We start from the raw sequence: 110,277 nt of genomic DNA on the forward strand, positions 1-110,277 counted from the left end.
CCGAAGCCCCGCAGCACCTCCTCCGCGACCTCGATATGGGCGGGCTCATGGACCACCACCTCCACCCGCTCCCCGCCCGTACGGGCCTTGAGCTGGTCGGAGGTGCCACGCGCGATGACCCGGCCACGGTCGATCACACAGATGTCATGCGCCAGATGGTCGGCCTCTTCCAGATACTGGGTCGTCAGCAGCAGCGTCGTACCGCCCGCCACCAGCTCCTGGATGACCTCCCACAGCGCCTGCCGGTTGCGCGGGTCGAGGCCGGTGGTCGGCTCGTCCATGAACATCACCGGCGGGCTGACGACCAGGGCGGCCGCCAGGTCCAGTCGGCGGCGCATCCCGCCGGAGTAGGTCTTGGCGACGCGGTCGGCCGCGTCCGCCAGATGGAACCGCTCCAGCAGCTCGCTCGCGCGCGCCTTCGCCTCCCGCGCGCCCATCTGGTAGAGCTGGCCCACCATGCGCAGGTTCTCACGGCCGGTCAGATACTCGTCCACAGCGGCGAACTGCCCGGAAAGCCCGATCGAGCGGCGCACCCGATCGGGGTGACGCAGCACGTCCACGCCCGCGACGCGCGCCTTTCCACCGTCCGGCTGAAGCAGGGTGGTCAGCACACGCACCGCGGTGGTCTTCCCGGCCCCGTTGGGCCCGAGCAGCCCGAGCACGGTCCCTTCCGGTACGTCGAGATCGACCCCGTCCAAGGCTCTGACGTCGCCGAAGGTCTTCACCAGACCCTCGGCGTAGATAGCACCTGGCATATGCGTCCCCCATCGGGCGTGCTCATAGAAGGATTTAACTTTCGCCCGAATTACCCCGCCTGTCCATGCCTGTGGAAAACCTGTGGAAAACCGCGAGGACAGGCGAGGAGGACAGCGAAGGAGGACAGAGAAGGAGGCCAGGGGAGGAGGCCAGGGGAGACAGGGGAGACAGGGGAGACACGAGAGGGGACCCCTACGGCAGCACCGTGTAGCCCGCCTCGCGCAGCGCCTCCCGCACCTCGGCGCAGTGCTCCGGACCCTCCGTCTCCAGGTGCAGCTCCACCTCGGCCTCGGTGAGCCCGAGCCGCGGATCGGTCCGTACGTGGCCCACGTCCAGCACATTCGCATCGACCGCCGACAGTGCCGCCAAAAGGGTGGCGAGCGCCCCCGGCCGGTCCGTGAGCCGCAGCCGCAGCGAGAGGTACCGCCCCGCCGCGGCCATGCCGTGCCGCAGGATGCGCTGCATCAGCAGCGGATCCACATTGCCGCCCGAGAGCACCGCCACCACCGGCCCCTCGAAGGACTCCGGCTCCGCGAGCAGCGCGGCCACCGGGCAGGCCCCGGCCGGCTCGACCACCAGCTTCGCCCGCTCCAGACACAGCAGCAGCGCGGCGGCCAGCGCGTCCTCGGACACCGTACGGACCTCGTCCACGAGCTCGTCGATGATCCGGAACGGAACGTCGCCCGGCCGCCCCACCTTGATCCCGTCGGCCATCGTCGTGGGCGACTCGATCGACACCGGGTGCCCGGCGGCCAGCGAGGGCGGATACGCCGCGGCGCCCGCCGCCTGCACCCCCACCACCCGCACGTCCGGCCGCAGCGCCTTCACCGCCACCGCCACCCCCGCCGCGAGCCCGCCCCCGCCGACGCCCACCACGACCGTGCGTACTTCCGGGCACTGTTCCAGGACCTCCAGGCCCAGCGTGCCCTGCCCCGCGATGATGTCCGGGTGGTCGAAGGGGTGGATGAAGACCGCGCCCGTGCGCCGCGCGTACTCCTGGGCGGCGTCCATCGTCTCGTCCACGATCTGGCCGTGCAGCCGTACGTCCGCGCCGTAGTCCCGGGTGGCCGCGATCTTCGGCAGCGGCGCACCCTGCGGCATGAAGACGGTCGAGCGCACGCCCAGCAGCGAGGCGGCCAGCGCGACGCCCTGCGCGTGGTTCCCGGCACTGGCCGCCACCACGCCCGCGGCCCGCTCCTCGGGGCTGAGCCCGGCGATCCGCACATACGCCCCGCGCAGCTTGAAGGAGCCCGTACGCTGCAGGTTCTCGCACTTCAGATGCACCGGCGAACCCACCAGGCCGGACAGATAGCGGCTGCCTTCGAGCGCGGTGATCCGGGAGACCCCCGACAGCATCTTCTGCGCCGCACGCACATCGTCGAGCGTGATCACGGACGCCGGGGCACCGGAAGATTCACCGGAAGATGCGGTACCGGAAGCGGAGGTAGTGCGTGGAGCCATGGTCCCAAGTCTCGCAGCTCGCCCCACGCGCACCAGCGAGGGCCGATCGGGGCGGCAGGTTTCTGCAGCCCCCGTACGGGCGAGCCCCCAGCCGCGTACTCTGTGCCCCATCCCACAGACCACCGCATGAAGTGAGCCTTAGTCCATGCCCACCCAATCGGACATGACGACCCACCTCGACACCGGCGTACTCGACCTCCTGCAGCATCAGGTCGCGGTCTTCGCCCGGCGCGCCGAACAGACCCGCCTCGGCGGCGTCGGACAGGCCCGCAACTCCATGGACCGCGCCGCGTATCTGCTGCTCAACCGGCTCGACAAGGAAGGACCTATGGGAGTCAAGGCGCTCGCCGCGGGCATGGGCATCGACTCGTCCACCGTCACTCGGCAGGTCGCCCCGCTCGTCGACTCCGGCATGGTCAAGCGCACCTCCCACCCCGAGGACGGCCGCGCGGTCGTCCTTCAGCTCTCCCCGCGCGGCAAGGCCCGCCTGGAGGAAGTGCGGTCCTCGCGGCGCGCGCTGATGGCGCAGGTGACCGACGGCTGGACCGTGGAGGAGCGGGACATCTTCTGCGACCTCCTCACCCGTTTCAACGTCGCGCTGGCCGCCGCGCACGCCCCCGTGCCCCAGGCGGCGTCCGCATCCTGAGCCACCCCCGCGGGCACGCCTCTTGACCGGGCGGCCGTGCCTGCCGTGTCCTGAAGGGGGACCCGTGTCCTGAAGGGGACAGGAGGCGGAGGACGGGTGCGCGAGAGGCGGGCAGCACGGGAGAGCCGCCGGACCCGGGAGTTCGCGGCGTTCGCCGCGGGGGCGGGCGGTCGGCTGCTGCATGCGGCGACACTGCTCACGGGGGAATCATCAGGGGGACCACTAGGGGGACCATCGGGGCGACTACCGGGGCGACCACCGGGGGAAATCAGCGCCGCCGAGCGCCTGTTGACCACCGCGCTCGCCCGCACCTACGCCCGCTGGGACCGGCTGCGCGGAGAGGATCCGTACGACCACACCCGCCGGGAACTCGCCGCCCTCTTCGCCCACCGCGCCTGGCGCTACCGCCGGCCGCGCGGCGGCCTCCTGGGGCGGCTCACCCCGCAGGAACGCCTGGTGCTGGTGTTGCGGCTGCATGAGGGCGTGGCGGAGGAGCAGGCCGCGGCCGCCCTCGGACTGCCGGTCGAGCGGGTGCGCGCGATCTGCACGCGCTCGGTGGCGCTGATGCGCAGCCGCCCGCCCGGGGCGCGACGCCCGCGCCCGGAGTCCAGCCGGACGGCGGGGGCGGCGGGGGCGGCGGGGGCGGCGGGGGCGGCGGGGGCGGCGGGGGCGGCGCCATGAGCTTCCCCGACCGCAAGGAGGACGAGGTCCGCCGCATGCTGGACGGCCCGTACCCGGCCGTGCCGCCGGACCTGGCCGACCGGGCGGCCGGGCGGGGGCGGCGGATGCTGCGCCGCCACCGCGCCGTACGGGCCGCCGGCTGGGTCCTGCTGATCGCCGCGATCATCGCCTTCACCGTATGGGCGGCGATGGTCCAGCCGTGGACGACGCCGCCGACCGACACCACCCCTCCCCTGGAGGGCTGGTGACCGCGGCGGGCCGGTGACCGGCTGGTGACCGCTCCTGGCGGACCGGTTACGCGAGGGCCTGGCTGAGATCCGCGAGCAGATCGCCGACCGCCTCGATGCCCACCGAGAGACGGACCAGGTCGGCGGGCACCTCCAGGGCCGACCCCGCCACCGAGGCGTGCGTCATCCGGCCCGGGTGCTCGATCAGCGACTCGACGCCGCCGAGCGACTCGCCGAGCGTGAACAGCCGCGTCCGGTCGCAGACGTCGACCGCCGCCTGCTCGCCGCCCGCGACACGGAAGGAGACCATGCCGCCGAAGGCCCGCATCTGCTTGGCCGCCACCTCGTGCCCCGCGTGCCCGGGCAGCCCCGGGTAGAAGACCTCGGTCACCTTGGGGTGGGCGGCCAGCAGCTCCGCGACGCGCGTGGCGTTCGCGCTGTGCCGGTCCATCCGTACGGCGAGGGTCTTGATGCCACGCAGCACCAGCCAGGAGTCGAACGGCCCGGCGATGGCGCCCATCGCGTTCTGGTGGAAGGCCAGTTCGTCGCCGAGGGCGGGGTCGGAGACCACGAGCGCGCCACCGACGACATCCGAGTGGCCGCCCATGTACTTGGTCGTCGAGTGCACGACGATGTCCGCGCCGAGCGCGAGCGGCTGCTGGAGATAGGGGCTGGCGAAGGTGTTGTCGACGACGAGGCGGGCCCCGGCGGTGCGGGCGATGTCGGCGACGGCGGCGATGTCGGTGATGCCGAGCAGCGGGTTGCTCGGCGTCTCGACCCAGATCGCCTTCGTACGGGGCCGGAGCTCGGCCCGCACCGCCGCCGGGTCGGAGGTGTCGGCGACCGACCACTCCACCCCCCACCGCTCGGCGACCTTGGAGAAGAGGCGGAACGTGCCGCCGTAGGCGTCGTTCGGGATGACGACGTGGTCACCGGGGACCAGAAGCGTGCGCAGCAGGCAGTCCTCGGCGGCGAGACCGGACGCGAAGGCGAGGCCGCGGCGCCCGCCCTCCAGCGCCGCCAGGTTCTCCTCGAGGGCGGTGCGGGTGGGGTTGGCGGAACGGCTGTACTCATATCCGCCGCGGAGCCCTCCCACCCCGTCCTGCTTATAGGTGGAGACCTGGTAGATCGGAGGGACGACGGCACCCGTGAGCGGGTCCGCCTCCTGCCCCGCGTGGATGGCGAGGGTCTCGAAGCTCTGCGCGCTGTGCCCCGCACCGTCGTGCGGGGCGGGCTGCTGGGTGTGCTGCTCGGTCATGGGGCCGAGGGTAATGCCCACCGCGGTACTAGCGGGTTCAACGACCCCGCGGGCACATAGGCTGGACCACAGGCGTTCCGACTACAAGGGACAGCAGGGGCAGCAGGGGACAACATGGAGTATCTGATCTTCCTCATCGCCATCATCATGATCGGCGGTGTCCTCGTCGTACCCGCCGTGCGCCGGATGCGCGGCGGCGGCGAGGCCATGCGCGGCGCGGTGCGCGCCACGGACCCGGGCGCGTACGGCTTCGTACCGCCCGACCGGCTGGACGTACGGCTGCCCGGCCCGGACCGCGAGCTGATCGACACCCTGGAGGAGGTCCAGCGCACCCGGGACTGGCAGAGCGCCGCCCGCCTGCTGGCCCTCACCGACGCGAGTTCCGAGCTGCGCTGGCAGCGGGTGCAGACCCTGGCGGGCGCGGCCGCCTTCGAACTGGCCCAGGCGCCGGGCCAGGGCGGCATGTGGCTGCGCACCTGGCGGGTCGCGGCGCCCAAGGACCCGGGCGCGGCCGCCGTGCACGCCGAGTTCCTGGTCCGCCAGGCGCTGCGCGACCCGTCGTCGGCGGACTTCCGGATGATCCTGGAGGAGGCCCGTACGGTCTGCGCCGAGGCGGCGCAGCTGGCACCCGGCGACCCGGTGCCGTACATCATCGAGCTCGGCGTCGCCCGCGGCCTCGCGTACCGGCAGGCCGACTTCGAAGCGCTCTGGTCCAAGGTCATCGAGCGCGCCCCGCACCACATGGGCGCCCACCTCGCCGCGCTCCACTACTGGTGCGAGAAGTGGCACGGCTCTCAGGCCCTCGCCGACGCCTTCACCCACGCCGCCGCCGGCTCCGCCCCGGGCAAGAGCCTCCTGCCCGCCCTCCCCCTCTTCGCGGTCTTCGAGCACCTCCCGGAGGCCAACCTGGTGCGCACCCTGTACGAGAGCGCGGTCGTCACCCGTGCCATCGAAGGCGCCCTCTTCGCGGTCCGCGAGGCCCCGGCCGACCACCCGGTCCAGCCGCACGTCCGTCACCTGCTGGTCTGGTTCCTGGTGCGCGCCGAGCGCTACGCGGAGGCGATGGAGCAGCTCCGGCACGTGGACGGACACGTGGGCGCGATCCCGTGGTCGTACGGCACGGACCCGGCGGCCGAATACACGGCCTACCGGGCGCTGGCGGTCGCGGGCTGGGAAGGCCGGGGCGGCACGCCGGCGACGCTGCCGCGCTGAGGGGGGCGTGGAATGGCCCACGGCCCCACCCGGTTGTAAGCGACGAGACCTGTACGAAGTTCGAAAGTTCGAAGTGAAGGTGCACACACCGCACCCGCCGCTCGGCGACCGTGGAGCCTAGGAGCCATCGATGCTGTTCAGCCGCCACAAGACCCACCTCCCCTCCGCCGAGGAAGCGCTCAAGGGCCGCGCCGAACCCGGCTTCCCGGCCCCCGAGCGCCACACCGTCCTCGGCAACCCCCTGACCGGCCCCTACCCCGAGGGCCTGCTCGTCGCCGACTTCGGCCTCGGCTGTTTCTGGGGCGCCGAGCGCAAGTTCTGGCAGGCCCCCGGCGTCTGGACCACCCTCGTCGGCTACCAGGGCGGCCACACCCAGAACCCCACCTACGAAGAGGTCTGCAGCGGCCTGACCGCCCACACCGAAGCGGTCCGCGTCGTCTACGACCCCTCGATCACCTCGTACGCCGCCCTGCTGAAGCTCTTCTGGGAGTCCCACGACCCCACCCAGGGCTTCCGCCAGGGCAACGACGTCGGCACCCAGTACCGCTCGGCCGTCTACACCCACTCCCCCGACCAGCAGTCCGAGGCGGAGGCCTCCCGCACCGCCTACCAGTCCGTCCTCACCAAGTCCGGCTACGGCGACATCACCACCGAAATCCTCCCGGCTGGCCCCTTCTATTTGGCCGAGGCATACCACCAGCAGTACCTGGACAAGAACCCGGCCGGCTACTGCGGGATCGGCGGCACGGGCGTCTCCTGCCCGGTGGGGATCGCCCCCGCTGGAAGCTGAGGGCCCTCGCCTCACTCGTTCGGGCGATGTGATCGAGCTTGGGCTCGGTACGCTGCTCCCAGGGATCAGAATCTCGCCCATGGGAGCAGCAATGACCACCTCCAGCGCCGGGCAGCCACTCATCCCTCAGCCGCCTGCCACCGTCACGGCCCTCCGCCAGGCCGTCGTGCAGATCGCACCCGCCGCCCTGCCCTCCTTCACACGGGAGCTGGATCAGGCAGCCGATCAGTCCCGCCAGGCTTCCGATCTCGCCCCCCTCCAGCGGTTCATCGCCCAGTGGGCCGTCTACGTCCACATCCAGCGGCAGCCGAATGTCGCGAAAGAGTTCCGTCACTGGGAGGACACCGCCGAGACCGGCGACGCGGCGCAGGCCCGCCGCGCCGCATCCGCTCTCGGCAGGATCCTGGACGACGCATACGCCGCGCTCGGCCTCCCGCCGCGGTGAGCACCGGCTGGCGCTGGGAATACGACCCCGATCACGCCCACGTCGCAGGCGGCATCCCCGCTCACGTGGTGGCCGAAGTGGAGCGTCTCGCGGAGCAACTGGTCGGCCTGGCCGGGATGGGAGTCGACGTCAGCGATTTCGGCAACGGCCCCCGACCGGGAGGCATGCGCCGCATGGACGCGGCGGACGGCTGGTTCCACTTCCTGGTGGCACCGCGAGACCAACTCATCGTGGTCGTCCGCATCATCCCGCCCTTCCCACATATCTAAGGCGGGCGCCCACTGCCGAACCGGTGGCTGCGTCTCGCTAACGGGTCACATGGCACAACAGGCTCGTTGGCACGGGCGTCGAGCTAAGTGCCCCATCCGAGGGCGGATCATGCCCCATATGGATCGCGCCCGCTGACGGCTGACGCCGCGGCATCTAGGGCCAGGTGCCACGGATAGTTTTCCGGTCGGCCCTGGCCCGGCTTGTTGGGCACGAACCCACCATCGCCGTACAGGACGCGTACGCCCATCGCGCGCAGCGTGGTAATGCTGGTGTCGAACTGTGTGTGCTGCACGAAGGCGGCGTTCACGCACGGCATGGTCACGGTGGGGATGCCCTTGCCGATGGCCTCGGCCACGAACCCGACGATGAACTTCTCGGTGATCCCCAGTGCCCATTGGTTGATCGTGTTGAAGGTGGCCGGTGCCACGACGGCGACGTCTGCGGGGGGCCAGACATCGGGCTCTCGGGGAAGCTTGTACTGGCTGCGCACTGGGTGCCCGGTCAACTCCTCCAACACTGGTAGATCATCACCAAGCCAGCGTGCGGCGGTGGGGGTCAGGCCGAGGCAGACATCCCAGTCGGCGGCCTGTGCTTGCTCGATGACGCCAGCGATGTTCAGCACGGGCGGGGCGGCGCTTCCCAACAGGTACAAGACACGGTTCGCGGTCATGGCGGCAGTTCACCGCGTCTTACCCCTTACCTGCAAACCCTGCTCAATCGGGGCTGAGATCGCCGTTGACCATTGTCTGCTGTGGCCGGGCGGGTAGCGTTTCTGTTGAGTGAGTCACGATAGGGAGGCATGCATGCCGTTCCCCGGCGACGAACACACGGGCACTCGGATCGCGCATCATCGGAAGCGGGCTGGGCTGACTCAGCGGGGGCTGGCTCAGAGGGTCCCCTATTCGTACAGCTTGCTCACCCAAGTCGAGTCCGGGCACAAGCCGGCGAGCCCTGACCTGGTGGCGGCTGTCGCAAAGGCTCTGAGCATCGACGTCACGGCGCTGACCGGTCAGCCCTACGTGACCGAGCTCCAGCAAGATCGGTTGGCCTCGCTGGTCCGGCCAATCCGCGAAGCCCTCGACCTTTACGACCTGGGGGCCGACCCTGCGATCACTCCTCGGCCCACTCCGCAGCTCGTCGCAGCTGCCGAGGGGCTGTGTCAGCTGGTCCGCGCTACCAGGCTCCACGATGCTGCTGTTGATCTCCCCGACACGATCGCGGAGATCACCACAGCCGCGTATCGGTCCCCGTCGTCCGTGTTGTGGGCCGCGCTGTCGAGTACCTACCGCACCGCGCATGACCTGGCCGTAAAACTGGGCTACTACGACTTGTCGACGGTGGCTCTGGATCGTATGGACTGGGCCGCGTCCAGGGCTTCCGACCCGCTGCTGTCCGCAGTACGCCAGTACATGCGTGCGCTCGTCTACTTCCGCGAGGGCGAGTACACCATCGGACAGAGGTTGGTCGCTTCCGGGCATGGGCTGCTGGGTCTGCTCATACAGAGGGATGGCGCGGGCCAGGTCCCCAGCCGACTCGTAAGCGCCCGCCAATTCGTTGCGGGAGGCCAAAGCGAAGGGATGATCTTCGCCGTTGAGTCTTACCGCTGTAGCGGCGGAGCGGAGCGCGTATCGAGTGGCTTGGGCAATTTGACCCTGACCGCGCAGGAATAGTGAAGCTTGATGGAGAAGGTAATTACAGCAAGCGGTGTCCGCGTCTGGGCGGGTGTGGGTGAGGTAGGCGTCGATGTGAGGGAGGAGGGCACGCCAGCACGGCCATCCTGCAACGTTGTCTCTCGGGTCGTCGGGCAGTGCGTGGCTGATTAGGCTTGCGGCAGTTGATTGGGCTCTAGTGATGGCTGACTCGGTGCGGTGGGGGTCTTGGGGGTCCGGGGTTCGGGCAAGGGCTTGGACGAGGCGGTGTGTGGTGGCAGTGCTTTGCGAGAGGGTGATCATGCTGAAGTCGTTCAACAAGGCGATGGCGTCGTCAATACCCGTCTCTGGCTCGTCGGCCACGCCGCTGAGGATGCCACGGGGTATGTCGTGGGGGGCCAACCAGGCCATGATGCGTAGCAGGTGGACGGCGAGTGGGTCGCGGTCGGCGATGGTGTCGAGGGTGATGCGCCAGGTCCGGGCGATGGTGGTGCTGTGTGGGTCGCCGTTGCCGGGGGTGTTGAACATTCGGGCGGCTCGGGTGCGGAAGCGGTGCAGGTAGCCGGAGTAGGTGTTGCGGGTGCGGCGGATGTAGGCACCTGCCTGTTCCAGTGCCAGGGGGAGGTGTCCGAGTTCGTCGGCCAGTTCCTCGACCGCCGAGGGCTCGTTGCTGTGGTCTGGTCCGGCGAGTTGGTGCAGCAGGCTGGTGGATGCCGGTGCGGTGAGGACGTCCAGTTGCAGGGGTGTGGCGGATAGTTCGTGCCAGCCGTAGGTGAGGCGGCTGGTGATGAGGTGGTCGCCGCCTGTGAGTCTGGCCAGGTAGGGGGCGAGGTGGTCGGGGTGGGTGGCGTTGTCAAAGATGAGAAGCCATCGGGGGTGGGTATCCAGCCAGGCCAGAGCCCATTCGGCGAGGGCTGTGCTGGGTGCGCTGCTGGTGTTGGTCCCGGGGTTGGCCCGTGCAGTGAGCTGCGCCAGGGACTCGGTGATGGTCTCGGGAGTCTCGGCGTCGATCCACCAGACCGCGGTGTACTCAAGCAGGTGGACATGGGCGAAGTGGAGGGCGAGGGTGGACTTTCCGATCCCGCCGAGCCCGGATATGGCTTGAGTGACCACGTGCATGGCTGCCCGTTCATTCCGTGGCCGCAACGCCTGCTCCAGCGCGGCCATCTCCGCCTGACGACCGACGAATCGGTGACCGGCGGGCCACGGGAGGTTGTGCAGCGCGTGAGATGCGGGCACGTTGGCGGGCGGTGGCAGTACCAGGGGAGTCTGAACGGTGGTGTCGCCGGTGAAGATGGCGCCGTGGTTTGTGCCGACGGCGGGTGACCTGGCACCCGAGGTCATCGGGCTCGGACTCTTCGGTGATGCGCCGTGCGTCATAGCTTCACCCCTGCCGAGGCTCAGGCCGTGGTGTCGCCGGTGTGGATGGTGCCGTAGTTGGTGTGGACGGCAGGTGACCTCTCCCCCGACGTGGTGATGGTGACCGTCGTCGGCGCTGCGGGGCGTGCCCAGCCAGCTATATCGGCGGCGATGCCCGGATGCGCTGCCAGCAGTCGGCGGATCTGTACACGGAGTACGGCGGCCAAGTCCGCATCATCAGGTATGTCGGCCAGCTCTGCGACAGTGTCGGCAAGGGTGTCTTGTTCCGCGGTCGTTTCGCTGCCGTCGGAAGTATCCCGGCCGGTGAGACGTCGGAGCACGCGCTGCCCGAACGAGACGGTGACATCGGCGGCATCGCTCTCGACCCGCGCCAGGACCGCGGCCCCGTAAGCGGTGATCGCCGTAGTGGCGTACGGCGTCAAGTCCTGCGCGAGCTGAACCACATCAACGGACATGGCCGTCCCCCCTGCTTCCTACTCTGCTGGTGTTCCGGTACACAGTGACACGATGGGCAACCCAGCGTAGCTGTCTGTGCTGGTTCCCGGACCCCGCAACGCGTCCGTCCCCACAGCAAATCTCCAGGCGGACGCCCGCCGCCGAACGGGGACCTGGCTACTGGGAGTTGGAGAGCCGGTCGCGCGTTGCGGTTTGGCGGGCGCGGTGGTTGGCGACGTTGACGCGGTTGCCGCACAGGCCGGGCATGCAGTAGCGGCGGCTGCCGGGCCGGGTGGTGTCGATGAACGCTCCCCGGCAGGTGGGCGCGGTGCATGGGCGGAATCGCTGTTCGCCGAGGGTGTGTACGGCCCCGAGTATGCCAATGCCGCAGATCAGTGACAGGGCGTCGGCGATGGTTGCTCCGTCACGGAGTGGGACGGCCCAGCGTGTGCGGTTCCCGTGGGCGGGATCAGGAATCAGGGTGGCGCCCTGGGCGGGCGAGGTGAGCGTGGTGGCGCCGGCGATGAGGTGGTCGCGGTCGGGGTGATCGATCAGGTCGCGCACGGTCTTCCGAAGGGCGTGGACCGCATGGAGGTCGGCGGTGCGTGCGCGGCGGGCGAGTTCGGAGAGCGCGCCGGGAACCGTGTCGTTTGCGGACTGGTCGCCGTGCAGGTCGGTGAACTCGACGAGGGCGGCCAGGTCGGGCAGGTGGTCGTCGCCGCGCCAAACCTCGGCGGTGGTGTTGACCAGGTCGGTCGCGACCCCCGCCGCCCAGACGTAATCGTCCAACGTGACTTGCATCCTTGGCGAACCTCTCGCTACGTTCGACTAACAGCCACTTTAGCCCTTACATACGCGAGGCTGGTGGCCGCCCACGCCCCTGCTTCGTCCGGGAGACCTCGCCCATGTCAGTGCTGGAGATCGATGCCGTCGTGTTCGACGTGCTCGGCACGCTCGTCGACGAACCCGCCGGACTCCGCGCCGGCATTCGTGAGCTCGCCCCGTCGCTCGACGACACCAGGACCGAGCAGCTTTTGTCGCTGTGGCAGCAGCACATCGACCGCGAGCAGCGTCGCATCCTCGACGGCGGCCGGCCCTACCTCACCAGCGACGCCCTCGACCGGGAAGCCGCCCGGCTCGTCGCCGACGCCGCCGGAGTCGATGACCCGGCCGCCGTGGCGGCGCTGGCGCTGTCGGCTCGTCGGCTCCCGCCGTGGCCCGACACCGTGGCAGGGCTCGCCCGACTCGCCGAACGGTTCCCGCTGATCGGACTCTCCAACGCGAGCCGGACGGCGCTGCTGGGGCTCAACGCCCACGCCGGACTGCGCTGGCACCAGGCCCTGTCCGCTGAGGACGCCCGGACCTACAAGCCGGACCCGGCGGTCTACCAGCTGGCCGTCACCGTCTCCGCACGGCCGCCGGAGCGGCTGCTGATGGTCGCCGCCCACGCCTGGGACCTGCGCGGAGCGCAGCGCCTCGGCCTGCGCACCGCCTACGTCGCCCGCCCCGTCGGCGACCCGCCCACCTCCTCGGACCGGTTCGACCTGCACGCCGACGGCCTGGCCGATCTGGCCGACCAACTCGACAAGATCTAGAGGGCGACCGGCTGACGCGGACGTATGCCCTGTGCGGGTCCGGGTCGCTTCGGCAGCGGCGCCGTCCCGTCACCCACCGGCAACCGGGCCGAGGGTGTCAGCCGTTGCCGGTACACGTCCACGACGGCGCCCGCGGCCACCCCGACGGAGAGCACCACCGCCACGGCACGGACAACCAGCGCGGACCGGGGCGCGGCTGCCCGGGTCTTCTGCTCCCCGGGGGCCGCCTCCACCGACGTCGACCTGCGGGTCGTCCACCAGACCGCTGTGGCCGGCACGAACAGGCCCGCGGCCCAGGGAAGCAACCCGTCGCCGAGTTCGGCGTGCCTGCGCACCAGGGCGTTGCAACCCCCATCCGCCGGGCGGCACTCGGCCATATCGCGCCGACCACGACCGCCAGGGCACTCAGGGGAACGAGCACGATGACGAAGTGCACGACCAAGACGTGTGCGGGCAGGCCGTTGACGACGGTGAGGCTCATCAGGTTCTCTGAACCCGGCCCCCGCACCCGCACAGTCGAGTTGCACCGCGTCCCTTCCCACGGAACACAGAGGACTGCCACAATCCATCCATAGCGGACGGGGGTCCTTGGTGTACGAGGTGCGCTACGGGTGGAATCGCAAGAACGTATTCATCATCATCTTTCTCTCGATCGGCGCGGTGGGCGCGGTAACGCTCCCGGACAAACCGCTGTACGCGCGGATTCTGGTGCTGCCGTTCTGCGTCGTCGGAGGGCTGTTCACGGCGTATTCCTCTATGAACGGCAAGGTGGCGCTGCGCGTCGACGAGACGGGTGTGCTGCTCGGCGGGAATCCCGCCCTCCGCCGGTCGGGCGCGGTCCACGTGCCCTGGCAGGACATCACGGCCGTCGTTCTCTGGCGACAGCATTCGGCCGCCTCGATCCCGTACATCGGATTGGCCAGACGCGAAGGCGCGCCGGCGGCGCCCGGAGCCATCCGGGGGCCGGTCGGCCGCGTCACGATGCGCGCCCTGGCGCCGCACCTTCCCGCCGACGTCGACATCTTCCGGCCGGAGAGCGGCTGGCGCCTCGACAGGGAGCGGCTGGGCGCCGCGGTCGCCCGCTTCGCTCCGGGGGTTCCGGTGGTGGACGTCGGGTAGCCGGTCACACGCCATCGCACCCTTTGAACGATCTGTTTACAACGATCAGTTGACATCAGATCGTGCGCCGCCCATCCTGATCTCATGTCGTCAACTCCCGATCAGCACCCCGATCCCTTCACACCCCCGTCGCCGGACCAGGCACGAGCCCACCGCGTCTACGCGTCTCTCATGCGCATCGCCGAGCGGCACGCCGCCACCGACGAGCAGCGTCGGCGGCAGGCGCACGCTTCGCTCATCGGGCCGCACGAGGCCGTCAGGCTGGTGTCGTTCCTGCTCAGCGGGGCCGCGCAGCCGGTTGATGGGGAGGCGGAGGTGGATCAGGCCGATATCACTGCCGCGTTGAGCCTCGTACCGCTGATGCGCGGGGAGATGGACGAGCTGGAGGTCGGGCTGCTCCAGATGGCGCGGGGCCGCGGTATGACGTGGCAGGAGGTGGCCTTCGGGCTCGGGCTCGGCACTCCGCAGGCCGCCCGGCAGCGTTACGAGCGGCTGGCCAGTCGTGCCGCGGCCGACACGGAAGGTTCGGCGTAGCTCAGGGTCTTAGGGCCGGGCGGCCACCAGGAGGTCGACCACGTACGTCTCCTCCACCATCCCGTCAGGGAAGATCTCGCGTATGCGGGTGCGCTCCTCGGTGAGGAAGGCATGGGTGCCGGCCTCGCCGAGGACGAGGAACGCCGAGTGGCTGCCGATGTTGGCGAGATGCGTGTCGAGGGGGACAACGCGGCTCCAGCGCACCTGCCGGCGTGCGACGTTGAGACCAGCGAGGCCCGCCAGCTGGATGGCGCGGTCGTCGTGGGGACGTTCCTTGGAGGGGGACTTCACTCCGCAGTGGTGGGCGACGCGCTCGTCCTGCGCGGCGATCCACGGCACATCGAGGGCGCTGGTGTTCCACCAGAGCGCGAGCGCGCCGCCCGGGCGCAGGACGCGTAGCGCCTCGGGGACGGAACGGGTGGTGTCGGTCCAGTGCCAGGACTGGGCGTAGGTGATGAGGTCGTAGGACGCGTCGGCGAGGGGCAGGGCGTTGCCGTCGCCGCGGACGATGGGCGCGTCGGGCAGCGTACGGCGGAACTGGGCCGTCATGCCGTCACCGGGCTCTACGGCGGTCACGTCGGCGCCGCGCTCGCGCAGCAGGGCCGTGGCGATTCCGGTGCCCGCGCCGACGTCGGCGACGCGGGCGCCGGCGAGGGGGCGCCCCATGAGCTCCTCGACGACGTCCAGGAGGGCGGGCGGGTAGGAAGGGCGGTTCGCGGCGTACTGGGCGGCGGCCGCGTTGAACGCATGGGCGCGCGAGGTGGTGGTCATCCCGCCATCCTCCTCCCCCGCTCCTCCACTCCTCGCGCGGCCTCAGCTCACGGCCGCGGCCTCCGCCCGGGTCAGGGCGACGTCGAGGACGACCAGCAGCGCGTCCCGGACCGAGCCCGTCTTCCGGGCGTCGAAGACGATCAGCGGCACATGCTCGGAGACGTCCAGCGCCCACCGCACCTCGTCGAGGTCGTGCTGCACCTCCCCGTCGAAGGCGTTGACGGCGACGGCGAAGGGGATGTCCTTGTGCTCGAAGTAGTCCACCGCCGCGTAACAGTCGTCCAGGCGGCGGGTGTCCACGATCACCAGGCCGCCGAGGGCGCCCTCGACCACGTCGTCCCACATGAAGCCGAACCGGTCCTGGCCCGGCGTGCCGAAGAGATAGAGCTTCAGCGTCGGGTCGATGGTGATGCAGCCGAAGTCCATGGCGACCGTGGTGGTGGTCTTGCCGGGGGTGTGCGTGAGATCGTCCACGCCCGCCGCGACCTCCGTGATCGCGGCCTCGGTGGTCAGCGGGCGGATCTCGGAGATCGCGCCCACGGCCGTGGTCTTGCCGACCCCGAAGCCGCCGGCGATGACCAGCTTGACCGGCAGCGGCGGCTGCACAGCCGACGGCTGTTCAGCTGCTGTCGCGGAGTGTGCCCCGGGAGTCGGGGACGGCACGGAGACCATCGATAACCCTTCGCAGTACGGAGATGTCCTGGGTCGCCTCGGCGCTCGGCACATGGACCGCCAGATGCCCGGCGGTGCACAGGTCCCCCGCCAGCACCCGGACCACGTTGAGGTGCAGTCGCAGCCGGGCGGCGAGCTCCGCCACCGACTGCGGGCGCCGGCAGGCGGCGACGAGGTCGTGGTGTTCGAAGGCGAGCGAGTCCAGGGCGGAGAGCCCGGTCGGGGTCGCCACCACCTGGGACTCCACCGGGAGCGACGGCGCGGCGCCGCTTCCCGAGACCCGGCCGGCGGTCAGCAGGAACGGCCGGATCGCGGAAGCGCGGCCGCCCGGCTCCGGCGGCTCCCAGGCGCTGCCCGCTGTCTCGTGCGGTACTGGTTCACCGGCGGCCATCACGATCCCCTTCTGAATGCCTGTGCCCTCTGCCCCCGTGTGGTGGGACGGGTCAGCCGCCCGGGGTGGCGCCGGCGTTCTTCTTCAGCTCCAGCACCAGCTGGGGAGTGAGCGCGGCTCCGGCCCGGTTGGCGAACAGGGCCATCTCATATGCGATGTTGCCCAGCTTCGCCTCCTTCGAGGCCACCACACCGAGAACGGCCCCGCTGCCGATGGCCGACACCAGCACATGGCCGCCCTCCAGGTCGATGATGACCTTGTTGAGGCCGCCGAGGCCGTAGTTGCCGGAGGCGCCCGCGGCGAGGCTGGTGATGCCGGACACGATCGCGGCGAGCCGCTCCGAGTCGGCCTGCTCGCGCAGTTGGGAGACGGCGATCAGCAGACCGTCGGAGGACACCGCGATGGCGTCCACCACTCCGGCGGTCTCGCTGGCGAACCGGTCCAGCAGCCAGGTGAAGTCGGCCGCGGCGGCGCGCAGATCGGTGGGTTCCGCCCGCTCCTCGGAACTGCCGTTATCTGTCGGCGTGGTCACTGCCCGACTCCTTCCGGGATGGCTGTGGTTGGGACGGCGCTGGTTCCGTCGGGGTGGCGGCGCTGTCCTGCTGGGCCTTGCGTACGGCGGCCTCGAACTCGTCGAGTTCGCTACGGACCGCCTCGGCGTCGACGGGCCGGCGCACGGCCGGGATGACCTGGTCGGCCGACGCCGTGGTCGTGGCGAGGGTCGCTCCCCGTACCCGCTTGCGCAGCGGGCGGGCGGACGGTGCGCCGGTGGTCGGTGCGTCGGTGGTCGGTGCGTCGGTGGCAGTCCGCTCCGCGCCCTTGCGGTTCGGGATGCGCCGGGGCAGCCCGCCCGGCTGCGATGGCGCGGCGGTGGCGGGGGTGGCGGGGGTCCGCACGGGCAGCGGCGTGGGCGCGGCGGATTCCCGCTCGGGCTTTGTCAGGGGGTCCGGCCTGGCCGGGAGTTCCCAGACGGTTCCGGCCTTGGCCGTGTCCCCGGGCGTCGCCTTACCCGCGCCCGTACCCGTACCCGTACCCGCGCCCGTACCCGTGGTCGGCGTCAGGTCCAGCGCGCTCACGGTCAGCAGCAGCTCGGCCGGGACCCAGACGGAGCCGGTGACCCCGCCCCCGGGCGTACGGCTCAGGGTGACCCGTATCCCCCAGCGCCGGGCGAGGCCGCCGACCACGAAGAGGCCGAGCACCTTGCTCGGTACGAGGTCGAGCCGTTCGCGGCGGACGAGTCGAGCGTTCTCCTCGTCGAGGCGTTCCGCGCTCATCCCGAGGCCGTGGTCGATGACCTCGATCAGCGCCCCGCCGTTCGAGCTGACGTCGGTGCCGGGCCGGACGACCACCTCGACGGGCGTGTGGGACGGCGAGAAGGAGACCGCGTTCTCCAGCAGTTCGGCGAGCATCAGCGTCAGGTCGGCGATGATGTCGGGCGCGACGGTGATCTCCGTCTCGGACCGCAGGGCCACCCGCTGGAACCCCTCGATCCGGCCGAGGCCCGCCCGGATGACGTTGGCCAGGGTGGTCGGCCGGGCCTCCACGTCGGTCTCCCGGATGCCGGCGAGCAGCATCAGGCTGTCGGCGTTGCGCTGGAGGCGTACGGCGATGTGGTCGATGCGGTAGAGCCGCTCCAGGACCTCGGGGTCGGTCTCCTCGCGTTCGACGGCGTCGATCAGCATGAGCTGGCGCGAGGTCAGGTTGGAGACGCGGCGTCCGACGTTGCCGAACATCTCGGCGACGTTGCGGCGGCTGAGCACCTGCCGCTCCAGCAGCGCCGCGGCGGTGACCTGCACCTGGTTGAAGGCCTCGGCCAGGTCGCCGATCTCGTCGCGGACCGGGACCGGGATCGGGTGCGGGCGCAGCGGGGTGCGCTCCGCCGACTCGTCGTCGTCCTCGACCCGGGCGAGTTCCTGGCCCGCCACGTCGACCACCTGGTGCGCGGCGCCGGTCAGGGCCGCCAGGGGGCGTACGACCGAGCGGCGGACCAGTACGGAGAACGTCAGCCAGACGGCGAAGCCGAGCAGGGCGAGCGCGAGCATGGCCAGCGCCTTGTTCAGGGCGCTCTTGGAGAGGCTGTCGGCCCGGTCGGCGACCTGTCCGATGAGCGACTGGGTGATGTCGAGGCGGGCCTCGGCCTGGCGGGTTCCGGCGGCCATCGCCTTGCGCAGCTGCTGCGGCGACTGGCCCTGCAGGGAGCTCGGGTCGATCTGGAGCTCCGCGAACTGGTCCGAGATGCCGTTCTGCTCGGCTTCCCGCTCGATGCCACTGAGGGCCAGGACCTGGGCCCGGGTGGCGATCCTGTCGAACCGTTCCGCCTGGTAGTCGTAGACCGCGTGGGCGCTGACCGCGTGGCTGTACTCGGTGAGGGCGTTGGCGTCCTGGGTCTGCGCGGAGAACACCCCGCTCTCGAAGGCCGCGTGGGCGGCGTCGGCGCGCAGCGCCGCGTCGAGCAGCCGGATGATCGAGGACGACGCGGTGTCGGAGGAGGTGTCGAGCCCGATGCCGTCGATCAGGTACTCGACGGCGCCCGAGTACGCCGGGCTGATGCCGGCGGCCGAGACCGAGCCCCGTTCGACCTTGTCGCGCAGCACGGCGAGGCCCCGGACGTACTCGAGCGCCTGTGCCTCCTCCTTCGGCAGACCCTGCTCGGCGAAGGCCTCACGCACAGCGGCGGCCTGGTCGTCGGTCCTGCGCTGCGCCTTGCGGTAGGCGTTGGTCGAGGGCAGGGCGGTGCCGGGCCGGAGCGCGTCGTGCTGCACGGACAGCAGCAGCGCCTGGCGGTGTTCGGCCTGGAGGTCGTTGACCAGCGTCGCGACCTGCTCGCTGTCGCGCACCACGTCGGCGGTCCGGGCGGCGTCCCGGGCCTCGTTCACCTGGCTGGTGACACCGACGGCCAGCAGCACGCCGACGACCGCGACGGGCACGATCACCAGAACGTTGATTTTCCGCCGGAACGGCCATCGGTCGAGGAGGACTCCCGCCCTCCGGCGGGACCGCGGCGTCAGCGGCGCACTGTCGGACGAGTCGGGTTCGGGATTGGGTTCGGATGCGGATGCGGATCCGAGCGACGGGTCCCCCGTGTTCACAGACACCCCGGGCCTCCTTCCATGTGCTTCTGAGCGGTGACCGAGGTGTGGTTGGTGCCGACCGCCGACGACCGGGGGGAGCGTGGCACTCTCACAGCTCGCCCGCGCGCGACGGCTCACGCCCGCGTGCGAGCGATGGAATCGCGCCACAGTCCGACCGGCGGTGAACACTACCGTTTGCGCGCAAGCATGCAAGGCATAGGCGATTAAGACCAGGAAACATGTGCTTTCTGCGGCATTTGCCCATCGCGAAGGCGCCCTTGATGACGCTTTGAGCGCCCCTCACCGCTGCTTTTCTCCCACCCACCCGTACGCTGCCCTTTCCCCACCCACCCTTACCCTGTCGTTCCCCCACCCCGACAGCCCCAGCCCCCTCTTGCCCCGCGAGGAGACCCGTGCATCCCACCCGCAAGGCGGTCGTGACCGCCGCCGCGCTCCTGGCCGTGGCCACCGCCGCCGGCTGCGATCCGGATTCCGACACCGACGTGTCCGGTTCGGGCTCCGCCAAAGCCGGTTGTCCCACCGTGCTCGCCAAGGCCAAGCGGGCCGTCGAGAAGGCCGAGGACGTGGACGCCCCCTGGACCGGTCCCACCACCGGGCCCAAGGCCGTGCGCGGCAAGACCATCGTGTTCATCGCCCACACCCTGGCCAACCCCGGCCCCGCCGGAGTCGCCCAAGGCGTCGGGGAGGCCGCCAAGGTCGTCGGCTGGCGGGCCCGGATCCTCAACGGCAAGGGCACCACCGCCGGCGTCAGGGCCGCCTTCAAGGAGGCCATCGACTCCAAGGCGGACGGCATCGTCATCAGCGGCTTCGGCCCCAAGCTCGTCCCCAAGGAGCTCCAGCAGGCCGACGCGGCCGGCATCCCGGTGATCGGCTGGCACGCCGTCGCCTCCCCCGGCCCCAGCAAGGATCCGAAGCTCTTCAGCAACGTGACGTCCAAGGTCGAGGATGTCGCGAAGATCAGCGCCGACTGGATCATCGCCCGGTCCAACGGCCGTGCGGGCGTGATCGTGTTCACCGACACCTCGTCCGACTTCGCCAAGAACAAGTCCGAGCTGATCAAGAAGGAGCTCGCTACCTGCTCCGACGTCAAGCTGCTGGACTACAAGAACATCCCCATACCCGAGGCCAACAGCCGCTCCGTCAAGGAGGTCTCCTCCCTGCTCAAGCGCTTCGGGGACACGTGGACCTACTCCGTCGCCATCAACGACCTGTACTTCCGCCACGCCGCCCCCGCCCTGCGTGCCGCGGGGAAGGACGGCGACGGTGCCCCGTACAACATCGGCGCCGGTGACGGCGACCCGTCGGCCTTCGAGCGCGTCAACGGCAAGCAGTTCCAGGCCGCGACCGTGCCCGAGCCGCTCTCCGAGCAGGGCTGGCAGATCGTCGACGAGTTCAACCGCGCCTTCGCCGGCGAGCCGGCCAGCGGATACGTCGCCCCCGTCCACATCACCACCGCCGCCAACAGCGGTGGCGCGCTGTCCTGGGACTCGGAGGGCTACCGCCAGGCGTACCGCAAGATCTGGGACCGCTGACCAGTTGGCCATCAGGGCGTCGGCGCCTCCCCGGGCAGCAGTCCCAGGGCTTTGAGCTCGGCCCAGAAGGCGGGCGGAATCGGGTGCGCGAGGAGGCCGGCGCTCTCGGCGATCTCGTGGGGTGCGCGGGCGCCGACCACCACGGTCACCACCGCCGGGTGTCCCAGCGGGAACTGAAGCGCGGCGGCCAGGGGCGGCACCGCGTGCCGCTCGCACACACCCCGGATCGCCCGCACCCGCGCGCCCAGCTCCTGGGGGACGCTCCGGTAGCCCTACGGCGCGCCGGGCCGGGGATCGGCCAGCAGACCCGACTGGTAGACCCCGGCGGCCATGACGGCGACCCCGCGCTCGGCGCACAGCGGCAGCAGCTCGGCCAGCGCCCGGTAGGCCTCCGTGACGGCCGTCGGGTAGTCCTGGTCGGGGTCGTGGACATGGAGCACGTCGACGCGGTCGAGGCCGAGCCGGTCCAGGCTCTCCGTCACCGAACGCATGACCGCCGGGTAGCTGTAGTCCAGGCGTGGCCCGACACCCGGCGGAGGGCGACGACCCTCCCGGCCGCCGGAGCAAGTACGGGACCCACTCAGGGTGTTGGGGACTTGACTGTCGCCCCCAACAACACTGAGCGTAACCAGATGCATTACGGTGTGATACCGGGGGCCCGGTCACCGCCGGGAGGTACCCCAGGCGCCACGCCAGCGCGGATGTGACGCTCCGTATCACAGCGGGGAGACGCCGTAACCGGCCATGGGCGGGGCGAAGGACGAGACCGTGGGGGCGAGTTGTACGCCCGGGGCCAGGCCGAGGGCGACGAGGGCGTCGGGGAGGCCGCGGCCGGTGCGGGCGCGCTCCCAGGTGCCGGGGACGGCCAGGGGGCGGCAGCTGGCGGCGATGATCTCGAACAGGCGCTGGACGCGGCCGGGTCCACGGGGCGGCAGATGGCCGCGGAAGTCCTCGTGGTGGGCGAGGACGAGGGCGGCGAGGCCGGCGACATGGGCCGAGGCCGGGCCGGTGCCGTCCAGCGCCGCGTAGCCGCCGCGGGGCGAACAGGACAGGACCGCCACGCCGGGGGCGGTCGCGTCGACCTCGGGGCCGCACGCGCTGAACCGCGCGGCGAACAGGCCCTCCGGGGTCAGGGGCGGGCCCGCGTGGGTGGCCTGGGAGGTGTCGGGCGGGTACGAGCCGAAGGCGCCCAGCGCGCCGACGGCGAACACGGTGGGCAGCGAGCCGGGGAAGGCGACCGGCCCGCCGGAGTCGCCCGCCGGGGCGACGCACGCGACGCCCGCGGCGTGGGCGTCGGCGAGCTTGCGGGAGACCAGTTCGGAGGGATATGGGGTGGCCACCGCGATATGGGCGATGTCGACCTCGGCTTCGATGCAGTGGTCGAGCGCGGCGATCAGATCGCTGAAGCGGCCGCCGGGCAGCACCTGGCAGGCCTCGATGCGGGCGTCGACGGCGATGCCGATGACGCCGGGGCCCGTGTCGGCCGCGGCGATCACGCCCGCCGCGTGGGTGCCGGTGCCGATGACGTCGTGCGCCCAGCCCCGTTCCGTACCGCCGACGAGATCCGCCCCGGAGCGCACCCGGTCCTTCAGGTCGGGGTGGTCGGCTGCGACGCCCGAGCCGATGACCGCGACCGTCACGCCGAAGCCGCGGAAGGTGGGCGGCAGCCGGTCGAGACGCATGGCCTGCTGGCCCCAGCCGTACTGCTGCCGCTCCTCGAGTCCCGGGTACACCTTGGCCAGCGGGGTGAGGGTGACCAGGTTCTGCTGGGTGGCCGACAGGTCCGGGCGGTGGATCCAGCGGTCCACGTAGCCGCCCGCGGGGCGGACGTACAGGGCCTGGACGGACTCCGCCGTGTCGGTGGCCAGCACCAGCGTCGCCGTCCCGTCGACGCCCGTGATGCCCTGTGCCGGCCAGGACGCCCCGATGAGGAACACCCCGGCCCCGGCCAGCGGCTCCTCGTCCGGGCCGCAGACCCGCAGCGAGATCTCCACGGGCGCGTCCAGCGGGGCGACCAGACCCGGGTCGGCCAGCGGCATCATCCCCGCCACCGGCCCGGCGGCCGCGCCTGCCCCGGCCCCGGTCAGCGGCAGGTCCGGCTCCACATGGACGTGCACCGACCGCATCGACGGCACCTGGTCCTCGGCCGCCTCGACCACCGCGATCTCCGGACAGGAGGCGGGCGGCCCCGCCGAGTCCAGCTTCTCCGAGGGCCGGAGCCGGCGGACCACCGTGACCTCCGGCATCCGGCCCAGCCGCTCGCACACCGCGTCCATGTCGAGCGCGGCCACCCCCGGCGGGAGCAGGTGCTGGGGCAGCGGGGTCACCAGGTACCGCTCGCGGCGCGGCCGCACCGCGATGGGGCGCCGGGCGTTCTTCTTGCGCGGCCCCTCCTCCCTGCCCGCGCGCCCGGGCTCGCCCGCGCTCCCTGATGCGCCGTCACTGTCGTTCTCGGGCCTGTTCTTGAGCATCACGTCCACCTTCACCACGCCAACGTCGTCCCTTGCACTTGTGCTCCGGCGACCGGGGGCCGCGCTCCCACGGTGATGCGGTGTGCTCGGGAACGTCCCGGGCACACCGCACCGCGTCAACCCAGGCGTCAGCCCATGCCGAACGGCTGCTGGTACTGCTGGTACGGCTGCTGGCCGAAGCCCTGCTGGCCGAACCCTTGCTGGCCCATGCCCTGCTGACCGAACCCCTGCTGACCCTGCTGGCCGAACCCCTGCTGACCCTGCTGGCCGAAGCCCTGCTGGCCCTGCTGGCCCTGCTGGCCCTGCTGCTGGATCAGCGTCGCGATCGCGACCGGCAGCGCCTGCTGTACGGCCTGCTCCACCGCCTGCCGGACCCCGTTGTGCAGGGAGTAGTGCAGCGCCATGGCCAGGTACGGGTGCGCCTGCTGCCCCATGCCCTGCTGGCTGATCTGCTGGAGCTGCTGGATGGTGTGCTGCATGCGCTGCGCGATCTGCTGGCTCGCCTGCTGGCAGGCCTGTTGCATCGCCTGCTGCACGACCTGGCCGATCTGCTGCTGGCCCATCTGGGGCTGTGCCTGCTGCAGAGGTTGGGTGCCAGTCATCACCGACATGGATCCTCCATACGACGACATCGACGAGGAAGAACACAGGAGCGACACGCCCCGTATGCCCTATTTGTTACATTTACGCTAAGTCGGTGTCAGGATGGTCCGCAATCGGAGACCGGCCGTCAGCGCTCCAACGCCCCCAGCACCGTGCGCACCTGGGCCAGCGGATCCTCGCCCACCGGACGCAGCACGACCGTCTCCGCGCCCGCCTCCCACAAGGCCCGCACCCGTTCGGCGGCGGTGGCGGCGTCGCCCGCCGCGAGGAACACCTCGTCGCGCGGGACACTGAGCCATTCGGAGTACTCGTCGCGCACGGGCGCGGTGGCCGTCGCCACGCGCTCGGGGTCGTCGGCCACGCACAGATGGGTAAAGACGATCAGCTCGTGCGGCTGGGTGGCACCGGCGGCCGCGCGCCCCTTCGCGATGTGGCCGAGCGCGGCGGCGATCGCGCGCGGGCCCTGGCCCTCGGCCATGACCGTGCCGTCGGCGGCACGGCCGGACAGCTCCAGGGAGCGGGGACGTACGACACCCGAGACGACCGGCGGAGGCTCGGCGGGCGGGTGGACCAGGGTCACGCCGTCGATGTGCACGGCCCGGCCGTCGAGGGTGGCCGTCTCGCCGCGCAGCAGGGTGCGCACCACCGCGATCGTCTCTTCGAGCAGGGCGAGCGGGGTCGGGGACGCGGCGCCGACCTGGGCCATCCACGGCGGCACACCGTGCCCGACGCCCGCGACGAACCGGCCCGGGAACACCCGGGCCACCATGGCCAGCTCCATGGCGAGCAGCGCCGGGTTGCGCAGCGGGGCCGGGAGGATCCCGATGCCGACGCGCAGCCGCTCGGTGGCCGCCAGCGCGAGCGTCGCCGAGCCGATCGACCCGGCCCAGCCCAGGTCCTCCACGACCCACAGGTCGTCCGCTCCGTACTCCTCCACCGCCCGTGCGAACTCGGAGAGTTCCTCGGGCTTGCGGTCCCGGTCGAACATCACGCCGATGCGGCGGCGCGGCGAAGCCTCGTTGGTCATCGGGCCAATGTAAGCGCCGCGAGCGGAGCGGGGAACGTGAGCGGAGCGGGAAAGGCGCTCAAGCGCGGGCGGTGCGGGCCCTGGTGAGCAGGTCCCGGGCGAGCTCGGTGTGCGGATGGCCGGGGCCGAGGACCCGCTCGCGGTCGGCCAGGACGCGCTCGTGCAGCGGGACGGCCCGGTCCGGGTCGCCCGCCAGCTCGTACGCGTAGGCGAGGTTGGAGCGGGCGGTTAGGGTTTCGGGGTGGGCCGGGCCGAGGACCCGCTCGTGGTCGGCGAGGGTGCGCTCGTGCAGTGGGACGGCGCGGTCCAGGTCGCCGGCCGAACGGTGGACGGCGGCCAGGTTGGCGCGCGAGGCCAGGGTGTGCGGATGGTCCGCGCCCAGGGTGCGTTCGTAGTCGGCCAGGTTGCGCTCGTGCAGCGGCGCCGCGCGCTCCAGGTCGCCGGTCAGCGCGTACAGATGGGCCAGGTTGGAGCGGGAGGCCAGGGTGTCCGGATGGTCGGGGCCGAGGACCCGCTCGCAGTCGGCCAGGTTGCGCTCGTGCAGCGGCGTCGCGCGGTCCAGGTCGCCCGCCGAGCGGCAGGCGCTGGCGAGGTAGCTGCGCGAGCTCAGCGTGCGCGGGTGGTCGGGGCCGCGCAGCCGCTCGGAGGCCGCGACGGAGCGCTCGGCGAAGGCGATGGCCCGGTCCGTACGGCCCTCCCCGAGGAGGAAGGCCGACGCCTCGAACAGGACGCGGTCGACCGCCTCGTCGTCCTGGCCGGGCGCGGTCGGTTCGGTCAGCGCCGCGTGTGCCTCGATATGCGGCAGCAGCTCCCGCCAGCGCGGCCACCCGGCCACGTTGAACAGCGGGTCCTCGGGCAGGGTCGCGGCGAGCAGCTCCGAGGCGCGGCGGCGGGCCCTGGCGATCGCGTCGGCGCCGCGGTGCGGGTCGGCCGGGTCGGGGGTGCGGGCGACGGCCTGGACGAGCCGGTGGACGGCGAAGGTGCGCGGGGTGAGGGTGATCATGCTGTAGGCGTGGAGCAGCGCCAGCGCCTCGTCGACGGCTATCGGGTCGTCTATCGGGCCGCCCGTCGGGTCGTCGGCCAGCGCCTCGGCCAGGTCGCGCGGCACATCGTCGGGGCCGAGCCAGGCGGCCGTACGCAGGATCTCGACCGCGAGCGGGTCGCGGGCCGCGATGGCGTCCAGGGTGAGCTGCCAGATACGGGCGATGGTGCGCTGCTGGGCGGCGTCCGGTCCGGCGGAGGCGGCGTCGGCCGACGTGGCGAACATCCGCGCCGGGTGGCGGCGCAGCCGCGCCAGGTAGGCGGCGGGGGTGAGGGCGGTGTGCTGGATATAGGCCGCCGCCTGCTCCAGCGCCAGCGGGAGGTGGCCGAGTTCGGCGGCCAGCTCCGCGAGCTCGGGGGCAATGTCGCCATCGGTCGGGCCGGTGATGCGCATGAGCAGTTCCAGTGCGGCGTCGGGGGTGAGGGTGTCGAGCGCCACGGGCCGGGCGAGGTGGTGCCAGCCGGTGGCGCGGCGGCTGGTGATCAGATGCCGCCCGGTGGTGAGGGGGCCGAGCACCGGGGCGAGGTCGCCCGGGGCGACGGCGTCGTCGAAGACGAGCAGCCACCCGTCGTGGGCCTGGAGCCAGGTGGTGGCCCAGGCGGCTGCCTCGACGCCGGAGGCGGCGGTGAGGTCGGCGTACGGGTTCAGGTGCGTGGCGAGGGCGGCGAGGCCGAGGCCGATGGTGTCGGCCGACTCGGCGGGGATCCACCAGATGGGGTTGTACCGGTCGCGGTGGCGGTGGGCGTAGTGCAGCGCGAGGGTGCTCTTGCCCATGCCGCCGAGCCCGTGCACGACAACCGGGGCGATCGCACCGGCACCGGCACCGGTGGCCCCGTCGAGGCGCGCCATGTCCTCTTCGCGGCCGACGAACACCCCGCTGCGCGGCGCCGGCAGATTGTTCAGCCCGGGCGGCGCCGCCACCTCCGCCGGGGCCCTGACCGCCTCGGCCGGCAGCCGCACCGTGCGGTTGTCGATGGTGGCCCCGTCCCCGGTGCTGACGATGCCCTGGTTGTGGCCCACGGCCACGGCCCGGTCCCCGGACGCCTCCCCGGGCCTGAACGGCTGCTGCGTCATCGCTGGATGGTGGTGTCGCTTCCGGTGCTGATGATGCCGGAGTTGTGCTGGACGGCGACGGCGCCCTGCCCGGAGGCGGTGAAGGACGTACCACCGGCCGGGAGCAAGCTGGCGAGCTCGGCGGTGAGTTCGGGGTCGGCGAGCAGCGCCCGCTTGATCTGCGCCCGCAACGCCGCCTGGAAGTCCTCGTCCTCGGGCGCGGCGGCCAGGTCCTGGACCGCCCCGTCGATGTCCTCGCCGCTCTCCTCCCGGCCCCGAAGCCGCTGGAGGATCCGCTGCCCCAGCGAGACGCTCGCGTCGGCGCCCGCGTCGGCCGCGCGGGTCAGCACGGCCGTCCCGTACGCGCCGACCGCCGCCGTGGCGTAGGGCGCGAGCTGATTGGCCACCATCAGAGCGTCCACGATGCGATCTCCCCGTTCTGTCGTACCCGGCCCTGTCGATATGCGCTCGGCCGCGTGGTCCAGCATGCCACCCCAACTCCCCCGCTACCGTGGCGGCATGGACGGGACGGACGGAACCGACTGGACCGAGCGCGTGCGCACGCTGCGGCAGTGGTCGCGCAACGGGGAGCGGGCGCCGCACAAGCCGCTGCTCATGCTGTACGCGCTGGGGCGGTTCCAGCGGGACGCGGGCGAGGCGCTGCGGTTCACCGAGGTCGAGGCGGATCTGAAGCGGCTGTTGGAGGGGTACGGGCCCAGGCGCGGCACCAACGCCGCCTATCCGTTCCACCATCTGGTGAGCGACGGGGTGTGGGAGGTGCGGACCGACGCGGGCGCGGGCAGCCCGGGCACGGCGCTGGGCGCGCTGCGCGCGAGCGGGGCGGCCGGGCGGCTCGCGCCCGGCCTGCGGGCCGCGCTGGCCGCCGACCCCGCCCTGCTCGGCCGCCTCGCCCAACTCCTCCTCGACCAGCACTTCGCGCCCTCCCTCCACCCCGACCTCGCCGACGCCGCCGGGCTGGACCTGACCGTCGGCGACGGAGCGCGCGGCACCCGCCGGATACGCCGCGGGGCCGCCGAGATGCGGGAGCGGGTGCTGGCGGCGTACGAACGCCGCTGCGCGTTCTGCGGGTACGACGGGGCGATCGGCGGCACGGGCGGCGGGGCGGGCGGTCGTACGCCGGTGGGCCTGGAGGCCGCGCATGTGCGGTGGTGGGCCTTCGCGGGACCGGACGACCTCGCCAACGGGCTGTGTCTGTGCTCCCTCCACCACAAGCTGTTCGACAAGGGCGTGCTGGGCCTTGACGGGAAGCGGCGGATCCTGGTGTCACGGCACTTCACCGGCCGCAGCGAGGCCGCCCACACGTATGTGGTGCGGCTGGGCGGGCGGCCGGTGCTCGGGCCGCGGCCGGGCAGCGCGCCGGTCGCCGGGGAGCACATCGACTGGCACATGGCGCAGGTCTTCCACGGCGAGCCGCGGGTGGCGGCGGAGGGGTGACCGGCGGCGTGCGCGGCTACGACGCCGGGGCCTGCGCGCCCGCGTAGCCTTCCGGGTCGGTGGCGCGCAGCTTCCTGGCCCGCTCGCCCGGGTCGTAGCCGGGGCCGACCCCCTCGACGAGGATCAGGTCGCCCTCGATGTGGTCCGTCCGCAGCCGCAGGATCTCCTGGTAGGCGGGCGACTCGTACCAGGCGCGGGCCTCCGCGGAACCAGGGAACTCGATCAGGACCACGCTCCCCGGCCAGTCGCCCTCCACCACCTCCAACTCGCCGGTGTGGATGACGAAGTGGCCGCCGTAGGGGTCGAGCGTGGCCTGGATCCGCTCCAGGTACTCGAGGATGTCGGGGTGCGGGGTGCGGGCGCGCAGGTGGGCGAGTCCGAAGGCGGGGGGCATGGCTACTCCACAGTGTGCGCTGGTGGGGGCGGGTGCCGTCCAGGCTCTCGTGGGCGCGGGACGGCGTCGATTACCTGCGAGGTAAAGGCGAGGGGCCGGCCTGCGCGACGACGGCCGGTTCGGGCGCGGGGCCCGTCAGTCCGTGATGCCCAGGTCCTCGCGCATCACCCGCCGCATCGCCGACAGCCTCGGCTCGGCCTCCTTGAGCTCGACCAGCGCCGCCGCGGCGGTCTCCCCCTCGCGCGGCAGACCCCGGTCGATCCGCTTGGCCATGGCGTCGATCCCGGCGAGCACGGTGTTGAGGTCGCGGGACGCCTCCAGGACCCGCTCGGGGACGATCATCTGCGCCTGGGCGTAGCAGTCCCGGTACTCGCGCCGGGCCTCCTCGAGGCCGGTGCGGTCCTCCTCCGCGTAGACGCCGTCCCTGATCCGGTGCAGGGCGTCCTTGAGGAGGGTGTGGAACTGCCGGGAGGCGCGGTTCATGGCGGTGTAGGCGGTCCGGCGCTCCTCGGTGCGGCGCCGCCGGTCCTCGGCGCGCGCCTCTTCGGCGCGCTGCCGAGCCGTCATCTGTTGCTGGAGCATGGGAGCGAAGAGCGTGCCCAGAACGCCGACGACGGCGGTGATCATGGCGGCTATGACGGCGGTCACCCGGCCGACCCTAACCGACGCCACACTCGCCGCCCGAAAGCCGTAGCACTACCCTTTTCCCCCATGGGACCAGCGTCATCGGAAGCGCGGGCCGACCGCGCCGACGACCTGCTCGCGCTGGCCCGACTCGCCGCGGAACCGGAGTCCGTACGGGCCATCCTCGCCTGGCTCACCCGCCGCACCGGCGGCCGCGCCGCGCTGGTCGCACCCACGGGCGCGGTCCTCGCCACACCGGAACCGGAATCGGAACCGGACACGGAATCCGGCGTCGCCGCCGACGCCGCGCCGGCCGCCATCGAACTGCGCCGCCGCGGCGCGCCGTCCGCCGTGCTCGGCGGCGAGGGTGACCGCGCCGTGCACCTGGTCCGGCTCGGGCCCGGCGGAGCGCCGGGAGCCGCCCGGGCGGCGGGCGAGGACGAGCCGCCGTACCTCGCCGTCGTCGGGCCCGATGACCCGCGCTGCGGGGTCCTGCTCGCCGACGCCGCCCGCACCCTCGCGCTGTGCCGGCGGCTGGAGGAGGCGGAGCGGGCCCGCCGGCGCGTCGAGTCCGCCGAGGCGCACAGCCGCGAGGCGGTGCTGCACCTCCTCATGGTCGGCAGCGTGCCCGCCGCACAGCGGATCGCCGGGGCGCTGGGCCCGGTCCTGCCCGCCCTCGCCCGGGTGTACGTGGTCGAGTGTCCGGCCCGTCGGCGGCCTGAGATCGCGGGCAGGATCGACCGCGTGGCACGGGGCCGGGCGTGGATCGTGCCCTGCCCCGTACGCTCCAACCACCTCATCGCCCTCGTCCCGCCGGAGCGGAAACCAGAGCCGGGACCTGAACCGGAACCAGAACGCGGGCCCAGGACCGGACCCGCGTCCGACGCGGACGGGCTCGCCCGGCTGATCGTCCGGCAGGTCCCCGAGTGCCGGGTCGGCGCGAGCGCCGAGCACCCGCTGCGGGACACCTCGGTCGGCTACGAGCAGGCGTTCCACGCCCTCGCCGTGGCCCGTGGCGCGCCCCAGCGGTACGCCGGTTTCGGCGGACACACCGGCACCACGGCGCTCGCGGGCCCCGAGGGGCGGCTGTGGGCGCGGGAGTTGCTGGGGCCCTGCCTGGGGTACGTCCCGCCGCGCCGTGCCGACCCGGGCCCGCAGGAGCTGCTGGGCACGCTCGGCTCATGGCTCAGCTTCGGCGGCGCCGCCAACCGCCATCTCAAGATCCACCGCAATACGCTCGCCGCGCGCATCCGCCTCATCGGCGACCTGCTCGACCTGGACATCGGCCGCAGCCTGGCCGGCCAGTCCGCGGCCTGGCTCGCGCTGCGGCTGCACGGCGCACCGCCCGACACCACCGAGAGGCCCGCCGAAACGCCCGCAGAAGCACCTGCGGCCCCCGCCCCGGCAGCCGCCTCGCTCGACGCCCTGCTGTCCTCCCCCGCCGCCGGGCTGTGGGCCCGTGCCCAGCTCCGCCCGCTCGACGAGGCCGGGCCCGCGGCCGTCTCCGAGACCGTACGCGTCTGGCTGCGCGCGGACGCCCGGCTGCCCGCCGCCGCTGCCGCCCTCGGCATCTCGCTGCCCGGCGCGCGCAAGCGGCTGGCCAGGGCCGAAGAGGTGCTGGGGCGCTCGCTGCTGCGCGCGCCGAGCGCCAAGTACGAGCTGTGGCTGGCGATGCGGGCGTCGGGCTCGCTCTGAGCCGCCCCCGCCACCCCCGCCATCCCCGCCATCCCCGCCCTGAGATCAGCACCTGAGATCACCGTTCGAAGCGCAACCGCCGCACGCCGTGACTGTGCACAGTGTTCCTCGCGGAGCCCACCGCCCCCCGCGTACTGTCCTGGGCAAGCCCCGGGGGACCGTGCCGGAGCCGACCTCGCATCCTCCCTGAGGGCCGTACGCGCGATCCCCCCTCTTCCGTACGGTGACCGCGTCGGCACGGCCCTCCGGGCCCCACGCACAGAACAGGACCGCTGATGAGCCATCACCACGACTCGGAGCTCGCCCGCCAGGATCCGCGGCTCGACATCAGCGACACCTACCTCTTCCGCGGCACCGCCGGCACCGTCTTCGTCGTCAACGTCAACCCGCTCTCGGGCGGCGGCGGCTTCCACGACGACGAGAGCCGCTACGAGATCAAGGTGGACACGGACGGCGACGCCGTCGAGGACATCACCTACCGCTTCACCTTCTCGGCCCCGGCCGCCGACGGCAGCCAGCGCTGGGAGCTGCGCCGCCTCGACGGCGCGGCCGCCAGCGACCGCTTCGCGGACGCCCCCGTGCTGCTCACCGGCGCCACCGGCGAGCCCGCGCAGACGCCGGAGGGACTGCGCGCGTGGGCGGGCCCGGCCGGGGATCCGTTCTGGATCGAGGGCACGGTCGTCACCGCCGTGAAGACCGGCATCGCGCAGGGCACCGCGCCCGACCTGGCGGACTTCGAGCCCGCGCGGGCCGCCAACCTCTTCGCCGGCACCGACGTCCAGGCGATCGTCCTGGAGGTGCCGGACGAGGCCCTCGGCGGTGCCGGAGCCGCCATCGGCTTCTGGGGCTCCACCGTGCTCGCCACCGACGCGGGCGGCTGGCGGCAGATCAACCGCTGTGCCAACCCGCTGCTCAACACGCTCTTCGACCTCGAAGACGCCGAGCGGCACATCGACTTCAACGCCACCGAGCCTGCCGAGGACCGAGGCCGCTACGGAGCCGAGCTCCTCCGGGCCGCCGAGCGGGCCGCGGCGGCCGTGGGCGCGGTGCCCGACGCCGCGGCGCACGCCGCCCGCGTACGGGATCTGTTCCTCCCCGACCTGCTGCGTTACGAGGTGGGCAGCGAGGCGGTCTTCGCGGTCGACCGGCGCAACGGGCGCGGGCTGACCGACTGCGTGCCGGAGGTGATGTTCGAGCTGGTGCTCGGCGCCCCCGTCAAGCTGGGGCTGGACGCGAGCTCGGCCACGGGGGTGCCGAGCGACGTCTTCCCCTACCTCGCGGCGGCCGGGGCGCGGCCCTGACGACCGTGCCCCGGCCGCCGCACCGCGGCCGCCCGGCCCCCGCTCTCGAACCGCCCGCCTGAGAACATCTCGGGTGTGTTCACGGTCACCGGCGAGTTCGAGATCCATTTGACGGTCCGCCCTGTCACGGGGAGGGCGGACTCCCCCGTTCCGTACCGCGCGCTGGAGCGGTACGCGGCCGAGCGCGCCTGGAAGTTCACCCACATCGTCCTCGACCGTGGCCGCGTACCCTCCCAGCCGATGCTGACCCTGCGCGCCGCCGGCACCCTGCCGGCGGCCCGCTCCGCCGCCGATCACGCCGCGGCCGGGCTGGCCGGCGCGGGCTTCACGGTCGTACGGACGAAGGTCGAGGCGGCGCCGTGGGCCGAGGGGGTGCCGGTGTCCGACGAGGACGGCCGGACCCTCGGCCCGCGCTACTACTTCGAGCACCACATCAAGCTGCTCCTGGACGCGGCCGACGACGCGGCCGAACTCCTGCCGGTCGTCGGCGCCCACGCCGCCCATCTCTCCCGCAACGCCCGCCGGGTACGCCCCGACGGGCGCGCCGAGCGCTTCGTCACCCAGCGGTGCCGCCTGGTCGGCCGCGACACGGCGGGCCGCCGGCTGGCGGCGCTGACCGCCGCTCTGCGCGCGGGTGCCCGCGAAATCGTGTCGATAGAGCGGGAATTCGTCGTGTATGACAGCGAGGAGGGCCTGGACGCGGGCTGGATAGCCGAGGAGGAGGCAGCGCGATGACAGAGACAGAGTCGACATCGTCGGCGTCGTCGTGGACGGCGTTGGGCTGGGGCCCGTGGCCGGAGGACGGCACCATCCCCCAGGAGACGCTGGACGAGGCGGCCGCCGCGCGGATGCATCTGCCCAAGTCGCTGCGGCCGGTCCTCGGCGAAGGCGTCCTGCAGCGCCCGGTGTTCGACCCGTCCATGGCCCACCACCACCGGGCGATGCGGGCCGGCGAGCCGCAGTTCGAGGACGCGGAGGCCGGCCGCCGCTGGTACGCCGCCCGCCGCCGCGCCACGGACCTCGTCCTCGCCGCCGTCGCGGACTCGCCGTGGGCCGACCATCTGGTGCTGCGCGGCAGCGTGCTGCTCAAGGCCTGGTACGGCGAGGCGGCGCGGGAGCCCGGCGACCTGGACTTCGTCGTGGTCCCCGACTCCTGGCAGTTGGCGGACGAGCGCACGAGCCGGATGCTCGACGGCATCGCGCGCGCCGCCGACCTCAACTCCCGGCGCGCGAGGGGCCCCGTCCGCGTCGACTCCCGGGGCGCGGTCAGCGACGAGATCTGGACGTACGACCGCGTCCCCGGCCGCCGCCTGGTCATACCGTGGACGTCCGGGGAGGACGGCGTGCCGCCGGGCACGATTCAGCTCGACTTCGTCTTCAACGAGCCGCTGCCCGCACCCGCGGCCCTCACCTCGATCCCCCGCTGCACCGGCCGCCACACCGGCCCGGACGGATCCGCAGAAGGCACCGAGCCCCAGATCCGGCTCAACGCGGCGACGCCCGAGCTCTCCCTCGCCTGGAAGATCCTGTGGCTGATCACGGACATGCACCCGGAAGGCAAGGACCTGTACGACGCGGTCCTGCTGGCCGAGTGCACCAAGCTACGCTTCGAGCTGCTGCGCCAGGTGTTCCAGGGCGTCGAGTACGGGTACTACGAGCGGAATCCGGTGCTCCTGGAGTGGATCGGGACCGTCGAGGCGAACTGGTTCGAGTTCGCCAAGGACCATCCGCACCTCAAGGGCCGCCACAGCGAGTACCGCACCCGCCTCCTCAAGGCCCTCGCCCCCACCTACGCCGCCCTCGACGACGGCAGCGGTGAGTCCGCCGAGTACCTGGAGCGGGCGGCCTGGCTGGCCCAGTGGACGCGGGACTGCGGGAAGCTGCTGGCGGACTCCGGCATGGACGCGCTCCAGGAGCACCTGGTCGATCGGTATGTGCACGCGAAGAACGCCGTCGTGATCACTCGCGAGCTGCTCGGCCGCGCCGACTGCGAGATCGTGGACGCGGCCGAGGCCGTGCACGCCTTCCGGTCGTTCAGCCGCAAGGCGTACGACCTGAGCCAGGTCCTCGGCGACCCGGTCGAGGCGTCACGGCAGCTGGCACCCCCGCAGTGACGTTGTAGTGAGTATGAGACACCGACACGCCGTGGTGTCGGCGTGTCGCTGTCTCATACTCACTACAAACGCAGGCCCTGCGGCTACGCCCCCAGGATCGTGGTCAAGAACTCCCCCGTCCACGCCAGCAGCTCCCGCCCCACCAGCGGCTTCCCGCCGATCCGGGCCGTCGCCGGCCGGGGCACCAGCACCTGCTTGGTCGCGGACTTGATCACCGACCGCGGATAGAGCCGCCCCAGCCGCAGCTCCTGCGACTCGCGCAGCTCGACCGGCCCGAAGCGGATGTTGGAGCCCTGGAGCGTGATGTCGCCGACCCCGCAGGCCCGCGCCAGCAGCCGCAGCCCCGCGACCAGCAGCAGGTTCTCCACCGGCTCGGGCAGCTTGCCGTAGCGGTCGGTGAGCTCCTCGCGGACGTGGCGGATGTCCTCCTCACTGGCCGCCGAGGCGATGGCCCGGTAGGCCTGGAGCCGCAGCCGCTCCCCCGGCGCGTAGTCGTGCGGGACATGCGCGTCGACCGGGAGCTCGATCTTGACCTCGAGCGGGGCCTCTTCCGGCTCCCCGCCGCCCGCCTCCAGGGTGGCGCGGTAGTCGGCGACGGCCTCGCCCACCATGCGTACGTACAGGTCGAAGCCGACGCCCGCGATATGACCGGACTGCTCGCCGCCGAGCAGATTGCCCGCGCCGCGGATCTCCAGGTCCTTCATCGCCACATACATGCCCGCGCCCATCTCGGTGTGCTGGGCGATGGTCGCCAGCCGCTCATGGGCGGTCTCGGTCAGGGGCTTCTCGGGCGGGTAGAGGAAGTACGCGTATCCGCGCTCGCGCCCCCGGCCTACGCGGCCGCGCAGCTGGTGCAGCTGGGAGAGGCCGAAGTTGTCGCCGCGCTCGACGATCAGCGTGTTGGCGTTGGAGATGTCGATGCCGGACTCGACGATCGTCGTCGAGACGAGCACATCGAACTTCTTCTCCCAGAAGTCGACGACGACCTGCTCCAGCACGGTCTCCGCCATCTGGCCGTGGGCGGTGGCGATCCGCGCCTCGGGGACGATCTCGCGCAGCCGCGCCGCCGCCCGGTCGATGGACTCGACCCGGTTGTGGATGTAGAAGACCTGGCCCTCGCGCAGCAGCTCGCGCCGGATGGCCGCGCCGATCTGCTTCTGCTCGTACGGGCCGACGAAGGTGAGCACCGGGTGGCGCTCCTCCGGCGGGGTGGTGATCGTGGACATCTCGCGGATGCCGGTGACCGCCATCTCCAGGGTGCGCGGGATGGGGGTGGCGGACATGGTCAGCACGTCCACATTGGCCCGGAGCTTCTTCAGCTGCTCCTTGTGCTCGACGCCGAAGCGCTGCTCCTCGTCCACGACGACCAGGCCCAGGTCCTTGAACTTGGTCTCGGAGGAGAACAGGCGGTGGGTGCCGATGACGATGTCGACCGAGCCCTCCCGCAACCCCTCCAGCACCGCCTTCGCCTCGGTGTCCGTCTGGAACCGGGACAGCGCCTTGACGACCACGGGGAACTGCCCGTACCGCTCGCTGAACGTGCCGAAGTGCTGCTGCACCAGCAGCGTGGTCGGCACCAGCACGGCGACCTGCTTGCCGTCCTGGACTGCCTTGAAGGCCGCCCGCACCGCGATCTCGGTCTTGCCGTAGCCGACGTCACCGCAGATCAGCCGGTCCATCGGGACCGACTTCTCCATGTCCTCCTTGACCTCGCCGATGGTGGTCAGCTGGTCCGGGGTCTCCGCGTACGGGAAGGCGTCCTCCAGCTCGCGCTGCCAGGGGGTGTCCGCGCCGAAGGCGTGGCCGGGCGCGGCCATGCGGGCAGAGTAGAGCTTGATCAGGTCGGCCGCGATCTCCTTGACGGCCTTCTTCGCGCGCGCCTTGGTCTTGGTCCAGTCGGCGCCGCCGAGGCGGTGCAGGGTCGGGGCCTCGCCGCCCACGTACTTGGTGATCTGCTCCAGCTGGTCGGTCGGCACGAACAGCCGGTCGCCGGGCTGGCCGCGCTTGGCGGGCGCGTACTCGACGACCAGGTATTCGCGGGTGGCGCCCTGGACGGTGCGCTGCACCATCTCGATATAGCGGCCGACGCCGTGCTGCTCATGGACGATGAAGTCGCCCGCCTGGAGGGACAGCGGGTCGATGGTCTTGCGCCGCCGGGCCGGCATCCGGGCCCCGTCCTTGCCCGCCGCCTTCTGCCCGGACAGGTCGGTCTCGGTCAGCACGGCCAGCCCGAGGCCGGGGTCCACGAAGCCGTATTCGATCGAGCCGCAGGCCACATGCACCACGGACGCCTTGATCTCGGCGAGGTCCCCGTCCAGCCGCGCCGCGATCCCCTCGCCGCCCAGCACCTCGACCGTACGGGAGGCCGGGCCGTGGGCCTCGGTCACGTACACCGTCTGCCAGCCGTCGGCCAGCCACCCCTTGGTGTCCGCGAGCGCGCGGGCGGTGTCGCCCCGGTAGGTCTCGGTGGCGCGCATGCCCAGCTTGAGCGTGTCTTCCTCGATGTCCTCGTCGGTGGCCGTGAAGGGGCTCACCGACCACCACATCATGCCCAGCTCGCGCGCCCGGTCGCGGACGTCGGCGATGCTCCACAGCGAGGCGGCGCCCACATCGATCGGCGCCTCGCCGCCGCCGGCGGTGGCCGCCCAGGACGCCTGTAGAAACTCCTGGCTCGTCGCCACCAGGTCCGCCGCCCTGGTCCGCACCCGCTCCGGGTCGCAGACCACGGCCATGCTGCCCGCCGGCAACACGTCCAGCAGCAGCTCCATGTCGTCCACGAGCACGGGCGCGAGCGACTCCATGCCCTCGACCGCGATCCCCTCGGCGATCTTGCCCAGCAGCTCGCCCAGCTCCGGGTGGTCCTCGGCGAGCGCCGCCGCCCGCTCCCGCACCTCTTCGGTCAGCAGCAGCTCACGGCAGGGCGGGGCCCACAGCCCGTGCTCGGCGACCTCCAGGGATCTCTGGTCGGCAACCTTGAAGTAGCGGATCTCCTCGACGTCGTCGCCCCAGAACTCGATCCGGAGCGGATGCTCCTCGGTCGGCGGAAAGACGTCCAGGATCCCGCCGCGCACCGCGAACTCGCCGCGCTTCTCGACCAGCTCCACCCGCGAGTACGCGGCGGCCGCCAGCCCGTCGACGATCTCTCCCAGATCAGCGCTCTGTCCCGACCGCAGACTCACAGGATCCAGGTCGCCCAACCCCTTGACCTGCGGCTGCAGCACCGACCGCACCGGCGCGACCACCACCGACACCGGCCCGGCCGCGGGGTCGTCCGCACGCGGATGCGCCAGCCGCCGCAGCACGGCCAGCCGCCGGCCGACCGTGTCCGACCGCGGCGACAGCCGCTCGTGCGGCAGCGTCTCCCACGACGGGTACTCCACCACCCCGTCCGGTGGCAGCAGCGACCGCAGCGCGGCGGCCAGATCCTCGGCCTCCCGCCCCGTAGCCGTCACCGCCAGCACCGGCCGCCCGGCGGAGCGCGCCAGCGCGGCGACGGCGAAGGGTCGGGCGGCGGGCGGGCCGACCAGGTCGACATGGTGACGCCCGCCGTTAGCGGCGGCCTGAACCGCCTCGGCGAGCGCGGGGTCCCGTACGACGGCGTCGAGCAGACCGGTAAGGCTCATAAGGGGCTATTCCATCCCGGAGGCGAACAACGCGAATGACCCGACACGTCACACGGGCCGGGGGTCTTCCAGAGTACGGCCACCCGCCGACAACGTCCGCCGGGTTCCCTCACCGCCCGGGGCAACACCCACAACCCGGATCCGCACCATATGCACACGCACGAGCACAGTCCGTCACCCGTATGGCAGTATGGGCCCATCGGTATGGTTAGCCATATGAAGACAACCGTGGAGATCTCCGACGCACTGCTGGACGAGGCTCGGCGGACAGCGCGCGAGGAAGGAACGACACTCAGGGCGCTGATCGAAGAAGGGTTGCGATCGGTACTGGCTCAGCACGCGCACCGCAGCCACTCGTTCACGCTCCAGGACGCCAGTGTGGGAGGCGAGGGCTTGCAGCCCCAAGCGCTAGGGGCGAGCTGGGAGCAGCTTCGCGGTCTCGCATACGGGGACCGCCTGTGATCGCCGTTGACACCAACATCCTGGTGTACGCACACCGATCCGACAGCCCTTTCCATGCGGCAGCGGCGGCACAGGTCAGACGACTGGCCGAGGGGCGAGCTCCCTGGGCGTTGCCATGGCCATGCCTGCACGAGTTCTTCTCGATCGCCACGCACCCGCGCATCTACCAGCCGCCGAGCACCACAGCCCAGGCACTCGCGCAGATCGACGCCTGGCTCGCCTCACCCTCAGTGGTTCTCCTCTCGGAGGCGGGCACCTACTGGCCGACCCTGCGGCAGTCGCTGGAAGACGGCAAAGTCACCGGCCCCATGGTGCACGACGGCCGCATCGCAGCCCTGTGCGTGAGCAGTGGCGTGCGCGAACTGTGGTCGGCGGACCGCGACTTCAGCCGGTTTCCCGCGCTCACCACCCGTAATCCGCTGCGCCACTGACACGTCCGCTCCGCTGATCGATGACCGGCGGTCCAACCCATTCGGCCCTCCTCCCCCTGGTGAGTGAGTGGCCGTCCGGGACACAGGCAGGCCAACCTGTCGCGCTGGACGGGTCAGCGGTCGGTCGACAGCAGGAAAGGGCGGCTACCCGCGTCGCCGCGGGACCCCTCCCGAGCCCAGCCTGCTAAACAGCTGACACAGTCGCTCGCGCCCCCCTTCAAGGACGGTCCTGATGACGCACGACCACCCAGCACCTTCGAGAGGGACCCGGTGCGGCACCGGAACACGTCGGCCGCGCCGCGCGGCACCGCTGGTGGCGGCCCTGCTGCTGGTCATGACCGGATGCGACAGCGAAAGCGAGGGCAGGGGCGGGGGCGGGGGCGGAGACAAGGACTCCGCCAAGCCGCGCTCGACACGCTGGCGGTACGACTACGTCAGCCCGTCCCGTGACACGAGCCTGTTCGACATAGCCGCCGTTTCCAAGGACGAGGGATGGGCCATGGGCCGGGAGATGCCGGAGGACGGCGTCGGCGACTACGTCCTGCTGCACCGCCGCGGCTCCACATGGCGGCGGGCCGAGATGCCACTGCGTCCCGTGAAGGGGGCGGAGTTCTCCAACACCCAGCTGGACGCCTCCGGCCCCGACAACGTGTGGCTGTTCACCGACCAGATCGAGGCGGGCGGCATCGACTCGAAGGGGGCGCCGCAGGCCGTGCGCTGGGACGGCCACCGGTGGCGCAGGACCTCGGTTGACTTCAGCGTGCAGGACGTCGCCGTCCTGGGGCCCGACGACGTGTGGGCGCTAGACTCGACGATGGGGGCCGACGGTGCCGTGGCGCACCACTGGGACGGCGAGCGCTGGACCAGGCACACCCTGCCCCACCAAGCCAACGCGCTGTCCGCGAGCGGCCCGGACGACGTCTGGGCGGCGGGCTACAGCGACAATCAGCCCGCGATCATGCACTTCGACGGGAAGAAGTGGCGGTCGGCGACGACGCCCGAGTACCGCTCCCCCCAGCCGAAGCCGGACGAGGACGCCTCGCTGACCGAGATCGTCGCCATCGACCAGGACAGCGCCTGGGCGTTCGGCTCGCACAGCTACACCGTCGACGAAGACACCGCGGAGACGCGCGACACGCCGCTCGCGCTGCACTGGGACGGCTCGCGCTGGCGGAAGGCCCCGAAGGCCCTGGACAGCTCTGTGAAGATCCATCCCTACCCCGCGATGTCGGCGACCCAGGACGGCGCGGGCGGGTTCGTCCTGGGCGGCCGGCAACACCGCACCGCCGACGGCACCCTGCATGTGATCAAGGAACCGAAGCCGGTCGTCGACCGCTCCGAGACGAGCAGCACCGCGAACCGGCGCCAGCACTTCGAACTGAGCGACCTGCAGTTGGTGCCCGGCACCCACGAAATCTGGGCCGTCGGCTACATCGACATCGAGCTCAACGACGACGCGAACCTCATGCGCGGCGCGGTCGCCGCCTATTCCACCGGCGGCTGACCGACGCGGCGCGCCCTGGATGGCCAGCGTGAGCACATCGCGGTGGGGCCCGAGTTGCTCAGGCGGTGTGCGGATCCTTGGAGACCAGCCACCGCCAACGTCGGCGTTCCGTGACGAGGGTGGCGGCGGCGAGGAGAGACACAAGGACTGCCACATAGATGGGCCATGCCAACCACGCGGAGATCACGGCGGCAGCGAGCTGGAGGAGCACGAGCAGGATCGTGACCGACCCCGGAACCGGGATGATCACCTGCTTCTTGTCTCCCGGGGTGGAGAAAACGGTCGGAAGGCCGATCAGTACCGCCACCGCCAAGATGGCGAGCAGCCATGAGTACTCGGACAAGGCCCACGGGGTGGCCGCCCAGGCGACAAGTTCCGTGGCGAAGCGCAGGGCCGATGCGAAGCGGTCGTCCGGTCGTTCCACGTTTCGTCCCCCAAGAGCTGCGTCGACCACCAGCGGAAGATCGTACGAGGTGCAAGCGACCGTCGCGCGGCTGGCCCGACAGGAGCACTCATGGGCCCGCGCCCCTGGATGCGGAGCCCCATCGCCAGGACAGTGCCTATTCGGCCTCGGGCCACGTAATGCGCAGTGCGTGGTGGAGCCATGCGACCAGAGCCATCAACACCGCGGCCACGCCGCCCCACGTCATGACCGTCGACGGGGAAGACCGGTCGACGATGACACCGCCAACCAACGCTCCGAACGAAATCGTGGCCTGAAACGACGTGGTGAACATGACCGACGCCGCCTCCCTGGCGCCGGGAGCCGCCTTGGCAAACCACGTCTGAGAGCAGACCGGGACGGCGCCGTATGCCATTCCCCAGATCACCAGAAGAGCGATCGCCCCCGCGCGCCATTGGCCGAGCACCGGTAAAAGCAGGGTCGCAGTGGCGATGATCGCCGCCGCGACCGCGAAGGTGGCGCGTGGATAGCGGGCCGCATGGGATCCGCCCACGAAATTGCCGACGATTCCCGCGGCTCCGTAGATGAACAGGGAAACGGTGATGAGGCCGGAACTCGCTTGGGTGACCTGCTCCAGGAACGGGTTGATGTATGTGTACGCCCCGAAGTGGGCGAGCACGACGAGAAATGTCACGGTCAGCGCGAAGCGTGTGTTGACACCCCGGAGCATGCCGCCGAGCACGGCCAGACGAGTGGCCTGCTCGGGCGGGAGCGGGGGCAGCACCGCAAGCAGCGCGATAAAGACGGCGACGGCCAGAACTCCCATGACCACGAATGCCATCCGCCAGCTAGTGGCGTCTCCGATGAAGGTGCCCAGAGGAACACCGAGCACCGACCCCAGCGGCACCGCCGAGAAAATGACCGCTGTCGCCCGCCCCACCGAGTCAGCCGGTACCAGGCGGCTCGCCAGCCCGGCCCCGATGGACCAGAACCCGCCGATGGTGATCCCCACCATCACCCGGGAAACGAGAACGAGCCAGTAGCTGGAGGCCGCCGCAGCGAGGAAGTTGGCCATGGCCAGCAAGAGAATGAGGGCACACAGCATCAGCCGACGGTCGATTCGCGCCGTGGCCGCGGTGACCAGAGGGGCGGAGAGCGCAGCCAGGAACCCTGGCATGGTCATCATCAGCCCGGCCATTCCATCCGAGACGGTGAAGCTTGAGCCGATCGATGTCAGCAGGCCGATGGGCAAGATCTCCGTAGTGACGATGGAGAAAATGCCCATCATCACCGAGACCACCGCCAGCCATGAAGTCATGGCTGAGCGACTCGCAGATTCAGCGCTTCGGGCAGAGGTCACAGTAGCCGTGGGCATGAGTTTCCGCTCTTTGTCGGGCGTTCCATAAGCTGTGTGACCACCAGCTCACCAAGGGCGCCGACCAGATACTGGCGGGATTGCGACACCAACAGTGGCTTCAGACGTTGATGTCGCTTTCTCGCCACTGGTTCGCCCGTTACGTTTCGTTCATGAGCCGCCATGAGGTACCGCACGCTGCCGCCCGAGTACTGCGTTTGCGTCAACGCCCGTTGACCGCCGCCGCTCACGCCTGGGCCGACGGCTCCTGCCCTTCGACGCAGAACCGGTTGCCTTCCGGGTCGGCCAGCACGACGTACGGCCGCCCTCCGGGAGCCAGGCTTTCCGGATAGTGGCGCCAGTCGACACGCCGCGCCCCCAGCGCCACAAGGCGGCCTACTTCGTCATCGAGATCACGGTCACCGGCGTCCAGATCGAAGTGGATGCGGGGAAACTCATCTGCGGGACTTTCACTCACGTCCATGGCGATGGCGACTCCGGACTCACCCGGCGGCGGCTCCAGGACGATCCAGTCATCGCCCTCGTAGCGGGGAGGTCGCTGCACGTACCCCAGCGCCTGACGCCAGAACTCGCCCGCCCTCCTGTCGTCGTTCACGCCCAACGAGATCTGCTTGATCGCCGTCATACCGGCACACTAATGAGTGGTGTCGGGGAGCATGGCGCTATGGACGAAGAAGTGTGATCCCCATTGCTTCGCGCCCCTGACAGCAACCGCCTGCGGGTGGACACATCGCCAGCCACCCAGACATGTACAGTAGTGTACACTTCTGCACATGTCTGATGTACTGCCCATGACGGAGGCCCGGGCCCGATTCGGGTCACTTGTCCGCCGCGCCTCCCACTCCCGCGAGCGCATCACCATCACCGACCACGGCCAGCCTGCTGCCGTGCTGATAAATCCCCAGGAACTCGCCGACCTGGAGGACGCTCTCGCGCTGGCGCAGTATCGGATCCGCCAGGCGACGGGCGAAGTCGTCGGCGTCCCGCACGAAGAGGTCCGTAGGCGGCTGGGCCTGGAGCAGGATTGAACTTCCGAATCACCTGGGACGAACCGGCAATCAACGCCGCGGCGCGCTTCCTCAAGGACGACCCCGAGGGCTTACAGCAGGTCTTCGCCGCAGTCGATCTCCTCGCCGTCAATCCGCGCCCAATAGGCACCGCCGAATATGGGTCACCAGATCTCCGCCGCATGCACGTGGGCTTCTATCGGGTCATGTACGAGATCACGGACTCGACCGTCACCATCATGATCATGCATCTCGGTCGCACCGGCTGATCTGCACGCGGGCAGGACGTCGCCCCTGCCCAGCCGCTTACCTTTCCTCCATGAGCCACGCCCACGTGCCGCACGCCTTCACCGCGGTCGACCGCCAACCACGGCCGATCGAACTCGTCGACGTTCTGAAGCGGTTGGCCGCCGAGCCGTTCTACAGCGCGTACAAGCGGCGGCTGCGCGAGCTCTTGCAGGCCCGCCCGGGCGGACGCTATCTCGACGTGGGCGCCGGTACAGGGGCCGGCGCGCTGGCGCTGCATGCGGAGACCGGGGCGCGAGCCGTGGGCGCGGACCGTTCCTTGACGATGGCCACTTCGATGAAAGCCGCAGGCCTCGCACACGTCGTCGTCGCGGACGGACACCATCTGCCGTTCCGGGACGCATGCCTGGACGGGGCGTGGGCGGACCGCGTGCTTCAGCATGTGGCCGATCCCGAACGGGTCGTCGACGAAATGACCCGCGTGGTCCGCCCCGGCGGGCGGATCGTACTGGCTGACCCCGACTACTCCACGCAGGTCCTCGACATCGAGGATCAGGACCTCGCCACCCAGGTGCTGCGCTTCCGCGCCGAGGCCAACCTCCGCAACGGCACGCTGGCCCATCGCCACGCCGGCATGCTCGCGGCCCGCGCGCTGGCAGACGTCACGGTGGAGGCCCGGACTCTGGTCGTCCGGGACCCCACGGCCGTCGACAACGTGATGGGACTTCGGAGCTGGGCCCACACAGCCGCCGCTCGCGGATACCTCGCCCCGGCCGACGCCGACAGGTTCGTCGCCCAGTTCGATCAAGCGGTCAGCACGGGTCGGTTCACCTACGCCATGACCTTCTTCCTCACCTCAGGGGTCCGGGTCGCCCGCTGACGGCCTCGGCGCGGGCGACCTGCATGATCTTCCGGATCTCATCCATGGCCGCCTGCCACTTTGGGTCGCCCTTGTCGAGCGTCTGGGCGGCGTGCTCGGCGGCGCGCAGGCGCCGGGCCCTGTCGGAGGAACGCTCGATCTCGATCAAGGTGGCCCACTTGAGCTGGAACATCGCGATCGGCCCGAAGCTGTTGGACTCTGCGGCCATCGCGAAGACCGCATCCCGCTCGGACGTCATCTCCGCCAGGCGGGAGGGCGCGACCTGCGTGAGTGCGGCTCGCAGCTCGGCCAACCGAGCCCCTGGCACGGTTCCTCCGCGCCAGGGATCGATAGATCCGTTCGACGCCGTCACGCGGCCTCGGCCCGCGCGAACGCGGCACCGGCCCCCGGGGCGAGCCACACCAGCCGCGCCGAGACCCCCTTGCGGCGCCCGTAGTGCCACACCGCGCGCTCCGCCGAGCCGAGCGACATCGTCACCGCCCCGCCCACGCCGATCACGTGCGCGCTGCCGTCGTCGTACGCCATGCCCCAGGCAGCGACGTGCGCGTCCGCGCACTCCGTCTCCAGGTCGTATTCCTGCACCACGGCGAACATGCGGGGTGCGGTATCGAGCACGAGTGCGCACACCTCCTGGTCGAAATCGAACGGCGCGGCGCCGGGGTTTTGGGGGGATACGGTGGCCATGGAAGTCTCCCGTCACGAGGAGGAGTTGGGCAGGGCATACGCGACCAACGGGGCAATTCCCCGCCTCTGGGTGTGAGTTACACCATAGCCACGAGCTATGATCCAGTGAACCCAATCGATGGGATACGTCATAACACCCCTCGTGTGGGTGAACGGCACCACGCGTGAGCGAGAGGGAAAGCACGATGGCCCGGATCAAGCTTCCGCCGACCATTCGGCAACGTCGGCTGGGTGCCGAACTGCGTCGGCTACGGGAGCGGGCAGAGCTCAACGCCACGCAGGCCGGCGTACTGCTCGGTTCGTCACAGTCGCGCGTCAGCAGTATCGAGTCCGGGGGCTATGCGGTGAGTGCCGACCGGGTACGTGCCATGGCACGGGCGTACGGTTGCGCGGATCAGGCGCTGATCGAATCGCTCGCGGAGATGACCGGCGGCCGCACCCGGGGCTGGTGGGACGAATACCGCGACATCCTCCCGCCGAGCATGCTCGACATGGCCGAGCTGGAGCACCACGCCCGGGCCATGCGGATCGCCTGTGTCATCCATCTGCCCGGGCTCCTGCAGACGAGGGATCACGCTCGCGCGATCATCAGCGCTGTCGAGCCGCCTCTCGCCCCGCATGAGGTCGAGCACCGGGTCTCGTACCGGATCAAACGGCAGGCGATTCTCTACGGAGAGCGGCCCAGCTCGCTGACAGCGATCATCCACGAGGCCGCTCTGCGCATGGATTTCGGCGGTTCGGACGTAGCCCGCGCACAGCTTGAACACCTGCTCTCGATGAGCGAGCAGGAGCACATCACCGTGCTGGTGATCCCCTTCGGCTCGGGTGCCTTCCCGAGCTCTGGGCAGGCAATCGTCCACCTCAGCGGTTCGGTTCCGCATCTGGACACCGTGGAGCTCGACACGGACCATGGCTCCGAGTTCCTGGACACCCAGCCTCAACTGACCAGGTATCGCAGCACGCTGAACCGGATGGAGGCCCTTGCCCTCAAGTCGACGGCGTCACGCGACGTGATCCACCACATTGCGCAGGGCTTCTAGCGAAGGAACATCCGTGTCCACGTCCACCTACACCTGGCGGAAGTCGTCGTACAGCGGCAACGCGGCGAACTGCGTCAACGTCGCCACCAGCTGTGACGGCAGGGTCCATATACGGGAGAGCGACGCACCCGACGTCACGCTTACCACCCGCCCCACCGCCTTCGGCGTCTTCATACGCGCCGTCAAAACAGGCGAGTTCGACCGCCTCAGCCCGTAGTCCGTAGTCCGTGAGGAGCACGCGTGCCCACCTACAACTGGCGGAAGTCGTCGTACAGCCCGAATGCGGCGAACTGCGTCTACGTAGCCCTCGACAGTGACGGTAGGGTCAAAATGCGGGAGAGCGACGGGCCCAACGCCACACTCGCCGCCACCCCTGCCACGTTCGGGGTCTTCATACGCGCCGTCAAGGCAGACGCCTTCGACCAGCTCGCCGCAGACTGAGCCAGCAGGCCCCCGGACACCCCACCCTTTTAAAAAACGCTTGACCGGAAGCAAGCATTTTTAAAAAGGGTGGGGTGGGGCGAGCCTCCGGCGGCACCACCGCACACCAAATCCCCACCGCACACCAAACCCGCACCGCGCACCGGGCCGGGCCGCCCACCCCGCCTCTCGCCGGCCGCAGTGTGCCGAAGGCGCGAGACGGCGGGGCAGACGGCCGGGTCGAATGCCGCCCAGCGGCGCTGGGCCGTCGCCCCCACTACGGCCGGAGGCCAAACGCGCTCACGCCGCGCGGCGGATCTCCTTGATCTTGAGCATGCGCGTGATGACCTTGTCGAGCTCGTCGTCCTGGAAGACCTTCTTCCAGTCGTCCCGCACGATCGACTCGCGCCCGTAGTCCATCGCGATCAGGCACGCGTCGGAGAACGGGTTGTCGCCCTTGAGCGTGTTGGCGAGGGCCACCTGCGTGTGGCCCAGCAGCATCGCGCGGGCGGCGGACTCCGGAACGCCCACTGTGTGGACGGTCTCGTGGAGGGCCTCCGTCAGGAGCGCGCCGACCATGCAGGCGATGGTTTCGACGAGGGTGGGCTCCAGGACGGCCAGTTGCTTGACGGTGACCCAGTGGACGTCGACGACGGGCGCGTACATGGTGCGGATCACGGTCTCGGTCAGCTCGCGGGCCGCCTCGTCCTCGGACTCGAACGCGGCGACGACCTCCTGGGGCGCGGCGATGCCGCCGAAGGTGTCGGCCCACTCCTCCTTGGTGGTGCGCTCCAGGAAGACCGACGGGTGGCAGGGGTGTGCGCAGGCGTTGGAGACGTCGTCGCGGCGGGCGAGCAGGCCGGCGTAGGCGGCGGCCGGGTCCAGGGTGAGGACGACCGAGCCCGGCTTCATGACGGGCACGAGGGCCTCGGAGACGGCGCCGAGGACGCGGTCGGGGACGGCGAGGATGACCACGTCCGCCTGGGCGGCGGCCTTCTCGGCGTCGATGACCTCGCGGCCCAGCTCGGCCAGGATCTCCTGGCCCTTGGGGGAGTTCTCGCTGAACAGGACGCGGAAGTCGCTCTTCTCGAGGTTCGCCGAGACGCGCAGGCCCATCTTTCCGGCGGCGCCGACGACGGCGACGGTCTTGGGCTCGGTTGCGGTGGGGGTGGTCATGAGGAGCTCCTCATCAGGGTGTTCAGGGTGGTGACGCTGTGCTTGGTCCACGCGTCTTCGAGTCGGGCGGTCTCCTCGAAACCGCCCTGCCACGGGAGCCAGTGCTCCACGATCTGGTTGACGCCCCGCTCCTCGGGGCGGGCCGCGCCGACCATGTGGCCGTAGTCGAGGAGGCCCTCGCCCAGCGGGCAGCCGGCGAAGGTGAAGCCGACCCAGCCGTCGCGGCGGGTGAAGGAGAAGTCCTTGACGTGGATGTTGACCACGTACGGGGCGGTGCGGTCGATGACGTCGGCGGGCCGCTCCAGGCGGGCCACGCTGTTGCCGGGGTCGAGGCACACGCCGAGGTGCGGGCTGTCGACTCCGGTGACGACGGCCAGCAGGTCGTCCGTGGAGACCTGCTCGTACGTCTCGAGGCCCAGCGTCACCCCGCGCTCGGCGTAGGCGGGCAGCGCCTCGCGCAGCAGGGCGATGGCCTCGGGGACCGTCGGCCGGTGGTCGTTGGTGTTGAGCATGGAGCGGATGAAGGTCGCGCCCAGCTTGTCCGCCAGGTCGAGATAGCGCAGCAGGTGCCCGGGGCGGACCCCGCGGGTGCCGAGCTCCAGTTGGATGCCGAGTTCCTGTGCGAGGGCGTGCAGCTCCGCCAACTCGGCGTCGGAGAAGGTCTCGATCAGCGGGTAGTCGCAGATCTGGAAGACCCCGACGCCCAGTTCGTGGGTCCGTCGCAGCATGTCCGACACCGTCAGCGGGTGCGGGGCCTTGCCGGAGATCTGCCAGAAGAAGGCGTAGGTGCTCAGGCCGAGGGCCATCACACACCCCCCGCCACAGCCGCCGCCCCGTGCAACGCCATCGCCTCGTCCAGGATTTGTTCGAACGCCGCCGGGTCGTGCGCGAAGCGGCCCAGGAAGAGCCCGCCCACCTCCGGGCCGAGCCGGGTGAGCAGGCCTGGGCCCGCGCTGCCGCCGTAGACGACGCGGCTGCCGGCCAGCGGCTCACGCCCGTCGAGCCACGCGGACAGCGCCGCGCACACCGCGCGGATGTGCTCGGGCGAGGCCGGTTCGGGCGCGCCGATGGCCCACTGGGGTTCGTACGCCACGACGAGCGGGCCGAGCGCCCCCGCCCGCTCGGCGTCGGCGAGGGCGGACTCGACCTCGGCGATGCAGCGGGCGGCGGCCCGCTCGGCGTCGGTGCGCTCGGGCTCGCCGACGCACAGGACCGGCGTGAGGCCGTTGCGCAGCGCGGCGGCGGTCTTCGCGGCCACGACCGCCTCGTCCTCGTGGAAGAGGCGGCGCCGCTCGGCGTGCCCCACCTCGGCGTAGCCGCAGCCGATCTCCTTGAGCTGGGCGCCGCTGACCTCGCCGGTGTACGCCCCGGTGTCCTGGGCGCACAGGTCCTGCGCGCCGACCCGCACCCCGGTGCCGGCCAGCAGGCCGGAGACCGGGACGAGGGTGGGGAAGGAGGGGAGGACGAAGACCTCGGCCAGGCCGCCGGTGACGGCCGGGTGCCGGTCGGCGATGTCCGCGATGCGGCGGCACCAGTTGAGCGTCTCGTGGTGGCCGAAGTACATCTTGAGGCTCACGCCGATGGTGACGGAGGCGGAACGGGGCATCAGGCGGCCGCGCCCTCTTCGACCGTGCCTTCCTCGTACGCGCACATCAGCTCGACCTTGGCCGCCGAGGCCGAGGAGGTGTCGAAGCGGTAGGTGAGCCACTCGCGCGCCAGGCGGCGGGCCAGCTCCAGGCCGATGACGCGCTGGCCGAAGGTGAGGACCTGGGCGTTGTTGCTGAGGATGGCGCGCTCGACGGAGAAGCTGTCGTGGGCCGTGACCGCCCGGATGCCCTTGACCTTGTTGGCTGCGATGGCCACGCCCAGGCCCGTGCCGCACACCAGCAGCGCGCGGTCGGCCTTGCCCGCCGCGACCAGCTCGGCGGCGGCGATGGCGACCTTGGGGTAGGCGGTGTGGCCGTCGGCGTCCACGCCCACGTCCTGGACGGACTCGACCAGCTCGCTGGCCTCCAGGTCCTTCTTCAGGACCTCCTTGTAGTCGTAGCCGGCGTCGTCGGAGCCGACGACGATACGGAGCTTGTTGTTCATCTCAGCCTTCATCTCAGCCTTCATCTCAGTCGTTCTTCGCAGCGAGTACGCCGTGCACGGCGCGGGCGATCAGGGCCAGGGACACCGCGCCGGCGTCCGGGGTGCCCAGGGACTTCTCCGCGTGCGGGCGGGCGCGGCCCAGGCGCGGGAGGAGTTCGGCGGTGGCCTTGGCGGCGGCTTCGGCGGCGGTGGCCGCGGCGTCCCAGGCGGTGGCGAGGGGCTGCCCCTCGCCTGCGGCCTCGCTGAGCGCGTCGGCCAGCGGGACCAGCACGTCGACCATCGTCTTGTCGCCGACCGCCGCCTTGCCGAGCCGCATGACGCCGTCGGCGGCGGCGTTCACGCCGGTGGAGACGGCGGCCGCGCCGGGCCGGTCGGTGTCGCCGAGGGCGGCGCCGACCTGGCGCAGGATGACGCCCCACAGGGCGCCGGAGGTGCCGCCGGCCCGGTCGGCCCAGGCGTCGGCGGCGTGGCACAGCAGGGTGCCGGCGCCCGCGCCGAGGCCCAGGGCGCTGCGTCCGGCCTCGTACGCGGCCTCGGCGCCGCGCCGCATGCCGATGCCGTGGTCGCCGTCGCCCGCGACGGCGTCGATGCGGCCGAGCTCGTCGGCGTGCTCGTCGACGGTCCGCAGGACGGCGGCCAGCGCGTCCAGCACCGTACGGGCCGCCGCGCGCGACTCCTCGCTCGCCTCGGGGATGATCGTCTGCTCGGGCTGTTCCTCAGGGCTCTCGGAGCTGACGTCCACGGCCGGCTCCAGCGCCCCCTTGCGGTACGCGGGCGCGTCGGCCGGGGCCGTCCACAACGGCTCCAGCTCCTCGGTCAGCCAGAAGAGCGTGAGCGAGACTCCCGCCATGTCGAAGCTGGTGACCAGCTCGCCGACCTCCGGGTCGACGGCCGCCACGCCCGCCTCGTCCAGCAGCCGGGCCACCCTGCGGTAGACCACGAACAGCTCTTCGTACTTGACCGTGCCGAGCCCGTTGAGGATCACGCCCGCGCGCAGCCCGCGCGGAGTCTCCACCCCCTCCGGCAGCTCGGCCAGCAGCGTGGCGACCAGCAGCTCGGCCGCCTCGTCGGCGGTGGGCACCGCCGCCTCGGACAGGCCGGGCTCGCCGTGGATGCCCAGGCCCACCGCCATCCGGCCCACGGGGACGGTGAACAGCGGGGCGTCGGCCCCGGGCAGGGTGCAGCCGGAGAAGGCGATGCCGAACGAGCGGGTGCGGGCGTTGGCCAGCTGGGCGAGGCGTACGACCTCGTCCAGGGGCAGGCCCGCCTCGGCCGCCGCGGCGGCGGTCTTGAACACCGCGAGGTCTCCGGCGACCCCGCGGCGCTTGGCGGACTCCTCGGCGGGGGCGCTGGAGATGTCGTCGGTGACGACGACCGTCCGGCAGTCGATGCCCTCGGCGTTCAGCCGCTCCTGGGCCTGGCCGAAGTGCAGCACGTCACCGGCGTAGTTGCCGAAGGTCAGCAGCACCCCGCCGCCGCTGTGCGCGGCCTTGGCCACCTGCTGGACCTGCTGGGCGGAGGGCGAGGCGAAGACGTTGCCGACCGCCGCGCCGTGCACCAGGCCCCGGCCGACCAGGCCGGAGAAGGCCGGGTAGTGGCCGGAGCCGCCGCCGATGACGACCGCCACCTGGCCCGGGGCCGTGGGGGTGGCGCGGACGACACCGCCGGGGACGCGCCGTACCCATCTGCGGTGGGCGGCGACGAAGCCCTCCAGGGCCTCGTCCGCGAAGGCGGCGGGGGTGTTGAACAGTCGAGTCATGGCAGGCGGCCTCCGGGCCACGGGTGAGCGATCGGTATGTGCCGGCCGGGCGGGGTCAGTGCCCGGTCGCGATGAGCTGCTGCTCCGCGTCGTCCGCGGCCTGTGGCAGGGGCCGGGTGCTGAGCCAGAGCATCAGGACGGCCGACAGGAGCATGAAGCCGCCGACGACGAAGAGCGGGAGGTAGTAGGAGCCGCTGAAGTCCTTGAGCCAGCCGGTGATGTAGCTCGCGGCGAAGCCCGCGACATTGCCCATGGTGTTGATCAGGGCGATGCCGGCGGCCGCGGCGGCTCCGGTGAGGAACTGGGACGGCAGCGACCAGAACGTGGGCAGCGCGGCGAAGATCGAGCACGCGGTGACGGTGATGACCGCGATGGTCGCGCTCGGGGAGCCCATGTACAGGGCGAGCGGGATGCTGATGCCGCCGACCACCGCCGGTCCCGCGACATGCCAGGCGCGGACCCCGTGCCGGGTGGCGTGCCGGGCCCAGAAGAAGAGCACGATGGCGGCGGGGAGGTACGGAATGGCGGTGATCAGGCCCTTGTCCAGCACGGAGAACTGGGTGCCGTACTGCTCCTCGAAGCCGCCGATGATCGTGGGGAGGAAGAACGCCAGGGCGTAGAGGCCGTAGATGAAGCCGAAGTAGACGAGGGAGAGGACCCACACCCGGCCGTTGGTGAACGCCGCCTTGAGCGCGCCGCGCCCGCCGTGCCCGGCGGCCGTCGTCTGCTCGCTGCCCGCCTTCGCGCCGTTCTCGCGCGCCAGCTCGGCCGTGAGCCAGGTCTTCTCCTCCCGGGTCAGCCACTTCGCGTCGGCGGGCCGGTCGATCAGATAGAACCAGGCGATGATGCCGAGCAGGATCGCGGGGATGGACACGCCGAGGAACATGAAGCGCCAGCCGTCGAGGCCGAAGAACGCACCGTGCTGGTTGATCAGCAGCCCGGCCAGCGGGGCGCCGATCACCGTGGTCAGCGGCTGGGCCAGGTAGAACAGCGCCAGGATCTTGGTGCGGTGGCGGGCCGGGACCCACTGGCTGAGGTAGAGGATCGCCCCGGGGAAGAAGCCCGCCTCGGCGACGCCGAGCAGAAAGCGCAGCCCGTACAGCTGCCCGGTGCTCTGCACCCAGGTGAACAGCAGGGAGACGATCCCCCAGGTGACCATGATCCGGGCCAGCCAGCGGCGGGCGCCGAACCGGTGCAGGGCCAGGTTGCTGGGCACTTCCAGCAGGATGTAGCCGATGAAGAAGACGCCGGAGGCGAGTCCGAACTGAGCCGCCGAGAGGCCGAGGTCGGCGCCCATGCCGTTGGGCTCGGCGAAGGAGACCGCGGTCCGGTCCAGGAAGTTCACGAAGAACATCAGGGCGACGAAGGGGACGAGACGGCGCGCGACCTTCTTCACGGCCGATCTCTCGACGTCCCGTATGACGGGGGATGGGGCGACAGTGCCCATGACGGCTCCTGACTGAGCGGACGGCATTGTCCTGTGGGGTGCCTACACGCTAAGTCACTCCCCGAAAATTGGTCACCAATTAACCAAAGTGATGTGTGTCGCTTTTGAAACCCTTGACGGGCGGCCCTCCAGCACCTACCGCAACACTGCCGCCCCAGGCCGTCTGCCCTGGTGATGTACTAGGGCAGGCATGTCCGAGGACCCGAGTCCAAGAGGGGAAAACGCCACGTGAGCGCCGAGCCCGACCAGCCGAACTTCACCGCGCTGCTGCGCCCGGTCGTCCGGGAGTCATCGGTGAGCGAGGTGGCCAAGCGGCTGCTGGACCACCTCTCCGAGGGCCACCTGAAGCCCGGCACCCGGCTGCCCGCCGAGCGCCAGCTGGCCGAGGCGCTCAACGTCGCCCGTTCCAGTGTGCGCGGTGCGCTCTCGGCACTCGATGTGCTCGGCATCATCGAGATCCGTCCCGGCTCCGGCTCCTACGTACGCGCCGGCACCTCGGAATTCCTGCCCCGGGCCATCAACTGGGGCCTGATGCTCGGCCAGCGCCGCACCCACGACCTGGTCGAGGTCCGCACCTTCATGGAGGCCGTGTCCGCCCGGCTGGCGGCCGAGCGCGCCGAGGCCACGGACGTCGAACGGCTCGAGGCACACCTGGAGCGGATGCGGGAGGCGGGCGGCGACGTCACGGCGTTCATCGACGCCGACATCGCCTTCCACCTGGAGACCGCCACCATCGCGCGCAACTCCGTGCTCAGCGACATCCTCCACAGCATCCGCTCGCTGCTCCAGGTGTGGATGGAGCGCGCGGGCGACATCGAGGGCACGGTGACCGGGACACTGAAGGAACACGGCGCGATCCTCCAGGCCATCCGCGACCGCGACCCGCAGGCGGCCGAGCAGGCCATGGCGGAGCACATGCAGTGCGCGAGCGAGCGGCTGTGGTCCTCGCTGAGCGCGGAGGAGGGCGGGACGACGGGCGGCGGCGCTTCGGGCAACGGTCCGGGCGGCGGCGCCTCGTAACGTACGCGGGCGGCGGCAGCTCGTACGCGGGGCGCGGCAGCACGTACGCACGCGGGGCGCGGCAGCACGTACACACGCGGGGCGGGGCGGGGCGGGCCACCGTATTGGCCCATCTCAAGGCGCGGCCGAACCCGTCATGCGCCCAGACTGATGCACATGGCAGAGCGAGAACGGCGCGCATCTCCCCCCAAGGCGGACCGCGCACCCCGCAGGACCGGCGCGGCGGAAGCGGCCGGCCGCGCCTGCGAACAGCTCGCCGCTCTGATAACCCACCCCTCCGAGGGCGTCAGCGCCGTGTGCCGGGTCGAGGACGGCTGGCGCGTCAGCGTGGACGTCGTGGAGGTCGCCCGGATCCCCGACACGACCAGCCTGCTGGCCACCTACGAGGTGGACATCGACGAGCGCGGTGAGCTCCGTGAGTACCGGAGAGTCCGCCGCTATCGGCGCGGCTCGGCCGACGACTGCTGACCGGCCGGGCCGGGCCGGTCGCACCCGGCCGGCGCCCAGGGCCGAGCCATCGAAAGGACGCTCCGATCATGGCCCCCACCTACGCCCCCACCCACACCGACGACGTCGTCTGCATCTCGCGCTCGGGCAATCTCTACGACGTCCTCGAACTCATCCTCGACCGCGGCATGGTGATCGACGTCTTCCTCCGGGTCTCCCTGGTCGGCATCGAGATCCTGAAGGTCGACGCCCGGATCGTCGTGGCGAGCGTGGACACGTACCTCCGCTTCGCCGAGGCCTGCAACCGCCTGGACCTGGAATTCGACCGCAGCAGCACGACCGTGCCCGAGCTGCTGGGCGCGGGCAAGGCCGGCCTCGGCAAGAAGGCGGCCAAGAAGACGGCCAAGAAGGCGGTGGAGACCGTGGGCGGCAAGGTCAAGAAGGCCGTGACCGGCCGTGACGACGAGGACGAGGACGAGGACGAGGACGAGGAGGAAGGCCGGGACGAGGGCAGGGACGTGGGCCGGGATGAAGACCTGGTCGAGGAGCGCCGCCCGCGGGGGCGCGCGCCCGCCCGCTCCCGCCACCGCCGTACCGAGGACGAGGAGGACTGACCCCATGGCCGCACAGGACGTGTACGTCTACGGCGTCGTCCGCGCCTCCCACCCGGTGCCGCCCGGCCGCACCGGTGTGGGCGCGGACCCGGCCCCGGTCCGTACGCTCCGCGCCGGAGAGCTGGCCGCCGTGGTCAGCGACGCCCCGCCCGGCCTGCGCGCCAAGCGGCGCGACCTCCTCGCGCACCAGGACCTGGCGCTGGCGCTGGCGGCGGACGGCCCGGTGCTGCCCATGCGCTTCGGGATGATCGCCCCCGACGAGGCCTCCGTGCGGGGCCAGTTGACCGCCTCCGAGCGTGCGTATCTCGCCGCGCTCGACCGTCTCGACGGCCGGATCGAGATGAACCTCAAGGCCATGCCGGTCCAGGCCGGGCTGCCCGCGCTGGTCCGGGAGAACCCCGAGGTGGCCCGGGCGCGCGCCGCCGCGCGCCGGTCCCCGGGGTACGAGGCCAGCGTGCGGCTCGGCGAGGCCGTGGCGCGGGGGCTGTCCGGCCGGGCCGCCGCCGCGTCGGCCTCGGTGGTCGCCGAGCTGTCCGCGGTGGCGGTGGAACAGGTGCGGGGGCCGGAGGTGCCGGGGTGCGTGCTCAACGTCTCCTTCCTCCTCGACCGGCGTGCGGAGGAACGGTTCCGGGCCGCGGTGGAGCGCTTCGCGGCGGCCCACGGCAGCCATGTGGAGCTGCGCCTCACCGGGCCGCTGCCCTGCTACAGCTTTGTGGACCCCGCCCCGGGCACCCCCCGGCGCGACCCCGTCCCGAGCGGAGCGTGACATGGGCTTGCTGAGCGGGCTCGTCCTCCTCCCCATGGCACCCGTCCGGGGCGTGATCTGGATCGCGGACTGCCTGGTGGACGCCGCGGAGCACGAGCTGCACGACCCGGCGGTCCTGCGCGCCAGGCTCGCCGAGCTGAACGAGGACCTGGACGCGGGGGTGATCAGCCCCGAGGAGTTCGAGCGAGAAGAGGACCGGCTGCTCGACCAGTTGGAGCGGTCGGTCCCGTCCCTACCCGTGAGGCACCGGTGAGGCGCCGTGATTGATCCCGAGCTGACGGGCAGGACCCCCCTGGGCACGGCCCCGCCCACCGCCAACCTCGCCGAGATCCTGGAACGGGTGCTCGACAAGGGCATCGTCATCGCCGGCGACATCAAGATCGACCTGCTCGACATCGAACTGCTCACCATCCGGCTCCGGTTGTTCGTGTCGTCGGTCGACACCGCCCGCAGAGCCGGAATCGACTGGTGGGAGACCGATCCGGCGCTCTCCTCCCGCGCCGCGCGCGACGCCCTCGCCGAGGAGAACGCAGTGTTGCGCAATCGCCTGGAGGCGCTGGAATCCGGCGGCGACGCGGGGGAGCTGAGCGCCGTCGGCGGCGAGGAGAGGAGGGACGGATGACGTCCGAGCAGCACAGCAAGCAGGCCAACGAGCAGACGCCCGGTCAGCTCCCCACGGTCACCTACGCCTTCGCCGTCTGCGGACGGTGCGACCCGGCCGCCCTGGTCGGGCTCCCGGGGCTCGACGAGGCCGCCCCGGTCCGTACGCTCGCCGCGGGCCCGCTCACGGCCGTCGTCCAGGACGTGTCCGCCGTCGACTTCGCGGAGGACGCCCTGCGGCAGAGGCTCACCGACCGCGACGAGCTGGAGCGCTGCGCCCGCGCCCACCATGAGGTGATCATGGCCGCGTCGGCCGTCACACCGACCGTGCCGCTGCCCTTCGCCACGCTCTATCTCGGCGACGCGCGGGTCCGCGCGGCCCTGCGCGAGAAGGAGGAGTCCTTCCTCTCCGCCCTCGGCCGGTTCACCGGCCGCGTCGAGTGGGGGGTGAAGGTCTATACCGCCCCCGCGCCCCCGGCCTCCTCCCCCGCCCCGCCACCCGGCGCCGCGCCCGGCGCCGGGGCGGGCAGCGGCCGCGCCTATCTCGACCGCGTACGCACCCGGCACCAGACCCGCGAGCAGCACCAGAACGAGGCACTCCAGGCCGCGGAACGGGTGGACGCGGTGGTACGCGGCCTCGCCGTGGCCGCCCGGCGGCTGCGCCCGCACGGGGTCGAGGTCACCGGGGCGCACCGCACCCACGTACTCAACGCCGCCTACCTGGTCGACAGCGCCCGCGAGAGCGAACTGCGCGCCGCGCTGGAAGCCCTGCGCCGGGAGGAGACGGCCGTCCAGATCGAGCTCTCGGGCCCGTGGGCCCCGTACTCCTTCGCCGACGGGCCCGACGGGGGCGTCCCCCGATGACCACCGCCGCCTGGGGAACCGCCCCCGCCGAAGCGTACGGACCGATCGGTGTGCCGCTGGTGGACCTGCTCGACCGGGTGCTGGCCACCGGGGTCGTCATCAGCGGCGACGTGGTCATCGCCATCGCCGAGGTGCCCCTCGTGCGCCTCTCCCTGCACGCCCTGCTCTCCTCGGTCAACGAACGCGTCCCCGCCCCCTGGGCCGACGGCGGCCCGCTGTGACCGGCGGCGGCAGGGTCGATCTCGACACCGACACGCTGGGCCGCGATCTGGTCGCCCTCGTCCTGACCGTCGTCGAACTCCTCCGGCAGCTGATGGAACGCCAGGCCCTGCGCCGGATCGACGCCGGCGGACTCGGCGACGAGCAGATCGAACGCATCGGCACCACGCTGATGCTCCTGGACCAGCGCATGGCGGAGCTGTGCGCCCAGCACGGTCTGCGCCCCGAAGACCTCAACCTGGACCTCGGCCCGCTGGGCACCCTGCTCCCCCGGGACTGAATGACCGCCGCGACCGGATCACTCCACGATCATGAGCTTGTTGCCGTCCGGGTCGCGGAAGCCGAACATGGGCGGCACGGGGGCACCCCACCGCACGACCTCCGGGTCCGTGTCGACGCCGCGGGCCAGCAGCGCGGCGTGGTCGGCGTCGATGTCCTCGCTCGTGAGGATGATGCCGGTCTCGACGCCGGGCGACTGCCCCGGCATCGGCAGAACCAGCGAGATCCCGGCCGCGCCGCCGGTCGGCGCCACCTCGATCCAGCGGAGGCCCTCGGCGAGGGGGATGTCCGCGCGCTTCTCGAAGCCGAGGGTGGAGACGTAGAAGTCCAGCGCCCGGTCCTGGTCGGATACCGGAACGGCCACCTTGCCCAGCTCGGTGATGCGGGTGCCCTTGGTGCTCTCGGTCATGGTCATCTCCCCTAACGGAACGGTTGTGTTTGTAGGACCGCCGGGCCCGACGAAACTCATCGCCTCCCGCGCGAGGAGTTTCCTTGACCTTCAAGTCGCATGAAGCTCAACAATCGCGCCCATGGACGACAAGGACTCCGCACCGGGCACCGACAACACCGACAGCACCGAGGGCCTGTTGAGTATCGGCGCCTTCGCCCGGCGGGTGGGGCTGGCGCCGAGCGCGCTGCGGTTCTACGACGACTGCGCGGTGCTGCGGCCCGCCCACGTGGACACGGCGACCGGCTACCGCTACTACGCCACGGCGCAGCAGCCGCGCGCCGCGCTGCTGCGCCGGCTGCGGGAGGCCGAGTTGCCGCTGGTCGACGCGACGGCCGTGCTGGACGGGCCGTACGAGGAGGCCCGCGAGGTGCTGCGGGCGCATCTGGGCCGGACGAGGGAGTCGGCCGCGGCGGCCCGCGCCGCGATCGAGGAGATCCTGCGCGCGCTGCCCGGGGGAACGTGCCGCGCCGAGGTCTGCGTCGGCGGGGCCGAACTGGCGGGCGCGGTGCGGCAGGTGGGCTCGGCGGTGGCGGCCGGCGCGGCCCGGGAGGAGTTCCCGGTGCTCGGCCGCGTCCTGGTCGAGATCGACGGCGAGGAGATCCGGCTGGTGGCCACGGACCGCTACCGGCTGGCCGTACGGGCGCTCCGGCCGCTGTCGATCGCGGGCGAGCCGTGCGAACTGCTGCTGGACGTAGACGAGTTGACGGAGACCGTGGCCTGGGCGCGGCGGCTGCCCGAGGTCGCCGTCGAGGTCGAGGGCCGGGATGCGCACGTACGGGGCGGCGGCGAGTGCCGGGAACTGCCCGGCTGCGACGAGGTGTTCCCCGCGTACCGGATGGTGCTGGACGACCTCGGGGCCGCCCGGCACCGCGTGATCGCCGACCGGGGCAGGCTGCGGCGGGCCGTCGCGGACCGCCTCGACACCGGCCACCGGTCGATCACCCTCACCACCGCCGGGGACGACCTCCTGATCTCGCCGGAGCAACCCGAGGGGCCGGACACGATCGCGCTGCGCGCCATCTGTACGGGGCCGCCACTGCGGATCGCCTTCGACCCCGGCGTACTGCTGCCGGCGCTCGACGCGAGCGTGGGGCCCGATGTGCTGCTGGAGATCGCGTCCGCGGCCCGGCCCGTCGTCGTCCGCTCCGCCGACCAGGGGAGCTTCACCACCCTGGTCATGCCGGTGCGCGACACCACCACCTAGAGCTGGAGAGAGACGAGAGACGAGAGACCATGGATCCCGAGAATCCCGTCGTCCGCCTGTGCGTCCAGGGCATGACCGCCGAGACCGAAGGCAGGAACGAGGACGCACACGCCCTGTTCCAGCGGGCCTGGGACACCGCCGCCGACGACTACGAGGCCTGTGTGGCCGCCCACTACCTCGCCCGCCACCAGCCGACCCCCGAGGAGACGCTGCGCTGGAACCAGGAGTGCCTGGGCCGCGCCGGCGCGGTGAACGACGACCGGGTCCGAGGCTTCCACGCCTCCCTGCACCTGAACATGTGCACGGCGTACCGGGCGCTCGGCGAGCCCGACAAGGCCCGCGAACACCTCGCGCTGGCGGCCGCCCGCGCTGACGACGTACCCGAAGGGCCGTACGGCGACGGGATCCGCTCCGCCGTCGCGGAGTCGCTGCGCACGGCCGGCGCGCCCGGGCCCTGACGGGCCGAGGCGGCTGGTCCGAGGCGGCGGGTCTCAGCCGTGGTCCCGGGCCCGGGGCCTGGTCTGCGCCTCCCACTCGGGCCTCAGCAGGGACAGCACCGCGAGGTCATGACGGCTCCCCCGGTGCGGGCACGCGGCGCGCCGCACGCCCTCCTGGACGAAGCCCGACTTGGCGAGGACGGCGAGGGCGGCGGCGTTGGTGGTGTGGGTGACCGCCTCCAGGCGGTACAGCAGCATCTCACCGAAGGCGAAGTCGACCAGCGCGTCGACCGCGTCGGTGCCATGCCCCTGGCCGCGCCGCGCCGGGTCCAGCACCAGGCAGACCTCCCCGGAGCCGACGACGAGGTCCTGGCCGGTGAGGGCGATATGGCCGATGGGCGTGCCGTCCTCCAGCAGCACCAGGAAGTCGTCACGATCCCCGTCGGCGACGTCGTTCTCGATCCGCTCGCGGACCGTGGACAGGGCCCTCGGCCAGAAGCCTGCCTCATGGAAGGCCACCGGGTCCGACCGCCATCGGTGGATCAGTTTCGCGTCATCGACGTCGAGGGGCGCGAAACGGACATCTTTGCCGCGCCAACACGTCACGCGCTCCGGATCCGGCTCCATCGCCCGTCCCCCCGTCTCGATGTCCCGCCCGCCTCAGTGTCCCGCCCGCCTCGCTGTCCCGCGCCTCCTGGTCGGGGCATGGACGGACCCTAGGGAGCCACGATGCGCGGCGGCCAGCCGTTTTCCGTACAACCTCTGGTCGCACGACGGGATATCCGCTGGACCAGCCCGAACCCCGGGTGTAAATATATTCGACATGCCGAATAGTCATGCATCGCTTGATGTCTCCGCCCCGTCGGCCTGGCCGCGCGGCTTCCACGCCTACACCGGCCACGGCGGCATCCGCGACAGCGGCGACGACATCTCGATCGTCGCCTCGGACCGGCCCGCCGTCAGCGCCGCGATGTTCACCCTCAGCCGCTTCGCGGGCCCGGCCGTGGTGCTCAGCCGCCGGCACGCCGCCGGACGGCAGTTGCGGGCGGTGGTCACCCTCGCCCAGAACGCCAATGTGGCCACCGGCAAGGAGGGTGAGCTGAACGCCGCCGAGGTGGTCGCGCGCGTCGCGGGGATTCTGGGCGTCGCGGAGGGCGAGGTGCTCATCGGCTCCACCGGTGTGATCGGGCGCCCGCTGCCGATGGACGCCATCCGTGCGCATCTGGACCAGCCGCACCTCGCCCGGGGCGCCGCCGCCTTCGACGCCGGGACCGAGCGGGTGGCCCGCGCGATGATGACCACCGACACCCGGCCCAAGACCAGTGCGCGCTCGGTCGGGGCGGCCCGGATCGTCGGCGTCGCCAAGGGCGTCGGGATGCTGGAGCCCAACATGGCCACGATGCTGGCCTATGTCTTCACCGACGCGTCCATCGCGCCCGACGCGCTGGACGCCGCGCTGCGCGCCGCGGTGGACCGCAGCTTCAACTGTCTGAGCGTGGACACCGACACCTCGACCTCCGACACGGTGGCCGTGCTCGCCAACGGCGCGGCGGGGCCGGTCGACCAGGACGAGTTCGCCGCCGCGCTCGCCGAGGTGTGCCTGGATCTGACCCGGCAGATGGCGATCGACGGGGAGGGCGCGACCAAGCTGCTGCGCGTCACCGTCGACGGGGCCGGGGACCGCGCGCAGGCCAAGCGGGTCGCGAAGAGCGTGGTGAACTCGCCACTGGTCAAGACGGCCGTGCACGGGGCGGACCCCAACTGGGGGCGGGTCCTGATGGCCATCGGCAAGAACACCGACGACACCGACATCGAGCCGGCCAAGGTGAGCGTGCGCTTCGGCGGCATCGAGGTCTACCCCGAGGAGCCGGAGGCGGACACCCTGGACCGGCTCACCGAGCTGATGCGAGACAGCGAGGTCTCGATCTCGGTCTCCCTGGGCCTCGGCGAGGCCGCCGCCACCGTCTACGGCTGCGATCTGTCGGCGGGCTACGTACGCGTCAACGCCGACTACACCTCCTGACCCAAAGCGTCTTGACCCACAAGCGACCGGCCCGGCGGGCTCCCTTGGAGCGCGCCGGGCCGGTCTCCCCTGCCCCTCACCCCCACGAAGGGGCAGCGGCCTGATGGTTCGCCGGCTACTCGGTGGCGATGGCGTTCAGCACATTCATCCGGCCCGCCCGGAAGGCCGGGAGCAGGGCGGCGACCAGGCCCACCACGGCCGAGCCGATGAAGACGGTGATGATCGTCGGCCACGGGATCTCAAGGGTCTTCAGGCCCTCGAGCGCCAGCAGCTTCTGCGCCGTCGCACCCCAGCCCATGCCGAGACCGAGGCCCAGCAGGGCTCCGAACAGCGCGATCACGACCGACTCGAGGCGGATCATGCGGCGCATCTGGCGGCGCGACAGGCCGATGGCGCGCATCAGGCCGATCTCCCGGGTCCGCTCGACGACCGACAGCGCCAGGGTGTTCACCACGCCGAGGACCGCGACGATGATCGCGAGCGCCAGCAGGCCGTAGACCAGGTTGAGCAGCTGCCCGATCTGGTCCTTCATCAACTTCTTGTAGTCGGTCTGGTCCCGGACCTTGACCTGCGGGAAGTCGTCCAACTGAGCCTTGAGGGAGGCGTATGCCTCCTTGTCCTGGCCGTCCTTGGCGGCCGCGAGCATCATCGAGTTCACCGGCATCTTGTCGGCCGGGATATAGCGCTCGGCGGTGGTGATGTTCACGTACTTGGCACCCTGGTTGAACGAGGTGTCGTCCGAGGTGATGGCGGCGACCTTGAGCTTGGCCGTCTTGCCGCCCTTGAAGGCGACGGTAAGGGTGTCGCCCGTCTTCACCTTGTGGTCCTTGGCGAAGTCCTCGGACACCGACATGGCGTCCTTGCCGTAGGCGTTGGAGAGCGTGCCGTCGACGACGGGGGTACGCAGGTCGTCCGCGAACGTCGGGTCGGCGGCGACCAGACTGTCGGTGGAGGTCTTGCCGTCGGGCGTGGTGATCTTGGTGTCGTCGAGGTCCTTGACGTCGGTGACGTGGTCCACGCCCTTCGCCGCGTGCACCGCCTTCGCGATCTCCGCGGTGATCGGCTTGCCGCCGTCGGACTGGATGATGAAGTCCGCGCCGACCGACTTGTCGAGCTCATCGCTCGCCGAGGCGACCATCGAGGAGCCGACCACCGACAGGCAGGCGACCAGCGCGAGGCCGATCATCAGGGCGGCGCCGGTGGCGCCGGTGCGCCGGGGGTTGCGCAGCGCGTTCCGCTCGGCCATGCGGCCGACCGGGCCGAAGACCCGCAGAACGACGGCGGCCAGCACCCGGACCACCAGGCCGGCCAGCAGCGGGCCGATGACGATGAAGCCGATCAGGGTCAGCACCACGCCCAGGCCCAGGAACATCGACCCTTCGGTCGCCTTGTCCGCGTTCGCCGCGGCGACCAGGCCCGCCGTGCCGGCCGCCGTGAGGAGCAGGCCGATCGCGCCCCGGATCCGCCCGGCCTTCGCGTCCGCCGGGGTGCCCGCGTCCCGCAGGGCCGCCATCGGAGAGATCTTCCCGGCGCGGCGGGCCGGGATGTACGCGGAGATGAGGGTGACGACGATGCCGATGGTGAGGCCGATGATGGGCGTGGCGGGCTTGACCGTCAGCTCGTCGGTGCTGATGTTCAGGCCCATGTTGCCCATCAGCTTCATCAGCCCGATGGCGAGGCCGACGCCGCCCAGGACGCCGAGCACCGAGCCGACGACGCCGAGCAGCAGCGCCTCGATGAGCACCGACCGGTTGACCTGCTTACGGCTGGAGCCGATGGCCCGCATCAGGCCGATCTCACGGGTGCGCTGGGCGACCAGCATCGAGAAGGTGTTGACGATGAGGAAGATGCCGACCATCACGGCGATCCCGGCGAAGCCGAGCATCGCGTACTTCATGATGTCGAGGAACGAGCCGATGTCGTCCTTGCCCTCCTCGGCAGCCTCGTCCTTCGTCTGCACCTTGAGGCCGTCGCCGATGGCCGCGACCACGTTCTTCTTCAGCTGGTCGTTGCTGACGCCGGGCTGGGCGGTCAGGGCGAAGCTGGTGTACGCGCCGGGGCGGCCGAGCAGTTCGCGCTGCGCGGTCTCGTTGTCCGTGTAGACGACGGTGGCGCCGGGGTTGGTCACCTTGAAGGTCGTCAGGCCGACGATCTTGGCGCGGAACTCGCCGGGCACGGCGATGATCCGCAGCTCGTCGCCGATCTTCAGCTTCTTGTTCTTGGCCGTGTCGGCGTCGAGCATCACCTCGGTGGGGCCGCGCGGCTCATGGCCGGAGGTGAGGTCCACCGCGAGGAGCTCGGTCGGGTCCCAGTTGGTGGCGACGGTCGGGGCGCCGGACTTCGGACCGATGTCGTCGTTGTTCTTGTCGACGACGGTGGCGGTCTCGGTGCTGATCTCACCGACCACCGACTTGACGCCCTGGACCTTCTTCAGCTCGGCGAGCCGCGCCCCGGGCACCGTCTCGATCTTGCCGCTCTGCGGGCCGTTGTTGCTGCCGCCCGTCTCCTTCGGCTTGACCGACACATCGGAGCTGGTGCTCGAGAAGAGCCGGTCGAAGGTGGCGTTGGTGGTGTCGGTGAAGACGAGCGTGCCGCAGACGAAGGCCACCGACAGCAGGACGGCGATGGCCGACAGCGCCATGCGTCCCTTATGCGCGAAGAAATTGCGCATCGAGGTCTTGAAGACGGTCATGACACCCGCCCGCGCGCGTCGAAGCTCTTCATTCGTTCCAGCACCAGCTCGGCGGTGGGGTTGTACATCTCGTCGACGATCCGGCCGTCGGCCAGATACAGCACCCGGTTGGCGTACGCGGCGGCGACCGGGTCATGGGTGACCATCACGATGGTCTGGCCCAGCTCGTCCACCGAGCGCCGCAGAAAGCTCAGCACCTCGGCGCCGGCCCGGGAGTCCAGGTTTCCGGTGGGCTCGTCACCGAAGATGATCTCGGGTCGGGCGGCGAGGGCGCGCGCCACGGCGACGCGCTGCTGCTGGCCGCCGGAGAGCTGGTTCGGCCGGTGCTTGAGCCGATCGGCCAGACCCACGGTCTCCACCACCCGGTCCAGCCAGGCGCGGTCCGGCTTACGGCCCGCGATGTCCATGGGCAGGGTGATGTTCTCGATCGCGTTGAGCGTGGGGAGGAGGTTGAACGCCTGGAAGATGAAGCCGATCCGGTCGCGGCGCAGCTGGGTGAGCTTCTTGTCCTTGAGCCCCGTGATCTCCGTCTCGTCGATGAAGATCTGGCCGGAGGTCACGGTGTCCAGACCGGCGAGGCAGTGCATGAGGGTCGACTTGCCGGAGCCCGACGGGCCCATGATCGCGGTGAACTGTCCGCGGGCTATGTCGACGTCCACATGGTCGAGCGCGACCACACGGGTCTCGCCGGAGCCGTACGCCTTGACGACCTGGCGCGCGCGGGCGGCAACAGCCGTATGTCCTCCACTGCCCCCGGTCTTGGGAATCGATACAGCGGTTGTCACGGTGACTCTCCTATGTCGTCTTCTTCTGCGAGTGGTACTGCGAGTGGTGCTGAGCGTTCTTCCACGAGCCGGGGTCTTCCGCCCGCGCACATCAAGGGTGGCCCGGGCGTGAGGGGTGCCGCGATGGTGCCTGGCTCCGTATCGCTAGGGGGGCTAGCCATACCCTCTCGGTCAGGCCGGCCATAGAAACCCTAGAAGCGCCGCAGGTCGGGTGCCTCCTCCGCCGGTACGAACCCCGGGTAGGAGGAACGGGTGGATGACCCCTAGGGGTGTAAGACCTCAGACGTACCCCGTCTCAGGGTCAAGACTGGGCCCTCACGTCACGGAAGGTTCAAGTCCGCTGCTCGGCCGCCCGGACGCCCGCTTCCCTTCCCCCGATCCCGCATGGAATGGTGGGTCGTACAACAATGCTGGGTCGCACAACAGAGTTACGGGCATCACGGCAGCCAGCCGGTTCGGCCGGGGGAGGGAGTGCGCACGGTGGGCGGCACCGCACGACGGCGGACGGACGCGGACACCGGACCACCCACCCCGGAGACGGCCCCCTCGCCCCCCGTCCGCCGCCGCCCCGTCGCCGCCGCGCTGATGCTCGGCATGGCGCTCTCCGCGCTCGACGCCACCATCATCTCGACCGCGATCCCGCAGATCGTGGGCGACCTCGGCGGCTTCTCCGTCTTCTCCTGGCTGTTCTCCGGCTATCTGCTCGCCGTCACGGTCAGCCTGCCGGTCTACGGCAAGCTCTCCGACACCTTCGGCCGCAAGCCCGTCCTGCTCTTCGGGATCGTGCTCTTCCTGCTGGGCTCGCTGCTGTGCGCGGGCGCCTGGAACATGGGCTCCCTCATCGCCTTCCGCGTCGTCCAAGGCCTGGGCGGCGGCGCACTTCAGGGCACCGTACAGGTCATCGCCGCCGACCTCTACCCGCTCAAGGAGCGCCCCAAGATCCAGGCCCGGCTCTCCACCGTGTGGGCCATGTCCGCCGTGGCGGGCCCGGTCGTCGGCGGCCTGCTCGCCGGATACGCCGACTGGCGCTGGATCTTCCTGATCAACCTGCCGATCGGCGCCGTGGCGCTACTGCTGATCGTCCGTCATCTGCACGAGCCGACCCGGGCGGCCGCACCCGGATCCCGGGTGGACTGGGCCGGCGCGCTGGCGATCTTCGCGACCGGCGGGCTGCTGCTGACCGCCCTTGTGCAGGGCGGGGTGGCCTGGGCCTGGCTGTCCGCGCCCTCGCTCGCGCTGTTCGCGTCCAGCGCGGCGTGCGCGGCCGGGACCGTATGGATCGAGCGCCACGCCGCCGAACCGATCATTCCGGGCTGGGTCTGGCGCCGCCGTACGATCTCAGCCGTCAACCTCGCGCTCGGCGCGCTGGGCCTGCTGATGATCGCCCCCACCGTCTTCCTGCCCACCTACGGCCAGTCGGTCCTGGGACTCGGCCCCATCGCGGCCGGGTTCGTGCTGTCGGCCATGACGCTCAGCTGGCCGATATCGGCCGCGCTGAGCAGCCGCTTCTACAACCGGGTCGGCTTCCGGCGCTGTGCGATCACCGGCATCGCGTTCGCCGCGCTGGTCCTGCTCGCCTTCCCGCTGCTCCCCTACCCCGGCGCCAACCCCGGCGCGGCCTGGCAGCCCGCGCTGATCATGCTGCTGCTCGGCGCGGCCCTCGGCCTCTTCCAGCTACCGCTGGTCATCTGGGTCCAGTCATCCGTCCGCTGGGCCGAGCGCGGCACCGCGACCGCCTCGATCCTCTTCTGCCGACTGGTCGGCCAGAGCGTGGGGGCGGCCGTCTTCGGCGCCGTCGCCAACGCCACCCTGGCCGCCCGCCTCGACGAGGCACCCTCCGCCGTCCGCGCCGGCCTGCCCGACGACCTCGACGGCGTCTCCCGCGCGCTGGAGCACCCCGCCACGCTCACCACCCAGTCCGCCGACTATCTGCGGCGCGCGGTCGACACCGCCGTCGACCATGTGTACGTCGGCTCGGCGGGGGCCGCCGTACTGGCCCTGCTGGTCCTGCTGTTCCTCGCCCCGCGCCGCACTGCCGCCGGGCCGGACGGGAAGCAAGGCACCGAGGGCACCGAAGGTACGGACGGTACGGAAGGTCGGGACGGTACGAAAGGCGCGGACGAACAGGCACAGACGGCGGGGTAGCGGAGTAGCGGAGCAGTAGCGGGCTCCCGGCCGGGCCGGGGCCGGTCGGGGAACCCGGACCCGGCCGGGAAGCTGCGGTGGTGGAACGCCGGGAGGCCGGAGCCGGCCGGAGAGCCGAAGCCCGTCCGGGAGCCGAAGCCCGACTGGGAGCCGACTACACCTCCGGCCGCGGTGTGGAGCCGGCGTCCTCGGCGACCGGCCGGCCCGTCAGCGCCGCGAGGCTGCCCCGCACATGCTCCAGATGCGACTTGAGCTCCTCGCGCCGCTCGACATGCTCGCGCAGCGTCCGCTCCGTCTCCCGCTCCAGGCGCTCCTCCCGGGCCCGCGCCTGCGCGATGATCTCCGCCGCCTGCGCCTGGGCGTCCTCCTGCCGCAGCCGCGCCGCCTGCTCGGCCATCGCGTACTCCCGCTTGGCCTCGGCGAGCCTCAGCTGCGTGCGGTCCTCCAACTGGGCGACACCGGCGGCCATCGCGGCCTCCCGCTGGGCGATCTCCCGGCCCGCCGCCTCCCACCGCTCGCCGTGGTCCCGCTCCTGCTCGGCCAGGACGGCGGCGCTCCGCTGCCGAGTCTCCTTCAGCGCCGACAGGGCCTCGGTCCGCCACTCCTTGGCGTCCTGCCGCGAGGCGGCGCGCAGCTCGTCCACATCCGCCTGGGCCGACTCCAGCGTCGAGCGCGCGGAGGCCTCGGCGGCGACGCGCGTCCGCTCGGCCTCCTCGCGGGCGGCCGCCTCGACCGTACGGGCCGCGGCCCGCGCGGCGTCCCACAGCTCCTGCGCCGAGGCCTCGGCCCGCGTCCGCAGGCTCGCGGCCTCCTCCTCCGCCGCGAACAGGATCAGCCGGGCGCGGTCGCCCAGAGATTCATACGTCTGGGGGGCCAGCTGGGCGACGGCCTCGCGCACCCGCTCGGCCTCGGCGGCCAGTTCATTGCTCAGCACCGTCAGCCGCGCGGCGCGCTCCCACGCCGCGTCGCGCGCGTCGGACAACTCCGCCAGAGTGCGGTTGACCTGCTCGGGGCGGTAGCCGCGGCCCCGTCCGCCGATGGTGAAACCTTGACGTGACACCGATGCGCCCATCCTTGGAACCCCTTTTGTCCGGCATGCAACCGCTCCGGCGCACATCTTTATAGATCGCGGCTAATCGCACATAACGCGACACTCCGCCCATCTTCCTCGGCCGGGGGTGTCGTGCCCCCTGATGTCGCTGAGCCCTCGCCACCGGATCCGGACAACACAACGACGAGGCGCCCGCCCCCGTCACGGGGGTCGGGCGCCTCGGTCCTGATGTTCTGCCGCTGTTCGCCTCAGAACTCGCTCAGAGCAGGCCGTCCCACATCTGCTCCAGCAGCACCGCCCACCAGTTGTCCGGTGAGGACAGCGCCGCCGGGTCCAGGCAGGCCAGCTGCGCCTGGAAGTCGACCGTCCAGCGGCCGGCCTGCTCCGGCGTCAGCCCGTACCGCAGCCGCCACATCCGGCCCAGCAGGGCCAGGCAGCGGACGAAGTCCGGCAGGGAGGAGTTGACGAACTGCGGCGGTACGGACGTACCACCGGGGCCCGCCTCCACCGGCACCGCCACGATGTGCGCCGTGCCGTACTGCACACACAGCTGACGGCCGAAGTCATTGCCCATGACCAGGTACGAGCCCGCGTCCGGCGCGGGCTGCACCCCGCGCTCGGCGGCCAGCTCGGCGAGCGTGGGCACCGGGCGGCCCTGGTGGGCCTGCGCCCAGAAGAACGGCCCGAAGTCCATCGGCAGCCCCGACATGACCAGCGTCTGCGCGACCACGTCCGGCACGCCCATCCGCGACACCGCGCGCTGGTCGAAGCGGAAGATGCCCTGCGGACCGAACGACTGGATCAGCTCCTGCGCGAGCACCTCCGGCGGCACCGGGGCCACCCGCTGCACCTGGCTGGGGTGCGGCAGCGGCACCCGGTTCGGGGCCGGACGGGCCGGGCCATCCGCCACCTGGTGCAACTCGCCCTGGTGCTCGATGAGGTGGCGCACGCCCTGCTGGCGGGTCGCGTGGTCACGCCCGTACGCCGCCGTATGGCTGATCCGCACCTGCGGCCAGGTCTCCTTGATCATGCGCGCGCAGTAGCCGCCGGGCAGATCGCAGGACTCCAGCTCGGTGTGCAGCTCCAGCACTTGCTGCGGCGGGACGTTCATCACACGCAGCTCATGCAGGATCTGCCACTCGGGGTGCGGGGTGCCGGGCGCGGAACGGCGGATGAGCTGCTGCTCGGAGCCGTCCTGCGCGCGGTAGCGCAGCACCGCCATGTAGCCGGGGCCGACGGTCGGCTGGCCGGACGGCGGCGCGGGGTAGGCGTATCCGCCGCCGGGCGGGGGCATGCCGGGGCCGGGCATACCGGGCGGGGGCGTACCCGGGCCGGGCATGCCGGCTGGGGGCGTGCCGCCCGCGAGCATCGTCGCGGCCGCGTGCACCCCGCCGGGGGCACCGGGCTGGCCGGGGCCGCCGGGGTACCCGGGGCCGGGCGGCGGAGGCGGCGTCTGCGCACCCCCGGGGCCGGGCATACCGGGCTGACCCGGCGCACCGGGAACGCCAGGAGCACCGGGGGGACCGGGCGGCTGCGGACCGCCCGGGCCCGGCATACCCGGCACACCGGGCGCACCCGGACCACCGGCAAGCATCGTCGCCGCCGCATGCACCCCACCCGGAGCACCCGGCTGACCAGGCGCACCAGGAACCCCAGGAGCACCAGGCGCACCAGGAGCCCCCGGAGCCCCGGGCGGGCCGGGGAAGTTGCCGACCGGACCCGGCGGAGGCGGCGTCTGGCCGCCCCCGGCCCCGGGCACGCCGGGCGGACCGGGCGGCTGCGGGCCCGACATACCCGGCTGACCCGGCGCACCGGGAACGCCAGGAGCACCGGGGGCACCGGGCGGCTGCGGACCGCCCGGGCCCGGCATACCCGGCACACCGGGCGCACCCGGACCACCGGCAAGCATCGTCGCCGCCGCATGCACCCCACCCGGAGCACCCGGCTGACCAGGAGCACCAGGCGCACCCGGCGGAGGCGTCGCGCCCGCGCCCGGGACGCCCGGTGGCGGGGGCGGCGTCTGCGGACCGCCCGGGCCCCCGCCCGGACCGCCGAGGCTCTCGGGGCCGAGAGCCGAGACCAGTTGGGTCGGTACGTACCCTCCGGCCGGGGCGCCCGGAGCACCGGGGCCGGACGGCGGCGGAGGCGGGGTGTGCGCACCCGGGGCCGAGCCGGCGCCGGGAGCGCCCGGCGCGCCGGGCGGCGGCGGGGCCGACGGGCCACCGGGCGTCGCACCAGGGGGCGCCGGGGGCGCTCCTGGCACGCCCGGGCCCGGGGCCGGCGCGCCCGTCGGCGGCAGGTCCAGGACCGGCGCGAGGGCCGTGGGAGGCAGTGCGCTGCCCGCCGACATCAACTCGGTCTTGGCGTCCGGCCGTACGCCCGGCACCGGGGTGTCCTCGTCGTCGGAGCCCGCGAGCGGCGGGGCGAAGACCGTGACGGGCGGGGCGACCGAGCGGTCGCTGTCGTCGCTCCCGGAGTTGGTGTCGGCACCCGCCCACGGCGTGCCACCGGCCGGTGTCGCCGGGGCGCCGGGGCCGGAGTCGGCGGGGCCGCCGCTGCCTGGAGGCGCCGCGGGGGCGGCCCAGGGGCTCCCGGCGCCGTGCTGCCCGCCGCGCGACGCGTCGCCCGAGGGCCGCGCGCCCGCGTCCGGCGCGCCCGGGGCGCCCACTCCGGCGCCGGGCGCGAACGAACCGGAACCCGGCCAGTCATCTGTCTCACGCTCGGCCGAACCGCCGCCGTGGCCACCGGACGCCGCGGCCGCCCCCGGCCAGTCGTCAACCGGTTCCGTCGCACGACCGGCCGAACCGCCCGCCGTGCCGACCCCGGCCGCGCCAGAACCCGCAGCGCCGGAACCCGGCCAGTCATCCGTCCCACGCTCAGCCGAACCACCACCCGCGGACCCGGACGCCCCGGAACCACCACCCGCCGCGCCGGACCCCGGCCAGTCATCCGTCCCGCGCTCGCCCGAACCACCGCCCGTAGACGCCGACGCCCCGGAACCACCGTCGTACGAACCAGACGCCGCCGGCGCCTGCGACGACCCCGGCCAGTCATCCGTGCCCGGCCCGCGGTCGGTGAGCCCGCCCGAAGCGCCCGCCCCCACGCCGCCGCCGTACGAACCGGCCGCGGCCGAGGCCGCGGACGCCCCGGTCCCGGACGCCGCCGAGGCCTGGGACCCCGGCCAGTCGTCCGCCGCTTCCGGCTCACTCTCAGCGGAACCACCCGCCGAAGCCGAAGCCGCCGCCGCACCCGCACCCGCACCCGCACCCGCACCCGCACCGGAGCCTGCTCCCGAAGCGCCGCTGCCGCTGCCCGACCGCTGGTCGGGGATGCCCCTCGCGTCCGCCGCCTCCTGTAGCCAGTCCGGCGGCGTCAGCAGGAAGGACGTCGCGTTCAAGTCGATGCGCTGCGGTCGCCCGCCCGTGGTCTCCTGGTCTCCGCCGGAGGCCCCGTACTGCTCCTCGTACCGGCGGATGACCTCACCCACCGGCAGCGCGGGCCACAGGGTCGTGTCGCCACTGTCGCGGGCGATGACCAGCCGCGCGCCCTCGGCGGGCGCGTCCGAGACGGGCCCGTCCGCGCGGTCCTCGGCCCAGGCCACAAAGCCCAGGTCGAACTCCCGCACCCGCACCTCGCGCTGCTGATAGCCGGGCACATCGCCGTTGATCCAGAGCTCCGCGCGCTCCTGCGCCTGTGCGAAGGTCACCATCGCGCTCACCCCTCCACCGGGACGGCGTACGCGAAGCCGCCCTCCACCATCAGGTTGGCCACGGTCTCCAACTCCGGCGGGTTGCCCGCGAGCCGCAACAGGAAGGCGTCGAAGTCGTCGCCGCACGGCAGCATCAGGTGCTCGACCCGGTCCTGCACCGTCCAGCCGTCGCGGTCCCGCGCGTCGTCGTACGCGCAGAACCACACCGAGCCGATCGCGTCACCCTTCACCTTCACCGCGATCACCCCGCCCTGCACGAAGCCCACCCCGAGGAAGTCCTTGGTGAAGTGGTCGCGCAGGCATTTGTTGATGTACACCAGGTCATTGACCGCGGCCTCGTCGCGCACCGTGAAGAACGGCTGGTCGACGAGGAGGCCGAGCTCCGGGTCCAGCGCCGCGCCGACGGGCGCACAGCCGCCCGCCGCCTTCAGGAAGGCCCGGTACGCGCCGGGCAGCCGGTAGCCGAGGTCCTCCTCGACGCCGAGCACCTGCTCCTCGGTGACCGAAATGCCGCGCTTGGGCAGCCCGAAGTGCACCGGCCGGGTCTCCTGTAGCGGCCGGGTGCCGCGCTTGTCCTGGTCGACGGCGGCCGTCGCGAGCCCGCCGTGGTGCCGCAGCAGCGCCTTCACCTCCACCGGGATCAGCTCCATGCGCCGGGTGCCGACGACGTGGTGCCAGGTCCAGCCGTGCGGAGTGGCCACGGACGACGAGCCGTCCCACAGGTCGTGGTCGACGGCGTGCAGCGCGGCGTTGGCGGACACGAAGTCGGTCAGCCGCAGCTCGTCGACACCGAACCCCTCGGGCGGCTCGGCTATTTCGGCCGCCGCGCGCGCATAGGGCGAAAAGTCCGGATAGCCGTCTTCGTTCACCCGAACGCCCTTGGGGTGCCGGGCGGCCCTCACCGGGTCCGGGAAGTGCACGACCTGCCCGGCGTAGGCCGTGTTCGGTGGCGCGGCATGCTGCCCGAGCCGACCTGTCGTCATGGCGGATGCCCCCTGCTGCTGCTGGCTGGTACGGACAGACTATGCGGTACCGCGGACCCGGACCCCGCCGCGCCCGACCGCGCCCGACCGACCCCGGACGCCGGGCACCTTGCCGACCTCCCGCCCGGCCCGCGCCGGCCACCCCCGGACTTTCGCACCACGCGCCACATTTGGCAGGCTGATCTTCGCAACCGGGGGATTGCGCGGGGATTGCGCGCGGATTGCGCAGGGAGGGAACGGGAGGGAACGCAGGAGATGCAGACCACGCCAAGCGGCCACGATGACGCCGCGCCCGGGCAGAGCGACCCACGGCTCAGATGGAGCGACACCGACGGCGCGGCGGGGCCGCCGCCGCTCCTCCACCGCCGCGACGGCATCCTGCCGACCGTCGCCGCCGCGCTCTCCGTCCGCGGCGAGACCCTCACCTGCACCGCGAGCAAGGGCGATCAGCCACCCCCGCTGCACCCACTGGTCCAGGACTTTCTGGACACCCTCACCAGCGCCCAGCGCGAGCGGTTCACCGGCCGCTGTCCGGAGGCGATCCTGCTGTCGCGCCATCTGACCAGCGTCGAGGCGAACCGCTCCAAGCGCGCCGCCCGCAAGCCGCTCACCCACGGCGAGGCCCGCCGCGCCTTCAAACAGGCCAAGATCACCACACGCCGGATCCGCGAGGCCGGCGACCCCCGGCACGGCAGCTACGCCCCGCCGTGCCGCTCCTGCGTGCCGCTGCTGGCCCACTTCGGCGTACGGACCGTCGGACACACGAGCGGGCCTGCGACCGAAGCCGCGGCCGGACCGGTCAGGGGCTGACCTTGGACGCATCCAGACGCGTGCGCAGCATGGACACGACCCGCTTCTCCGTCCCCGTCGACGCCGCCCTGCGCGAGGCGGGCTGGCAGCCGGGACGCCGGGACGTCCACCAGGCCGAGTACTGGGCGGACGCCCTGCGTGCCCACATCTCCCCCGCCGGGCATCTGCACGCCGTCTTCCCGGCGGCCGTCGAGGCGTGGGCGGAGTTCGGCGGGCTGCACGTCATCCCGCCGGGAGCCGGGCGGCATATCGCCCCGACCCCCTTTCACCTCGACCCGCTGCACGGCCTGCACCTGGCCCGGACGCTGGGCGACCTGGGGCGGGCGCTGGACACGGAGGTCTGCCCGCTGGGCGAGGAGTCCGGCGGGCAGGCGTTATTGACCATCGACACGGAAGGGCGGGTGTACAGCCTGGACCACACCGGGGACTGGTACCTGGGCACGGACATCGACGCGGCGCTGACGGCGCTGGTGATGGGGGTCCAGCCGCAGCGGCTGCCGCGCGGATAGCGACTCCGGGTGGCGACTCCGGGTAGCGACTCTGGGGAATCCCCTACTCTTTCGAGCCAATTTCGAGCAGGCCGGTGGCCGTACGACCCGTGGCCGTACGATCCGTGCCCGCACGGTCCGGAATGACCGCCGAGACCCGGAAGCCGCCCGACTCCGTGGCCCCCGACACAAAACCGCCCCCGAGCGTCGTCACCCGCTCCTTCATCCCCAGCAGGCCGTTGCCGCCACTCGGCAGCCCCGCGTCCGCCGCGCCCCGCTCCGAGGGCCCGTTCTCCACCAGCACCGCGATCTCCAAGGGCCGGTGGGCGAGCCGGACCCGCGCCTTCGCGCCCGGCGCGTGCTTGTGGACGTTGGTCAGGGCCTCCTGCACCACGCGGTACGCGGTCTGCTCCACCCGGGGCGCATAGCCGCGCTCCTCCCCCTCCACCGAGAGCTCCACGACCATCCCGGCCTCCCGCGACTGCCCGACCAGCGTCTCCAGCTCCGCGAGCCGCGGCCCGCCCGTGATGTCCGCCGCCACGGCCGACCCGGCGCCCCCGGCCGTACGCGCACCGCCCGCACCCTCCGCACCGCCCGTACCCGACACCCCGGCCGCCTCCGCCGCGGCCGACGCGGCCGCGGCCACCGCCGCCAGCGGCACCGGCACCGGCTCGCCGTCCGCGCGGGCACCGGCCGAGGCCGGGGCCCGCTGGCCGACCTCCTGGGAGCGCAGCACGCCGAGCATCTGCCGCAGCTCGGTCAGCGCCTGGCGGCCCATGTCGCCGACCAGCGCCGCGTTCTTCGCGGCCTTCTCCGGGTCCTTGAGGGCGACCGCCTGAAGGGCCGCCGCATGCACCACCATCAGGCTCACCCGGTGCGCCACCACGTCGTGCATCTCCCGCGCGATCCGGGTGCGCTCCTCGTTACGGGCCCACTCGGCCCGCTCCTCCGCCCGGTCCGCCAGCAGCGACAGCTCGCGCTCCAGACCGTCCGCCCGCTCCCGCAGGCTCTCCACGAGCCGGCGCCTGGCCCTGACGTACAGCCCGAGCAGGATGGGCGGGGCGGTCAGCCCCAGGGACATCACCACCGCGACCAGCGGAATCATCCACACGGTGGGCTCCGCGGTGCCGCTGCCGCGGTGCATGTTTTCCTGGAACCGGATGGTCGAGATGATGAGCGTGCCCGCACCCGACATTCCGGCCAGCACGGCCGTGATCCGGCGCGGCACCTCCGAGGCGGCCAGGGTGTAGAGGCCGACGATGCTGAGCAGCACGCCCATCTCCGCCGGGGTCACCGCGATCGATATGAGCACCACGGCGATCGCCCAGCGCCGCCGCAGCAGCAGCGTGGCGCCGACGACCAGCCCCATCGCCACCCCGACGGCCACCGGGATACGCGCGTCATGGGCGAACGCGACACCCTCCGCGGCACACTCGACCGCCGACATGACCGCGAGGAAGACATCCAGCACCATGCTCCGCCGCCGCGGCCACCACCACGGCCCAGCGGGCGCGCCCCGCGCGCCCGCTGTCTCGACGTCCCCCATGTCCCCCGTCGCAGTCATACCGACCAGACTACGGCCGGGTGCCAAGGGTTTAACCCGGGACACGAGGGCCTGCGTCCCCCCGTTTCGGGGATCGTCGGCGGCTGATATGCGCGCCCCGGCGTGTGATCTGTGCGATGCGGCTCGTGATCCGTGTGGCGCAGCGCGCGGGCCTCCACCGTCGCGTCGAGGGCGCTCAGTACGGCATAGTGGTGGGGGCCAAGTCGGCCACCCCCACCAGGTGTCCGGCTTTGACCGATTTACCATCCCCTGTGGTGTAATCAGGCAGCACACCGGTTTTTGGTACCGTTTGTCAAGGTTCGAATCCTTGCAGGGGAGCTCATATTCCGCCCCCTGATCTTCCCACCCAGGACCCGCCCTCGTTTCCGCCGCGAAACCTCTCGGTATCCTGCGGGTGTCCACACCCGAGCCGAGCCCGAAGGGCACATCCGTGAGCGCCAACCGCCCGGCAGCCGTCGTCGTCCTCGCAGCGGGTGAGGGCACCCGCATGAAGTCGACGACCCCCAAGGTCCTGCATGCGATCTGCGGCCGGTCCCTCGTCGGGCACGTCGTCGCCGCCTCGCGCGAGCTGTCCCCCGAGCACCTCGTGGTCGTCGTCGGCCACGCCCGCGAGCAGGTCACCGCGCATCTCGCGGAGATCGACGCCGATGTGCGCACCGCCGTGCAGCACGAACAGAACGGGACCGGGCACGCCGTCCGGATGGGGCTCGAGCAACTCGCCGACAGCGCCGACAGCGGGGTCGCCCTGGACGGCACCGTGGTCGTCGTCTGCGGGGACACCCCGCTGCTGACCGGCGAGACCCTGGGCCGCCTCGCCGGGACCCATGCCACCGAGGGCAACGCCGTGACCGTCCTGACCGCCGAGGTCCCCGACGCGACCGGCTACGGCCGGATCGTGCGCGACGAGGCGAGCGGCGCGGTCACCGCGATCGTGGAGCACAAGGACGCCACCGACGCCCAGCGCGGGATCCGCGAGATCAACTCGGGGGTCTTCGCGTTCGACGCCCGGCTGCTGATCGACGCACTGGGCAAGGTGCGGACCGACAACAGTCAGGGTGAGGAATACCTCACCGATGTGCTGGGCATCCTGCGCGAGGCCGGGCACCGGGTCGGCGCCTGTGTGGCGGGCGACCACCGCGAGATCGTCGGCATCAACAACCAGGTGCAGCTGGCCGAGGCGCGCCGGCTGCTCAACGACCGGTTGCTGACCCGGGCCATGCTCGACGGGGTGACCGTCGTCGACCCGGCCACGACCTGGGTGGACGCGACCGTCACCTTTGAGCCGGACGCCCTGGTGCACCCCGGTACCCAGCTGCTCGGTGCCACCCACATCGCGGCGCACGCCGAGGTCGGCCCGAACTCCCGGCTCACCGACACCACCGTCGCCGAGGGCGCGACCGCGAGCTTCACCGTCGCCCAGGGCGCGGAGATCGGCGCGGGCGCGAGCGTCGGCCCGTACGCGTATCTGCGCCCCGGCACCCGGCTCGGCGCCAAGGCCAAGGCGGGCACGTACGTGGAGATGAAGAACGCCCGGATCGGCGAGGGCACCAAGGTGCCGCATCTCTCCTACGTCGGCGACGCGACCATCGGCGAGTACACCAACATCGGCGCCGCCAGCGTGTTCGTGAACTACGACGGCGTCGACAAGCACCACACCACCATCGGCAGCCACTGCCGCACCGGAGCGGACAACATGCTTGTGGCTCCGGTCACGATCGGGGACGGCGCCTACACCGCCGCCGGCTCGGTCATCACCAAGGATGTGCCCCCGGGCTCGCTCGCTGTCGCACGCGGCCAGCAGCGGAATATCGAGGGTTGGGTCGCCCGCAAGCGCCCCGGAAGCGCCGCCGCGAGGGCCGCCGAGTCGGCCCGTCAGGAGGACGCGGGCGAGGAATGACCCGTGCACGGGTGCGCCGTGCGGGGCGTACCGTGATAAGCGCATCAAAGTGACGTCCAAGGAGACATGCTGTGACCGGGATCAAGACGACCGGCGAGAAGAAGCTGATGCTCTTCTCCGGCCGCGCCCACCCCGAGCTGGCCGAGGAGGTCGCCCACGCGCTGGGCGTCAGCTTGGTCCCGACCAAGGCATTCGACTTCGCGAACGGCGAGATCTACGTCCGTTTCCAGGAGTCCGCGCGAGGCGCCGACTGTTTTCTGATCCAGAGCCACACGGCTCCCATCAATAAATGGATCATGGAGCAGCTGATCATGGTCGATGCGCTGAAGCGGGCCTCCGCGCGCTCGATCACCGTGATCGTGCCCTTCTACGGCTATGCCCGCCAGGACAAGAAGCACCGCGGCCGTGAGCCCATCTCGGCGCGGCTGATCGCCGACATGCTAAAGACCGCGGGTGCCGACCGGATCCTCACGGTCGATCTGCACACCGACCAGATCCAGGGCTTCTTCGACGGCCCGGTCGACCACCTCTTCGCGCTGCCGATCCTCGCGGACTACGTGGGCGCCAAGGTCGACCGCTCCAAGCTGACCGTGGTCTCCCCGGACGCGGGCCGGGTGCGCGTCGCCGACCGCTGGTGCGACCGGCTCGGCGCCCCGCTGGCGATCGTGCACAAGCGCCGCGACCCGGACGTGGCCAACCAGGTCACCGTCCACGAGGTCGTGGGTGATGTGCGGGGCCGGGTGTGTGTCCTGGTCGACGACATGATCGACACCGGCGGCACCATCTGCGCCGCGGCGGACGCGCTGTTCGCCAACGGCGCGGAGGACGTGATCGTGACGGCCACCCATGGTGTGCTGTCCGGCCCGGCCACGGACCGGCTGAAGAACTCGAAGGTGAGCGAGTTCGTCTTCACCAACACCCTGCCCACCCCGAACGAGGTCGAGCTCGACAAGATCACCGTGCTGTCGATGGCGCCGACCATCGCCCGCGCGGTCCAGGAGGTCTTCGAGGACGGCTCGGTGACCAGCCTCTTCGAGGAGCAGTGATGGCCACCGGCGACTTAGGGGCCGCCGCCCCGAGCACCCGCCGACCGATCTGAGGCCACCCCGCCAGGGGTGGCCTCAGCCATGGGCGGGCCATGGCCGGGCAGGTGGCATCCGGCATGCGGCCCGGGAGGTAGAATTGCCGGGTTGCTCGGCGAGGGAAGCTGTGTGCGATCACGTACGCGGCTCGTCCGTTATCGACGCGCTCTTCGTAGAGATGGTCTGTCGTGGGCCGGGTGACGGCCGTCAGATCGTTCGTTCAACGACTACGAGGAGTGCAGTCATGGCTGAGGTCAAGCTTTCCGCCAAGAGCCGTAACGAGTTCGGCAAGGGCGCCGCCCGCCGCGCCCGCCGCGAGGGCCTGGTCCCCGGTGTGGTGTACGGCCACGGCACCGAGCCCGTCCACATCAACCTGCCGGGCCACGACCTGATGCTCGCGCTCAAGACCGCGAACGTGCTGCTCAGCCTGGATGTCGAGGGCAAGAAGGAGCTCGTCATCCCCAAGGCGGTCCAGCGCGATGCCATCAAGGGCTTCATCAAGCACGTGGACCTGCTCCTGGTGAAGCGCGGCGAGAAGGTCACCGTCGAGGTGCCGATCCACACCGAGGGCGACCTGGCCCCCGGCAGCAACCTGCTGGAGCACCTGCTGAACGCGCTGCCGGTGGAGACCGAGGCGACCCACATCCCGGAGTCGGTCACCGTCTCCGTCGCGGGCCTGGACGCCGGTCACTCCATCCTGGCCAAGGACATCACCCTGCCGGCCGGCACCACCCTGGCGATCGAGGAGGACACCGTCGTGGTCCAGGTCGTGTCCGCCCAGGCCGAGGCCCCGGCCGGCGAGGGTGAGGCCGAGGGCGAGGAGGCGTAAGCAACGCCTAGGTCCTGTCTCCCCGATCTCTGTGGATCAGCCCGCGGCGTCTGGTGCGTGCGATCGCAAGGCGGAGGGTCGCCCTCGTAGTGGGCCTACTTGGGCGAGCCCGACAACGCAGCGAGCGAGCGTGCCAGGCGTCGCGGGCCCGCAGAGATCGGGGAGACAGGGCCTAGGAGGCGTGACGCCGAGGCGTCGACGCCCCGCTGCCGTTCCGGCCGCCGTCCCGCCCCGCGCCCCGCTCCGGGGCCGGCCAGGGGCGGCGGCCGGTCCTTCCGGATCCCCCGGCTACCGCTGGGAGGTACCTCCCGAGGAGACACCCAGATGACGGACGGAGCGAGCCCCTGGCTCGTCGTGGGCCTCGGCAACCCCGGGCCCGAGTACGCCGGCAACCGCCACAACATCGGCTTCATGGTGGCCGATCTGCTGGCCGACCGCATGGGCGGCCGCTTCAAGGCGCACAAGTCCCGCGCGCAGGTCGTCGAGGGGCGCGTCGGCGCTCCGGGCCCGGCGAGCCGCCGCGTGATCGTCGCCAAGCCCATGTCGTTCATGAACCTCTCGGGCGGCCCCACCACCGCGCTGCGCGACTTCTACAAGGTGCCGGTCGGGCAAGTCATCGCAGTCCACGACGAACTGGACATCGACTACGGCGCGTTGCGGCTGAAGCTCGGCGGAGGTGACAATGGCCACAACGGCCTGAAGTCGATCACCAAGTCGCTGGGCCCGGACTACTTCCGCGTCCGCTTCGGGATCGGCCGGCCGCCCGGCCGGATGGATGTCGCGGCCTTCGTGCTGAAGGACTTTTCCGCCGCTGAGCGCAAGGAGTTGGACTATTTCGTGGACCGCGCCGCGGACGCCGTGGAGACGCTGATCGCCGACGGCCTGGAGCGCGCGCAGGGCACGTACAACTCCTGATCCGCTCCCGATCCCCGCCCGGGCGGCCGCCTGCTGATGGTTGACCAGCGGGCTCGGATGTCGCCAGGATCGCCGCCATGTCTTCCACCGGCACGATCAAGCGCAGCCGTAAGCGGCGGGCGGGCGAGAGCGCGTACGGGCTGCTGCTGCTCACGAAAACCGTGGTGATGGCGCTCCTCGCGCTGTTCGTACTCGTCGCGGGCGTCTGGTACTCGTGGGCGACCGCCAAGCCGGCGATGTTCACCAAGAACCTCGAACGCGGCACGATCACGGTCGCCGCCTGCGACGACGACTGGTGCACGGGCGCCTTCACGCCCGTCGACGGCTCGGGCAAGGCCCGCGCGAAGGTGCGGATCGACAAGGCGGTCACCGACGGCCGGGGCGACCGCCTGGCGGTGGCCCTGAAGCCCGGCTCGGACGAGGCCGTACGGACCGGCTGGACCGGGATCCTGCACGCCTGGGTCCCCTTCGCGGGCTCCCTCCTGCTGGCCTCGCTCATGGTCGCGGGCGGCCTGCGTCTGCGCCGCACCGCCTGGGCGCTGGGCCTGGCCGGCGCGGCCCTCCTGGCCGCGTCCTTCGCCACGCTGACGTTCTGAACACCACCGCGCCCGGGCCGCTCCCACCGGGGGGAGCGGCCCGGGCGCGGTCGCCTCGGGCGCGGGCCGCGGGTCAGCCCGTGTTGCGCAGACCCGCCGCGACGCCGTTGACCGTCAGCAGCAGGGCGCGGGCGAGGATCGGGTCGGGGTCCTCGCCGCGCTCGTGGGCGGTGCGCTGCCGGTGGAGGAGCGAGACCTGGAGGTAGGAGATCGGGTCGAGGTAGGCGTCGCGGACGTGGAAGGTCTGCTTCAGCACCGGGTTCGAGTCGAGGAGCTCGGGCTCGCCGGTGATCCGCAGCACCTCCCGCACGGTGAGCTCGTGCTCGGCCTCGATGGTGTCGAAGACGTGCTTCAGCTCATCCGGCACCAGCGTGTCGATGTAGTGCCGGGCGATCCGCAGATCGGTCTTGGCGAGCGTCATCTCCACGTTGGACAGGAAGTTCCGGAAGAAGTGCCAGTGCTGGTGCATCTCGTCCAGGGCCGCGTCCAGGCCCGCCTCGCGGGCGGCCCTGAGCCCGGAGCCGACGCCGAACCAGCCGGGCACGATCTGCCGGGACTGGGTCCAGCCGAAGACCCACGGGATGGCCCGCAGCCCGTCCAGGCCGGCGCCGGAGTCGGGGCGCCGGGAGGGGCGGGAGCCGAGGTGGAGCTCGGCGAGCTGGTCGACGGGGGTGGAGGCGAAGAAGTACGCCGGGAGGTCGGGGTCCTCGACCAGCGCGCGGTAGGCGCGGTGGGCGGCGTCCGAGACGGTGTCCATGGCCGAGTCCCAGCGGGCCAGCGCCTCGTCGGACTGGCGGGGGGCGGTGTGGAGGGCGGAGGCCTGGAGCGTGGCGGCGACGGTCAGCTCCAGGTTCTCCCGCGCGAGGGAGGGGACGAGGTACTTGTCGGAGATGACCTCGCCCTGCTCGGTGACCTTGATCTCGCCTTCCAGGGTGCCCCAGGGCTGGGCGAGGATCGCGTCGTGGGTGGGGCCGCCGCCGCGGCCGACGGTGCCGCCGCGGCCGTGGAAGAGGCGCAGCCGTACGCCGTGCCGGTGGGCGACGTCGCGGAGCAGCCGCTGGGCGCGGTGGATCTCCCACTGGGAGGTGGTGATGCCGCCGAACTTCGAGGAGTCGGAGTAGCCGAGCATGACCTCCTGGACGTCGCCGCGCAGGGCGACCAGCCGCCGGTAGGAGGGGTCGGAGAGCATGTCGTCGAGGAGCTGGTCGGCGATCTTGAGCTCGTCGGTGGTCTCCAGCAGCGGCACGATGCCGATCTTGGCCCAGCCGGCGTGCAGGTCGACCAGGCCGGCCTCGCGGGCGAGGACCGCGGCGGCGAAGACGTCGTCGGAGCCCTGGCACATGGAGATGATGTACGACTCGACGATCTCGGGGCCGAACCGTTCGAAGGCCTCGCTGATGGTGTGGAAGACGCCGAGGGTCTTGGCGCCCGCGGCGTCCAGCGGCGCGGGGGTGGGCGCGAGCGGGCGGCGCGAGCGGAGCTCCTTGGCGAGCAGCTTGCGGCGGTAGTCGCGGGGCATGTCGGCGTACCGCCAGGATTCCTCGCCGAGGCGGTCGAAGAGCTGGCCGAGGGCGTGGTGGTGGGCGTCGGCGTGTTCGCGTACGTCCATGGTGGCCAGCTGCAGCCCGAAGGCGGCGAGGGTGCGGATGGCGCGTTCCATACGGCCGTCGGCGATCAGCTGGCCGCGGTGGGCGCGCAGCGACTCCTGGATGAGGTGCAGGTCGGCGAGGAGCTCGGCGGTGCCGAGGTAGTCGCGTCCTGGCTGGTGGGGGGTGCCGCCGGCGAGGCGGGCGCGGGTGTTGAGGAGCTTCTGCCGGACGCAGGTGGCCTTGAGGCGGTAGGGCTCTTCGGCGTTGAGCCGCTTGTAGCGGGGGCTGATCTCGGGGAGGAGTTCCAGGTCGCGCTGGAGGGAGTCCAGGAGCTCTTCGGAGGCGTCGGAGTTGCGGATGGAGCTGGAGAGGGCGGCGCGCAGGTCGTCGACGACGGCGAGGGCGTCGGTGATGCCGTGCTCGTGCTGGAGGATCAGCACGTCCCAGGTGACCTGGGGGGTGACGTTGGGGTTGCCGTCGCGGTCGCCGCCGATCCAGGTGCCGAAGGTGAGGGGGCGGGTGGTGGCGGGCAGCGGGGCGCCGACGCGCTCCAGCTCGGCGGACAGGTCTTCCAGGACGTCGCCGACGGCGTTGGCGTGCAGTTCGTCCAGGTAGTAGATCGCGTTGCGCGCCTCGTCGGCGGGCTCGGGGCGGGCGACGCGCAGTTCGTCGGTCTGCCAGAGGAGGTCGATGTTCTCGGCCAGGCGCAGGTCGGTGCGGCGCTTGTCACCGCCGACGGCGAGGGTGTCGAGCAGTTCGGCGATCCGGCGCAGCTTGTTCAGGACGGTGCGGCGGGCGGCCTCGGTGGGGTGGGCGGTGAAGACGGGGCGGACGTTGAGGTGGCGGACGGTCTCCCGCAGGTGCTCGGGGTCGGCGTCCTTGAGCTGGTCGGCGGTGCGGGACAGCAGCCCGCCCTCGGCGGCGCGCTTGGCGCGCAGCTCGCGGCCGCGGTGGACCTGCTCGGTGATGTTCGCCAGGTGGAAGTACGTGGAGAACGCGCGTACGAGCTTCGCCGCCGTATCCAGGTCGGTGGCGCCGAGCAGCTCCGCGGCGGCTTCGCCGTCACTGCGGGTGAGAGCGCGGACGCGCTCGACGAGGTCGAGGAGGTCGGGACCCTCCTGCCGGACCAGGGTTTCGCCGAGCAGGTCACCCAGACGGCGGATATCGGCGCGCAGGGCGGCGTTGGTGTTGTCGGCACTGCTCACAGGTGCGGGCTCCTTGCAGTGTTCGGGCACTGGTCGGGTAACGACGGGGCCGAAAGGCCGTGGCTGCCGGCGCCACCGGCCCCGGGACCCCCGTGCTGTCGGCGAGATGCGGACCGCGCTGTCCGACGCCACCAGGATATGCGGCACGCCCTCGGGGGAATCCATAGCCCTATTGCCCCGCTTCGGGGCCCTGCCATACTTACGTCGCCGTAGGTTACGGTCCCGTAACCGTACCCCCGAGCCCCACGAGGGATTCCATGACCGCAAGCCCCGACGTGATCGACGACGCGCCGAAGGCCCAGGAGCACCCACTTCCCTCCGCCACGCTCGGCGGGGACAGCAAGCGCTCCATCGAACAGATCACCCTGCTTCTGTTCATCACCGTCCCCTTCCTCGCCCTTGCCGCCGCCATCCCGCTGGCCTGGGGGTGGGGGGTCAGCTGGCTGGACCTGACCCTGATGGTCGCCTTCTACTACATCGGCTGCCACGGCATCACCATCGGCTTCCACCGCTACTTCACCCACGGCTCCTTCAAGGCCAAGCGGCCGCTGCGGATCGCGCTGGCGATCGCCGGGTCGCTGGCGGTGGAGGGACCCCTGGTGCGCTGGGTGGCCGACCACCGCAAGCACCACAAGTTCTCCGACGCCGAGGGCGACCCGCACTCCCCCTGGCGGTACGGGGAGACCGTCCCGGCGCTGATGAAGGGCCTGTGGTGGGCGCACATCGGCTGGATGTTCGACGAGGAGCAGACCCCGCAGTACAAGTACGCGCCCGACCTGATCAAGGACGACGCGATCCGCCGCGTCTCCCGGCAGTTCGTGGTCTGGACGCTGGTCTCGCTGCTGCTGCCCGCGCTGATCGGCGGGCTGGTGACCTGGTCCTGGCAGGGTGCGGCGACCGCGTTCTTCTGGGGGTCGCTTGTCCGGGTCGCGCTGCTGCACCACGTCACCTGGTCGATCAACTCGATCTGCCACGCGGTCGGCAAGCGCCCCTTCAAGTCGCGCGACCGGTCCGGCAACGTGTGGTGGCTGGCGGTGCTCTCGTGCGGTGAGTCCTGGCACAACCTCCACCACGCCGACCCGACCTCCGCCCGCCATGGCGTGCTGAAGGGGCAACTGGACTCCAGCGCCCGGATCATCCGCTGGTTCGAGAAGGCGGGCTGGGCCTATGACGTGCGCTGGCCCAATGAGGCCCGTATCGACGCCCGCCGTAAAGAGGAAACCACCGAAGCGGCATGATGGAGGGCGTGGCGACCGACAGTAATACCAGCGGTAACAAGGACCGGGCGGCCCGCGCCTCCGGATCCGGGACCCGGCGCACCCGCCGGGTGCGGATGACCGGCAAGGAGCGCCGGGAGCAATTGCTGGACATCGGTCGCGCGCTCTTCGCCGAGCGCGGCTTCGAAGGCACGTCGGTGGAGGAGATCGCGGCCAAGGCCGGGGTCTCCAAGCCGGTGGTCTACGAGCACTTCGGCGGCAAGGAGGGGCTGTACGCGGTGGTGGTGGACCGCGAGATGCGCCGGCTGCTGGACATGGTCACCGGCGCACTGACCGCGGGCCACCCCCGCGAACTCCTGGAGCAGGCCGCCTTCGCCCTGCTCGACTACATCGACGCGTACACGGACGGCTTCCGCATCCTGGTGCGCGACTCCCCCGTCGCCCAGTCGACGGGCAGCTTCGCCTCGCTGATCAGCGATATCGCCACCCAGGTCGAGGACATCCTCGGCCTGGAGTTCAAGGCCCGCGGCTTCGACCCCAAGCTCGCCCCGCTGTACGCGCAGGCGCTGGTGGGCATGGTCGCGCTCACCGGCCAGTGGTGGCTGGACGTACGCCGGCCGAAGAAGGCCGAGGTGGCGGCCCATCTGGTGAATCTGGCCTGGCACGGCCTGGACGGCCTGGAGCCCAAGCCCCGGCTGATAGGCCACCGCAAGTCGTAACCCACCGGGGGCTGGTCCGCGCCTCCTCCGCCGTTGGATGATGTGAGCCACGGGGAGGGGACGAACACATGGTCACGGGGGAGCGGTCCGAGACGCGCAAGAAGACGGTCGGCGCGGGGCCGGGCGTCTGTCATGCGCTGGGCCTGATGGTGCTGGTGATCTCTGAGTGGGTGCGGGCCGATCTGAAGGACGCGACCTCGCTCGCCTCGCACACCTATCTGAAGGACATGATCAAGTTCGCGGCCGAGCTGGCCGACACGGACTGGTACAAGCCCGCCGTGGACCTGTACGACAACGTCTCCTTCGGCCAGCCGCGCGCCGCCCTGTGGGCGGCCGTCTTCATGGCCCTGGTCGTCCGGCTCAACCGGCACGGACCGGAAGAGGCCCAGCAGGTCCTCTCCTGGGTGGCCGCCGCGTACTGCCTGCTGGCCACGGTGGCCCTCATGCCGTACCTGGCCGCTCCGGGGGTCGGCATCATCCTGCTGCTGGCGCTGAGCGGGGGCCTGACGAACGTGGCGACGCGCTGACTCAGCCCCGGTACACCATGGTGCACAGCAGCGTCCGGCCGCCGTTGACCAGCCACGACCAGTAGTACGTACGGTCGCCCTGGACCCGGGCGCACTGACTCGCCGAGGGGTTCGCCGGGGCCCGGTACACGCCGGTGATGTGCAGGATCTGGTTGTACCGGGCCGGGCGCCGCTTCGCGTCGCAGTCCACCCCGGTCATCAGCCCGGCCCGCATCTGCGCCGACTGCCCGCTGCCCGACTGCTTGGCCAGCAGACAGTAGCCCACCCTGAACTGGCGGGTCAGGCACAGCGCGATGGTCTGCCCGCGGGAGGTGTACGACATGTAGCTCCGGCCCGGCCCCTGGCTGCAGGCGCTGCCGCTGGAGCGTACGGCGTTCACCCAGACGTAGGCGTTTCCGGCACCGCAGCCGACCCGGTAGGGCACCCGGGTGTTGTAGTCGCCGGAGCCGGTGTCGTACACGGCGAGGCAGTCGCCGGCGCTCACCGCCCGGTACGCGTCCGCGGTGGGGTCCGGCGCCACGGTGGGCGTGGCGGGCCGCTGGGTCTCCACCGAGCCGCCGCCTCCCCCGCTGCCGCCGGTGACCCCCTCCGTACCGCCGCCACTCGTCTGCTGCCCGCTGCCCCCGGAGCTGTAGCTGGGCAGCGACGAGGTGGGCAGGCCACTTGGCAGCCCGCTCGGCACACCGCTGGGTATCCCGCTGGGAAGCGACGGCAGCCGCGAGGAGCCGCTTGACGGGAGGGCACCCGCGAACGAGGTCTTGTCGTCGTCCTCGACGACCTGCGGCAGCACGAGAACGGCGAAGGCGAGGGCGGCGGCGACCAGGATCCAGATGCCGCGCTGCCGCTGCTCCTCGCTGCTCGTCGTGCCCGTGCTCGAACCGGACCCGCCCGACGCGCTGCTCATGGCTCTCCCCCGAGAACGTGAGCCTTGGCCCACCCTTTGCTGTTCAGCGCATCCACGGTCTCATGACACACGGCTCAGGGGGAGCGCTGCGACAAAGCGTGCCTCGCATGTGACCTTGGCTTCACGGCACCGAGGTGATTCCCCCGTCGACGCGCAGGTCGATCCCGTTGATGTAGCCGGCCAGCGGGCTGGCCAAGAAGGCGACCGCCGCCGCGATGTCCTCCCCGGTGCCCAGTCGCCCCGCCGGGTTCGGCGCATACTCGGCCACGACGCGCGGTTCCAGCTCCGACCACTGCTGAGGCCAGCCCCGTGCGGCCGCCCCTTCCTCGAACATCCGCCGCATCCCGTCGGTGACGATCACTCCGGGGCTCACGGTGTTCGCGGTGATCCCGGACCCGGCGAGGTGCCGGGCCAGGCTGGTGGTCATATTGACCACCGCCGCCTTGGCCGCCGAGTACTCGACCATGTTCGGCAGCGGAGTCGTCGCCGCCCGGCTGCCCACGTTGATGACCCGCCCCCAGCCGCGCTCGCGCATGGACGGCACCAAGGCCCGGATCATCCGCACCGCGGAGAGCACGTTGCCGTTCACCGCGTCCAGCCACGCCTCCGGCTCCGCGGTCTCCCAGTCGTGTTCGGCGAACGGACCGGCATTGTTGACCAGCACGTCCACGCCCCATGCCCGCGCCTGGTCGGCCACCTCCCCGGCGGCCTCGTCGTCGGTGAGATCGCCCAGCGCGACCTCGACCGTCCCGCCGCCGGCACGCAGTTCCCGCGCGACCTCACCCGTACGCCCCGGGTCGCGTCCGTGCACCAGCACCGCGCACCCTTCGTCGACCAGCATTCGTGCCACGGTAGCGCCGATGCCTCCGCTGCTTGCCGTCACCAGCGCACGTCGTCCTGCAAGGTCAAGGTCCATGGCCGGCAGGCTAGTCAGCGCCCCTGACACGTGGCGCACCCGCGAGCGCCGCTCAGGCGGGGAGGTCCCAGCGGCCCGCTTTGACCTCGGTGAGGAACGACGCGAATGCGTCGGTGGAGAAGGCGAGCACGGCACCGTCCGTGTTCTTGGAGTCCCGAACCCCGATGTGGGCGCGTAGGTCCGCGACCTCGACGCACTCGTTGCCCTCTCCGCCGCTGTAGCTGCTCTTGAACCAGACTGTCGCGGGCGATATTCGGTCGGTCATGAGGTCAGCTCCTGTCGGGTCCTTGCCAACAGCCGCAGCGAGGCCGAGGTGTCGGCTGCTTGAGAACGAAGGTAATCGAAGGTCAACTTATAAGCACCGACTTCTTCGGCATCATCGAGGTACAGGCCACGACGGCGCATCTCGATGTAGACGACCGCCATGGAGTTGAGGGGGTTGCGCTCATCGTTCCGGCCCAGGATGACGAAGTGGCCTGCTCCGGCAGCGTGCGCTCCGGCGCTGAAGGGCAGCACCTGGATGTCGATGTTGGGCCTCTGGGCCACTTCGTACAGGTGCGTCATCTGCTTGGCCATGACGTCAGCGTCTCCGACATCGCGCCGAAGTACCGCTTCATCCAGCACCACCCACAAGTGCAGCGCTGGCTGCCTTTCGAGGATGCTCTGCCGCTGTACGCGGGCCTCGACCATCCTCTCGATCTCATCGTTCGGGCTCCGGACTTCTCGGGCCTGGTGAACTGCCCATGCGTAGTCCCTGGTTTGCAACAGGCCGGGGATGACGCTGTTGGCATACAAGTGCTCGTACTCGGCTTCGTGCTCAAAGGAGACCAACGGGTCCAGCCACTCCGGCACGGCACTGTTGCCCACCCACCAGCCTTCGGCCTGCGACTTGGCCATCTGGATCAACGCCTCCCGCTCCCCCACGGATGCGTCGCATGCGTCAGCCAGTGCCTTGACCGTGGCCCAGCGAATGCGGGCGCGGTCCTGCCACATCTCATACCGGCTCACGGTTGTCTTGCTGACACCCGCACGTTCGGCCACCTGTGCCTGCGTCAAGCCGCTCCGCTCGCGTAGGGAGATCAGCCCGCGAGCGATCTGCATCCGTACGGCGGGACCCGTCTGTGTGGCGGTCATCCGCAGTTCCTTCCCGTGGGCCGAAGCGGCTTCGCCGCTGTTGGTTGGCCGGTCAACGCCGCGAGCGTACGCGGCGTTTGACTGCTGTCAGCGCCTTCGCCAAAGCAGTCACCCACATTAATGAACTTCCCTCACAGTCAGGCACTCCATGGGACTCCCATGGCACGCTTCCCATCAAGCAATGGCTATGGATCCCCTTGAGGAGCCGCCCATGAAACCGCACACCCCCACCGCACTGGCCGTCGCCACCGGAGCCCGGCTGACCCACGTCCGGTCGGCGTGGCAGACCGGACGGGCCGCCGAGGTACCGATCGGCGCAACGTGGGACGTGGCCCGCGTGACCCGGACGATCGGGACGGCAGTGCTGCACCGGCTGCGGGCCCGGGGCACGCCTCTTGGCCTCGTGCTGGAAGTGCCACTGCGGGCAACGGTCGAATTCCTTGTGCCGCCGGGCTGCTTCGCGAGCTGGCCACCGCTGACCGGGACTCGCTGCGTCGCCTCCGGCGTGATGCGCTGGCCCTCGCCTGGCGCGAACCTGCGCACCGGCGTACGCGCCGCCTGCGGCCGTCGCTGGATCGTGGAGCCGAACGCGGCCGACGTGCTGACCACTGACGGCGATGAGCTGTGCGAGGCGGTCGCCGCGACCCTCGCGCGTCTTGCTCGAGCGTGGCTCGCGGACCGCCGCACTGAGGAGGTCGGTCGTGGACCAGTACGTCGCGTCTCTTGAGGCGATCAGCACTGCCCTCGGAGGTACCAGCCCGGATGGGCTGAGCCTGCTGACGTTGCCAGGCAGCGATCTCGCGTCCGCCGGTGTGGCCCGTCGGCACGTACGGGGAACGGCTCACGTCTGGAGCCTGGTGGAGGAGGTCGCCGAAGCGCTGGAGGCCGTGGTCGGTGAGCTCGCCGCCAACGCGGTGGAGCATACGAAAAGCCGCAGCATCACGGTCACACTGGCCTTGACGGGGCAGTCGACCATCATTGCCGTGTCCGACGAAGGCGTGGACGGGACCGCTGCCGGGTGCTGTCCGGGCCAGGACAGCGAGCATGGCCGAGGCTTGTTGATCGTCGCGGCGGTGGCCGAACGCTGGGGGCAGTGCCGCACCCGGCAGGGGCTGACCGTGTGGGCAAAGGTCGGCGGAACGCGTCTTCCGGCGCACGCCACCGCTGGATCGGACCGGGGTGACGTCGGCCAAGCGGCAATGCCGGTGACTTCCTGAGTTGTGGTGAGTATCGGACAGCGACACGCCGACACCACGGCGTGTCGCTGTCCGATACTCACCACAAAATTCACTGGCATTGGGCCGGAGGTCAGCCCGGCGGCAGGCCGCAGCGCCCCGGCCGGCGACCCGCCGTCAGGGCCTCACGATCGCGTCGCCGATGACGAAGCCCTTCGCCGGGCGGTCGGGAATGACCGCGTCGGTCCCGTACGGGACGCGGTGCTCGTCGGCGTAGCTGGCCTTGTCGGGGTTGGGGGAGGTCAGGACGGTGACCGTCCCGTCGCCGTCGAAGTCGTCGATCAGGACGTACAGCGGGATGCCCGCCCGGGCGTACGCCCGGCGCTTGCGCTTCCTGTCGCGCGATCGGGCTTCGCGGCCGGGCGAGACCACCTCGAAGACGGCCGCGACGCCGCTCGCGTCGACCCCGAAACCCTCCTCGTCGGGGATTTCATCGAGGTCCTGGGGGCGATGACCAGATCGGGTAGCCACACCTTGCGGTGGTGGATGACGTTGAGGCCCTGGAATGCGGCGTGGTCACCATCTGCCGGATAGCCGTGCAGGGCCCGGCGGAGACGGTTGACGGCTACGCCATGGCGGCGACGGCCGGTGGACGACACCTCGATGGACTCCTCGATGATCTCGGCCCGGTAGCCCTCGGGGAGTTCCATGGCCTTCCACGCCTGTCACAGAACCTCGTCCAGGGCCGCAGCCTCGTACGCGAGAGCGGTCATCGCGAAGCACCTCCTCCGTGAAGTGGGCGCGGGCGCCACTGCGGCACAAGCGACACCGGGACGTTATGCCGCCGACGCACGCCGCCACCGCCCGAACGATGTCGGATCATCCGATCGGGTGAGGTCAGGCGACCGGCTCCAGGAACTCCAGCCGGTTCCCGGCCGGGTCCTGGGAGTAGAAGCGGCGGTGGCCCGGCAGGTCCTCATCCCAGACGACTTGGATGCCGTGCTCCGCCAGCCGTGCCGCGAGGGCGTCGATGTCCGTCACCCGGAGGCCCGGGTGGGCCTTCTTCGACGGCCGGAAGCGCTCCTCGACGCCGAGGTGCAGCTGGACCGGTCCGCTTTGGAAGCGGGCCGCCAGGACGGGAGGCTTCGCGATCTCGGTCATGCCGAGCGCTTCGCCGTAGTACGCGCGGAGCGCGCCCTCGGCGCCTGGCGGGACGGCCAGCTGCACATGATCGACCGCAGCGATCATCGCTCCCCTTTCCGGGCCACGGCGAAGATACGGCGGAAGGGGAAGGCCGTGCCGTGCGGGCCGGCTGGATAAGCCTTGCGGAGGAGTTCGGCGTATTCGGCCAGGAAGGCGTCGCGGGCCGTGGGGTCGTCCTGGAGGGCGGTGAGCACGGGGCGCAGGGCGGTGCCCTTGACCCAGTCGAGGACGGGGTCGGGGCCGGTCAGGATCTGGATGTAGGTGGTCTCCCAGGCATCGACCTCGCAGCCGAGGGCGGCCAGCCGCTCCAGGTAGGCGGCCGGGTCGAGGACGGGCGCGGAGCGCTTGGCGTGGGCGGAGAGGTGGGGCCGCCAGCGGGGGGATTCGCACAGGTCGGCCAGCAGGGTGTGGCTGGGCGCGGTGAAGTTGCCGGGGACCTGGAAGGCGAAGGTGCCGCCGGGGCGGAGGGCGGAGGTCCAGGCCGGGAAGGACTCGGTGTGGCCGGGGACCCACTGGAGCAGCGCGTTGGAGACGATCAGGTCGAAGGGCTCGTCGGGGACCCAGTGCCCGGCGTCGGCGGGGCGGAAGTCCAGCCGGCCGCCGCCCTCGGCGGGGGCCGTGTGGGCGCGGGCCTCGTCCAGCATCTCCGCGGAGTTGTCGAGGCCGGTGACATGGGCGTCGGGCCAGCGGTCGAAGAGGAGGACGGTGACATTGCCGGCGCCGCAGCCGAGGTCGGCGATGCGGGGCGGGCGGCCGGGGGCGGTGGGGAGGTCGGGGACGCGGGCGAGGAGGTCGAGGAAGGGGCGGGTGCGGTGGCCGGCGTGGCGGAGGTACTGCCGCGGATCCCAGTTGGGTGAAGAGTGCATGACGAAGCCCCCTGGCAGGTACGCATGGTGTGCGGCGATCTACGCCGTCCCGGCCTACGGTGCTCCAGAAGATATCTTGATGTCAAGAGACTTCATGTCGACAGACCAACTACACTGATCGTCATGGAGGACGAGGTCGATCGGCTGGTCGCAGCGTGGCGCCGGGAGCGCCCTGACCTCGACGTGGAGCCGCTGGAAGTGCTCAGCCGCGTCAGCAGGCTCGCCCGCCATCTCGACCGGGCGCGGCGGATAGCCTTCGCCGAGCACAGTCTGGAGCCCTGGGAGTTCGACGTCCTCACGTCGCTGCGCCGGGCCGGGACGCCGTATCAGCTCTCGCCGGGGCAACTGCTGACCCAGACCCTGGTGACCTCGGGCACCATGACCAACCGGATCGACCGGCTGGCGAAGAAGGGCCTCGTTGAGCGGCTGCCCGACCCCAGCGACCGGCGCGGGGTGCTGGTGCGGCTGACTGTCGAGGGGCGCGACCGGGCCGACCAGGCGCTGGCCGGACTGCTCGACCAGGAGCACGCCATCCTCGCCGAGCTGTCCCAGGCGCAGCGCGCCGAACTGGCCGCGCTGCTACGCCAGCTGACCGCCCCGTTCGACAATCTCCCCAGCTAGATCGGCCGGACCGACCCCGGCGCGGCGGGCCAGGGCCACGGCCGCCAGGGTGGAGTGCACGCCGAGCTTGCCCAGCACGTTCTGCATATGCGTGCGGACGGTGTGCGGGGACAGATACAGCCGCTCGGCGACCGCCTTGCGGCCGAGCCCGGCCACCATGCAGCGCAGCACCTCGCGCTCGCGCGGGGTCAGCGACTCGACCAGCCGCTCGCTCTCGGTGCGGTGCTTACGGGCGGCCGTCAGCTCCTGCAGAACGCCGGTGAGCAGCGCGGGCGGCAGATGTGTCTCGTCGCGCAGCACGCCCCGGATGACCGCGAGCAGCCGGGAGAGCGAACAGTCCTTGGCGACCCAGCCGCACGCCCCGGCCTGAAGGGCCGCCGCCGCTCGGCGTGGGTCGTCGCGCTCGGCCAGCACCACGGTGCGCACGCCCGGCTGTGCCGAGCGGACCCCGCCGACCAGCGAGATGCCGTCCGCCGCCCGGCCGGCCGCCAGCCGGCCGGGCCCCGCACGGCCGTTCGCGGACCCGCCGTTCGCGGACCCGGCGGCCGCGCCGCCCGTCGTCGCGCCGCTCACCAGCGACTCGGCGGCCGCGGGCATGGGCTGCGGCGGGATGCCGACGGCCCCGCCGACCCCCCTGCCCAAGTCGGCGTCGACCAGCATCACATCGAAGCGGCGCCCCTCGGACGCCCCGCGCTCCAGGCAGCGCAGCGCCGCTGGACCGCTGCCCGCCGCCGAGACCTCCACGTCCTGCTCCGCCGCGAGGGCGGCCGCCAGCGACTCGGCGAAAATACGATGGTCATCGACCACGAGAACCCGAATACGTGCCACGGAACCCCCCACGTCGCCGGATACGGAAATACCCAGTGCGGGTACGGCGCCCGGTGCAGGGGTCGCCGCAACCGCACAGCCGCCGCCGTGCTGATTGCTGCCCCACCCCGGGCGTCGTACCTGCCTGTCTCGCCCCCTGATAAGCGTCGGCCCCCACCGACGCTGTGCACAGCGTACGGCCGGGGTCCGACACTGGGGGTGAATTTCGGCAAAACTGACCGTCGGCGCACCGACGTTGACCTGCTCTCGTGAGGATCGTGTTCCGTTGTGAGGCGTAAGTCAACGAATGGGTACGGGATTTGATCGGTTGGAGCTGTCAACTCGCCAGCCGCACACCCTAGTTACACGAGGCGTCGCGCCCCCGCGCTCGGCACCGCCGGGAAGATCCGCGGGGCCCGGTAGCCGGCCGCCGCGAACGCCTCGGTCACCGCCTTCCCGACCGCCTCCGCGTCCGCCTCCTCCACCAGGACGATCGCCGAGCCGCCGAAGCCGCCGCCGGTCATCCGGGCCCCGAGCGCGCCCGCCGCGTTCGCCGCCTCCACGACCAGGTCCAGCTCCGCGCAGGAGATCTCGAAGTCGTCGCGGCACGAGGCGTGCCCCTCGGTCAGGACCGGGCCGATCGACCGGGTGGCGCCCGCGTCGAGGCGCTCGATGACCTCCTCCACCCGGTGGTTCTCGGTCACCACATGGCGCACCCGCTTGACCAGCGTCTCCTCGCCGGCGAGCGTGTCGAGCGCCTCGTTCAGGCGCTCGTACGCGACATCGCGCAGGGCGTTCACCCCGAGCGCCCGCGCGCCCGCCTCGCAGGCGGCGCGCCGGTTGGCGTATGCGCCGTCGCCCAGCTCGTGCTTGACCTGGGTGTCCACGACCAGCAGCCGCAGCCCCTCGGCCGCCAGGTCGAAGGGCACCTGGCGCAGGGTCAGCTCACGGGTGTCCAGGAACAGCGCGTGCCCGTCCGTGCAGCAGGCGGACGCGGTCTGGTCCATGATTCCGCAGGGGACGCCGACGAAGACGTTCTCCGCGCGCTGGCACAGCTGGGCGATGCGCAGCGGCTCCAGGCCAAGACCGTACAGCTCGCTCAGCGCGGTGGCCGTCACCACCTCCAGCGCGGCGGAGGAGGACAGGCCGGCGCCCGTCGGCACCGTGCTGGTGTAGTGCAGATCCGCCCCGCCGGCCCCAGGGCCGGAGAGCACCCCCGCGTCGCGCAGCGCCCACACCACGCCCGCCGGGTAGGCCGCCCAGCCGCCGCGGTCGCCGCCCGCGTCGTCGGCGACCGGCGCGAGGTCGTCCACCCGCAGCTCGACGATCCCGCCCGGCGCGTCCCCGGAGTGCAGCCGCAGCACGCCGTCGGTGCGCGCGCGGGCGGCGGCCAGGCAGGTGTGCGGCAGCGCGAGCGGCATGACGAAGCCGTCGTTGTAATCGGTGTGCTCACCGATCAGGTTGACCCGGCCCGGGGCGGCCCAGACGCCCTCGGGCTCGGCCCCGAACACCTTGCGGAAACCCTCCGCCGCGCGGTCCGGGCCGCTCACACTGTCACTCACGGGCTAGCTCTCCTTTTGCTGTGCTGTGTGCTGCGCGAACCGCCAGGCGTCCGCGACGATTCCGGCCAGGTCGGCGCGGCTCGGGCGCCATCCGAGGCGCTCCTTGGCCCGCTCGGCCGAGGCCACCAGGACCGCCGGGTCGCCGCCCCGGCGCGGGGCGGTCACCTCGGGGATCGGGTGGCCGGTGACCTGGCGCACGGTCTCGATGACCTCGCGGACCGAGAAGCCGTTGCCGTTCCCGAGGTTGCAGATCAGGTGCTCGCCCTCGGCCGCGCCGCCCAGCGCCAGCAGATGGGCCTCGGCCAGGTCCGCTACATGGATGTAGTCGCGCACGCAGGTGCCGTCGGAGGTGGGGTAGTCGTCGCCGTAGACGGAGATCGCCTCGCGGCGGCCCTGGGCGACCTGGAGGACGAGCGGGATGAGGTGCGACTCGGGGTCGTGCCGCTCGCCGTACGCCCCGTAGGCGCCCGCGACATTGAAGTACCGCAGGCTCACCGCCGCCAGGCCGTGCGCCGCGCACTCCCCGCTGATCATGTGGTCGACGGCGAGCTTGGTGGCCCCGTACGGGTTGGTCGGCGCGGTCGGGGCGTCCTCGGTGATCGGGACCTGCTCCGGCTCGCCGTAGGTGGCGGCTGTGGAGGAGAAGACGAGCTTGCGCACGCCCGCCTCGCGCATCGCCGCGAGCAGCTCGGTGGTCCCGCCGACGTTGTTCACCCAGTACTTCTCCGGGTTGGCGACGGACTCGCCGACCTGCGAGAAGGCCGCGAAGTGCAGCACGCCGTCGTAGGAGGGGTCCAGCCACTTGCCGGCGTCCTGGATGCGCCCCTCGATGAACTCCGCGCCCTCCGGCACCCCGGCACGGTGCCCGGTGGACAGGTCGTCCAGGACGGTCACCCGGTGACCGGCCTCCAGCAGATGCGCCGCAACCACGCTGCCGACATAGCCGGCACCGCCCGTGACCAGGTACTTCCTCTGCTGCGCATTGCTCACTTGCTCGCTACCTCTCGCAGTCGCTCGGCCGCGGCCTCCGGCGGCACATCGTTGATGAACACATTCATGCCGGATTCGGAACCCGCGAGAAACTTCAGCTTGCCGGAAGTGCGGCGGATGGTGAAAAGCTCGAGGTGAAGTGCGAATTCGCCCCGGTCCGCGATGCTGAACGGTGCCTGGTGCCAGGCGGCGATGTACGGCGTCGGCGGCTCACCCTGGCCGAAAATCCGGTCGAACCGCTTCAAGAGTTCCAGATACATCTGTGGAAACTCTGTGCGCGCGCCCTCGTCGAGGTCGCGGAGGTCGGGGACGCGCCGCTTGGGATACAGGTGCACCTCGTACGGCCAGTGCGCCGCGTACGGCACGAAGGCGATCCAGTGCTCGCCGTCCAGCACGATGCGCCGCCCGTCGGCCCGCTCGTCGGCGACCACGTCGTCGAAGAGGTTGCGGCCGGTGCGCTCACTGTGCTCGGCGAGCGAACGCAACATCAGCTGCGTACGAGGCGTGGTGAAGGGATACCCGTAGATCTGCCCATGCGGGTGACCGAGGGTGACGCCGATCTCCTTGCCGCGGTTCTCGAAGCAGAAGACCTGCTCGACGGAGGGGAGTTGGGCCAGTTCGGCGGTCCGGTCGGTCCATGCCTCCAGGACGAGGGCGGCCTGTTCGACGGTGAGATCGGCGAAGGAGGCGTCGTGGTCGGAGGTGAAGCAGACGACCTCGCAGCGGCCCGAGTCCCCGGCCAGCGAGGGGAAGCGGTTCTCGAAGACCACGACGTCGTAGTCGGCGGCGGGGATCTCGCTGTGCCGGCCCTCGCGGGAGGGGCACAGCGGGCACTCGTCGGCCGGCGGGTGGTAGGTGCGGCCCTGGCGGTGCGAGGCGACCGCGACCTTGTCGCCGAGCAGGCGGTCATGGCGGATCTCGGAGCTGGTGGCGATGGGGTCCAGGGGCCGCGGGTCGACGGCGTCGCGCACCGCGTCATCGCGCGCGTCGTAGTAGATCAGCTCGCGTCCATCCGCGAGCCGCGTCGCCGTCTTCTTCACTCCGCCAACTCCTGTCACTGCCATGTGTCATCCAACGGCTGCCACCCAACACAACCAAACACAATGAACCACAACTCAACAGCCGCGTCAATGAGCGTGAAGGTGGCCGGACAAAGCAGGAGAATTCGGATACCTTCACCGCACGTTTCTGGTGCATTCCGTTCTGGCGATGAAGCGAGTCACTCATGCACTGTCTGGCCGAAGGCCTCCGGCTCCCCACCAACGCACTCGACTACTCCATTCTCATCCTCTACTTCGTGGTCGTCCTGGGCGTCGGATTCGCCGCCAAAGCGAGCGTCAGGACAAGCCTCGACTTCTTCCTGTCCGGCCGATCGCTGCCCGCCTGGGTGACCGGCCTCGCGTTCGTCGCCGCCAATCTGGGCGCCCTGGAGATCCTCGGCATGGCGGCCAACGGCGCGCAGTACGGCGCGTACACCGTGCACTGGTACTGGGTCGGCGCCGTCCCGGCCATGGTCTTCCTCGGCCTGGTCATGATGCCCTTCTACTACGGCTCCAAGGTGCGGTCGGTCCCCGAGTTCCTGCTGCACCGGTACGGGCCCTCCTCGCACCTGCTCAGCTCGATCATCTTCTCGGTGGCGTCCGTGCTGATCGCGGGCGTCAACCTCTACGCGATGGCGATCGTGGTGGAGGCGCTGCTGGGCTGGCCGCAGTGGGTGGCCATCGTGATCGCGGGCTTCTTCGTGCTGGCGTACATCACCCTCGGCGGGCTCTCCTCGGCGATCTACAACGAGGTGCTGCAGTTCTTCGTCATCCTGGCCGCCCTGATCCCGCTCACCGTCGTCGGCCTCAAGCGGGTCGGCGGCTGGGGCGGGCTGGCCGACTCGCTCAACGACAGGTACGGCGAGAACTTCACCTCCGCCTGGGGCGGCACCGGCATCGGCTCCGACAACCCGCTGGGCGCCAACTGGCTGACGATCGTGCTCGGCCTCGGCTTCTGCCTCAGCTTCGGCTACTGGACCACCAACTTCGCCGAGGTGCAGCGCGCCCTGTCCGCCAAGAACCTCTCGGCCGCCCAGCGCACCCCGCTGATCGCCGCCTACCCCAAGATGTTCATCCCGCTGATCGTGGTCGTCCCCGGGCTGATCGCGCTGGTCATCGAGCCGGGCCTGGGCAGCAAGAAGAGCGGGCTTCAGTACAACGACGCGATCCCGCTGCTGATGCGCGACCTGCTGCCCAACGGCGTGCTGGGCGTCGCGGTGACCGGTCTGCTCGCCGCGTTCATGGCGGGCATGGCGGCCAATGTCTCGTCCTTCAACACCGTCTTCACCAACGACATCTGGGCGGCGTATGTGCGTAAGGACCGCCCGGACGGGTACTACCTGCTGACCGGGCGCGTGGTGACGGCGGTCGGCGTGGTGTGCGGCATGGGGACGGCCTTCATCGCCTCCTCGTTCAGCAACATCATGAACTATCTGCAGACCCTGTTCTCGTTCTTCAACGTGCCGCTGTTCTGCGTCTTCATCATCGGCATGTTCTGGAAGCGGGCCACAGCCGCGGCCGGGTTCTGGGGGCTGCTGTCCGGGACCGTGGCCGCGATGATCAACTACTTCTGGCTCTACAAGGGCGGCGTGATCTCCATCCCCAGCGACCAGGGGGCCAACTTCGTCTCGGCGATCGTGGCGTTCGTGGCCGGCGGCCTGGTGATGGTGGGCGTCTCGCTGTTCACCAAGCCCAAGCCGGTGGAGTCGCTGGCCGGGCTGGTCTACGGGACCACCTCCCCCGGCGTGGCCGAGCCGCCGGCCGCCGGCGACGAGGCCTGGTACCGCCGGCCGGCCCTGCTGGGCTGGGGCGCGATCGTCCTGGCGGCGCTGTGCTACGTCCCGTTCTCCCTGTGACCTTCTCCCCAGCGGCCTTCCGATCGGAGGCAAGTCCGAGTCATGAGTGATGAGTACGAGTACCAGCACCAGGTCGAGGAGCTCGAGGAGAAGTCGGCGACCGCGGCCCGGCTGTTCGACGTACGGCGGATCATCGGCGGGCTGTTCGTGATCTACGGAATCCTGGTCACCATCGCCGGGATCACCGTCTCGGACGCGGACCTGAAAAAGGCCGAGAACATCAACATCAACCTCTGGACGGGCCTGTGCATGCTCGTCCTCGGGCTGCTCTTCCTGCTCTGGCTGAAGCTGCGGCCCCCCGCCCCGCCGCACCCCGCGCCCGCGCCGCCCGAGGAGGGTCCGGGGCCGGACGCGGGCGGCGGCTGAGCCCGGCCGCGCTACGGCGGGGACGCCGCCTGGTGTGTGCTCACCGCCCGCTCCAGCAGCCCCGTGCGCGCCGCCAGGGCCGCCGCCTCCAGCCGGGACCCCACCCCCAGCTTCATCAGCACCCGCTGGACGTGGGTACGCGCCGTGCTGGGCGCGATCCCCATGCCCGCGGCGATCAGCCTGGTGTCCTCGCCCTCCGCGACCCGAACCAGCACCTCCACCTCGCGGGGGGTGAGCATCCGCAGCAGCCGGGAGCCCTCGTCGTCCGGCTGCGCCGCCGGGTTCAGCAGCTCCGCGAACGCGCCCTGCAACAGCTGCGGCGCCACGGCGGCCTCCCCCGCCCGCGCCTTCACCATCGCCCGCTCGACGCCCTCGATGCGCTCGTCATGGCGCACATAGCCGGACGCCCCGGCCGCGAACGCGGCCGCGATGCCGCGCGGGCTCGGCACCGGGCCCAGCACCACCACGGCGACCTGCGGCCGCTCCTTCTTTATCCGTACGACCGGTTCGAAGGCACCGGGCTCGGCGGGCGCCGCCGTGCCCAGCAGACACACCTCCGGTGACCGGCTCACCACCAGCTCCGCCGCCCCCGCGCTCGGCGCGGCCGCCGCGAGCACCCGGTGCCCACGCAGCTTCAACGCCGAAGCGAGCGCCTCGGCGAGCAAACGGTGATCATCGACCACCATGAGTCGCACGCCCACGAGCTCCCCCCATCCGCTCAGGCACGAAGTCCCGGCCGCCCCCAGACCGCTCAGTCCCGCCGTCCGCGCCAGCACCCCCTCGACCACCGGGCCTCGTACAGAGGCCTTGGAATCCCTTGCCCCGGGAAGCTACACGCTTGTTCGACGTCATGCGCCCCTTACCCGGAAGAAGCCCCCCGGAATGCCGAAATCCCGGCCATTCGCGCCTACTTGACATCTACTTGGAGTCCGAATCGGACCGTTGCGGGCACCAACGGCGGCGGCCCCACCCGTACGTACCGTACGAGCGGGGCCGCCGTGGACGCGCGACCGACGGGCCTGAACCGAGCCCTTAAAAAGAGAGGGCTCAGCCGCCCGCGCCGAAGATCACGGCGAGCGGGTCGTCCTTGTCGTAGCTGCCACTGGGCTTGGTGGCGTAGGTGTCGCTCATGTAGAGCCGCTGGTTCGCGTAGGCGATCTCGGAGTACTCCGGGCTGAAGTTGGACTCCATGTCATGGTCGGCGACCTGGTTCTGCAGCAGCTTGTCCTTCTTGTAGGACTTGGGGTCGATCCGCCAGACCGCGCCGCCTTGGCTGTAGGTGCTCTCCTGGTAGGCGATCACGAAGCCGTCCTTGTCCAGGCCGAGCGGCGTCAGCGCCGCGCCCTCGACACCGTCGGCCTTGCCGACCGCCTTGCCGGTCTTCAGGCTGAAGGCGACGATCTCGTTCGCTGTGCCGGACGTGGCGCTGGTGCGGTCCTCCGACCCCATGTAGAAGGTGTCCGCCGACTTGCTGACGGCGATCATCGTGCAGCCCTCGACATTGGTCGTCTCACACCGGGCGACGTACTTCCCGCCCTCCGTGGAGATCTTGCTGACGACCTTGCCCTCCTTGGCGCTGTCGTCGATCGTCAGGAAGTCGGAGACCGCGGCGCCCGTCGAGTCACCCGCGTCCATGCCGATGATCAGCGGGTCGGTGGAGGCGACGTGGACGTAGTCCAGGCCAGCGGAGACCTTGTAGCTGGACTTCACCGCGCCCGTCTTCGGGTTCAGCGTCTGCACCTGGATCTGCGGGTTGTCGTACTGACCGCACCGCCGCACGGCGACCAGCTTGTCGCTGCCGCCCGCGTAGCCGTCGTCCGAGCACTCCTCGCCTTCCTTCGGCTTCCACAGCAGCTTGCCGTCGAGCGACCAGGCCGCGCCGCCGCTGGTGCCGCCCGCGGCGACGGTGCCGCCGCCGAGGGTCACCTCGTCGAAGCGCATCTTGTCGTCGCCGTCGCTCACATGCTTCTGCCAGACCATCTTGCCGTTGTTCAGGTCGAACAGCCCGACCTCCGTGCAGGAGGGGTACTTGTCCGCCTTGGAGGGCTTGGCCTCCTGGAAGAGGATCGTCGTCAGGCCGTCCTCGGTCACATGGGCCGAGGACCAGCAGACCTCGCCCGCCAGCGGGATGCTCCACTTCGGGCTTCCGCCGTCCAGCGGATAGCCGACGATCTTGTAGACGTCGGCCTTCACGAAGGTGTCGTCGGTCACCCACATGCCCTCGGTGGTGATCTGGTCACTCACCTTCGGCATGTCGATCTTGTTGATCACCTTCGCGTCGACGGTCTCGGGCGCGGGCTCCTTGGTGCCGCCCGTCGTCCCCGAGGTGCTCTGCTGAGTGGTCTCCTTGCCCGTGGGCTTGGGGTCGGGGTCGTCACCGCCACCCTTGGTGGCGAAGAAGATGCCGCCGCCGACGATCAGCGCGACCGCGACCACCGCGCTGACGATGATCATCATGCGCTGCTTGGACTTGTTGCCGCCGCCCTGGCCGCCCGGCGTCCCGGCCGGGTACGGAGTCTGGGGCGGGTACGGGCCCTGGGGCGGGTATCCGTACTGCGGCTGCTGGCCGGACGCGTACGCCGCGGGCATGCCCACCTGCGTCGCCTGCGCATGCACGGACTGCGGCTGCGGATAGCCGTAGCCACCGGCGCCCTGCGGGGGCGTCTGAGGCATGCCCGACGGAGGAGTCTGGGGTGGGCCGGGCGGGGGCGGCGTCGCCGGGCCGGGCGGGGGCGGCCCCGCTGGGCCGGGCGGCGGGGTCTGGGGAGCCTGCGGCGGCTGGCCCGGCGCCTGCGGGTAGCCGTAGCCCGGCTGGGCGGGCGGCGGTCCCGGCGGCTGCTGCGGATAGCCGTACGAGGGGTCCTGCGGTGCGCCAAAACCGCCCTGCGGCGGCTGATTGGGCGGCGGAGGCGGCTGTGACATCGGAATTTCCTTTGTGCGCGGGTCTGTGAACCGATCGGCCTCCCCCGCGATCCCGGGGTTCAAAGCCTCCCAGGAAGGAGCGAATCGGACACAAAACCCGCCATTGAGCGGCAGGCAAGCGGGAGTTCTTTGTATCACCCGGTGCTGTCAGGCCAAGGGCCGGTCTCAGCCTCATCGACCAGCTGAGACCGGCCTGTGACGCGACCGTTGCCCTTGTCCACACCGCCTTCACACGCCGACTTCACGCCCCGTCCTCCTGCGGCGTCGCTACGCGTCCTCGGCGAGCTCCAGCCAGCGGGTCTCCAGCTCCTCCCGCTCCGCCGTCAACTCCCGCAGCCGCGCGTCGAGCTCCGCGACCTTCGCGAAGTCCGTGGCGTGCTCGGCGATCCGCTCGTGCAGCTCCGCCTCCTGCTCGCCGATGCGGTCCAGGCGCCGCTCGATCTTCTGCAGCTCCTTCTTCGCGGCGCGCTGCTCGGCCGCCGACTTCTGCCCCGCGCCCGGCTGTTCCACAGCCTTCTGCCGGCCGGACGCCACGGCCGCCGGTGCCGCGGCGGCCGCCTGGGCGCGCTGCCGCCGCTCCAGGTACTCGTCGACGCCGCGCGGCAGCATCCGCAGGGTCGCGTCGCCCAGCAGCGCGAAGACCCGGTCCGTGGTCCGCTCGATGAAGTACCGGTCGTGGCTGATCACCACGAGCGAGCCCGGCCAGCCGTCGAGCAGATCCTCCAGCTGGGTCAGCGTCTCGATGTCGAGGTCGTTCGTCGGCTCGTCGAGGAACAGCACGTTCGGCTCGTCCATCAGCAGCCGCAGCACCTGTAGCCGGCGCCGCTCGCCGCCGGAGAGGTCGCCGAGCGGCGTCCACTGCTTCTCCTTGGTGAAGCCGAACTTCTCGCACAGCTGCGAGGCGGTCATCTCCCGCCCCTTGCCCAGGTCCACGCGCTGCCGCACCTGTTCCACGGCCTCCAGCACCCGCCAGGTCGGGTCCAGCTCCGCGACCTCCTGCGACAGATACGCCAGCTTGACGGTCCGGCCGACCACCACCCGGCCGCCCGCCGGCTGCCGCTCGCCGTCGCTGTCGGCCGCCTCGGTCATCGCCCGCAGCAGCGAGGTCTTCCCCGCGCCGTTCACGCCCACCAGGCCGATCCGGTCGCCGGGCCCCAGCTGCCAGGTCAGATGCTTCAGCAGCAGCTTCGGGCCCGCCTGGACGGTCACGTTCTCCAGGTCGAAGACGGTCTTGCCCAGGCGCGAGTTGGCGAACTTCATCAGCTCCGCGGAGTCGCGGGGCGGCGGCACGTCCGCGATCAGCGCGTTGGCGGCCTCGATGCGGAAGCGGGGCTTGCTGGTACGGGCCGGGGCGCCGCGGCGCAGCCAGGCCAGCTCCTTGCGGACCAGGTTCTGCCGCTTGGTCTCCTCGGTGGCCGCGATGCGCTCCCGCTCGGCGCGCGCGAACACATAGTCGCTGTAGCCGCCCTCGTACTCGTGCACCACGCCGCGCTGCACATCCCACATGCGGGTGCAGACCTGGTCCAGGAACCAGCGGTCGTGGGTGACCACCACCAGCGCGGATCGCCGCGCCCGCAGATGGCCGGCCAGCCAGGAGATGCCCTCGACGTCGAGGTGGTTGGTCGGCTCGTCCAGGATGACCAGGTCCTGCTCGGCGATGAGCAGCTTGGCGAGCGCGATCCGGCGGCGCTCGCCGCCGGAGAGCGGGCCGATGACGGTCTCCAGGCCCTGCGCGAAGCCCGGCAGGTCGAGCCCGCCGAACAGCCCGGTCAGCACGTCCCGGATCTTGGCGTCGCCCGCCCACTCGTGGTCGGCGAGATCGCCGATGACCTCGTGGCGGATGGTGGCCGCGGGGTCGAGCGAGTCGTGCTGGGTGAGCACGCCGAGCCGCAGGTCCCCGGCGTGGGTGACGCGGCCGGTGTCGGCGGGCTCGAGCTTGGCGAGGATCCGGATCAGGGTGGTCTTGCCGTCACCGTTCCGGCCGACGACGCCGATCCGGTCGCCCTCGTTCACCCCGAGGGAGATGCCGTCGAGCAGCGCCCGGGTGCCGTACACCTTGCCGACGGCTTCGACGTTGACCAAGTTGGTGGCCATCACACTCCTGTACACGGGTCGATCGGCATCCCAGGGTAGTCGCCGCACGAAGCGGTCCGGGCCCGCCGTTATGAGTACGGCGTTGTGAGTACACCGCGGTGAGTACCTCGTCTGAGTATCCGTACGGATGCCCCGCGGGTGATCTCGCTCCTAGCGTCCTCTGCCATGGATCACGCGAGGGGCCTGTGGGCCGGTGCGGGCACGATCGAGGCGGACCGGGAGCAGGAGCTGGCCCAGGCGAGGGCGGCCGAGGCGGAGCGGGCCGCCGTGCAGCGGCGGGCGGACCGCAGATCGCGGATCATCCGGGCGCTGGCGGTCGGGGTGGTGTGGCTCGGCGCCGGGGGGACCCTCATGTTCCTGCCCATGATCACGATGTCCGCCGGGTCGGAGTGCGGCGTCGACGACACCAGCTTCATCTGCACCGACAGCGGCCAGGACACCATCGTCTACATCGCCGTCTACACCTCGCTGGTCGCCGCGCTGGCCGGCACCTGGGGGGCCTTCTCCTCCCGGCTGCTCGGCCGCGCGGTGTGGGGCGCCGCGCTGGTGGCGCTCGGCATCGCCTGGCTGGTGAACCTGCTGGTCATCGGCTGAACCCGCTGGTCATCGGCGGGTTCAGCCGACGCCCGTCACCCGCCCGAGCGGACGACGGTCGCCCCTGCCGCCGGCCCCGTGGCCACCCGTACGGCACGGCAGGTGCCCGAGGCGGCCAGGGCCTTCGCGACGGCGGCGGCCGCCTCCGCGTCCTCGGCGAGGAAGGCGCAGGTCGGGCCCGAGCCCGACACCAGCGCGGCGAGGGCGCCCGCGTCGGTGCCCGCGCGCAGCGTGTCGGCCAGGGCGGGCCTCAGGGACAGCGCGGCGGGCTGAAGGTCGTTGGTCACGGCGGCGGCGAGCGCGCTCGCGTCCGCGGCACGCAGCGCCTCCAGGAGGGCCGCGGACGGCTCGGGGTCGGGCACGTCGTCCACCGTGGCCCCCTGGCCGTCGGCGGCGCGCAGCCGGTCGCACTCGCGGTAGACGGCGGGGGTGGACAGGCCTCCCTCGGCGACGGCGAACGCCCAGTGGAAGGTACCGCCGGTCTCCAGCGGGGTCAGCAGCTCGCCCCGCCCCCGGCCCAGGGCCGCCCCGCCCACCAGGCTGAACGGCACATCGCTGCCCAGCTCGGCGCAGATCTCCAGCAGCTCGGCGCGGGCGGCCGCCGTCCGCCACAGCGCGTCGCACGCCACCAGCGCCCCGGCGGCGTCCGCGCTGCCGCCCGCCATGCCCCCGGCCACGGGGATGTCCTTGGCGATGTGCAGATGCACCCGCGGTTCGACGCCGTGCCGCGCGGCCAGCGCGAGGGCGGCGCGGGCGGCGAGGTTGGTGCGGTCGAGCGGCACGCTGTCCGCGTCCGCGCCGGAGACGGTGATCCGCAGGTCGTCGGCCGGGGTGGCGGTGACCTCGTCGTACAGCCCCACGGCGAGGAAGACATTGGCCAGGTCGTGGAAGCCGTCCGGCCGAAGGCCGCCGACCGCGAGCTGGACATTGACCTTCGCGGGCACGCGGGCGGTCACGGATCGGGTCACGGCTGGTCTCTCCTAGCGGCTGTTCGTCGCATGTGTTTGTCGGGGCCGGTCGCCGGGGGCGTTCGTCGGTCACGGCACCGCGCCCATTGTCCCGCCCGCGGCCCACCCGGCGGAGCCGCATATCGGATGGGGTTACCCCGTCGCGGGCCCCTGCTCCGCGATCGCCGCGAACTGCTCCACCGTCAGGGCCTCGCCCCGCGCCTGGGGCGAGATCCCGGCCGCCGTCAGCGCGGCCTCCGCCGCCGCGGCGGATCCGGCCCAGCCCGCGAGGGCCGCTCGGAGCGTCTTGCGGCGTTGGGCGAAGGCCGCGTCGATCACCGCGAAGACCTGGCTCTTGGTGGCGGTGGTGCGGGGCGGGGCGGGGCGGCGGACGAGGGAGACGAGGCCGGAGTCGACGTTCGGCGCGGGCCAGAAGACGGTGCGGCCGATCGCCCCGGCGCGCTTGACGTCGGCGTACCAGGCGGCCTTCACCGACGGCACGCCGTACACCCTGGAGCCGGGCGGCGCCGCGAGCCGGTCGGCGACCTCGGACTGGACCATGACGAGGGTCCGCTCGATGGTGGGGAAGCGGTCGAGCATGTGCAGCAGCACCGGGACCGCGACGTTGTACGGGAGGTTGGCGACCAGCGCGGTGGGCGCGGGGCCGGGCAACTCGGTGATGTGCAGCGCGTCGGAGTGGACGAGCGCGAAGCGGTCCGCGCGGCCGGGCAGCCGCGCCTGGACCGTCGAGGGGAGCGCGGCCGCGAGCACGTCGTCGATCTCGACGGCCGTGACCCGGTCGGCGGCCTCCAGGAGGGCCAGGGTCAGCGAGCCGAGCCCCGGGCCGACCTCGACGACCACGTCATCGGGCCGGACGTCGGCGGTCCGGACGATCCGGCGGACGGTGTTGGCGTCGATGACGAAGTTCTGGCCGCGCTGCTTGGTGGGGCGTACGCCGAGCCGGGCGGCCAGTTCGCGGATATCGGCGGGGCCCAGCAGGGCGCCTGCGTCGGTGGAGCTCACCGGTGAAGTTTACGGCCCTCGAGAAACGCTCCGGCGCGAAGCTACCGGCTCAGCCGCTGCCCGCAGTGCGGCCAGGGGCTCGCCCCCCGCTGTACGTACAGCTTCTTCGCGCGGTACGTCTGCTCCGCCGCGGGGGCGTCCTGCGGGCGCCCGTGCCCGCCCAGGTCGCGCCAGGTGTCCTGGTCGAGCTGGTAGAGCCCGCCGTGCCGGCCGGAGCCGTCGACCGCGTCCGGCCGCCCGCCGGATTCGCAGTGGGCCATGGCCTGCCAGTTGAGCCCCTCCGCGCCGGCCACGGGCAGCGGCAGCCGGGGCTTGGTGCCGACCCGTACGACGCGCGTCACGGGCTCCCGCACCACGCGGGTCCGCAGCTTCCGGGGCCGCTGCCGGACGCCGTTGACGGTGCGCACCAGGTAGGTGGTGCGTTCCAGGCCCGGCTCGCCCACGGCGGCCAGCAGCTCGGCACCCTGGAGGACGGTGGGGTCCGCGCGCCGGACGGTCGGGAAGGGGATGGCCCGGTCGCGCACCTCCTCGCGGCCGCTGATCCGCATGACCGAGATGGTCTGGCCGTCGCGCGGGAAGCTCTCCTGGGGCACGGAGGTGGTGTCCTGGTCGTGCAGGGCGATCCTGGCCTCCGCCAGGGCCTCGGCGACGGTGGCCGCGTTGGTGCGGAGGGTGTGCTCGCGCCCGTCGGCCATGAAGGTGACGGTGCGCTCGGTCCGTACGTCCAGGTCCAGGCCGTGCCGCGAGATCGAGGCGGAGCGCGACGCGGAGAGGTGGGCGCCCTCGGCGCGCACCCCGAGCTGGCGCAGCGCGCCGTCCACGGTGTGGGCGGTGGTCCACACCCGGCGGCGTTCTCCGTCGACGGTGAGGGTGACCGGGCGGCCGTAGCGGACGGCGATCCGGTCGCCGCTGACGAGGGCCGCTCCGGGCGCGGGGGCGACGAGGTCGTGGGCGCCGATGTCCACGTCCTCGTCCTCGAGCAGCTCCGCGACGTCCTCGGCGTAGGTGTGCAGGGTGCGGGCGCTGCCGTCGACGCTGAGCCGTACGGCCTTGTCCTGGGCCACGAAGGCGGAGGTGCCGCCGGCCAGCGCGGCGACGACCAGCGCCTGGGGCAGCAGCCGGCGCAGCTGCTCGGGCCGGGCGGCGGCGCGCTGACTGCGGCGCGCGGCCCGGCGGGCGGCGGCCCGGCCGCCCGCGTCGCGGTGACTGCCCGCGACACGGCGGCCGCCTTGCGTACGGCTCACGAGAACACTCCGGCAACACTCCACAAGTCCACTGATCAGGGCACGAGTCCCGGGACTGTAGCGGAGCCGCGACAACTCTCCAAAGTGGTATGACTACTGTGAGTGGTGCCCTTCCCCTGGCTCGCCGGCGCCGGAAACCGGCGCGCGACAGCCGAAAACCCGCGCGGTATTGGCCGCGACGGCGGCCGCGAGGGTGTCCTCGGGGACGCCTTTGACCTCCGCCATGGCCCGCAGGGTGAGCGGAATGAGGTACGGGGCGTTAGGCCGTCCGCGGTACGGGGCCGGGGTGAGGAAGGGCGCGTCGGTCTCGACGAGCAGCAGGTCGAGCGGGGCGACGGCGAGGGCCTCGCGCAGCGGGGTCGCGTTCTTGAAGGTGATGTTGCCCGCGAAGGACATGTGGTAGCCGCGCTCCGCGCAGATCTCCGCCATGGCGGCGTCGCCGGAGTAGCAGTGGAAGACGACGGTCTCGGGCGCGCCCTCCTCGGCGAGCACCCGCAGCACGTCCGAATGCGCCTCCCGGTCGTGGATGACCAGCGCCTTGCCGTGTTGCTTGGCGATGGCGATATGGCCGCGGAAGGACCGTTCCTGGGCGGCGATGCCCTCGGGGCCGGTGCGGAAGTAGTCGAGGCCGGTCTCGCCGACGCCCCGCACCTGCGGAAGTGCGGCGAGGGCCGCTATCTCCTCCAGGGCGGCGTCCAGGGCCGCCTCGCCGCCGGGCTCGCGCGCGCCCTGCCGGGACCAGCCATCAGGGTCGCCGTGGACGATGCGCGGCGCCTCGTTGGGGTGCAGGGCCACGGTGGCCCAGATGTTCTCGTGGGCTTCGGCCGTCTTCGCCGCCCAGCGCGACCCGGCGAGGTCGCAGCCCACCTGGATGAGGGTGGTCACGCCGACCGAGGCGGCCTTGGCGAGGGCCTCTTCGACCGTGCCCGACTGCATGTCCAGGTGGGTATGCGAATCGGCGACCGGGACCCGCAGCGGCTCGGGGAGCGGCGGAGGCAGGTCCTTTTTGTTTTGTGACTGCGCCATGAGCGCGATTCTATTTG

General features: G+C 71.6%; 115 protein-coding genes, 1 tRNA gene and 2 pseudogenes (1 of these 118 only partly in view). 57 read left to right on the forward strand and 61 right to left on the reverse strand.

Features of this window, described 5'->3' with window-relative positions; all coding sequences use genetic code 11:
- On the reverse strand, positions 1–755 hold the 5' portion of the coding sequence (locus ACWY4P_RS20385; protein WP_456211968.1) for an ATP-binding cassette domain-containing protein. It extends 214 nt beyond the left edge of the window; the window shows 755 of its 969 coding nt (coding positions 1–755); the start codon lies at positions 753–755; the stop codon falls past the left edge of the window.
- 193 nt (positions 756–948) lie between these two features.
- Entirely contained in the window at positions 949–2,112 is a 1,164-nt protein-coding gene (gene ilvA, locus ACWY4P_RS20390; protein WP_456213001.1) for a threonine ammonia-lyase, read from the reverse strand.
- Positions 2,113–2,362: 250 nt separating this feature from the next.
- Here ilvA and ACWY4P_RS20395 point away from each other — a divergent pair, with 250 nt between their 5' ends.
- From ACWY4P_RS20395 to ACWY4P_RS20405, 3 genes are all read left to right on the forward strand, one after another.
- Positions 2,363–2,863, forward strand: a complete 501-nt coding sequence (locus ACWY4P_RS20395) for a MarR family winged helix-turn-helix transcriptional regulator (protein WP_456211969.1) — start codon at positions 2,363–2,365, stop codon at positions 2,861–2,863.
- Between the two features lie 96 nt (positions 2,864–2,959).
- The gene (locus ACWY4P_RS20400; RefSeq protein WP_456211970.1) at positions 2,960–3,544 is read left to right on the forward strand and encodes a sigma factor-like helix-turn-helix DNA-binding protein; all 585 of its coding nucleotides are present in this window, start codon (positions 2,960–2,962) and stop codon (positions 3,542–3,544) included.
- Positions 3,541–3,792 carry a hypothetical protein gene (locus ACWY4P_RS20405; RefSeq protein WP_456211971.1) on the forward strand — a complete coding sequence of 84 codons (252 nt, stop codon included), beginning with the start codon at positions 3,541–3,543 and terminating at the stop codon, positions 3,790–3,792. The genes ACWY4P_RS20400 and ACWY4P_RS20405 overlap by 4 nt, the downstream gene beginning before the upstream one ends.
- A gap of 46 nt (positions 3,793–3,838) precedes the next feature.
- On the opposite strand, the gene ACWY4P_RS20410 is transcribed toward ACWY4P_RS20405, so the two are convergent.
- Positions 3,839–5,029, reverse strand: a complete 1,191-nt coding sequence (locus ACWY4P_RS20410) for a cystathionine gamma-synthase (protein WP_456211972.1) — start codon at positions 5,027–5,029, stop codon at positions 3,839–3,841.
- Positions 5,030–5,143: 114 nt separating this feature from the next.
- Between ACWY4P_RS20410 and ACWY4P_RS20415 the strand changes: the two genes are divergently transcribed.
- The 4 genes from ACWY4P_RS20415 (at position 5,144) to ACWY4P_RS20430 (ending at position 7,745) form a co-directional block, all read left to right on the forward strand.
- Complete coding sequence (locus ACWY4P_RS20415; RefSeq protein ID WP_456211973.1) at positions 5,144–6,241, forward strand: hypothetical protein; 1,098 nt, start codon at positions 5,144–5,146, stop codon at positions 6,239–6,241.
- A 130-nt stretch (positions 6,242–6,371) separates the two neighbouring features.
- A complete protein-coding gene (msrA, locus tag ACWY4P_RS20420) occupies positions 6,372–7,031 on the forward strand; it encodes a peptide-methionine (S)-S-oxide reductase MsrA (RefSeq protein ID WP_456211974.1) in 660 nt (219 codons plus the stop codon).
- Between the two features lie 91 nt (positions 7,032–7,122).
- On the forward strand, positions 7,123–7,476 hold the full coding sequence (locus tag ACWY4P_RS20425; protein WP_456213002.1) for a DUF6247 family protein: 354 nt from the start codon (positions 7,123–7,125) through the stop codon (positions 7,474–7,476).
- Positions 7,473–7,745, forward strand: coding sequence for a hypothetical protein (locus tag ACWY4P_RS20430; RefSeq protein ID WP_456211975.1), 273 nt, complete (start codon positions 7,473–7,475; stop codon positions 7,743–7,745). The genes ACWY4P_RS20425 and ACWY4P_RS20430 overlap by 4 nt, the downstream gene beginning before the upstream one ends.
- Positions 7,746–7,852: 107 nt before the next feature.
- Here the strand turns inward: ACWY4P_RS20430 and ACWY4P_RS20435 are convergent, their stop codons facing one another.
- The gene (locus tag ACWY4P_RS20435; protein ID WP_456211976.1) at positions 7,853–8,416 is read right to left on the reverse strand and encodes a flavoprotein; all 564 of its coding nucleotides are present in this window, start codon (positions 8,414–8,416) and stop codon (positions 7,853–7,855) included.
- 133 nt (positions 8,417–8,549) lie between these two features.
- Here ACWY4P_RS20435 and ACWY4P_RS20440 point away from each other — a divergent pair.
- A pseudogene (locus ACWY4P_RS20440) lies at positions 8,550–9,236 on the forward strand (helix-turn-helix domain-containing protein); the annotation flags it as partial.
- Between the two features lie 57 nt (positions 9,237–9,293).
- On the opposite strand, the pseudogene ACWY4P_RS20445 reads toward ACWY4P_RS20440, so the two are convergent.
- The 3 genes and pseudogenes from ACWY4P_RS20445 to ACWY4P_RS20455 all read right to left on the reverse strand — a co-directional run.
- A pseudogene (locus ACWY4P_RS20445) lies at positions 9,294–10,775 on the reverse strand (NB-ARC domain-containing protein); the annotation flags it as partial.
- A gap of 20 nt (positions 10,776–10,795) precedes the next feature.
- Positions 10,796–11,230, reverse strand: a complete 435-nt coding sequence (locus tag ACWY4P_RS20450; protein ID WP_456211977.1) for a hypothetical protein — start codon at positions 11,228–11,230, stop codon at positions 10,796–10,798.
- Between the two features lie 157 nt (positions 11,231–11,387).
- Positions 11,388–11,999: a CGNR zinc finger domain-containing protein gene (locus ACWY4P_RS20455; protein ID WP_456211978.1), complete on the reverse strand. Its 612-nt coding sequence runs from the start codon at positions 11,997–11,999 to the stop codon at positions 11,388–11,390.
- A gap of 116 nt (positions 12,000–12,115) precedes the next feature.
- On the opposite strand from ACWY4P_RS20455, the gene ACWY4P_RS20460 reads away from it, so the two are divergent.
- Positions 12,116–12,805: a haloacid dehalogenase type II gene (locus tag ACWY4P_RS20460; RefSeq protein WP_456211979.1), complete on the forward strand. Its 690-nt coding sequence runs from the start codon at positions 12,116–12,118 to the stop codon at positions 12,803–12,805.
- On the opposite strand, the gene ACWY4P_RS20465 is transcribed toward ACWY4P_RS20460, so the two are convergent.
- Positions 12,802–13,140: a hypothetical protein gene (locus tag ACWY4P_RS20465; RefSeq protein WP_456211980.1), complete on the reverse strand. Its 339-nt coding sequence runs from the start codon at positions 13,138–13,140 to the stop codon at positions 12,802–12,804. The two genes, ACWY4P_RS20460 and ACWY4P_RS20465, sit on opposite strands and share 4 nt — an antisense overlap.
- A 256-nt stretch (positions 13,141–13,396) precedes the next feature.
- On the opposite strand from ACWY4P_RS20465, the gene ACWY4P_RS20470 reads away from it, so the two are divergent.
- Entirely contained in the window at positions 13,397–13,924 is a 528-nt protein-coding gene (locus tag ACWY4P_RS20470) for a hypothetical protein (protein WP_456211981.1), read from the forward strand.
- Positions 13,925–14,008: 84 nt separating this feature from the next.
- Positions 14,009–14,458, forward strand: coding sequence for a DNA-binding protein (locus ACWY4P_RS20475; RefSeq protein WP_456211982.1), 450 nt, complete (start codon positions 14,009–14,011; stop codon positions 14,456–14,458).
- Between the two features lie 9 nt (positions 14,459–14,467).
- On the opposite strand, the gene ACWY4P_RS20480 is transcribed toward ACWY4P_RS20475, so the two are convergent.
- From ACWY4P_RS20480 to ACWY4P_RS20500, 5 genes are read right to left on the reverse strand one after another with little or no spacing between them, the layout of a single operon-like run.
- Positions 14,468–15,229 carry a class I SAM-dependent methyltransferase gene (locus ACWY4P_RS20480; protein WP_456211983.1) on the reverse strand — a complete coding sequence of 254 codons (762 nt, stop codon included), beginning with the start codon at positions 15,227–15,229 and terminating at the stop codon, positions 14,468–14,470.
- A gap of 42 nt (positions 15,230–15,271) precedes the next feature.
- Complete coding sequence (locus tag ACWY4P_RS20485; protein WP_456211984.1) at positions 15,272–15,901, reverse strand: GTP-binding protein; 630 nt, start codon at positions 15,899–15,901, stop codon at positions 15,272–15,274.
- Complete coding sequence (locus tag ACWY4P_RS20490; RefSeq protein WP_456211985.1) at positions 15,849–16,292, reverse strand: DUF742 domain-containing protein; 444 nt, start codon at positions 16,290–16,292, stop codon at positions 15,849–15,851. Before ACWY4P_RS20490 ends, ACWY4P_RS20485 begins: the two co-directional genes overlap by 53 nt.
- Positions 16,293–16,344: 52 nt before the next feature.
- Entirely contained in the window at positions 16,345–16,824 is a 480-nt protein-coding gene (locus ACWY4P_RS20495; RefSeq protein WP_456211986.1) for a roadblock/LC7 domain-containing protein, read from the reverse strand.
- Entirely contained in the window at positions 16,805–19,225 is a 2,421-nt protein-coding gene (locus ACWY4P_RS20500) for a HAMP domain-containing sensor histidine kinase (protein ID WP_456211987.1), read from the reverse strand. Before ACWY4P_RS20500 ends, ACWY4P_RS20495 begins: the two co-directional genes overlap by 20 nt.
- Positions 19,226–19,776: 551 nt before the next feature.
- On the opposite strand from ACWY4P_RS20500, the gene ACWY4P_RS20505 reads away from it, so the two are divergent.
- Positions 19,777–20,916 carry a substrate-binding domain-containing protein gene (locus ACWY4P_RS20505; protein ID WP_456211988.1) on the forward strand — a complete coding sequence of 380 codons (1,140 nt, stop codon included), beginning with the start codon at positions 19,777–19,779 and terminating at the stop codon, positions 20,914–20,916.
- Positions 20,917–20,927: 11 nt separating this feature from the next.
- Here the strand turns inward: ACWY4P_RS20505 and ACWY4P_RS20510 are convergent, their stop codons facing one another.
- From ACWY4P_RS20510 to ACWY4P_RS20540, 7 genes are all read right to left on the reverse strand, one after another.
- The gene (locus ACWY4P_RS20510) at positions 20,928–21,152 is read right to left on the reverse strand and encodes an aldo/keto reductase (protein WP_456211989.1); all 225 of its coding nucleotides are present in this window, start codon (positions 21,150–21,152) and stop codon (positions 20,928–20,930) included.
- 36 nt (positions 21,153–21,188) lie between these two features.
- Positions 21,189–21,407 (reverse strand): aldo/keto reductase, encoded by a 219-nt coding sequence (locus ACWY4P_RS20515; RefSeq protein WP_456211990.1) that lies wholly within the window; start codon positions 21,405–21,407, stop codon positions 21,189–21,191.
- Between the two features lie 225 nt (positions 21,408–21,632).
- The gene (locus ACWY4P_RS20520; RefSeq protein ID WP_456211991.1) at positions 21,633–23,387 is read right to left on the reverse strand and encodes a S8 family serine peptidase; all 1,755 of its coding nucleotides are present in this window, start codon (positions 23,385–23,387) and stop codon (positions 21,633–21,635) included.
- Between the two features lie 128 nt (positions 23,388–23,515).
- On the reverse strand, positions 23,516–23,998 hold the full coding sequence (locus tag ACWY4P_RS20525; RefSeq protein WP_456211992.1) for a hypothetical protein: 483 nt from the start codon (positions 23,996–23,998) through the stop codon (positions 23,516–23,518).
- 119 nt (positions 23,999–24,117) lie between these two features.
- On the reverse strand, positions 24,118–25,017 hold the full coding sequence (locus tag ACWY4P_RS20530; RefSeq protein WP_456211993.1) for an LLM class flavin-dependent oxidoreductase: 900 nt from the start codon (positions 25,015–25,017) through the stop codon (positions 24,118–24,120).
- 58 nt (positions 25,018–25,075) lie between these two features.
- On the reverse strand, positions 25,076–27,133 hold the full coding sequence (locus tag ACWY4P_RS20535) for a tetratricopeptide repeat protein (protein WP_456211994.1): 2,058 nt from the start codon (positions 27,131–27,133) through the stop codon (positions 25,076–25,078).
- Positions 27,130–27,534 carry a hypothetical protein gene (locus tag ACWY4P_RS20540; protein WP_456211995.1) on the reverse strand — a complete coding sequence of 135 codons (405 nt, stop codon included), beginning with the start codon at positions 27,532–27,534 and terminating at the stop codon, positions 27,130–27,132. Before ACWY4P_RS20540 ends, ACWY4P_RS20535 begins: the two co-directional genes overlap by 4 nt.
- Positions 27,535–27,631: 97 nt before the next feature.
- Here ACWY4P_RS20540 and ACWY4P_RS20545 point away from each other — a divergent pair, with 97 nt between their 5' ends.
- A complete protein-coding gene (locus ACWY4P_RS20545; RefSeq protein WP_456211996.1) occupies positions 27,632–28,567 on the forward strand; it encodes a phosphorothioated DNA-binding restriction endonuclease in 936 nt (311 codons plus the stop codon).
- A gap of 16 nt (positions 28,568–28,583) precedes the next feature.
- On the opposite strand, the gene ACWY4P_RS20550 is transcribed toward ACWY4P_RS20545, so the two are convergent.
- Both ACWY4P_RS20550 and ACWY4P_RS20555 read right to left on the reverse strand, forming a co-directional pair.
- Entirely contained in the window at positions 28,584–28,961 is a 378-nt protein-coding gene (locus tag ACWY4P_RS20550; RefSeq protein WP_456211997.1) for a DUF1330 domain-containing protein, read from the reverse strand.
- Positions 28,962–29,096: 135 nt separating this feature from the next.
- On the reverse strand, positions 29,097–29,609 hold the full coding sequence (locus ACWY4P_RS20555) for a hypothetical protein (RefSeq protein ID WP_456211998.1): 513 nt from the start codon (positions 29,607–29,609) through the stop codon (positions 29,097–29,099).
- 63 nt (positions 29,610–29,672) lie between these two features.
- Between ACWY4P_RS20555 and ACWY4P_RS20560 the strand changes: the two genes are divergently transcribed.
- The 4 genes from ACWY4P_RS20560 to ACWY4P_RS20575 all read left to right on the forward strand — a co-directional run bounded on the left by ACWY4P_RS20560 (position 29,673) and on the right by ACWY4P_RS20575 (position 34,695).
- A complete protein-coding gene (locus tag ACWY4P_RS20560; RefSeq protein WP_456211999.1) occupies positions 29,673–31,280 on the forward strand; it encodes a helix-turn-helix domain-containing protein in 1,608 nt (535 codons plus the stop codon).
- A 275-nt stretch (positions 31,281–31,555) separates the two neighbouring features.
- Entirely contained in the window at positions 31,556–32,581 is a 1,026-nt protein-coding gene (locus tag ACWY4P_RS20565; RefSeq protein WP_456212000.1) for a DUF4331 family protein, read from the forward strand.
- A gap of 75 nt (positions 32,582–32,656) precedes the next feature.
- Positions 32,657–33,316: a hypothetical protein gene (locus ACWY4P_RS20570; RefSeq protein ID WP_456212001.1), complete on the forward strand. Its 660-nt coding sequence runs from the start codon at positions 32,657–32,659 to the stop codon at positions 33,314–33,316.
- Positions 33,313–34,695, forward strand: a complete 1,383-nt coding sequence (locus ACWY4P_RS20575; protein WP_456212002.1) for a nucleotidyl transferase AbiEii/AbiGii toxin family protein — start codon at positions 33,313–33,315, stop codon at positions 34,693–34,695. Before ACWY4P_RS20570 ends, ACWY4P_RS20575 begins: the two co-directional genes overlap by 4 nt.
- Before the next feature lie 83 nt (positions 34,696–34,778).
- Here ACWY4P_RS20575 and mfd read toward each other — a convergent pair whose 3' ends face one another.
- Positions 34,779–38,318: a transcription-repair coupling factor gene (mfd, locus tag ACWY4P_RS20580; RefSeq protein WP_456212003.1), complete on the reverse strand. Its 3,540-nt coding sequence runs from the start codon at positions 38,316–38,318 to the stop codon at positions 34,779–34,781.
- A gap of 216 nt (positions 38,319–38,534) precedes the next feature.
- On the opposite strand from mfd, the gene ACWY4P_RS20585 reads away from it, so the two are divergent.
- The 3 genes from ACWY4P_RS20585 (at position 38,535) to ACWY4P_RS20595 (ending at position 40,715) form a co-directional block, all read left to right on the forward strand.
- Positions 38,535–38,780 carry a type II toxin-antitoxin system VapB family antitoxin gene (locus ACWY4P_RS20585; protein WP_456212004.1) on the forward strand — a complete coding sequence of 82 codons (246 nt, stop codon included), beginning with the start codon at positions 38,535–38,537 and terminating at the stop codon, positions 38,778–38,780.
- Positions 38,777–39,211, forward strand: coding sequence for a type II toxin-antitoxin system VapC family toxin (locus ACWY4P_RS20590; RefSeq protein WP_456212005.1), 435 nt, complete (start codon positions 38,777–38,779; stop codon positions 39,209–39,211). Before ACWY4P_RS20585 ends, ACWY4P_RS20590 begins: the two co-directional genes overlap by 4 nt.
- 232 nt (positions 39,212–39,443) lie before the next feature.
- The gene (locus ACWY4P_RS20595; protein WP_456212006.1) at positions 39,444–40,715 is read left to right on the forward strand and encodes a hypothetical protein; all 1,272 of its coding nucleotides are present in this window, start codon (positions 39,444–39,446) and stop codon (positions 40,713–40,715) included.
- Positions 40,716–40,773: 58 nt separating this feature from the next.
- On the opposite strand, the gene ACWY4P_RS20600 is transcribed toward ACWY4P_RS20595, so the two are convergent.
- The 3 genes from ACWY4P_RS20600 to ACWY4P_RS20610 all read right to left on the reverse strand — a co-directional run bounded on the left by ACWY4P_RS20600 (position 40,774) and on the right by ACWY4P_RS20610 (position 43,118).
- Entirely contained in the window at positions 40,774–41,139 is a 366-nt protein-coding gene (locus ACWY4P_RS20600; protein ID WP_456212007.1) for a hypothetical protein, read from the reverse strand.
- A 136-nt stretch (positions 41,140–41,275) separates the two neighbouring features.
- Positions 41,276–42,493, reverse strand: a complete 1,218-nt coding sequence (locus ACWY4P_RS20605) for an MFS transporter (protein ID WP_456212008.1) — start codon at positions 42,491–42,493, stop codon at positions 41,276–41,278.
- Positions 42,494–42,719: 226 nt separating this feature from the next.
- Positions 42,720–43,118 (reverse strand): VOC family protein, encoded by a 399-nt coding sequence (locus ACWY4P_RS20610; protein ID WP_456212009.1) that lies wholly within the window; start codon positions 43,116–43,118, stop codon positions 42,720–42,722.
- Between the two features lie 148 nt (positions 43,119–43,266).
- Here ACWY4P_RS20610 and ACWY4P_RS20615 point away from each other — a divergent pair, with 148 nt between their 5' ends.
- From ACWY4P_RS20615 to ACWY4P_RS20625, 3 genes are read left to right on the forward strand one after another with little or no spacing between them, the layout of a single operon-like run.
- Positions 43,267–43,521 carry a type II toxin-antitoxin system prevent-host-death family antitoxin gene (locus tag ACWY4P_RS20615; RefSeq protein WP_456212010.1) on the forward strand — a complete coding sequence of 85 codons (255 nt, stop codon included), beginning with the start codon at positions 43,267–43,269 and terminating at the stop codon, positions 43,519–43,521.
- Complete coding sequence (locus ACWY4P_RS20620; RefSeq protein ID WP_456212011.1) at positions 43,518–43,769, forward strand: type II toxin-antitoxin system RelE family toxin; 252 nt, start codon at positions 43,518–43,520, stop codon at positions 43,767–43,769. The genes ACWY4P_RS20615 and ACWY4P_RS20620 overlap by 4 nt, the downstream gene beginning before the upstream one ends.
- A gap of 50 nt (positions 43,770–43,819) precedes the next feature.
- Positions 43,820–44,626, forward strand: a complete 807-nt coding sequence (locus ACWY4P_RS20625) for a methyltransferase domain-containing protein (protein ID WP_456212012.1) — start codon at positions 43,820–43,822, stop codon at positions 44,624–44,626.
- On the opposite strand, the gene ACWY4P_RS20630 is transcribed toward ACWY4P_RS20625, so the two are convergent.
- Both ACWY4P_RS20630 and ACWY4P_RS20635 read right to left on the reverse strand, forming a co-directional pair.
- Entirely contained in the window at positions 44,598–44,918 is a 321-nt protein-coding gene (locus ACWY4P_RS20630) for a hypothetical protein (protein WP_456212013.1), read from the reverse strand. The genes ACWY4P_RS20625 and ACWY4P_RS20630 overlap by 29 nt on opposite strands.
- 56 nt (positions 44,919–44,974) lie before the next feature.
- On the reverse strand, positions 44,975–45,310 hold the full coding sequence (locus tag ACWY4P_RS20635) for a hypothetical protein (protein ID WP_456212014.1): 336 nt from the start codon (positions 45,308–45,310) through the stop codon (positions 44,975–44,977).
- Between the two features lie 185 nt (positions 45,311–45,495).
- Here ACWY4P_RS20635 and ACWY4P_RS20640 point away from each other — a divergent pair, with 185 nt between their 5' ends.
- From ACWY4P_RS20640 to ACWY4P_RS20650, 3 genes are read left to right on the forward strand one after another with little or no spacing between them, the layout of a single operon-like run.
- Positions 45,496–46,350, forward strand: a complete 855-nt coding sequence (locus ACWY4P_RS20640) for a helix-turn-helix domain-containing protein (protein ID WP_456212015.1) — start codon at positions 45,496–45,498, stop codon at positions 46,348–46,350.
- A gap of 13 nt (positions 46,351–46,363) precedes the next feature.
- On the forward strand, positions 46,364–46,567 hold the full coding sequence (locus ACWY4P_RS20645) for a DUF397 domain-containing protein (RefSeq protein ID WP_456212016.1): 204 nt from the start codon (positions 46,364–46,366) through the stop codon (positions 46,565–46,567).
- Between the two features lie 23 nt (positions 46,568–46,590).
- A complete protein-coding gene (locus tag ACWY4P_RS20650; protein ID WP_456212017.1) occupies positions 46,591–46,791 on the forward strand; it encodes a DUF397 domain-containing protein in 201 nt (66 codons plus the stop codon).
- Positions 46,792–47,070: 279 nt separating this feature from the next.
- Here the strand turns inward: ACWY4P_RS20650 and ACWY4P_RS20655 are convergent, their stop codons facing one another.
- The 6 genes from ACWY4P_RS20655 to ACWY4P_RS20680 are packed head-to-tail and all read right to left on the reverse strand — an operon-like array spanning position 47,071 to position 53,243.
- On the reverse strand, positions 47,071–47,946 hold the full coding sequence (locus ACWY4P_RS20655; protein WP_456212018.1) for a phosphogluconate dehydrogenase C-terminal domain-containing protein: 876 nt from the start codon (positions 47,944–47,946) through the stop codon (positions 47,071–47,073).
- Complete coding sequence (locus ACWY4P_RS20660; RefSeq protein ID WP_456212019.1) at positions 47,943–48,752, reverse strand: sugar phosphate isomerase/epimerase family protein; 810 nt, start codon at positions 48,750–48,752, stop codon at positions 47,943–47,945. The genes ACWY4P_RS20655 and ACWY4P_RS20660 overlap by 4 nt, the downstream gene beginning before the upstream one ends.
- Positions 48,752–49,552: a triose-phosphate isomerase family protein gene (locus tag ACWY4P_RS20665; RefSeq protein ID WP_456212020.1), complete on the reverse strand. Its 801-nt coding sequence runs from the start codon at positions 49,550–49,552 to the stop codon at positions 48,752–48,754. The genes ACWY4P_RS20660 and ACWY4P_RS20665 overlap by 1 nt, the downstream gene beginning before the upstream one ends.
- Positions 49,552–50,037: a ribose-5-phosphate isomerase gene (locus ACWY4P_RS20670; RefSeq protein ID WP_456213003.1), complete on the reverse strand. Its 486-nt coding sequence runs from the start codon at positions 50,035–50,037 to the stop codon at positions 49,552–49,554. The genes ACWY4P_RS20665 and ACWY4P_RS20670 overlap by 1 nt, the downstream gene beginning before the upstream one ends.
- A 25-nt stretch (positions 50,038–50,062) precedes the next feature.
- Positions 50,063–51,796 (reverse strand): dihydroxyacetone kinase family protein, encoded by a 1,734-nt coding sequence (locus ACWY4P_RS20675; protein WP_456212021.1) that lies wholly within the window; start codon positions 51,794–51,796, stop codon positions 50,063–50,065.
- Positions 51,797–51,851: 55 nt separating this feature from the next.
- Positions 51,852–53,243: an MFS transporter gene (locus ACWY4P_RS20680; protein WP_456212022.1), complete on the reverse strand. Its 1,392-nt coding sequence runs from the start codon at positions 53,241–53,243 to the stop codon at positions 51,852–51,854.
- A gap of 228 nt (positions 53,244–53,471) precedes the next feature.
- Between ACWY4P_RS20680 and ACWY4P_RS20685 the strand changes: the two genes are divergently transcribed.
- The 9 genes from ACWY4P_RS20685 (at position 53,472) to ACWY4P_RS20725 (ending at position 58,053) form a co-directional block, all read left to right on the forward strand.
- Entirely contained in the window at positions 53,472–54,263 is a 792-nt protein-coding gene (locus ACWY4P_RS20685; protein ID WP_456212023.1) for a FadR/GntR family transcriptional regulator, read from the forward strand.
- Positions 54,264–54,419: 156 nt separating this feature from the next.
- Positions 54,420–54,731, forward strand: a complete 312-nt coding sequence (locus ACWY4P_RS20690) for a gas vesicle protein GvpO (RefSeq protein WP_456212024.1) — start codon at positions 54,420–54,422, stop codon at positions 54,729–54,731.
- Positions 54,732–54,799: 68 nt separating this feature from the next.
- Positions 54,800–55,324 carry a gas vesicle protein GvpJ gene (gvpJ, locus tag ACWY4P_RS20695; protein ID WP_456212025.1) on the forward strand — a complete coding sequence of 175 codons (525 nt, stop codon included), beginning with the start codon at positions 54,800–54,802 and terminating at the stop codon, positions 55,322–55,324.
- 4 nt (positions 55,325–55,328) lie between these two features.
- Positions 55,329–56,090: a GvpL/GvpF family gas vesicle protein gene (locus tag ACWY4P_RS20700; protein ID WP_456212026.1), complete on the forward strand. Its 762-nt coding sequence runs from the start codon at positions 55,329–55,331 to the stop codon at positions 56,088–56,090.
- Between the two features lies 1 nt (position 56,091).
- Positions 56,092–56,343: a gas vesicle protein GvpG gene (locus tag ACWY4P_RS20705; RefSeq protein ID WP_456212027.1), complete on the forward strand. Its 252-nt coding sequence runs from the start codon at positions 56,092–56,094 to the stop codon at positions 56,341–56,343.
- A gap of 6 nt (positions 56,344–56,349) precedes the next feature.
- Positions 56,350–56,712 carry a gas vesicle protein gene (locus ACWY4P_RS20710; RefSeq protein WP_456212028.1) on the forward strand — a complete coding sequence of 121 codons (363 nt, stop codon included), beginning with the start codon at positions 56,350–56,352 and terminating at the stop codon, positions 56,710–56,712.
- Complete coding sequence (locus ACWY4P_RS20715; RefSeq protein ID WP_456212029.1) at positions 56,709–57,554, forward strand: GvpL/GvpF family gas vesicle protein; 846 nt, start codon at positions 56,709–56,711, stop codon at positions 57,552–57,554. The genes ACWY4P_RS20710 and ACWY4P_RS20715 overlap by 4 nt, the downstream gene beginning before the upstream one ends.
- Positions 57,551–57,775 (forward strand): gas vesicle protein, encoded by a 225-nt coding sequence (locus ACWY4P_RS20720; RefSeq protein WP_456212030.1) that lies wholly within the window; start codon positions 57,551–57,553, stop codon positions 57,773–57,775. Before ACWY4P_RS20715 ends, ACWY4P_RS20720 begins: the two co-directional genes overlap by 4 nt.
- A complete protein-coding gene (locus ACWY4P_RS20725; protein ID WP_456212031.1) occupies positions 57,772–58,053 on the forward strand; it encodes a gas vesicle protein K in 282 nt (93 codons plus the stop codon). Before ACWY4P_RS20720 ends, ACWY4P_RS20725 begins: the two co-directional genes overlap by 4 nt.
- Before the next feature lie 18 nt (positions 58,054–58,071).
- On the opposite strand, the gene ACWY4P_RS20730 is transcribed toward ACWY4P_RS20725, so the two are convergent.
- Positions 58,072–58,461, reverse strand: coding sequence for a VOC family protein (locus ACWY4P_RS20730; RefSeq protein WP_456212032.1), 390 nt, complete (start codon positions 58,459–58,461; stop codon positions 58,072–58,074).
- 121 nt (positions 58,462–58,582) lie between these two features.
- Here ACWY4P_RS20730 and ACWY4P_RS20735 point away from each other — a divergent pair, with 121 nt between their 5' ends.
- Both ACWY4P_RS20735 and ACWY4P_RS20740 read left to right on the forward strand, forming a co-directional pair.
- Positions 58,583–59,707, forward strand: a complete 1,125-nt coding sequence (locus ACWY4P_RS20735) for a MerR family transcriptional regulator (protein WP_456212033.1) — start codon at positions 58,583–58,585, stop codon at positions 59,705–59,707.
- Between the two features lie 29 nt (positions 59,708–59,736).
- Positions 59,737–60,165, forward strand: a complete 429-nt coding sequence (locus ACWY4P_RS20740; RefSeq protein WP_456212034.1) for a hypothetical protein — start codon at positions 59,737–59,739, stop codon at positions 60,163–60,165.
- 33 nt (positions 60,166–60,198) lie between these two features.
- Here ACWY4P_RS20740 and ACWY4P_RS20745 read toward each other — a convergent pair whose 3' ends face one another.
- The gene (locus ACWY4P_RS20745) at positions 60,199–60,771 is read right to left on the reverse strand and encodes a GNAT family N-acetyltransferase (RefSeq protein ID WP_456212035.1); all 573 of its coding nucleotides are present in this window, start codon (positions 60,769–60,771) and stop codon (positions 60,199–60,201) included.
- Between the two features lie 196 nt (positions 60,772–60,967).
- Between ACWY4P_RS20745 and argJ the strand changes: the two genes are divergently transcribed.
- Positions 60,968–62,167 carry a bifunctional glutamate N-acetyltransferase/amino-acid acetyltransferase ArgJ gene (argJ, locus tag ACWY4P_RS20750; protein WP_456212036.1) on the forward strand — a complete coding sequence of 400 codons (1,200 nt, stop codon included), beginning with the start codon at positions 60,968–60,970 and terminating at the stop codon, positions 62,165–62,167.
- 115 nt (positions 62,168–62,282) lie between these two features.
- Here the strand turns inward: argJ and ACWY4P_RS20755 are convergent, their stop codons facing one another.
- Complete coding sequence (locus tag ACWY4P_RS20755) at positions 62,283–64,859, reverse strand: ABC transporter permease (protein WP_456212037.1); 2,577 nt, start codon at positions 64,857–64,859, stop codon at positions 62,283–62,285.
- Positions 64,856–65,644 (reverse strand): ABC transporter ATP-binding protein, encoded by a 789-nt coding sequence (locus ACWY4P_RS20760; protein ID WP_456212038.1) that lies wholly within the window; start codon positions 65,642–65,644, stop codon positions 64,856–64,858. The genes ACWY4P_RS20755 and ACWY4P_RS20760 overlap by 4 nt, the downstream gene beginning before the upstream one ends.
- A gap of 480 nt (positions 65,645–66,124) precedes the next feature.
- Between ACWY4P_RS20760 and ACWY4P_RS20765 the strand changes: the two genes are divergently transcribed.
- Positions 66,125–67,789, forward strand: coding sequence for an MFS transporter (locus ACWY4P_RS20765; RefSeq protein ID WP_456212039.1), 1,665 nt, complete (start codon positions 66,125–66,127; stop codon positions 67,787–67,789).
- A 154-nt stretch (positions 67,790–67,943) separates the two neighbouring features.
- Here the strand turns inward: ACWY4P_RS20765 and ACWY4P_RS20770 are convergent, their stop codons facing one another.
- From ACWY4P_RS20770 to ACWY4P_RS20780, 3 genes are all read right to left on the reverse strand, one after another.
- Positions 67,944–68,861 carry a cellulose-binding protein gene (locus tag ACWY4P_RS20770; protein WP_456212040.1) on the reverse strand — a complete coding sequence of 306 codons (918 nt, stop codon included), beginning with the start codon at positions 68,859–68,861 and terminating at the stop codon, positions 67,944–67,946.
- A 238-nt stretch (positions 68,862–69,099) separates the two neighbouring features.
- On the reverse strand, positions 69,100–72,549 hold the full coding sequence (locus ACWY4P_RS20775) for an SUKH-4 family immunity protein (RefSeq protein ID WP_456212041.1): 3,450 nt from the start codon (positions 72,547–72,549) through the stop codon (positions 69,100–69,102).
- Positions 72,550–72,554: 5 nt separating this feature from the next.
- The gene (locus ACWY4P_RS20780) at positions 72,555–73,532 is read right to left on the reverse strand and encodes an SMI1/KNR4 family protein (RefSeq protein WP_456212042.1); all 978 of its coding nucleotides are present in this window, start codon (positions 73,530–73,532) and stop codon (positions 72,555–72,557) included.
- 255 nt (positions 73,533–73,787) lie between these two features.
- Between ACWY4P_RS20780 and ACWY4P_RS20785 the strand changes: the two genes are divergently transcribed.
- Both ACWY4P_RS20785 and ACWY4P_RS20790 read left to right on the forward strand, forming a co-directional pair.
- Positions 73,788–74,342 carry a YwqJ-related putative deaminase gene (locus ACWY4P_RS20785; RefSeq protein WP_456212043.1) on the forward strand — a complete coding sequence of 185 codons (555 nt, stop codon included), beginning with the start codon at positions 73,788–73,790 and terminating at the stop codon, positions 74,340–74,342.
- A gap of 29 nt (positions 74,343–74,371) precedes the next feature.
- Positions 74,372–74,851, forward strand: coding sequence for an SUKH-3 domain-containing protein (locus tag ACWY4P_RS20790; RefSeq protein ID WP_456213004.1), 480 nt, complete (start codon positions 74,372–74,374; stop codon positions 74,849–74,851).
- A 43-nt stretch (positions 74,852–74,894) separates the two neighbouring features.
- Here the strand turns inward: ACWY4P_RS20790 and ACWY4P_RS20795 are convergent, their stop codons facing one another.
- Positions 74,895–76,394 (reverse strand): sensor histidine kinase, encoded by a 1,500-nt coding sequence (locus ACWY4P_RS20795; RefSeq protein ID WP_456212044.1) that lies wholly within the window; start codon positions 76,392–76,394, stop codon positions 74,895–74,897.
- A 245-nt stretch (positions 76,395–76,639) separates the two neighbouring features.
- Here ACWY4P_RS20795 and ACWY4P_RS20800 point away from each other — a divergent pair.
- The 6 genes from ACWY4P_RS20800 to ACWY4P_RS20825 all read left to right on the forward strand — a co-directional run bounded on the left by ACWY4P_RS20800 (position 76,640) and on the right by ACWY4P_RS20825 (position 81,713).
- Positions 76,640–76,712 (forward strand) — tRNA-Gln (locus ACWY4P_RS20800).
- Between the two features lie 112 nt (positions 76,713–76,824).
- Positions 76,825–78,291, forward strand: a complete 1,467-nt coding sequence (gene glmU / locus ACWY4P_RS20805) for a bifunctional UDP-N-acetylglucosamine diphosphorylase/glucosamine-1-phosphate N-acetyltransferase GlmU (RefSeq protein WP_456212045.1) — start codon at positions 76,825–76,827, stop codon at positions 78,289–78,291.
- 71 nt (positions 78,292–78,362) lie between these two features.
- Positions 78,363–79,337, forward strand: coding sequence for a ribose-phosphate diphosphokinase (locus tag ACWY4P_RS20810; protein WP_456212046.1), 975 nt, complete (start codon positions 78,363–78,365; stop codon positions 79,335–79,337).
- Between the two features lie 280 nt (positions 79,338–79,617).
- The gene (locus ACWY4P_RS20815) at positions 79,618–80,202 is read left to right on the forward strand and encodes a 50S ribosomal protein L25/general stress protein Ctc (RefSeq protein WP_456212047.1); all 585 of its coding nucleotides are present in this window, start codon (positions 79,618–79,620) and stop codon (positions 80,200–80,202) included.
- A gap of 324 nt (positions 80,203–80,526) precedes the next feature.
- Complete coding sequence (pth, locus tag ACWY4P_RS20820) at positions 80,527–81,117, forward strand: aminoacyl-tRNA hydrolase (protein ID WP_456212048.1); 591 nt, start codon at positions 80,527–80,529, stop codon at positions 81,115–81,117.
- A 77-nt stretch (positions 81,118–81,194) separates the two neighbouring features.
- A complete protein-coding gene (locus tag ACWY4P_RS20825) occupies positions 81,195–81,713 on the forward strand; it encodes a hypothetical protein (protein WP_456212049.1) in 519 nt (172 codons plus the stop codon).
- 73 nt (positions 81,714–81,786) lie between these two features.
- On the opposite strand, the gene ppc is transcribed toward ACWY4P_RS20825, so the two are convergent.
- Entirely contained in the window at positions 81,787–84,507 is a 2,721-nt protein-coding gene (gene ppc / locus ACWY4P_RS20830; protein WP_456212050.1) for a phosphoenolpyruvate carboxylase, read from the reverse strand.
- A gap of 257 nt (positions 84,508–84,764) precedes the next feature.
- Here ppc and ACWY4P_RS20835 point away from each other — a divergent pair, with 257 nt between their 5' ends.
- The 3 genes from ACWY4P_RS20835 to ACWY4P_RS20845 all read left to right on the forward strand — a co-directional run bounded on the left by ACWY4P_RS20835 (position 84,765) and on the right by ACWY4P_RS20845 (position 86,970).
- A complete protein-coding gene (locus ACWY4P_RS20835; protein ID WP_456212051.1) occupies positions 84,765–85,745 on the forward strand; it encodes an acyl-CoA desaturase in 981 nt (326 codons plus the stop codon).
- A complete protein-coding gene (locus ACWY4P_RS20840; protein ID WP_456213005.1) occupies positions 85,745–86,443 on the forward strand; it encodes a TetR family transcriptional regulator in 699 nt (232 codons plus the stop codon). The genes ACWY4P_RS20835 and ACWY4P_RS20840 overlap by 1 nt, the downstream gene beginning before the upstream one ends.
- A 68-nt stretch (positions 86,444–86,511) precedes the next feature.
- Complete coding sequence (locus ACWY4P_RS20845) at positions 86,512–86,970, forward strand: hypothetical protein (protein WP_456212052.1); 459 nt, start codon at positions 86,512–86,514, stop codon at positions 86,968–86,970.
- Between the two features lies 1 nt (position 86,971).
- On the opposite strand, the gene ACWY4P_RS20850 is transcribed toward ACWY4P_RS20845, so the two are convergent.
- The 4 genes from ACWY4P_RS20850 to ACWY4P_RS20865 form a co-directional block, all read right to left on the reverse strand.
- Positions 86,972–87,874 (reverse strand): hypothetical protein, encoded by a 903-nt coding sequence (locus ACWY4P_RS20850; protein ID WP_456212053.1) that lies wholly within the window; start codon positions 87,872–87,874, stop codon positions 86,972–86,974.
- A gap of 121 nt (positions 87,875–87,995) precedes the next feature.
- Positions 87,996–88,715 carry an SDR family NAD(P)-dependent oxidoreductase gene (locus tag ACWY4P_RS20855; protein WP_456212054.1) on the reverse strand — a complete coding sequence of 240 codons (720 nt, stop codon included), beginning with the start codon at positions 88,713–88,715 and terminating at the stop codon, positions 87,996–87,998.
- 127 nt (positions 88,716–88,842) lie between these two features.
- Positions 88,843–89,055 (reverse strand): DUF397 domain-containing protein, encoded by a 213-nt coding sequence (locus tag ACWY4P_RS20860; RefSeq protein ID WP_456212055.1) that lies wholly within the window; start codon positions 89,053–89,055, stop codon positions 88,843–88,845.
- The gene (locus ACWY4P_RS20865) at positions 89,052–89,924 is read right to left on the reverse strand and encodes a helix-turn-helix domain-containing protein (protein ID WP_456212056.1); all 873 of its coding nucleotides are present in this window, start codon (positions 89,922–89,924) and stop codon (positions 89,052–89,054) included. The genes ACWY4P_RS20860 and ACWY4P_RS20865 overlap by 4 nt, the downstream gene beginning before the upstream one ends.
- A gap of 211 nt (positions 89,925–90,135) precedes the next feature.
- On the opposite strand from ACWY4P_RS20865, the gene ACWY4P_RS20870 reads away from it, so the two are divergent.
- Positions 90,136–90,651 (forward strand): hypothetical protein, encoded by a 516-nt coding sequence (locus tag ACWY4P_RS20870; protein ID WP_456212057.1) that lies wholly within the window; start codon positions 90,136–90,138, stop codon positions 90,649–90,651.
- Positions 90,626–91,141, forward strand: coding sequence for an ATP-binding protein (locus ACWY4P_RS20875; RefSeq protein ID WP_456212058.1), 516 nt, complete (start codon positions 90,626–90,628; stop codon positions 91,139–91,141). The genes ACWY4P_RS20870 and ACWY4P_RS20875 overlap by 26 nt, the downstream gene beginning before the upstream one ends.
- 135 nt (positions 91,142–91,276) lie before the next feature.
- Here the strand turns inward: ACWY4P_RS20875 and ACWY4P_RS20880 are convergent, their stop codons facing one another.
- Complete coding sequence (locus ACWY4P_RS20880) at positions 91,277–91,630, reverse strand: Uma2 family endonuclease (protein ID WP_456212059.1); 354 nt, start codon at positions 91,628–91,630, stop codon at positions 91,277–91,279.
- Positions 91,631–91,641: 11 nt separating this feature from the next.
- On the opposite strand from ACWY4P_RS20880, the gene ACWY4P_RS20885 reads away from it, so the two are divergent.
- Positions 91,642–91,893 carry a hypothetical protein gene (locus ACWY4P_RS20885; protein ID WP_456212060.1) on the forward strand — a complete coding sequence of 84 codons (252 nt, stop codon included), beginning with the start codon at positions 91,642–91,644 and terminating at the stop codon, positions 91,891–91,893.
- Between the two features lie 103 nt (positions 91,894–91,996).
- On the opposite strand, the gene ACWY4P_RS20890 is transcribed toward ACWY4P_RS20885, so the two are convergent.
- The gene (locus tag ACWY4P_RS20890) at positions 91,997–92,347 is read right to left on the reverse strand and encodes a VOC family protein (protein WP_456212061.1); all 351 of its coding nucleotides are present in this window, start codon (positions 92,345–92,347) and stop codon (positions 91,997–91,999) included.
- Positions 92,344–93,168 carry a trans-aconitate 2-methyltransferase gene (locus tag ACWY4P_RS20895; RefSeq protein WP_456212062.1) on the reverse strand — a complete coding sequence of 275 codons (825 nt, stop codon included), beginning with the start codon at positions 93,166–93,168 and terminating at the stop codon, positions 92,344–92,346. Before ACWY4P_RS20895 ends, ACWY4P_RS20890 begins: the two co-directional genes overlap by 4 nt.
- A 123-nt stretch (positions 93,169–93,291) precedes the next feature.
- Between ACWY4P_RS20895 and ACWY4P_RS20900 the strand changes: the two genes are divergently transcribed.
- On the forward strand, positions 93,292–93,789 hold the full coding sequence (locus tag ACWY4P_RS20900; protein ID WP_456212063.1) for a MarR family winged helix-turn-helix transcriptional regulator: 498 nt from the start codon (positions 93,292–93,294) through the stop codon (positions 93,787–93,789).
- Here ACWY4P_RS20900 and ACWY4P_RS20905 read toward each other — a convergent pair.
- The 4 genes from ACWY4P_RS20905 to galT all read right to left on the reverse strand — a co-directional run bounded on the left by ACWY4P_RS20905 (position 93,748) and on the right by galT (position 98,188).
- A complete protein-coding gene (locus ACWY4P_RS20905) occupies positions 93,748–94,617 on the reverse strand; it encodes a LuxR C-terminal-related transcriptional regulator (protein WP_456212064.1) in 870 nt (289 codons plus the stop codon). The genes ACWY4P_RS20900 and ACWY4P_RS20905 overlap by 42 nt on opposite strands.
- A gap of 341 nt (positions 94,618–94,958) precedes the next feature.
- The gene (galK, locus tag ACWY4P_RS20910) at positions 94,959–96,158 is read right to left on the reverse strand and encodes a galactokinase (RefSeq protein WP_456212065.1); all 1,200 of its coding nucleotides are present in this window, start codon (positions 96,156–96,158) and stop codon (positions 94,959–94,961) included.
- A 3-nt stretch (positions 96,159–96,161) separates the two neighbouring features.
- Positions 96,162–97,148 carry a UDP-glucose 4-epimerase GalE gene (gene galE / locus ACWY4P_RS20915; RefSeq protein ID WP_456212066.1) on the reverse strand — a complete coding sequence of 329 codons (987 nt, stop codon included), beginning with the start codon at positions 97,146–97,148 and terminating at the stop codon, positions 96,162–96,164.
- The gene (gene galT, locus ACWY4P_RS20920) at positions 97,145–98,188 is read right to left on the reverse strand and encodes a galactose-1-phosphate uridylyltransferase (RefSeq protein ID WP_456212067.1); all 1,044 of its coding nucleotides are present in this window, start codon (positions 98,186–98,188) and stop codon (positions 97,145–97,147) included. Before galT ends, galE begins: the two co-directional genes overlap by 4 nt.
- Before the next feature lie 185 nt (positions 98,189–98,373).
- Here galT and ACWY4P_RS20925 point away from each other — a divergent pair, with 185 nt between their 5' ends.
- Complete coding sequence (locus tag ACWY4P_RS20925) at positions 98,374–100,044, forward strand: sodium:solute symporter family protein (protein WP_456212068.1); 1,671 nt, start codon at positions 98,374–98,376, stop codon at positions 100,042–100,044.
- A 42-nt stretch (positions 100,045–100,086) separates the two neighbouring features.
- Complete coding sequence (locus tag ACWY4P_RS20930) at positions 100,087–100,410, forward strand: hypothetical protein (RefSeq protein ID WP_456212069.1); 324 nt, start codon at positions 100,087–100,089, stop codon at positions 100,408–100,410.
- An 11-nt stretch (positions 100,411–100,421) separates the two neighbouring features.
- Here the strand turns inward: ACWY4P_RS20930 and ACWY4P_RS20935 are convergent, their stop codons facing one another.
- From ACWY4P_RS20935 to ACWY4P_RS20945, 3 genes are all read right to left on the reverse strand, one after another.
- Positions 100,422–101,111: a helix-turn-helix transcriptional regulator gene (locus tag ACWY4P_RS20935; protein WP_456212070.1), complete on the reverse strand. Its 690-nt coding sequence runs from the start codon at positions 101,109–101,111 to the stop codon at positions 100,422–100,424.
- Positions 101,112–101,457: 346 nt separating this feature from the next.
- Complete coding sequence (locus ACWY4P_RS20940; protein WP_456212071.1) at positions 101,458–103,332, reverse strand: hypothetical protein; 1,875 nt, start codon at positions 103,330–103,332, stop codon at positions 101,458–101,460.
- 267 nt (positions 103,333–103,599) lie between these two features.
- A complete protein-coding gene (locus ACWY4P_RS20945) occupies positions 103,600–105,426 on the reverse strand; it encodes an ABC-F family ATP-binding cassette domain-containing protein (protein WP_456212072.1) in 1,827 nt (608 codons plus the stop codon).
- Positions 105,427–105,591: 165 nt separating this feature from the next.
- On the opposite strand from ACWY4P_RS20945, the gene ACWY4P_RS20950 reads away from it, so the two are divergent.
- Complete coding sequence (locus ACWY4P_RS20950) at positions 105,592–106,020, forward strand: hypothetical protein (protein ID WP_456212073.1); 429 nt, start codon at positions 105,592–105,594, stop codon at positions 106,018–106,020.
- A 35-nt stretch (positions 106,021–106,055) separates the two neighbouring features.
- On the opposite strand, the gene ACWY4P_RS20955 is transcribed toward ACWY4P_RS20950, so the two are convergent.
- The 4 genes from ACWY4P_RS20955 to ACWY4P_RS20970 form a co-directional block, all read right to left on the reverse strand.
- The gene (locus tag ACWY4P_RS20955; protein ID WP_456212074.1) at positions 106,056–106,988 is read right to left on the reverse strand and encodes a 4-(cytidine 5'-diphospho)-2-C-methyl-D-erythritol kinase; all 933 of its coding nucleotides are present in this window, start codon (positions 106,986–106,988) and stop codon (positions 106,056–106,058) included.
- Positions 106,989–107,120: 132 nt separating this feature from the next.
- A complete protein-coding gene (rsmA, locus tag ACWY4P_RS20960) occupies positions 107,121–107,990 on the reverse strand; it encodes a 16S rRNA (adenine(1518)-N(6)/adenine(1519)-N(6))-dimethyltransferase RsmA (protein ID WP_456212075.1) in 870 nt (289 codons plus the stop codon).
- 41 nt (positions 107,991–108,031) lie between these two features.
- Positions 108,032–109,234, reverse strand: a complete 1,203-nt coding sequence (locus ACWY4P_RS20965; protein ID WP_456212076.1) for a ubiquitin-like domain-containing protein — start codon at positions 109,232–109,234, stop codon at positions 108,032–108,034.
- A 93-nt stretch (positions 109,235–109,327) separates the two neighbouring features.
- The gene (locus ACWY4P_RS20970; protein ID WP_456212077.1) at positions 109,328–110,260 is read right to left on the reverse strand and encodes a TatD family hydrolase; all 933 of its coding nucleotides are present in this window, start codon (positions 110,258–110,260) and stop codon (positions 109,328–109,330) included.
- Positions 110,261–110,277 lie beyond the last annotated feature (17 nt).

This window comes from Streptomyces sp. LZ34, from assembly GCF_053890475.1.

Coding starts and splice junctions, on each gene's coding strand:
- ilvA (WP_456213001.1), bottom strand. CDS start 2,112: ATGCTGTCGGGGGTCTCCCGGATCACCGCGCTCGAAGGCAGCCGCTAT.
- ACWY4P_RS20395 (WP_456211969.1), top strand. CDS start 2,363: ATGCCCACCCAATCGGACATGACGACCCACCTCGACACCGGCGTACTC.
- ACWY4P_RS20405 (WP_456211971.1), top strand. CDS start 3,541: ATGAGCTTCCCCGACCGCAAGGAGGACGAGGTCCGCCGCATGCTGGAC.
- ACWY4P_RS20410 (WP_456211972.1), bottom strand. CDS start 5,029: ATGACCGAGCAGCACACCCAGCAGCCCGCCCCGCACGACGGTGCGGGG.
- ACWY4P_RS20415 (WP_456211973.1), top strand. CDS start 5,144: ATGGAGTATCTGATCTTCCTCATCGCCATCATCATGATCGGCGGTGTC.
- msrA (WP_456211974.1), top strand. CDS start 6,372: ATGCTGTTCAGCCGCCACAAGACCCACCTCCCCTCCGCCGAGGAAGCG.
- ACWY4P_RS20425 (WP_456213002.1), top strand. CDS start 7,123: ATGACCACCTCCAGCGCCGGGCAGCCACTCATCCCTCAGCCGCCTGCC.
- ACWY4P_RS20435 (WP_456211976.1), bottom strand. CDS start 8,416: ATGACCGCGAACCGTGTCTTGTACCTGTTGGGAAGCGCCGCCCCGCCC.
- ACWY4P_RS20450 (WP_456211977.1), bottom strand. CDS start 11,230: ATGTCCGTTGATGTGGTTCAGCTCGCGCAGGACTTGACGCCGTACGCC.
- ACWY4P_RS20460 (WP_456211979.1), top strand. CDS start 12,116: ATGTCAGTGCTGGAGATCGATGCCGTCGTGTTCGACGTGCTCGGCACG.
- ACWY4P_RS20475 (WP_456211982.1), top strand. CDS start 14,009: ATGTCGTCAACTCCCGATCAGCACCCCGATCCCTTCACACCCCCGTCG.
- ACWY4P_RS20480 (WP_456211983.1), bottom strand. CDS start 15,229: ATGACCACCACCTCGCGCGCCCATGCGTTCAACGCGGCCGCCGCCCAG.
- ACWY4P_RS20485 (WP_456211984.1), bottom strand. CDS start 15,901: ATGGTCTCCGTGCCGTCCCCGACTCCCGGGGCACACTCCGCGACAGCA.
- ACWY4P_RS20490 (WP_456211985.1), bottom strand. CDS start 16,292: ATGGCCGCCGGTGAACCAGTACCGCACGAGACAGCGGGCAGCGCCTGG.
- ACWY4P_RS20515 (WP_456211990.1), bottom strand. CDS start 21,407: ATGCGTTCGGTGACGGAGAGCCTGGACCGGCTCGGCCTCGACCGCGTC.
- ACWY4P_RS20520 (WP_456211991.1), bottom strand. CDS start 23,387: ATGCTCAAGAACAGGCCCGAGAACGACAGTGACGGCGCATCAGGGAGC.
- ACWY4P_RS20525 (WP_456211992.1), bottom strand. CDS start 23,998: ATGTCGGTGATGACTGGCACCCAACCTCTGCAGCAGGCACAGCCCCAG.
- ACWY4P_RS20530 (WP_456211993.1), bottom strand. CDS start 25,017: ATGACCAACGAGGCTTCGCCGCGCCGCCGCATCGGCGTGATGTTCGAC.
- ACWY4P_RS20535 (WP_456211994.1), bottom strand. CDS start 27,133: ATGACGCAGCAGCCGTTCAGGCCCGGGGAGGCGTCCGGGGACCGGGCC.
- ACWY4P_RS20545 (WP_456211996.1), top strand. CDS start 27,632: ATGGACGGGACGGACGGAACCGACTGGACCGAGCGCGTGCGCACGCTG.
- ACWY4P_RS20550 (WP_456211997.1), bottom strand. CDS start 28,961: ATGCCCCCCGCCTTCGGACTCGCCCACCTGCGCGCCCGCACCCCGCAC.
- ACWY4P_RS20560 (WP_456211999.1), top strand. CDS start 29,673: ATGGGACCAGCGTCATCGGAAGCGCGGGCCGACCGCGCCGACGACCTG.
- ACWY4P_RS20565 (WP_456212000.1), top strand. CDS start 31,556: ATGAGCCATCACCACGACTCGGAGCTCGCCCGCCAGGATCCGCGGCTC.
- ACWY4P_RS20575 (WP_456212002.1), top strand. CDS start 33,313: ATGACAGAGACAGAGTCGACATCGTCGGCGTCGTCGTGGACGGCGTTG.
- mfd (WP_456212003.1), bottom strand. CDS start 38,318: ATGAGCCTTACCGGTCTGCTCGACGCCGTCGTACGGGACCCCGCGCTC.
- ACWY4P_RS20585 (WP_456212004.1), top strand. CDS start 38,535: ATGAAGACAACCGTGGAGATCTCCGACGCACTGCTGGACGAGGCTCGG.
- ACWY4P_RS20595 (WP_456212006.1), top strand. CDS start 39,444: ATGACGCACGACCACCCAGCACCTTCGAGAGGGACCCGGTGCGGCACC.
- ACWY4P_RS20605 (WP_456212008.1), bottom strand. CDS start 42,493: ATGCCCACGGCTACTGTGACCTCTGCCCGAAGCGCTGAATCTGCGAGT.
- ACWY4P_RS20610 (WP_456212009.1), bottom strand. CDS start 43,118: ATGACGGCGATCAAGCAGATCTCGTTGGGCGTGAACGACGACAGGAGG.
- ACWY4P_RS20615 (WP_456212010.1), top strand. CDS start 43,267: ATGTCTGATGTACTGCCCATGACGGAGGCCCGGGCCCGATTCGGGTCA.
- ACWY4P_RS20625 (WP_456212012.1), top strand. CDS start 43,820: ATGAGCCACGCCCACGTGCCGCACGCCTTCACCGCGGTCGACCGCCAA.
- ACWY4P_RS20635 (WP_456212014.1), bottom strand. CDS start 45,310: ATGGCCACCGTATCCCCCCAAAACCCCGGCGCCGCGCCGTTCGATTTC.
- ACWY4P_RS20640 (WP_456212015.1), top strand. CDS start 45,496: ATGGCCCGGATCAAGCTTCCGCCGACCATTCGGCAACGTCGGCTGGGT.
- ACWY4P_RS20655 (WP_456212018.1), bottom strand. CDS start 47,946: ATGACCACCCCCACCGCAACCGAGCCCAAGACCGTCGCCGTCGTCGGC.
- ACWY4P_RS20660 (WP_456212019.1), bottom strand. CDS start 48,752: ATGGCCCTCGGCCTGAGCACCTACGCCTTCTTCTGGCAGATCTCCGGC.
- ACWY4P_RS20665 (WP_456212020.1), bottom strand. CDS start 49,552: ATGCCCCGTTCCGCCTCCGTCACCATCGGCGTGAGCCTCAAGATGTAC.
- ACWY4P_RS20670 (WP_456213003.1), bottom strand. CDS start 50,037: ATGAACAACAAGCTCCGTATCGTCGTCGGCTCCGACGACGCCGGCTAC.
- ACWY4P_RS20675 (WP_456212021.1), bottom strand. CDS start 51,796: ATGACTCGACTGTTCAACACCCCCGCCGCCTTCGCGGACGAGGCCCTG.
- ACWY4P_RS20680 (WP_456212022.1), bottom strand. CDS start 53,243: ATGGGCACTGTCGCCCCATCCCCCGTCATACGGGACGTCGAGAGATCG.
- ACWY4P_RS20690 (WP_456212024.1), top strand. CDS start 54,420: ATGGCAGAGCGAGAACGGCGCGCATCTCCCCCCAAGGCGGACCGCGCA.
- gvpJ (WP_456212025.1), top strand. CDS start 54,800: ATGGCCCCCACCTACGCCCCCACCCACACCGACGACGTCGTCTGCATC.
- ACWY4P_RS20700 (WP_456212026.1), top strand. CDS start 55,329: ATGGCCGCACAGGACGTGTACGTCTACGGCGTCGTCCGCGCCTCCCAC.
- ACWY4P_RS20705 (WP_456212027.1), top strand. CDS start 56,092: ATGGGCTTGCTGAGCGGGCTCGTCCTCCTCCCCATGGCACCCGTCCGG.
- ACWY4P_RS20715 (WP_456212029.1), top strand. CDS start 56,709: ATGACGTCCGAGCAGCACAGCAAGCAGGCCAACGAGCAGACGCCCGGT.
- ACWY4P_RS20720 (WP_456212030.1), top strand. CDS start 57,551: ATGACCACCGCCGCCTGGGGAACCGCCCCCGCCGAAGCGTACGGACCG.
- ACWY4P_RS20730 (WP_456212032.1), bottom strand. CDS start 58,461: ATGACCGAGAGCACCAAGGGCACCCGCATCACCGAGCTGGGCAAGGTG.
- ACWY4P_RS20735 (WP_456212033.1), top strand. CDS start 58,583: ATGGACGACAAGGACTCCGCACCGGGCACCGACAACACCGACAGCACC.
- ACWY4P_RS20740 (WP_456212034.1), top strand. CDS start 59,737: ATGGATCCCGAGAATCCCGTCGTCCGCCTGTGCGTCCAGGGCATGACC.
- ACWY4P_RS20745 (WP_456212035.1), bottom strand. CDS start 60,771: ATGGAGCCGGATCCGGAGCGCGTGACGTGTTGGCGCGGCAAAGATGTC.
- argJ (WP_456212036.1), top strand. CDS start 60,968: ATGCCGAATAGTCATGCATCGCTTGATGTCTCCGCCCCGTCGGCCTGG.
- ACWY4P_RS20755 (WP_456212037.1), bottom strand. CDS start 64,859: ATGACCGTCTTCAAGACCTCGATGCGCAATTTCTTCGCGCATAAGGGA.
- ACWY4P_RS20770 (WP_456212040.1), bottom strand. CDS start 68,861: ATGGGCGCATCGGTGTCACGTCAAGGTTTCACCATCGGCGGACGGGGC.
- ACWY4P_RS20775 (WP_456212041.1), bottom strand. CDS start 72,549: ATGGTGACCTTCGCACAGGCGCAGGAGCGCGCGGAGCTCTGGATCAAC.
- ACWY4P_RS20780 (WP_456212042.1), bottom strand. CDS start 73,532: ATGACGACAGGTCGGCTCGGGCAGCATGCCGCGCCACCGAACACGGCC.
- ACWY4P_RS20785 (WP_456212043.1), top strand. CDS start 73,788: ATGCAGACCACGCCAAGCGGCCACGATGACGCCGCGCCCGGGCAGAGC.
- ACWY4P_RS20790 (WP_456213004.1), top strand. CDS start 74,372: ATGGACACGACCCGCTTCTCCGTCCCCGTCGACGCCGCCCTGCGCGAG.
- ACWY4P_RS20795 (WP_456212044.1), bottom strand. CDS start 76,394: ATGACTGCGACGGGGGACATGGGGGACGTCGAGACAGCGGGCGCGCGG.
- ACWY4P_RS20815 (WP_456212047.1), top strand. CDS start 79,618: ATGGCTGAGGTCAAGCTTTCCGCCAAGAGCCGTAACGAGTTCGGCAAG.
- pth (WP_456212048.1), top strand. CDS start 80,527: ATGACGGACGGAGCGAGCCCCTGGCTCGTCGTGGGCCTCGGCAACCCC.
- ACWY4P_RS20825 (WP_456212049.1), top strand. CDS start 81,195: ATGTCTTCCACCGGCACGATCAAGCGCAGCCGTAAGCGGCGGGCGGGC.
- ACWY4P_RS20835 (WP_456212051.1), top strand. CDS start 84,765: ATGACCGCAAGCCCCGACGTGATCGACGACGCGCCGAAGGCCCAGGAG.
- ACWY4P_RS20840 (WP_456213005.1), top strand. CDS start 85,745: ATGGAGGGCGTGGCGACCGACAGTAATACCAGCGGTAACAAGGACCGG.
- ACWY4P_RS20845 (WP_456212052.1), top strand. CDS start 86,512: ATGGTCACGGGGGAGCGGTCCGAGACGCGCAAGAAGACGGTCGGCGCG.
- ACWY4P_RS20850 (WP_456212053.1), bottom strand. CDS start 87,874: ATGAGCAGCGCGTCGGGCGGGTCCGGTTCGAGCACGGGCACGACGAGC.
- ACWY4P_RS20855 (WP_456212054.1), bottom strand. CDS start 88,715: ATGCTGGTCGACGAAGGGTGCGCGGTGCTGGTGCACGGACGCGACCCG.
- ACWY4P_RS20860 (WP_456212055.1), bottom strand. CDS start 89,055: ATGACCGACCGAATATCGCCCGCGACAGTCTGGTTCAAGAGCAGCTAC.
- ACWY4P_RS20865 (WP_456212056.1), bottom strand. CDS start 89,924: ATGACCGCCACACAGACGGGTCCCGCCGTACGGATGCAGATCGCTCGC.
- ACWY4P_RS20870 (WP_456212057.1), top strand. CDS start 90,136: ATGAAACCGCACACCCCCACCGCACTGGCCGTCGCCACCGGAGCCCGG.
- ACWY4P_RS20890 (WP_456212061.1), bottom strand. CDS start 92,347: ATGATCGCTGCGGTCGATCATGTGCAGCTGGCCGTCCCGCCAGGCGCC.
- ACWY4P_RS20895 (WP_456212062.1), bottom strand. CDS start 93,168: ATGCACTCTTCACCCAACTGGGATCCGCGGCAGTACCTCCGCCACGCC.
- ACWY4P_RS20900 (WP_456212063.1), top strand. CDS start 93,292: ATGGAGGACGAGGTCGATCGGCTGGTCGCAGCGTGGCGCCGGGAGCGC.
- ACWY4P_RS20925 (WP_456212068.1), top strand. CDS start 98,374: ATGCACTGTCTGGCCGAAGGCCTCCGGCTCCCCACCAACGCACTCGAC.
- ACWY4P_RS20930 (WP_456212069.1), top strand. CDS start 100,087: ATGAGTGATGAGTACGAGTACCAGCACCAGGTCGAGGAGCTCGAGGAG.
- ACWY4P_RS20940 (WP_456212071.1), bottom strand. CDS start 103,332: ATGTCACAGCCGCCTCCGCCGCCCAATCAGCCGCCGCAGGGCGGTTTT.
- ACWY4P_RS20945 (WP_456212072.1), bottom strand. CDS start 105,426: ATGGCCACCAACTTGGTCAACGTCGAAGCCGTCGGCAAGGTGTACGGC.
- ACWY4P_RS20950 (WP_456212073.1), top strand. CDS start 105,592: ATGGATCACGCGAGGGGCCTGTGGGCCGGTGCGGGCACGATCGAGGCG.
- ACWY4P_RS20970 (WP_456212077.1), bottom strand. CDS start 110,260: ATGGCGCAGTCACAAAACAAAAAGGACCTGCCTCCGCCGCTCCCCGAG.